Origin of the sequence: uncultured Microbacterium sp., assembly GCF_964244775.1 — a bacterium.
Lineage (GTDB): Bacteria > Actinomycetota > Actinomycetes > Actinomycetales > Microbacteriaceae > Microbacterium.
Map to the genome: position 1 here is coordinate 798,619 of NZ_CAXTJR010000001.1, position 114,138 is coordinate 912,756.

A 114,138-nucleotide genomic window follows, 5' to 3' on the forward strand; every position below is an offset into this window, starting at 1 on the left:
ATCGCCGAGGTATCGCGCGGACTCGGCGAGGCCATGGTCGGCATCAACGTCTCCGACCTGCCGGCGCCGCACCGCCTCGCCGAGCGTGGCTGGTAGGCCGCGCGTCGGAGTCCTCGCCCTCCAGGGCGACGTGCGCGAGCACGCCCGTGTGCTCACCGAGCTCGGGGCCGACGTATCGCTCGTACGCAGGCCGACCGAACTCTCCGAGGTCGACGGGCTGGTACTGCCCGGGGGCGAATCGAGCGTGATCGACAAGCTCGCGAGGGCGTTCGGGATGCAGGAGCCCGTGCGGGCCGCGATCGCCGGGGGCATGCCGATGTACGGGACGTGCGCGGGGCTGATCCTGCTCGCCGACCGGATCACCGACGGGATCAGCGGTCAGGAGACGTTCGGGGGACTGGACGTGACGGTGCGCCGCAACGCCTTCGGCAGCCAGGTCGACTCGTTCGAGACCGATCTGGCCGTGCCCGCCCTCGGTGACCCGGCGGTGCACGCCGTGTTCATCCGCGCCCCACTCGTGGAGCGAGTGGGCCCGGACGTGCAGGCGCTCGCCGCGCTCGAGGACGGTCGCGTCGTCGCAGTCCAGCGCGGTGCGCTGATGGGGACCTCCTTCCACCCGGAGGTCACCGGTGAGCACCGCTTCCATCGCCGTTTCCTCGACATCGTGCGAGCCGCCTGAGCGCGGAGGCGTGTTCAGCGCGGCCGGCGCGATAGCGTTCCGCCATGACGTCATGGGTGGCGCTGCTGCGCGGCGTGAATGTGAACGGGATCACGGTGCGCTCGGCGGAGCTGCGCGCACTGTTCGGCGACCTCGGTTTCGATGACGTGCGCACCGTGCTGGCGAGCGGAAACGTCGCCTTCACGAGCGCCGGCGGCGCGGCCGAGCTCACGCGCAGCGTGCAGGACGCCCTCCGGAAGCGATTCGGGTACGACGCATGGATCGTCCTGGTCACGCGCGCCGACATCGAGGCGGCGATCGCATCGTTTCCTTTCGATGCGGCCGATGCCCGCCGACAGCCCTATGCGATCTTCGGATCCGACACGAGCGTGCTGGATGAACTCGTCGATGCCGCCGCCGGCTTCGACGGCGAGGTCGACCCGATCGCACGCGGCGAGGGTGTCGTGTACTGGAATCCGGTCAAAGGCACGACGGTGGACACGCCCTTCGGCAAGCTCCTCTCGCGAAGGGCCTACAAGGAGACCACCACCAGCCGCAACCTCCGTACGCTCCAGAAGATCGTGGGCTGAGCTCTCGACCGGTAAACTGGAGGAATGTCCGGCCATTCCAAGTGGGCCACGACCAAGCACAAGAAGGCGATCATCGATTCGCGCCGTGCCAAGTCGTTCGCCAAGCTCATCAAGAACATCGAAGTCGCAGCCAAGATGGGCGGTGCCGACCTCTCCGGCAACCCCACCCTCGTCGACGCCATTCAGAAGGCGAAGAAGACGTCGGTCCCGATCGACAACATCAACCGCGCCGTCAAGCGTGGCGCGGGTCTGACCGGCGAGTCCGTCGACTACGCGACGATCATCTACGAGGGCTACGGGCCGAACGGCGTCGCCCTGCTGATCGAGTGCCTCACCGACAACAAGAACAGGGCGGCAGCCGAGGTCCGCACGACCATGACCCGCAACGGCGGCACGATGGGCGACCCCGGCAGCGTCGCGTACAACTTCCATCGCAAGGGCATCATCGTCGTGGGCGGCGAAGGCACGAGCGAAGACGACGTCATGCTCGCCGTGCTGGATGCCGGCGCCGAGGAGATCGCGCCGCACGCCGACGGATTCGAAGTCGTGACCGATGCGAGCGACCTGGTCAAGGTGCGCTCCGCGCTGCAGGAGGCGGGGATCGATTACGAGTCCGCTGACGTCGAGTTCGTCCCGAGCCTCAAGGTCGAGATCGACGCCGAGACCGCGCGCAAGATCTTCCGCCTGATCGACGCTCTGGAAGACAGTGACGACGTGCAGAACGTCTACAGCAACTTCGACCTCTCGGCCGAGGTCCAGGCCGAGCTCGAGAACGACGAGTAGGGCGCGCCTCGGCGGCTCCCGCATCCTGCGCACGTAGCGTAAGGGAGTGACGACCCCGCACGTACCCCTGCGCGTGTTCGGAGTCGACCCCGGCCTCACGAGGTGCGGCGTCGGAGTCGTCGACGTGGCACGAGATCGCAGTGCGACCCTGGTGCACGTGGGAGTGATCCGATCTGATCCGGATGCCCCGATCGAGTCGCGTCTCGCCACGATCGCGGCCGGCATCCGCGAGGTCGTCGCGCTCTACCGGCCGCACGTGGTGGCGGTGGAACGGGTCTTCGCCCAGCAGAACCGCAGCACCGTGATGGGAACCGCGCAGGCGAGCGGCATCGCGCTCCTCGTGGCCGCGGAGAACGGCCTCAGCGCCGCGCTGCACACCCCGACCGAGGTCAAGGCGGCGATCACCGGCTACGGCGCCGCCGACAAGCGCCAGGTGCAGACGATGGTCGCGCGGATCCTCCGCCTCGACGAATTGCCCACACCAGCGGATGCGGCCGACGCTCTCGCCCTCGCGATCTGTCACGCCTGGCGTCGCGGTGCGACTGGTCCCGGCAGATCCGCGGCCGCGACTCCCGCGCAGCGCGCCTGGGCGGATGCGGAGCGCGCGTCGAGGCGCTGACTCGTACGGAGGCCGACTCGTGCGGGATGCTGAATCAGCGGGATCCGCGCGCGCTGCGCCCGTGTCGCTCGAACAAAGCTGCGAACCGCTCGCGTAGGGTCGGAGCATGATCTCCTCGCTGCGCGGGACCGCGTCCCACGTCGAACCCGACGCGGTCGTGATCGACGTCGGCGGAGTCGGCTTCGCCGTCGCCGTCACCCCGCAGGTCGCGCGCGGGGTCCACCTCGGCGACACCGTCTCGCTGCACACCCACCTCATCGTGCGCGAGGACGCGCTCGCGCTGTTCGGCTTCTCGTCGCGTGAAGAGCTCGTGGTCTTCACCCAGTTGCTCAGCGTCGCCGGAGTGGGGCCGAAATCGGCGCTGGGAGTGCTGGCGACCCTCACCGTCTCGCAGATCGCAGAAGCCGTCGCCGCCGATGACGATGCGCCGTTCCGACGCGTGTCGGGGATCGGCCCCAAGACCGCCAAGCTCATCGTCGTGCAGCTGGCCGGCAAACTCGCCCCGGTGCTCTCCTCCGCCTCCGGGGCGAACCCCGCCGCCACGCCGGTGAGCGCCCAAGTCGTGCAGGCCCTCGTGGGCCTGGGGTGGTCCGAGCGCGTCGCCGCCGAGGCGGTCGCGGGCGTCATCGACACCGCACCCGCCGCGGAGACGGCTTCGGTGGCGGCCGTGCTGCGCCTCACCCTGGCCGCACTCGGCCCCGCGCGACGGGAGCCCAGCGATGGATGACCTGCGCGATCCGAACGAGCCGGCCGACGAGACCGAGCTCGCGATCGAGGGTGCATTGCGGCCGACGTCGCTCGCGGAATTCGTCGGACAGCAGAAGGTGCGCGGCCAGCTGCAGCTGCTGCTGGAGGCCGCGCGCATCCAGCAGCGCTCGCCCGACCACATCCTGCTCTCCGGGCCCCCGGGTCTCGGCAAGACCACCCTGGCGATGATCGTGGCGCACGAGAGCGGGCGTCCGCTGCGCCTCTCCAGCGGCCCTGCCATCCAGCACGCCGGCGACCTGGCAGCGCTGCTGTCGAGCCTCATCCCCGGCGAGGTGCTGTTCATCGACGAGGTGCATCGGATGGCGCGCGCCGCCGAAGAGATGCTGTACCTCGCGATGGAAGACTTCCGGATCGACATCATGGTCGGAAAGGGCGCCGGTGCCACCAGCATCCCTCTCGATCTCGCACCGTTCACCCTGGTGGGCGCCACCACCCGTTCCGGCATGCTTCCCAACCCGCTTCGCGATCGATTCGGGTTCACCGCACACCTCGAGTACTACGACTTCGCAGAGCTCGAGCAGGTCATCGAACGCTCGGCGGCGATGCTGGGCGTCACCCTGCCGCGCGCCGCACGCGGAGAGATCGCCCGGCGCTCCCGGGGCACACCGCGAATCGCGAACCGTCTGCTCCGCCGCGTACGCGACTACGTGATCGTGCACGGCGGGGCGAGCGGCGCCGCCGACATCGCCACGGTGGGTGCCGCGCTCGACCTCTACGACGTCGATTCGATCGGCCTCGACCGCCTCGACCGCGCCGTTCTGGAAGCCCTCGTGCGCCGCTTCCGCGGCGGTCCGGTCGGGCTGAACACGCTCGCGGTGACCGTCGGCGAGGAGTCCGAGACGATCGAGTCGGTCGTCGAGCCCTACCTGGTGCGCATCGGCTTCATGGGCCGCACTCCGCGTGGTCGAATCGCCACTCCCGAGGCGTACGCTCATCTGCGCATCCCGCACGCAGAGAATGCCCTCAGACTCGATGATCTATAATCGCCTGAGGCTTTCGCCGACTTCCCTCCTTCATGGCAGTGCCGCCTGGCGCGCCTGACCCGAAAGGTGCCCACACTCCACATGGACTTTGCGTCGTTCTTCAGTAACTACGGCCTCATCATCCTTCTGGTCGTCCTCCTCGTCTTCATGTTCTGGAGCTCGCGGCGTCGCATGGCGAAGCAGAAGCTCGAGCAGGCTGAGAAGGCTCGTCAGATGGTGCCCGGCGCCGAGGTGCTCATGCAGGGCGGCCTGTACGGCACGATCCTCCAGTACGACGCCGAGAACCTCGACCGGCCCGTCCTCGTCGAGATCGCGCCCGGCGTCGAGATCAAGGTCCACAGCCAGGCGCTCCTGCGCGTCGTGGAGCCCACCCAGGGCTTCGTGAACGAAGACGACTTCATCGAAGCCGAAGAGAGCGAGAACGAGTACATCGCCGGGGTGGCCAGCGGAGAGATCACGTCGCTGAGCGACGACCACCGCCGCGCCGAGGAAGCCGAAGAGTCCACGCACGCCTCCGACGCCGGCCCCGACTCCGGTACGACGCCGGATGCCGGCACCAAGCCCCAGCCCTGAACCCCCCGCCCTTCGGGGCGACCGAGAAAGCTGACTCTCCTTGGCGACTGCAACTCCCGTCCGTCACGCCTGGCGCGCCCTGACCGGACTCCTGGTCATCATCGCCCTGCTGTTCGGAATCAACGCGCTCGGCGTGTACGTCTTCGAAAAGAGCTCGTGGTCTCCCGCGCTCGCTCTCGATCTGCAGGGCGGGACGCAGATCATCCTCGAGGCGAGGACTGCTGACGGCTCCGACCCCTCGACCGACCAGATGAACCAGGCCGTGACGATCATCCGGCAGCGCGTCGACGCCTCGGGCGTCGGCGAGGCCAACGTCACGACCGAGGGCGGCAAGAACATCGTCGTCCAGATTCCCGGTCAAGCCGACGATCAGACGCGTCAGCGCATCGAGGCCTCCGCGCAGCTGCAGCTGCGGGCCGTGCTCTATTCGGGCGCGCCCGCGACGACCTTCGTCGGCAGCGACGGTGTGGCGACCCCGTATCCCACGCCCGACCCGTCGCTCGAATCGACGCCGACCACCGCTCCGACGAGCGGCAGCGACACGGCCTGGATCACGCCTGCACTCCAGGCCGAGTTCCTCGCGTACGACTGCGCCGACCCGGCCAACGACCCCGCGAACGCCCCCAAGGATCAGCCGCTGATCACGTGCGACGCGTCCGGTCAGGCGAAGTACATCCTCGGCCCCGTGGAGCTGGACGGTTCGTCGATCTCGGACGCCACGTTCGGCATGGAGCAGCAGAGCGGGCGGTGGGCGGTCAACCTGGTGTTCGACGCCGACGGCACCGAGACCTTCGGCAAGATCAGTCAGCGCCTGTACCCCGCGACCGCCCCGCTGAACCAGTTCGCGTTCGTGCTCGACGGGCAGGTGCTCTCCGCGCCCTCGATGAACGGCGTCATCCTCGACGGCAAGCCGAGCATCACGGGCAGCTTCACGCAAGAGTCGGCCAAGACCCTCGCCGACCAGCTCAAGTACGGCGCTCTGCCACTGAGCTTCAGCGTCGTCAGCTCCGACACGATCTCGGCGACGCTCGGTTCGCAGCAGCTGCAGATCGGCCTGATCGCGGGTCTCATCGGCCTGCTGCTCGTCGCCGTCTACTCGCTGATCGTCTACCGGGCGCTCGGATTCGTGATCATCGCCTCGCTCATCGTGATGGGCGTCATCACGTACCTGACGATCTGCATCCTAGGGTGGCGAATGGGCTTCCGCCTGTCGCTCGCCGGCGTCGCCGGTCTGATCGTGTCGATCGGGTTCACGGCCGACTCGTTCATCGTCTACTTCGAGCGAATACGCGATGAGCTACGCGACGGCAAGTCGATCACCGGAGCGGTCGAGGACGGCTGGGACCGCGCGCGCCGCACGATCTACATCTCCAAGTCGATCAACCTGCTCGCCGCCGTCGTCCTCTACATCCTCGCCGACGCCACGGTGAAGGGCTTCGCGTTCACGCTGGGGCTGACGACCGTGATCGACGTCGTGATCTTCATCCTGTTCACCCACCCGGTGATGCAGCTGCTGGCGCGCACGAAGTTCTTCGGGTCGGGGCATCCGCTGTCCGGAATGGATCCCGAGGCGCTCGGAGCGGTCTACCGTGGGCGCGCGCAGTTCCGCGCGCCCGTCGCCGCCTCCACCGGCGCCGCGCGCAGGACCGCCAAGTCGCGGGGCGAAGCCGAGCGGCGGCAGACGATCGCCGAGCGCAAGCAGGCCCAGCTGACGGCCGCGGGGCGCACGGACGGGTCGAAACCCGACACCACGACCAAGGGAGGAGACGACTGATGCGCTCCATGAGCCAGCTCGGAAACGACCTCTATTCCGGCAAGACGTCCTTCCCGTTCGTCGGGCGCCGGAATCTGTGGTTCATCATCGCGGCCGTCTTGGTGATCGGCGCCGCCCTCGTCCCGCTGTTTCGCCCGCTCGCGTTCTCCATTGAGTTCACCGGCGGGTCGCAGTTCACGGTGTCGGGCCTGAGCAGTCCCGACCAGTCGCTCGCGACCGACGCCGTGCACACCGTGGTGCCGGATGCCATCACCAAGGTGACCACGATCGGTACGACCGCGGTCCGCGTGCAGACCGACCAGCTCACCCCGGACGAGACGCAGGCCGTCAGCGCCGCGTTGTCGGAGGCGTACGCCGTACCGTCGAGCGAGGTCACGGCCTCGTTCATCGGTCCGAGCTGGGGCGCCGACGTCACCCGTCAATCGCTGTGGGGGCTCGCGATCTTCCTCGCGCTGACGTTCCTCATCCTCGCGCTGTACTTCCGCACCTGGAAGATGTCGGCCGCGGCCATCATCGGCCTGATCGACGTGCTCGTGATCACGATCGGCGTCTACGCGCTGTTCGGATTCGAGATCTCGCCGGCCGCCGTGATCGGGTTCCTGACCGTGCTGTCGTACGCGCTGTACGACACGACGGTGGTGTTCGACAAGATCCGGGAGAATACGAGCGAAGACGGCGAGATATCCGGGCGGACGTTCGGTGAATCGGTGAACCTCGCCGTCAACCAGACGCTCGTCCGCTCGATCAACACGACCGTGGTGGCCATCCTGCCCACCGGCGCGATCCTGTTCATCGGCGCTCTCTGGCTCGGTGCGCAGACGCTGTCCGACATCTCGCTGTCGATCTTCGTCGGCACGATCGTCGCGGCGTATTCGACGCTCTTCGTCGCCGCTCCGCTGTACTCGCTGTTCCGCGAGAACGAGCCGGCTGTGAAGGCTCGCGACGCTCGCGCGAAGGCGGTGCGCGAACGCGCCGTGGTGGCTGCGTAGCGATCTGAGGGGCCCCTCCGCGGGCGTAAGATTGATGGATCCAGCGGAGGGATAGGTGATCGGGTTGGCCGAGACCGTGCCCGCGACCGCTCAGACCTCTTCGCTGCGGCGCCTCGTGCCGCGCATCTTCTCGCGCTCGGTCCGCAGGGACGGCGTCGAGCAACTGCTTCGCACGGTGCGCACCCACCACCCCAAGGGCGATCTGTCGATCATCGAGCGCGCCTACGCCGTCGCCGATGAGGCGCACGAGGGTCAGAAACGTCAGAGCGGTGAGCCGTACATCACCCACCCGCTCGCCGTCGCGCAGATCCTCGCCGACCTGGGGCTGGGTCCGCGGGCGATCGCCGCGGCGCTGCTGCACGACACGGTCGAAGACACCGCGTACAGTCTCGACGCACTGACGGCCGAGTTCGGCGACGAAGTCGCGATGCTGGTGGACGGCGTCACCAAGCTCGACAAGGTCAAGTACGGCGAGAGCGCACAGGCCGAGACCGTCCGCAAGATGATCGTGGCGATGTCGAGAGACATCCGCGTGCTGCTGATCAAGCTGGCCGACCGCCTGCACAACGCCCGCACGTGGGGGTTCGTGCCGCCGGAGAAGTCGCGCCGGAAAGCGACCGAGACCCTCGAGATCTACGCACCGCTCGCGCATCGTCTCGGCATCCAGGCGATCAAATCCGAGCTCGAAGATCTCTCGTTCGCGGTGCTGCACCCCAAGCTCTATGCCGAGATCGAGAGCCTGGTCAAGCAGCGCACCCCGCAGCGCGAGCAGTACGTGCAGAACGTCATCGACTCGGTCGAGGCAGATCTGCGCGAACTGCGCATCCGCGGTCGCGTCATGGGCCGCCCGAAGCAGCTGTACTCCGTGTACCAGAAGATGGTCGTGCGCGGCCGCGAGTTCGACGACATCTACGACCTGATCGGCATTCGCGTGATGGTCGGCACGGTGCGCGACTGCTACGCCGTGCTCGGCGCGATCCACGCCCGCTGGACCCCGCTGCCCGGCCGCTTCAAGGACTACATCGCGACGCCGAAGTTCAACCTGTACCAGTCGCTGCACACGACCGTGATCGGGCCGGGCGGCAGGACCGTCGAGATCCAGATCCGCACGAACGAGATGCACCAGCAGGCCGAGTACGGGGTGGCGGCGCACTGGAAGTACAAAGAGCGGATGGCGGGCGCCAAGCCCGACTCGAAGTCGGTGGACGCCGACATGGCGTGGCTCGCGCGCATCTCCGACTGGCAGGCCGAGACCGCCGACCCCGGCGAGTTCCTCGACTCGCTGCGCTTCGAGATCGGCGCCAAAGAGGTCTACGTCTTCACGCCCAAGGGGCGCGTGATCGGGCTTCCGACCGGCGCGACACCGGTCGACTTCGCGTATGCCGTGCACACCGAGGTGGGGCACCGCACGATGGGCTCCAAGGTCAACGGACGGCTCGTTCCCCTGGAGTCCGAGCTGCAGAGCGGCGACGTCGTCGAGGTCTTCACTTCGAAGAATCCGGATGCCGGACCCAGCCAGGACTGGCTCATCTTCGTCAAGAGCACCCGTGCGCGCAGCAAGATCCGCGGCTGGTTCACGAAGGAGCGCCGCGAGGAGGCCGTCGAGCAGGGCAAGGAGGCGATCGCCCGCGCGATGCGCCGGCAGAACCTGCCCCTGCAGCGGCTGATGAGCCAGGACTCGTTCACCGAGGTCGCTCGCGCGCTCAACTACGAGGACGTCACGGCCCTCTACGCCGCCGTCGGCGAGGGGCATGTCTCGACCCAGTCGGTGATCGAGAAGGTCACCGCCGCCGTCAGCGCGAACGACACCTCCACCGGCCCGATCGACCTGCCCGGAGTCGGTCGCTCCCGACGCCCGCGCGACAGCGACTCGGGCGTACTCGTGCGCGGAGCCCCCGACATCCTGGTGAAACTCGCCAAGTGCTGCACGCCCGTGCCCGGCGATCAGGTCGTGGGATTCGTGACGCGCGGCAGCGGTGTCTCGGTGCACCGTGCCGACTGCACGAACGTGAAGTCGCTCATGGACGAGCCCGAGCGGCTCATCGACGTCGAATGGGCGCCCACGACCAAGAGCGTCTTCCTCGTGCAGATCCAGATCGAGGCGCTGGATCGCTCCGGACTGCTCAGCGATGTGACCCGTGTGCTGTCCGAGCACCACGTGAACATCCTCTCCGCGACGGTTTCGACGACGAACGATCGGCTCGCCCTGAGCCGCTTCGTCTTCGAGATGGGCGACATCGTGCACCTCGAGCGGGTCTTGAACGCGGTGCGTCGCATCGACGCCGTGTACGACGTCTACCGCGTCACGTCGTCCTGACGCACGGATCGGGCCTCCAGCTCGCGCAGCAGCGTCATCGCCGGGCGTTTGTGGGGGAGTGAGCCCTGAGTGCTCATCCACGCCAGCGCGTCGGCGGCCAGCGCCGGCAACCCTTCGGCAAGGGCCCTGGCGGCGCGAATGTGCTGGTCGTCGCAGACCCGGGCGAGGTCGGCGAGGGTCCGCGCGGGGGAGGTCACGAGCACTCCGCCGATCCGCTGCAGATCGCGATCGTCCACCCGCAGCTCGCGATAGACGATCCGGCGTCCGAAGACGTGGTGCAGGCGCTGCGGCACGCAGCGCTGAACGCTGTGGCGCGCCGGCGGATCCGGCAGCGCCCCGTGCACCCAGGCGGCGGTGAGGTGGGTCGCCGCGAGGGTGTCGCCGAGCAGTTCGGCCAGAGACCCTGCCCGCAGCGCCGCGGTCTCGATCGCATCGGCCGGGATGTAGCCCTCACCGAGCTCGACCAGATGTCCGTCCAGGCGCGCGGCCGACAACTCGGCGATCGAGAGGCGTCCGTTCGCGAAGTACAGGTAGGTCGACGGCATGGACTCAGAGTGCCCGAGCGCACCGACGGGCGGATGCTCCCGCATCCGTTCTGTGGACAATCAGCCCCCGCCGCACCCGGGGGAGCGGTGCTACCGGCTCAGCCGCCGACGGCCTTCAGCCACGCCCGGCGAGCGTCGAGGGCCTCGGTCGCCCGTGCGATCGCGGTCTTGTCGCCGGATGAGGTCGCTGCCGCGAGTTCGGCCTCGAGCTTGTGGATGGCCTCCTCGAGCTGGCGCGTCATGTCATTGGCACGCGCCTTGGTCTCGGGGTTGTTCTGCCTCCACTCGGATTCCTCGCGAGTGCGCACGCCCGTCTCGATCTTGCGCAGCTCGTCATCCAGGGCGCGTTCCTTGTCGCGGGGGAAGATGCGGCCGATCTCGTCCCACGTCCGCTGGATCGCGGTCAGCTGGGCCCGGGCCTTCGTCACGTCGGACTCGTCCGCGATCGTGCGCGCCTGCACCAGCAGCTCGCGCTTCGCGTCGATCTTCTCGCGCGAAGCTTCGGCGTCCGCCGTCTCCCTGTCGATGCGGGCGGCGTAGAGGGCGTCGCCGGCGGCTTTGAAGCGCGCCCACAGAGCGTCGTCGATCTTCTTGCCCGCGCGGCCCGCGGTCTTCCACTCATCGAGCAGCTCGCGGTACGCCGGGATCCCGTCCTCGCCCTTCGGCGCGAGAGCCTCAGCGCGCTCGACGAGCCGCGTCTTGCGGTCGCGAACGCCCTTGTGCTCCTCGTCGAGCCCCGCGTAGAACTCACGCCGGTGCTTGTCGAGAATCGCGCGCGCGTCGCGGAAACGCTTCCACAGCTGCTGCGAGACGTTCTTGGGCAGACGCGGACCGTTCTGCTGCTGCGACTGCCACTCCTCGAAGAGGGCGGCGAGGTCTGCGGATGTCTGCTTCCACTGGATGCTCTTCGGATCGCGGGCGGCGAGGACCTCGGCCTTCTCGACCAGCGCAGTGCGCTGGGTGACGGCTTCATCGACGAGCTCGCGTGCGGCGGCCGCCTCGCTCGCGGAGGCCACCGACAGCGTCTCGGTAAGCGCCTGCACGCGCTCTTCCAGTCGTGCCAGGTCACCGACGGCGGCTGCGCCGATGATCTTGGCGTGCAGCGCCTTGGCGGTCGCGCGCAGATCGGATGCTGCGGCCCCGCCACCCTGGTGACGCGCCTCGAGGAGCGCCACCTCGCTCGCGAGGTCGGCGTATTTGCGCTCGAAGTAGGCGAGCGCCTCGTCGGGCGAGCCGTCGGGGAACTGACCGACCTCACGCCACTCGCCCGCCTCACGGACCGAGACCGTTCCGTCCGCGTCGACGCGGCCCCACGGGTCTCCGGTGGAGGGCGAAGGAGCCGCGGACGGAGCCGGAACGGCCGGCGCATCGCGCGGAGTGTTCGCATCGCCGGTTGCGGCGGGAGCCGGCGCGGGCCGGCGCGGCGGCGCCTTCGGCATCGGCCGCGGAGGACCGGGAAGCGGAGTCGGTTCGGGAGTGGAATCTGCGGAGGCAGTCACGGGATGCACCTCATCGCGGCATGCGCCGCCTGTGGGGGATGGACGGCATCGAGCCTAATACCCGCGGCGCTCGCGCGAAGCGGATGTGCGGCCGATCGTCGGCTCAGGGGGTCGCGGTGGGCAAGGGCAGCAGGCTCGTGACCGACGGCTCGGGGCTCACGGTCGAGGTGGGCGTCGGCTCGGGGCTCGGTGCCGGTGCACCGGGACCCGTCACGAAGTACGCCGTCTGGGCGCCGATGATTCCGAGGATGATGACCCCGCCGATGATCCCCGCCAGGAGGTTGTCGCGGGAGCGGCGACGGATCCTGTCCTCGTGCAGTGCCACACGGGCCCGATAGATCCTGGCCCGCTCGCGCTCATCGCGGTTGTCGCGGCCTTTCGCCCCAGTCGCCACGGTTCTCCCTCGTCACCGGTCGCGGCCGGCATCCTTCATCGCCGGATCTTCCCGGCCCCCCGATCCTAAGGGCGCTCGCCCTCGGCGTCGGAACGCGCGGCTAGCCTGGAGCGGTGACCGTTCCCGCAGCACTGTTCCAGGGGCAGACGCCGCTCGCAGTGCGCATGCGGCCCGTGTCGCTCGACGAGGTCGCCGGTCAGTCCCACCTGCTCCGGCCGGGCTCACCGCTGGTGGCGCTGGCGGGCGCCGATCCGACGGCATCCTCCGCGGTGTCCGTCATCCTCTGGGGGCCGCCCGGCACGGGCAAGACCACTCTCGCGCAGGCGATCGCGCGATCGTCGGGGCGGCGTTTCGTCGAACTGTCCGCCGTGACGGCCGGCGTGCGCGATGTGCGCGAGGTGATGCAGGAGGCGCTCACCCAGCGCGATCTGTACGGGCAGTCCACGATTCTGTTCCTCGACGAGATCCACCGCTTCACGAAGGCGCAGCAGGACGCACTGCTGCCCGGTGTCGAGAACGGATGGGTCATCCTGATCGCCGCGACGACCGAGAATCCGTCGTTCTCGGTCATCTCGCCGTTGCTGTCGCGCTCGCTGCTGCTCACTCTGCAGCCGCTGAGCGATGACGATCTCGGTCTGCTCGTGGATCGCGCCGTCGTGGATGCGCGAGGGCTCGCCGGAGCCGTAGCGCTCGAGCCGGAGGCGCGGGCAGCGCTCATCCGGCTCGCTTCAGGAGACGCACGCCGCGCCCTGACAGCGCTCGAAGCCGCGGCATCCATCGCCTCCGTCCGCGAAGAGGGGGGAGAGGATGCTGCAGCCGGGGCCACCGAGACGGCGGCCATCACCGCGGAGCACATCGCCCAGGCGGTGGATCGCGCGCTGCTGCGCTACGACCGCCAGGGCGACGAGCACTACGACGTCATCAGCGCGTTCATCAAATCGATCAGGGGCTCTGACGTGGATGCGGCCATCCACTACCTCGCCCGGATGGTCGAAGCGGGGGAGGACCCGCGGTTCATCGCGCGCCGGCTCGTGATCTCGGCCGCAGAAGACATCGGCCTCGCAGACCCGCAGGCGCTCGTGATCGCGGTGGCCGCCGCCGACGCGGTGGCCTTCATCGGGATGCCCGAAGGCCGCATTCCGCTCGCCGAAGCGACCGCGTACCTCGCGACCACCGCGAAATCGAACGCGGCCTACCTCGCGATCGATGCGGCGATCGCCGATGTGCGCAGCGGCGGGTTCGGCCGGGTCCCGAAGCCGCTGCGAGACGCGCACTATCCCGGCGCGAAGCGCCTGGGCCACGGCAAGGGCTACGTGTATCCGCACGATTCCGAGATCGGCGTGGTCGCGCAGCAGTACCTGCCGGACGAATTGCGCGGCCGGCGCTATTACGAGCCCACCAGTCATGGTCAGGAGCGCGACGTCCAGGCGCGCCTGGAGAAGATCCGCCGCATCCTCGACGGCGAGTGAGCGGCCCCGCCGGCCGACGCACCCCGGGCGATACCCTGGAGCGGTGACCCCGCCCTCCGATCGGATCCGCAACATCGCGGTCGGCCTGATCGTGCGCGAGGGGCGAGCCCTCGTCGAGATCTACCCTGCGACCGACCGGCACGGCGTGTTCGCCCGTGCGATCGGCGGAGGCATCGAGTTCGGCGAGTCGGCGTCGGATGCCGTGCGCCGGGAGTTCGAGGAAGAGCTTGACATCGAGCTGGCCGAGGTGCGGCAGCTGGCCGTGACCGAGAACATCTTTGAAGCGGGGTGGGCGCGCGGACACGAAGTGGTCCACGTGTTCGCGGTGCGCAGCCCCGCGTTCGACGCGCTGCCGTGGGATGCGGAACTGTCGGTGCTCGACGCGCAGACGACCGTCCGCTGGGTCGAGTTGGATGCGCTCAGAGCCGACGATCCGCCGTTCTATCCGAGCGGAATGCTCGACCTCGTGGAGCGGCTCGACGCCTCCGCAAGGTAGCCAGGCCTGTTCTGGTAGACTTGAGCGGCTCGAAACAGAGTTTTCGGGCATCCCCCTTCTCCTTCACCTACTTTCCGTTGCGCCCCGGCGTGCGAACCGGGAAGGCGGAGTCGGGCGATACGTCCGTGAGCCGTGAAAGACGCGGCCACGTCATCGGAAGGAATCTTCGTGGCAACGAAGTCCCAGGACCGCCGCAAGGTGCGCCTCTCGCGCGCCCTCGGCATCGCACTGACCCCCAAGGCCGCCCGCTACCTCGATAAGCGCCCCTACGCGCCGGGTGAGCACGGCCGCACCAAGCGCAAGCAGGACAGCGACTACGCCGTCCGCCTGCGCGAGAAGCAGCGTCTGCGCGAGCAGTACGGCATCCGCGAGAAGCAGATGCGCAACACGTTCAACGAGGCACGTCGCAAGGACGGCCTGACCGGTGAGAACCTGGTCGAGCTGCTCGAGATGCGTCTGGACGCCCTCGTGCTGCGTTCGGGCTTCGCCCGTACGACCGCGCAGGCGCGCCAGCTCGTCGTGCACCGCCACATCCTGGTCGACGGCCAGACCGTGGATCGCCCGTCGTTCCGCGTCAAACCGGGACAGCTCATCCACGTCAAGGCCAAGAGCGAGGGCACCGAGCCCTTCCAGGTGGCAGCCGCCGGCGGTCACGCCGAGGTTCTGCCGAACGTTCCCGGCTACCTCGAGGTCGAGCTGGACAAACTGCAGGCACGCCTCACGCGTCGCCCGAAGCGCGTCGAGGTCCCCGTGACGTGCGACGTGCAACTCGTCGTGGAGTACTACGCGGCGCGCTAGTCGCGCGCTAGTCGCGTTCGCACATCGTGTCCTCGAAGGGCGCCGGGTCATCCCGGCGCCCTTCGTCGTCTCCTGGCTGTACGCAACCCTCTGCACACACGCGGGCCGTCGCCTACGATGAAGAGATGCCGCGCTCGCGGCGCGTTTCGAGAGAGTGGCTCATCGTGAAGAACCTGTTCTGGTTCGTGCTCGGCATCGCCGGCGGCTTCGTCGCCGCCCATCTGGTCAACAAGGACCCGCGCGGGCATGAGCTGCTCGCCGAGGTCGACGCCCGCATCGCGGAGTTCACCGATCGCATGAGCGATGCGTACCGCGAGCAGGAGTCGCGGATCGGCGGCTTCGTCGATGGCGTGAAAGATGCCGCATCCGACGCGACGACGTCGGTGAAGGATGCTGCGTCCGACGCGCTCGACGCCGCCAAGAAGCTCACCGACTGACCTCGCTCTGCCCGGAACGCGCCCGTAGTCGGGCGCGTTCTGCTCGCCTGCACGGAGGAACAATGAAGACCGCAGAGATCGCCAGCCGCTTCCTCGACTTCTTCGAGAAGCGCGGCCACACGATCGTCCCGTCCGCCTCTCTCGTCACGGACGACCCGGCGCTCCTGTTCACGGTCGCCGGCATGGTGCCCTTCATCCCGTACCTCAGCGGCGACGTCCCGCCGCCGTACCCCCGCGCGGCCGACGTGCAGAAGTGCATCCGCACGAACGACATCGAGGAGGTCGGCAAGACCCCCCGCCACGGCACGTTCTTCCAGATGCTCGGCAACTGGTCGTTCGGCGACTATTTCAAGGCTGACGCGATCCGTTACGCGTGGGAGCTGCTCACCAGCCCCGAGAGCGAGGGTGGGCTCGGGTTTCACCCCGAGGATCTCTGGGTCACCGTCTACAAGGACGACGACGAGGCAGCGGGGCTCTGGAGCGACATCGCCCACCTCCCCGAGGAGCGCATTCAGCGCCTCGACAAGGACACGAACTACTGGAGCACCGGTCTTCCGGGACCGGCCGGGCCGTGTTCGGAGATCTTCTTCGACCAGGGCCCGGCCTACGGCGTCGACGGCGGCCCGGTCACCGACGACGACCGCTACGTCGAGATCTGGAATCTCGTCTTCATGCAGTACGAGATCACGAACGTGACCTCGAAGTACGACTTCGACATCGTCGGCGAACTGCCGAACAAGAACATCGACACCGGCATGGGCCTGGAGCGCATCGCGTTCATCAAGCAGGGCGTGCAGAACATGTATGAGACCGACCAGGTGCGCCCGGTCCTCGACCTCGCCGCCGAGCTCAGCGGCAAGACATACGGCGCAAACCATGAAGACGACGTGCGGATGCGGATCATCGCCGATCACGTGCGCTCATCGCTCATGCTGCTCGCCGACGGCGTGACGCCGTCGAACGAGGGCCGCGGCTACATCCTCCGGCGCATCATGCGGCGGACGATCCGCTCGATGCGACTGCTGGGCGTGGACGGTCCGACCTTCCCCACCCTGTTCGCCGCGTCGCGCGACGCGATGAAGGATGCCTACCCCGTCGTCTCCGATGACTGGGAACGCATCTCGCAGTACGCGTTCGCCGAGGAGCGCACGTTCCTGCGCACGCTCGCGGCGGGCTCGGTGATCCTCGACAGCGCGGTGGTGCAGGCGAAGCAATCCGGCCAGGCATCCCTCGGCGGTGAGCAGGCGTTCCTGCTCCACGACACGTACGGCTTCCCGATCGACCTCACGCTCGAAGCGGCCGAGGAAGCCGGCCTCACCGTCGACCGCGCGGCATTCGACCAGCTCATGCAGGAGCAGCGCACGAGGGCGAAGGCCGATGCGCGCGCCCGCAAGCGCCAGCTCGCCGACACGAGCATCTACCGCGAGTTCCGCAGCCTCGGCGAGACCGTGTTCACCGGCTACACAGAGCTCGAGGCCGAGTCGTCGGTGCTCGGCATCATCGTGGACGGGGTATCGGTCGATCGTGCGTCGGCAGGCCAGATCGCCGAGGTCATCGTGGCCGAGACGGCACTGTACGCCGAGTCCGGCGGGCAGGTCGCCGACAAGGGCATCATCGTCGGCCCCGGCTTCGAGCTCGAAGTGCTCGACGTGCAGAAGCCGGTCGTCGGTCTGATCAGCCACACCGTGGCGGTCACCAGCGGCGAGGTCGCGGTGGGTCTTGCCGCGAGCACGATCGTGGATGCCGCCAATCGCCGCTCCGCCCGTCAGGCGCACTCCGCCACTCACCTGGTGCACGCCGCGATCCGCGACACGCTCGGCCGGAGCGCCACCCAGACGGGGTCGCTGAATCGCGCCGGCTACATGCGATTCGACTTCAACTGGGGGTCGGCGCTGTCGCCCGAGACGCGTACCGAGATCGAAGAGATCGCGAACAACGCGGTGCGCGAGAACCTCGAGGTCACCACGCGCGTGATGTCGCTCGACGAGGCGACCTCGCTCGGCGCGATGGCGCTGTTCGGCGAGAAGTACGGCAATGAGGTGCGCATGGTCGACATCGGCGGCCCCTGGTCGCGGGAACTGTGCGGTGGTACGCACGTCGGCTCGAGCGCCGAGATCGGCCTCATCAACCTGGTCGGCGAATCGTCGGTCGGAGCATCCAATCGCCGCGTGGAAGCCCTCGTCGGGCAGGACGCCTTCCGCGAGCTCGCGGCCGAGCGCGCGATCGTCTCGCAGCTCACGTCGTCGCTGAAGACCCCGCGCGACCAGTTGCCCGCGCGCATCGCGGAGCTGGCCGCGAGCCTGCGCACGGCGGAGAAGAAGATCGCCGCCTTCGAGTCGCGGGCGCTGGCAGACCGGGCACCCGCACTCGCCGAGACCGCTGTCGAGGTCGGCGCGCTCCGCCTCGTCTCCGCCTCGATCGGCACGGCCGCATCGGGCGACGACGTGCGCACGCTGGCACTGCAGGTTCGCGAGCGCCTGGGCTCTGCACCAGGTGTCGTCGCTCTCGGCGCCGACGTCGCAGGACGCCCGGTCGTGCTCGTTGCCACCAACGAGGCGGCCAGGTCCGCCGGGGCGAAGGCCGGTGTGCTCGCCAAGGCCGCCGCCGCAGCACTCGGCGGCGGCGGGGGAGGGCGCGACGACGTCGCGCAGGCCGGCGGACCCGACATCGCCTCTCTGGTCGCCGGTCTCGCGGCGGTGCGCAGCACCCTGGAGAGCACGGCCTCTTGAGCGGCTTCCGCCGCGGAGCGCGCCTCGGAATCGACGTGGGCCGCGCCCGCGTGGGCGTCGCGCGGTGCGATCCCGATGGGATGCTGGCCGTCCCGGTCGAGACCGTCGCGCGCGACAGCGCCTCGATCGCGCGCATCGTGGCGCTCTGCGCGGAGTACGACGCGATCGAGATCCTGGTCGGCCTGCCACTCAGCCTGAGCGGCGCGGACACCGCCTCAACGACGGACTCGCGGGAGTTCGCGGCAGCGGTGGCCGCGGCATCCGACGTGCCCGTCCGACTCGTCGATGAGCGCCTCAGCACCGTTTCCGCGCACGCTGCTCTGCGGGGCTCGGGCCGATCACAGCGAGAATCTCGTAGCATTGTGGATCAGGTCGCCGCCGTCGTCCTGCTTCAGCAGGCCATCGATGTCGAGAAGAACAGCGGCCGACCCCCGGGAACCCCCGTTCCCCCGGCCCAGGAGCCCGCCTGAACATGCCCGAGTCTTCGTCGCCGTTCGACGATCCGTTCGCGGATCTCTTCGGCCGGCTGCCCGATCCGAAGCAGCGCGAGACCGGCCGAGGCGACGATACTCAGGCACCGAAAAACGCGACGTCGGGCGAACCCGCCCCAGCGACCCCGCCGCTGTCTCGGCGGGCCGCCCGTGAGGCAGCGACGCAGGCACCCCCCACGAGCAAGCCCGCTCCTGCCGCGCCGGCCCCGCGCAGCGCGCTGCCGGCGAGCCCGGTGGCAGCGACAGCCGCCACCCCCCGCGTCGACAAGACGCCGTCCCGCACGCCGGTGGCGACCGCCCCGGTCCCCACCGCCGACCTGAACGACCTCTTCATGGGCACGCGCACGACACACGACCTGGGTTCACCCCCGCCTCCGCGCGACAAGCGGAAGCGACGGATCGGCGGCTGGATCGCGCTCGGCGTCGTCCTCGTCATTCTCGGCGGCATCGCCGTGGGAGGGCTGTGGGTGTGGAACACGTACGAAGTGAAGATCCGCGAGGTGATGGGCTGGACCGAACCCAAGGATTATGCGGCGGGTGAGGCCACCGGCGAGGCGCTCGTGACGATCGCGGCCGGTGACACGGGCAGCCCGATCTCGCAGACTCTGTACGACGCGGGGGTCACCAAGACCCCCACCGCGTTCTACGACTACCTCATCTCGACCGCGCAGAACCCTCCCTTCGTCCCCGGGGTTTTCCGGCTACAGAAGCAGATGACCTCCGAGGCGGCCCTGGCGGCGCTCCTGAACCCGGCCAACAAGGTCGAGAGGTCGGCGCAGCTGCGCGAGGGTCTGACCGTCCAGCAGTCGCTCCCGCTCCTGGCCGACGGCACCGGCATCCCGCTCGCCGATTTCGAAGCCGCGGTCGCGACGCCCTCGACGTACGGCGTGAGCGCCGACAGTCTCGAGGGCTGGCTGTTCCCGGCCACCTACTCTTTCGCGCCCGACGACACGGCGACGCAGATCATCCAGACGCTCGTCGATCGCACCGTGCAGTCGCTCGATGCCGCCGCCGTGCCCACGGGCGACCGGCAGCGCATCCTCACGATCGCCTCGATCATCCAGCGCGAAGCGCGCTTCACCCAGGACTTCTACAAGGTCTCACGTGTCATCCAGAACCGTCTCGACCCCTCCAACCAGGAGACGTACGGGCTGCTGCAGATGGACTCCACGGCGCAGTACGGGTACGGCGAGATGCACGACGGCACGGTCAGCTCGTCGGCCGAGGCACTGGCCGACGACAATCCGTGGAACACCTACGTGCACACGAGCCTCCCTGTGGGCCCCATCGCGAACCCCGGCGACACGGCCATCGATGCGGCGATGCACCCTGCCGACGGCCCGTGGCTGTACTTCGTGACCGTGAACCTCGACACCGGCGAGACGGTGTTCACGACCAACATCGCCGATCACGAGCAGGCGGTCGCCCAGTGGCAGGCCTGGTGCACAGCGAACCCGGACTCTGGGTGCTGAGCGGGCCCACGCGTCTCGCGGTCTGGGGAGACCCGATCGCGCACAGTCGATCACCGCAGCTGCACGCCGCCGCGTACGCGGTACTGGGGCTGGCCTGGGAGTACGGGCGGCGGCAGGTCACGGCATCCGACTTCGACACCGTCCTCGAATCGCTCGACGAGAGCTGGCGCGGCCTCTCGCTGACCTACCCCCTCAAGTCGGCGGCATTCGATGCGGCGCAGGGCCTCGACGACCGCGCGCGGCTCACCGGCGCGGTCAACACCCTGCTGCTCTCGCCGGCCGGCCCCCGCGGCTTCAACACCGACGTCGGCGGCCTCATCCGCGCCGTGCAGGAGCACGGCGTCGGGCAGGTGGAGCGCGCGCGCATCATCGGGGCCGGCGCGACAGCCACCTCCGCGCTGGTGGCCTTGGCAGAGCTCGGCGCCGGCGACGTCGAGATCGTGGCGCGCCGCGTCGAAGCGACCGCGCCGCTCATCGCCCTGGGCGTCCGCATGGGGCTCGCCGTCCATGCCGCCCCGTTTCCTGACGCCGCGATGGGCAGCGTCGCACTCACGATCGCGACGCTGCCCGGCGACGCCGCGATCCCGGATGCCGCAGCCGCCCTGCTCGCCGCGTCCGGTGGCCTGCTCTTGGACGCGGTGTACGGCACGTGGCCCACGCCGCTCGCCCGCGCGTGGGAGAGGCAGGGCCTCCCGGCTCACTCGGGACTCGGGATGCTGCTGCACCAGGCCGTGCTGCAGGTGCGCATCTTCGTGTCCGGCGATGTGGACGAGGCACTGCCGGACGAACCGCTCGTGCTCGACGCGATGCGCGCCGCTGTCGTCGACGGGTGAAGCCGCTCACGCGAGTGAGGCCCGCGCTGCGCGTGGGAGACTAGACGAATGCTCCGCGTGCTCACGGCCGGCGAATCGCACGGCCCCGAACTCGTCGCCATCATGGAGGGCCTGCCCTCCGGCGTACCCATCTTGCTCGATGACATCCGAGCCGACCTCGCCCGCCGCAAGCTCGGCTACGGTCGCGGCTCGCGCATGAAGTTCGAAGAGGACGAGCTCGCGATCTCCGGCGGCGTGCGTCACGGCCTGTCGATGGGAAGTCCGATCGCGCTGCGCATCGGCAACACCGAGTGGCCGAAGTGGGTCGAGGTGATGAGCCCCGAGCCCGTCGAGCTGACCGAGAAATCGCGCGGACGCGGCGCCGCCCTCACCCGTCCGCGGCCGGGCCACGCCGATCTGGTCGGCATGCAGAAGTACGCGTTCGACGAGTCGCGTCCGATCCTCGAGCGGGCAAGCGCCCGTGAGACGGCTGCCCGTGTCGCCCTCGGCACCGTGGCGCGCTCGTTCCTGTCCGAACTCGGCATCCGGCTCGTGAGTCACACTCTCTCGATCGGCCCCGTCCGCGTGCCCGACGACGCCGCACTGCCCACTCCGGATGACCTCGACACGCTCGACGCCGATCCGCTCCGCTGCTTCGACGCCGCGACCTCGGCCCGCATGGTCGACGAGGTCGACGCGGCACGACGCGACGGCGACACGCTCGGCGGCATCGTCGAGGTGCTGGCGTACGGCCTCCCGCCGGGGCTCGGCTCGCACGTGCATTGGGACCGCCGCCTAGACGGCAAGCTCGCCCAGGCGATCATGAGCATCCAGGCCATCAAGGGTGTGGAAGTCGGCGACGGATTCGAGACGACCCGGCGCCGCGGCTCGGCAGCACACGACGAGCTGTTCGCCACGGGCGACGGCATCACGCGCGGCAGTGACCGCGCCGGCGGCACCGAGGGCGGCATGTCGACCGGCACGGTGCTGCGGGTCCGTGCCGGGATGAAGCCGATCGCCACGGTTCCGCATTCTCTGCGGACCGTCGATGTCGCCACCGGCGACACCGCCTCTGCCCACCATCAGCGTTCGGACGTCTGTGCCGTGCCCGCCGCCGGAGTCGTGGCCGAGGCCATGGTCGCGATCGTCCTCGCCGAATCGGTGCTCGAGAAGTTCGGCGGTGACAGCATCGGCGAGACGCGGCGCAACCTCGCGTCCTACCTCGAGTCGATCCCCGAGACGCTGCGCACGAGCGCGGCCTCCGAGGCCGCGCTGCTGTCCGATGACCTCGTCTGAGGCGGCGACGCTCGTCCTGGTCGGCCCGATGGGTGCGGGCAAGAGCAGCATCGGCAAGAAGGTCGCGCGCGAGCTCGGCGTCACCTTCACCGACACCGACACCGTGATCGTCCGCGAGCACGGCCAGATCCCCGCGCTGTTCGACGAGCGCGGCGAAGCGCACTTCCGCGCGCTCGAGCGCGCCGCCGTGGTCACCGCCCTCGACGGCGGCGGCGTTGTGGCCCTCGGCGGTGGAGCGGTGCTGGATGCTGCGACCCGCGAAGATCTGTCCGCGCACCGGGTCGTCCTGCTCACGGTGGCGCCCGAGATCGTGCGGGCGCGCATCGGCGGCAAAGGCCGGCCGCTCCTGAATGACGGCGACCCGATCGTGCGGTGGCAGCGGATCTACGACGAGCGCCGTGCCTTCTACGAGCAGGTCGCCGACGTGACGTTCGACTCGTCGGTCGGGCGCATCTCGGCGATCGCCGCCGCGATCGCAGAATGGGCCCGCGCCGACGGGCTCACCCCGGGGGTTTCCCCCGACACCGTTCCAGAAGGCAGCGAATGAGCCAGCACACCACCATCACCGTCGCCGGTGATGCCCCGTACGACATCACCGTCGGGCGCAGCATCCTTCCCCTCGTCGGCGAGGCGCTCGCGCCGAGCGTCCGCAAGGTGCTGGTCGTGCACCCGCCGACCCTGTCGGCGCCGGCGTCCGCGCTGCGGGAACTCCTCATGGCAGACGGCGCCCGCGAAGTGCTGCTGGCCGAGATCCCCGACGCCGAGCAGGGCAAGCGCGTCGAAGTGGCCGCCTTCTGCTGGCAGGTCATGGGCCAGGCCGACTTCACCCGCACCGACGCGGTCGTGGGCTTCGGAGGGGGAGCGGTCACCGACCTTGCCGGCTTCGTCGCGGCCACGTGGCTCCGCGGCGTCCAGCTCGTGCAGGTGCCGACCACCGTTTTGGGCATGGTCGACGCCGCCGTGGGCGGCAAGACCGGCATCAACACCGCGGAGGGCAAGAATCTCGTCGGCGCGTTCTGCCCCCCGCGCGCCGTGATCTGCGATCTCGACACGCTCGACTCGCTCTCGCCGAACGAGCGCGTGGCCGGTTTCGCCGAGGTCGTCAAGGCCGGCTTCATCTGGTACCCCGAGATCCTCGATCTGATCGAGGCCGACCCCGCCGCTGCCACCGATCCCACGACTCCCGCGTTCCGACGCTGCATCGAGCTTGCGATCGAGATGAAGGCGCGTGTCGTCGGCGAAGACCTGCGCGAGGCGGGGCTGCGCGAAGTCCTCAACTACGGCCACACCCTCGGCCACGCGATCGAGCACGCCGAACGCTATCGCTGGCGCCACGGTGCCGCGATCTCGGTCGGCATGATCTTCGCCGCCGAGCTGTCGCGCCTCGCCGGTCGCCTGCCCGATGCCGTCGCACAGCGCCATCGCAGCATCCTGGAACTGCTGGGACTGCCCACGTCGTACCGCGCGGGCGCATGGCCGCAGCTTCTGGCCACGATGCAGCGCGACAAGAAGACCAGGGGCGGGATGCTGCGCTTCATCGTGCTCGACGACCTGGCCCGACCCACCGTGCTGCAGGCGCCCGACGAGTCGCTGCTGTTCGCCGCGTACCAGGAGGTCGGCGGCTAAGGTGTTCGCGTGACCGAACGCCGCCTGCTGCTCGTCAACGGACCGAACCTGAACCTGCTGGGCACGCGCGAGCCCGAGGTATACGGCACGTCCACGCTCGACGATGTCGTGCGGATCGCGACGGATGCCGCAGCCGCCCACGGTTTCGAGATCCGTGCGATGCAGAGCAATCACGAGGGCGTCATCCTCGACGCGATCCATGACGCGCGGGTCGACTGCGCCGGCATCGTCATCAACCCGGGCGGCCTCAGCCATACCTCGGTCGTGCTGAGGGATGCACTCTCCGGCGTGAACCTTCCGGTCGCAGAGGTGCACATCTCGAACGTCTACGAGCGCGAGGCATTCCGCCGTCACTCGTATGTCACCGACATCGCTGCCGTGCACGTCGTCGGTGAAGGCGTCGACGGCTACGCGACAGCCGTGACCAAGCTCATCGGCATCATCTCGGGCACCGCCGACGGCTGATCGGGGCGAGCAACGAGCCATCGCGTAGAATCGGAGGCTGGCGCGCTTCGACAAGCTCAGCGATCGGGAAGCGACCGGTGCTCTGCGCCCTCCTGACACGAACGGACACTCTTCACCCATGGCCTCCACCGCAGACATCCGCAACGGCGTCGTCCTCAGCATCGACGGACAGCTCTGGAACGTCATCGAGTTCCAGCACGTCAAGCCCGGCAAGGGCGGCGCGTTCGTCCGCACGAAGCTCAAGAACGTCGTGTCGGGAAAGACCGTGGACCGCACGTACAACGCGGGAGCGAAGATCGAGATCGAGAACGTCGATCGCCGTGACTTCACCTACCTGTACAACGACGGCGAAGGCTACGTCTTCATGGACGTCGCCGACTACGACCAGCTGACGGTCGCTGCCGCCACCGTGGGCGACGCCGCGAACTTCCTGCTCGAGAACCAGCAGGTGCAGATCGCGCTCAACAACGGCAACCCGCTGTACGTCGAGCTCCCGGCATCCGTCGTCCTGGAGATCACCTACACCGAGCCCGGCCTGCAGGGCGACCGCTCGTCGGCCGGCACCAAGCCCGCCACCGTCGAGACCGGCTACGAGATCCAGGTGCCGCTGTTCCTCGAGACCGGCACGCGGGTCAAGGTCGACACGCGGACCGGCGACTACCTCGGTCGCGTCAACTAGGTGAGCGCCCGTTCGAAGGCGCGCAAACGCGCGCTCGACATCCTTTTCCAAGCCGACGTGCGCGGCGATGACGTCGCCACCACCCTCGCCGCCGAAGCCCAGCGGGCCTCCAGTGAGCCCGCCCGCGAGGCGTCATGGCTGTACGCGCGCGAGATCGTCGACGGCGTGATCGACAACCGCGAGGCGATCGACGAGCAGATCACGACGTTCGCGAAGGACTGGACGCTGGCGCGCATGCCCGCAGTCGATCGTGCGGTCCTCCGGATCGGCGTGTGGGAGCTGCTCTACAACGACGAGGTGCCGGCAGGCGTCGCGATCGACGAAGCAGTGGAGCTCGCGAAAGAGTTCTCCACCGACGACTCGGGTTCGTTCATCCACGGCGTGCTCGGGCGGGTGGCTCGCTCGTCCTGATCGCTGCGCGAATGCGGTGTACCACTTCTTACGGTGGTGGTACTCTGAGGGCATGCCCACCGCTCTGCCTCGCATCCAGGTGACGCGCACCCCAGAACTCGATCGCGCGCTCGAAGTGGCTGCGCGAATGTGGCCGGATGCGCCCCTGAGCGAGCGGATCACGCGTTTGGCGGAACTCGGCGCCGATGCCGTTTCGGGCGCGGAGCAGACTGCGCGCGCCGAAGGACTTCGACGACTCCGCGAGCTCACGGCCGACCTCTATCAGCCCGGATACCTCCACGACCTTCGCGAGGACTGGGACCGGTGATCGCGCTCGACGCGAGCTTCGTCATCGCACTGAGGTCAACGTCGGACGCGCACGCGGATGCGGCCGATGCCGCGTTCTCATCCATGCGTGATGAGCGGTGCATTCATCCCGTGACACTCGCTGAGATTCTCGTCGATCCCGCGCGTCACGGACGCGAGGGGCTCGTACGAAGCGCGCTCGTCGACGCCGGAATCTCGCTCAGGCAGCCCGATGAAGACGAGCCGATTCGAGTCGCGCAGCTGCGCGTGCAGACGCGGCTCGCGCTTCCCGACTGCTATGTCCTCGCTCTGGCCGATCGCACGCATGCCGCCGTCGCCTCTTTCGACGCCCGTCTGCGTGCCGCGGCTGCCGCGCGCGGTCTCGCGCTCGTTCCGGCGTAGCCGGCCGCTCTGCTCCGCACCAGCCCGTGCTCTGCGCGGCTGCCGCCGGGGGGACTACCGTGCTGCTCCCGTAAACTCGAAGACTCGACACAGGAGGACTTGCCCATGCGGATCACGGGACTCGGTCACGCCGGGATGTTCATCGAGACGGCAGGCGGCAGCATCCTGTGCGATCCCGTGATCGGCCCGACCTTCTTCGGATCGTGGTTCCCGTTCCCGGACAACCGGGGGCTCGACTGGGAAAAGTACGGCAACGCCGACTTCCTCTACGTCTCGCACCGTCACCGCGATCACTTCGACCCGGCGCTCATGGAGCGCCACGTGCCGAAAGACATCAAGGTGCTGCTGCCGGACTACCCGACCGATGACCTCGAGCAGGATCTGCGCGCGCTCGGCTACGACAACATCATCCACACCGAAGCGGGCGTCCCGCTCCGTTTCGGCGACCTGACGCTCATGGTCACACCGCTGCGGGCCCCGAGCGACGGCCCGATCGGAGACTCGTCGCTGAGCGTGGACGACGGCACTGCCAGCATCCTGAACCAGAACGATTCGCACCCGCTCGACCTCGAGAAGCTCATGGCCTTCTCCAAGCCGGAGGCGTACTTCACGCAGACCTCCGGCGCGATCTGGTGGCCGATGGTCTACGACCTGCCGCAGGATGCCAAGCAGAATTTCGCGAGACTCAAGCGCGACGCGCAGAACAAGCGGGCGATGTACTACATCGAGCGGGTCGACGCCGAGCACGTCTTCCCGATGGCAGGGCCCCCGATGTTCTTGCGCGAAGAGCTCTTCCGCTACAACGGCTTCGGGCTCGAAGACGACTCGATCTTCACCGATCAGCGTCAGTTCCTCGCGCACATGAAGGAGCAGCGGCCGGATCAGAAGGGCTACGAGTTCGTGCCCGGCACGGTCGTCGAGCTGAACCACGGCGAGATTGAGGTCACCCAGACGCTCTTCACGGATGCAGAGATCGACCGATTCTTCGACCGGAAGTGGGAGTACCTCGCCGAGCAGCGCGACGCGCGCCAAGACGAGATCGCCGCAGAGGAGGCCTCCCGCGCCGCGGTGCTGCCGCCCGCCGAGATGCTCGCCGCGATCAAGGAGTGGTGGGAGCCGCTGCTGCGGCGGGGGCGCACGATCCGGAACGGCGTGGGCGGCACCGTGCGCTTCCACATCGGCGACCTCGACATGGTCGTCGACTTCCCGAAGGCGAAGGTGCGCGAATACGCGGGGGAGGAGTGCATCTACTGGTACACGATCCCCGCCGACCTCGTCTCGACCAATATCCGCGATCACGAGATCGACTGGTCGAACTCGATCTTCTTGTCGATGCAGTTTTCGGTGGGACGCAGCGGAAAGTTCAACGAGTTCCTCACGACGTTCCTCAAATGCCTCTCCCGAGACCGGATCGAGTACGTCGAGAACTGGTACGCGGAGCAGACCGATCAGACCGAGGATGCTCAGCTCGGCGACTGGAGCGTGCAGCGCCGCTGCCCGCACCTGCGTGCCGACCTCACCAAGACCGGCAAGATCGAGGACGGTGTGCTGACGTGCTCGCTCCATGACTGGAAGTGGGACCTCGCGAGCGGCAAGTGCCTCACGAGCCACGGGCACCCGATCCGCGCACGTCAGCTCGAAGACGACCTGTACCGCACGGCGGCGACCTCGGCCGCGGTCTGACGGGTTGCGATCGACTAGGGTGGTACCGCACCACAGCAACCTTTAACACCGTCCGGAGAGGCGGAGAAGGGAGCGGCGGATGAGCAACGTGCCCCGTACCGTCCTACACACTGCCGACATCGCCCGAGCGCTGACTCGGATCTCGCACGAGATCCTCGAGTCCAACCGTGGCCCCGACGGATTGGTGCTCCTGGGCATCCCCACCCGCGGCGTCACCCTCGCCGAGCGGATCGGCGCGCTGCTGGCAGACTTCTCCGGCACGCAGGTTCCCGTGGGCGCCCTGGACGTCACGATGTATCGCGACGACCTGCACCGCAATCCCACCAGGGCTCCGCGGCCCACCCAGATCCCCCCCGGCGGCATCGACGGCAAGGTCGTCGTGCTGGTGGATGACGTGCTGTTCTCCGGCCGCACCATCCGGGCCGCTCTGGACGCACTGCAGGACATCGGCCGCCCGTCGGTCGTGCGCCTGGCCGCCCTCGTCGACCGCGGCCACCGCGATCTGCCGATCCGCCCCGACTTCGTCGGCAAGAACCTGCCGAGCTCGCGCGACGAGCGCGTCAACGTGCGCCTCGCCGAGATCGACGGGATCGAGGAGGTGACGATCGAGTCATGAGGCACCTCCTCGATACCAAGACGCTCTCGCGCGAGGAAGCACTGCGCATCCTCGACGTCGCCGAAGACATGGCAGACACCCAGCAGCGCGAGATCAAGAAGCTCCCGACCCTCCGCGGCAAGACGGTCGTGAACCTGTTCTTCGAAGACTCCACCCGCACCCGGATCTCGTTCGAGGCCGCGGCCAAGCGGCTGAGCGCCGATGTCATCAACTTCTCGGCCAAGGGTTCGAGCGTGTCGAAGGGCGAGAGCCTGCAGGACACCGCCCAGACGCTGCTGGCGATGGGGGCGGATGCTGTCGTCATCCGCCACGGAGCCTCCGGCGCCCCCCGGACCCTCGCGACGAGCGGGTGGATCACGGCCGGCGTCGTGAATGCGGGCGACGGCACACACGAGCATCCGACTCAGGCGCTCCTCGATGCCTTCACGATGCGCAAGCGCCGGTTCGCCGGCGACAGCCGCGGGCGCGACCTCTCGGGGATGAGGGTGACGATCGTCGGCGACGTGCTGCACTCGCGCGTCGCACGCTCGAACGTCTGGCTGCTCGACACCCTCGGCGCAGAGGTCACGCTCGTCTCGCCGCCCACGCTCGTGCCGCAGGACGTGTCGGCGTGGCCGGCACGCATCCTCTACGACCTGGACGATGCGATCGCCGACGAACCGGATGCGCTCATGGTCTTGCGGATCCAGCTGGAGCGCATGAACGCCGCGTATTTCCCGACTGAACGGGAGTATTCCCGGCGCTGGGGCCTGGATGCCGGGCGGCTGGCGGCACTGGGTCCGGATAGCATGGTGATGCACCCGGGGCCGATGAACCGCGGGCTGGAGATCTCGTCCGAGGCTGCGGATTCGCCTCGATCGACGGTGCTCGACCAGGTGACCAATGGCGTGTCCGTGCGGATGGCGGTGCTGTACCTGCTGCTGGCGGGCGAGCGCGCGGGCGAAGAGAGTGAGGACGAGTCGTGAGCGACGGCACATCGACGGTGGTCCTCATCCGGGGGGCTCGGCTGGAGGGCGGCGATGCCGCCGACATCCTCGTCGAAGGCGGGATCATCTCCGAGGTCGGAAGCGGACTCAGCCGCCCGGGAGCGAAGATCGTCGATGCCGAGGGGCTCATCGCGCTGCCGGGGCTGGTCGATCTGCACACGCATCTGCGCGAACCCGGGTACGAGGCATCCGAAACCATCCTCACCGGGTCGCGCGCGGCCGCTGCGGGCGGGTACACGACCGTCTTCGCTATGCCGAACACCTCGCCGGTGGCGGACACCGCAGGCGTCGTCGAGCAGGAACTCGCGCTCGGCGAGGCCGCCGGCTACGTGACGGTCCAGCCGATCGGCGCGGTCACGGTCGGCCAGAAGGGCGAACGGCTCGCCGAGCTCGGTGCGATGGCCTCGTCGCGGGCACGCGTGCGCATCTTCAGCGACGACGGGTTCTGCGTGTGGGATCCGCTCATCATGCGCCGCGCGCTGGAGTACGTGAAGGCTTTCGACGGCGTCATCGCGCAGCACGCGCAGGACCCGCGCCTCACCGAGGGTGCGCAGCTGAACGAGGGGAGCGTCTCGGCCGAGCTCGGCCTCGCCGGCTGGCCCGCAGTGGCCGAGGAGTCGATCATCGCCCGCGACGTCCTGCTCGCCCAGCACGTCGGATCACGCCTGCACGTCTGCCACCTCTCGACCGCCGGGTCGGTCGACATCATCCGGTGGGCCAAGAAGCGCGGCGTGAACGTCACCGCCGAAGTGACACCGCATCACCTCCTTCTCACGGATGAGCTCGCGCGGGGCTACGACGCCCGGTACAAGGTCAACCCGCCGCTGCGCCGTGACGAGGACGTGCGCGCGGTGCGCGAGGGTCTGGCCGACGGCACGATCGACATCGTCGCCACCGACCACGCCCCGCATCCGGTCGAGGCGAAATCCAGCGAGTGGCAGGCCGCAGCCAACGGCATGGTGGGCCTGGAGAGCGCGCTGCGCGTCGTGCACACCGCCATGCTCGACACGGGCCTGCTCACCTGGGCCGACGTCGCGAGGGTCATGTCGCACACCCCTGCGCGCATCGGGCGGCTCGAAGGGCACGGCACTCCGCTCACCGCCGGGCAGCCGGCATCCCTCACCCTGTACGACCCCGCACCCGTGCGGACGTTCACGACGGATTATCTGCGCGGACGCAGCGCCAACTCGCCGTACCTCGGTCGCGAGCTTCCCGGCGAGATCCGGTGGACGATCCATCGGGGCCGCGTCACCGTCGCCGACGGTGTGCTGCAAGACCTGTCGGAGGTACCCGCATGAGCTTCGAAGGTGCCCTCGCGATCTGGGTCGCCCTCGCCCTGATCGCACTCGCGCTGCTCGTCTGGGCGTGGATCCGCCGCTCCCGCCGCGACCGTCGCTTCACCGTTCCGGTCGGCGACGCGCCGACCGGGGCGACGGTGCTCGCCGCATTCCCCGGACTCTACGTCGCCACGACCGCACACGAGGCGCCGCTCGAGCGCCTCGCCATCAAGAGTCTCGGTTTCCGTTCGCGGGTCGACATCGTGGTCACCGATGCAGGGCTGGTCCTGGACCTTCCCGGTCAGCCGCGCATCTTCCTGACGCCGGACCGCATCGTCGACGTCGCGCAGTCGACCGTGGCGATCGACCGCGTCGTCGAACGCGACGGCCTGGTGCGCATCGCGTGGCGGATCGACCTCACTCCAGTCGACGGCACGCAGAACAACGGCACCACGATCGTCGACTCGTATCTCCGCCCGCAGAACGCGTCGGCCCGCGCCGTGGTCGACGCGCTCCGGCCCCTCACCACGACTCCGACAGGAACAGACGCATGACCTCCTCGTTCCAGACCGATCCCGCCGTGCTCGTGCTCGAGGACGGCAGCCGTCATCGCGGTCGCGCGTACGGCGCACTCGGCACGACCGTGGGCGAAGTCGTCTTCGCCACCGGGATGACCGGCTACCAGGAGACCCTCACCGATCCCTCGTACGCCGGGCAGATCGTGCTGCAGACCGCACCCCACATCGGCAACACCGGCATGAACGGCGAAGACCCCGAGTCGCGTCGTATCTGGGTGGCCGGCTACATCGTGCGCGATCCCTCTCGAGTCGTCTCGAACTGGCGCGCTGACGAGTCACTCGACCACGCCCTCGTCGGCGACGGCGTGGTCGGCATCAGCGGCATCGACACCCGCGCCGTCACCCGCCACATCCGCTCGGCGGGCAGCATGCGCGGCGGGATCTTCTCCGGGGATGCCGCTGCCCTCGCCGATGCCGAGCAGCTGCGCATCGTGCGCGAAGCCCCCGAGATGTCGGGCCGCAACCTCTCCGCCGAGGTCTCGGTCGCGAGGGCCGAGGTCACGGCAGCGGATGCCTGGGCCCCGCGCATCGGCAATCTCGCGGTCCTGGACCTCGGCGTCAAGCAGTCCACGATCGACAACCTCGCCGCGCGCGGGTTCGACGTGCACGTCCTGCCCCAGGACGTCACGATCGAGCAGCTCAAGGCCGTCGATCCGGTCGGAGTCTTCTACTCGAACGGGCCGGGCGACCCCGCGGCCTCCGGCGATCACGTCGCGCTGCTGCGCGCGGTCCTCGACGAAGGGCTGCCGTTCTTCGGCATCTGCTTCGGCAACCAGCTGCTCGGCCGTGCGCTCGGGCTCGGCACCTACAAGCTCCCGTTCGGGCATCGCGGCATCAACCAGCCGGTGCTCGACAAGACGACAGGGCGCGTGGAGATCACCGCGCACAACCACGGCTTCGCGGTCGAGGCGCCGCGGGAGGGCGAGTTCGAGAGCCCGAACGGCTACGGACGGGTCGAGGTGAGCCACGTCGACCTGAACGACAACGTCGTGGAGGGGCTGCGGGCCCTCGACATCCCCGCGTTCTCGGTGCAGTACCACCCCGAGGCCGCGGCCGGTCCCCACGACGCCAACTATCTCTTCGACCGCTTCCGCGACATGGTGCTCGACCAGCAGAAGGAAAAGAACTAGTGCCCAAGCGCGACGACATCAAGAGCGTCCTGGTGATCGGCTCCGGCCCGATCGTCATCGGCCAGGCCTGCGAGTTCGACTACTCCGGCACCCAGGCGTGCCGGGTGCTCCGCGAGGAGGGCGTGCGGGTCATCCTGGTCAACTCGAACCCGGCGACGATCATGACCGACCCCGACTTCGCGGACGCGACCTACATCGAGCCGATCACGTGGCAGGTCATCGAGACGATCATCGCGAAGGAGAAGCCGGACGCGATCCTGCCGACCCTCGGCGGTCAGACCGCGCTGAACGCGGCGATCGACCTGCACAATCACGGCATCCTCACCAAGTACGACGTCGAGCTGATCGGCGCGAACTTCGAGGCGATCAACAAGGGCGAGGACCGCCAGATCTTCAAGCAGCTGGTGCTGGATGCCGGGGCGGGTGTCGCCGACAGCCGCATCGCACACACGATGGACGAGGTGCTCGCCGCCGCCGCCGAGCTGGGCTACCCGCTCGTGGTGCGCCCCAGCTTCACCATGGGCGGCCTCGGCTCAGGTTTCGCCTACGACGAGAAGGATCTGCGCCGCATCGCCGGCGCGGGACTGCACGACTCGCCCACGCACGAGGTGCTCCTGGAGGAGTCGATCCTCGGGTGGAAGGAGTACGAGCTCGAGCTCATGCGCGACACCGCCGACAACACCGTCGTCGTCTGCTCGATCGAGAACGTCGACCCCGTGGGGGTGCACACCGGTGACTCGATCACGGTCGCTCCCGCACTGACCCTGACCGACCGCGAATACCAGAAGCTGCGCGACATCGGCATCGACATCATCCGCGCCGTGGGCGTGGACACCGGCGGCTGCAACATCCAGTTCGCCGTCGATCCCGAGACCGGCCGCATCATCGTGATCGAGATGAACCCCCGCGTCTCGCGCTCGTCGGCCCTCGCGTCCAAGGCCACCGGCTTTCCGATCGCCAAGATCGCCGCCAAGCTCGCGATCGGCTACCGGCTCGACGAGATCCCCAACGACATCACCAAGGTCACGCCGGCGAGCTTCGAGCCGACTCTGGACTACGTCGTGGTGAAGGTTCCGCGCTTCAACTTCGAGAAGTTCCCCGCCGCCGACACGACCCTCACCACCACCATGAAGTCGGTCGGCGAGGCGATGGCGATCGGCCGCAACTACGCCACCGCCCTGCAGAAAGCGCTCCGCTCGCTCGAGAAGCGCGGGTCGAGCTTCCACTGGGGCGACGAGGCGCGCTCGGTCGCCGAGCTGCTCGAGATCGCCGCGGTGCCCACCGACGGTCGCATCGTCGTGGTGCAGCAGGCGCTGCGCTTCGGTGCGACCGTCGCGGAGGCCTTCGATGCCACCAAGATCGATCCGTGGTTCCTCGATCAGATCGTGCTGATCAACGAGGTCGCCGAGCTCGTCCGCACGGCGGGTGAGCTGGATGCCGACACCCTGCGTATCGCGAAAGAGCACGGGTTCAGCGACGCACAGGTGGCACAGCTGCGGGGCATCGCCGAAACCGAGGTCCGCGGCATCCGTCACGCGTTCGGTCTGCGCCCGGTCTACAAGACTGTCGATACGTGCGCGGGGGAGTTCCCCGCGCTCACGCCCTACCACTACTCCAGCTACGACTTCGAGACCGAGGTCACCCCCTCCGAGCGGACGAAGGTCGTCATCATCGGTTCGGGCCCGAACCGCATCGGCCAGGGCGTCGAGTTCGACTACTCGTGCGTGCACGCGTCGTTCGCGCTCTCGGCCGCCGGGTACGAGACCGTCATGGTCAACTGCAACCCCGAGACGGTCTCGACCGACTACGACACGAGCGACCGGCTGTACTTCGAACCGCTCACGCTCGAAGACGTGCTGGAGGTGCTGCACGCCGAGGCCGCGTCGGGCGAGATCCTGGGTGTCATCTGCCAGCTCGGCGGCCAGACGCCGCTCGGGCTCGCGAAGGGCATCCAGGATGCCGGCTACCGCATCCTCGGCACGAGCCCCGAGGCGATCGACCTCGCCGAAGAGCGCCAGCTGTTCAGCGACATCCTCGACGCCGCAGGGCTCGTCGCACCGCGCCACGGCACCGCGATCGATGTCGACGGAGCCGTCGCGGTGGCCGATGACATCGGCTTCCCCGTGCTCGTCCGCCCGAGCTTCGTACTCGGCGGACGCGGGATGGAGATCGTCTACGACACCGAGAGCCTGCGCGACTACTTCGTCCGCACGGCGGGAGAAGTCATCGTCGGACCGGGGATGCCGCTCCTGGTCGACCGCTTCCTCGATGACGCGATCGAGATCGACGTCGACGCCCTCTACGACGGCGAACAGCTCTACATCGGGGGAGTGATGGAGCACCTCGAAGAGGCCGGCATCCACTCCGGCGACTCGAGCTGCACGCTGCCGCCCGTCTCACTCGGCCGCACCGACATCGACCGGGTGCGCGAAGCGACGCTCGCGATCGCCGAGGGCGTCGGGGTGCGGGGCCTCCTGAACGTGCAGTTCGCGATCAGCGCGGGCGTGCTCTACGTGATCGAGGCGAATCCCCGGGCCAGCCGCACGGTGCCGTTCGTGTCGAAGGCGCTCGGCATCCCGCTCGCGAAGGCGGCCAGCCGCATCATGGTCGGCACCTCGATCGCCGACCTGATCGCCGAGGGGCTGCTCCCGGTGGGCGACGGTTCGCGCGTGCCACTGGATTCGCCGGTCGCCGTCAAGGAAGCGGTGCTGCCGTTCAAGCGCTTCCGCACGAAGGACGGGCAGATCGTCGATTCCGTGCTCGGCCCGGAGATGCGCTCCACGGGCGAGGTGATGGGCATCGACCGCGACTTCCCGACCGCGTTCGCCAAGAGCCAGGAAGCCGCGTACGGCGGCATGCCGCTGTCGGGCACTGTGTTCATCTCGGTCGCCGACCGCGACAAGCGCGCCGTCATCCTTCCCGCCCACCGGCTCCAGGAGCTCGGTTTCGACCTGGTCGCAACCGCAGGCACCGCCGAGATCCTGGCCCGCAACGGCATCGCCGTGCGGGTGGTCAACAAGTTCTCCGCGACGCAGGAGAGCGGCGAGACCAACATCGTCGACCTGATCAACGCGGGCGAGATCGACATCGTCGTGAACACGCCGAGCGGTGGCATGGCACGCGCCGACGGGTACGAGATCCGCGCGGCGGCCGTGGCCGCCGACAAGGCCCTGTTCACCACGATGGCTGTGCTCGGCGCGGCCGTCAGCGCGCTGGGCGTCCTCAAGGACGGCTTCCGCGTGCAGAGCCTCCAGGAGTATGCACACGATCGGGCAGCGCGCCTGTGACCACGTTCGGGCAGCGCCTGTGGGCGGCGATGGACGAACACGGCCCCCTGTGCGTCGGCATCGATCCGCACGAGTCGCTCCTTTCCGCGTGGGGGCTGGATGTCTCGGCCGACGCGACCCGCGAGTTCGGCCTGCGCGTCGTGGCGGCCGCTGCCGGGCGCGTCGGGGTCGTCAAGCCCCAGGTCGCGTTCTTCGAGCGGTTCGGGTCGGCCGGTTTCGCCGCGCTCGAGGATGTCATGCGTGCGGCGCGGGAGGCGGGGCTGCTCGTGATCGCCGACGCGAAGCGCGGTGACATCGGAACGACGATGGAAGGCTACGCGGCGGCATGGCTCGCGCCGGGTTCGCCCCTGGAGGCGGATGCGGTGACCCTGAGCCCCTACCTCGGCGCCGACTCGTTGCAGAAGACCCTGATGACGGCCCTTCGCGTGGACAAAGGCGCGTTCGTGCTCGCCGCGACGAGCAACCCCGAGGCGCTCGCGGTGCAGAGCGCCCTGACGATCGACCCGTCGGCGAACGAGGGGGAGCGAGTCGCCGAGCGGATCGCACGCGACGTCGCCGGGAACAACGTGGGCCTGCCGGGCGCACTCGGATCCATCGGCGTCGTCATCGGCGCGACGGTGGATCGCGCGGCTTTCGGGCTCACCGACATCGTGCTCGCGGGAACCCCCATCCTGGCTCCCGGTTTCGGCGCGCAGGGCGCGCAGCCTGCCGACCTCGGGCGACTGTTCGGGTACGTGGCATCGGGGGTGCTCGCGAGCGAGAGCCGCAGCATCCTGTCCGCAGGACCCGAGCGGCTGTCGCAGCGCATTCAGGAGCGCGCGGCCTTGTACGGTGAGAGGACCCATGGCTGATTCCCGCACACCTCCCGAAGTCGACCGCGTCGCCGCATCGCGCAAGGCGATCGCCGCGCGCCGCGAGCGCGCCGCCCTCAAACGCGACGTCACGAGCCGGGTGATCTCGCCCCAGGAGCTCCTGAGACGGGCCTTCGCCGACCCGGCATCGCCGGCCGGCGCGATGCGGGTGACGGAGTTCCTGACGAGCATCCCCGCGATCGGTGTCGGCAAACGCGACCGGATCCTGCAGAGCCTCCAGATCTCTCCGGTGAAGCGGCTCGGCGGACTCGGTGCGCGCCAGCGGCGCGTGCTGGCGGCGTTCCTGGACGAACGCGTGCCGGAGAGCGGTCCGCGCGATGCGCGCAGCAGACTCGTCGTGCTTGCCGGCCCGACCGCGGTCGGGAAGGGGACGGTCGCCGCACGCATCAAGGACGATTACCCCGAGATCGTCCTCTCGGTGTCGGCGACCACACGTGCGCCGCGTCGGGGCGAGGTGGACGGTGAGCACTACTACTTCGTCGACGATGCCGAGTTCGACCGCATGATCGCCGCCGATGAGCTGCTCGAGCACGCGACCGTCCACAACCGCTTCCGCTACGGCACCCCCCGACGTCCGATCGAGCAGGCGCTCGCCGACGGTCGCACCGTGCTGCTGGAGATCGATCTGCAGGGCGCGCGCCAGGTCAGGGCGGCCGAACCCTCCGCGACCCTCGTGTTCCTGCTCCCGCCCAGTTGGGACGAACTCGTGCAGCGACTCGTCGGCCGGGGCACCGAGAGCGACGAAGAACGGGCACGCCGCCTGCGCACCGCGAAGGTCGAACTCGCAGCGCAGAACGAGTTCGACTTCCGTGTCGTCAACGACGAGGTGGCACGTGCGTCCGCCGAGATCGCCGCTCTCGCGCGCCGAGCATAGCCAGCTGCCGCGCTTCGGTCGATCGCAAGGTAGAATGGTCGGATGCGCCGGCGCGCTCTTGTGCGCTGCCTCGCCGCAGTCATCCACAACCTGGAGGTTTCGCCATGGCCGGAAAGAATCAGGGCATCATCGAGCCCCCCATCGACAGCCTGCTCGAGAAGGTCGACTCGAAGTACCAGCTCGTGATCTACGCGTCCAAGCGCGCACGCCAGATCAACGACTACTACTCCGACCTGCACGAGGGGAACCTCTTCGACAATGTGGGTCCGCTCGTTGACTCGACGGTGGAGGACAAGCCGCTGACGATCGCGATGCACGAGATCCACGAGGACAAGCTGCGCCTCCGCCACGCCGAGCAGGCGTAAGCACTCACGTCACTCGAAGTAACTCGCGGTGGCATCCTGTCGGATGTCACCGCGATACTTTTCTGACCCCCACCCTCTGGAGTAATCGATGGCCGATCTTCGCCTGTTCACGTCCGAGTCCGTCACCGAAGGACACCCCGACAAGATCTGCGACCAGATCTCCGACAGCATCCTCGATGCGCTGCTGGCGGTCGACCGCAACAGCCGCGTCGCCGTCGAGACACTGGTCACGACCGGACTCGTGCATGTCGCCGGTGAGGTCCGGACCTCGGGCTACGTCGACATCCCCGGCATCGTGCGGCAGGTCGTCAACCGCATCGGTTACACCTCGAGCGACACCGGGTTCGACGGAGACTCGTGCGGCGTCAGCGTGTCGATCGGCGAGCAGTCCAGCGATATCGCCACGGGAGTCGACACCGCTCTCGAGCACCGCGAAGGCGGGTCGGTCGACCCGCTGGACTCGCAGGGGGCGGGCGATCAGGGGATCATGTTCGGCTACGCCACGAACGAGACCCCGCAGCTCATGCCGATCGCGATCTGGACGGCGCACCGCATCGCGGAGCGGCTGACCGAAGCCCGGCGCAGCGGTGCGCTGCCGTTCCTCCGGCCCGACGGCAAGACGCAGGTCACGATCGGCTACGACGGAACGATTCCACGCACGATCGAGACCGTGGTCCTGTCGACGCAGCACGATCCGGACATCTCGCTGAAGGCCCTGCGGGCGGCAGTGGATGCCGAGGTCATCGCGCCGATCCTGGCTGAGACGGGCCTCGAGATCGGCCACTCGCAGTCGATCATCAACCCGGCAGGGCCGTTCGTCACCGGCGGCCCGAAGGGCGACGCGGGCCTGACCGGCCGCAAGATCATCATCGACACCTACGGCGGCGCCTCACGGCACGGCGGCGGCGCGTTCAGCGGCAAGGACCCGTCGAAAGTCGACCGCTCGGCCGCGTACGCGATGCGCTGGGTCGCCAAGAACGCGGTGGCGGCCGGGCTCGCCGACCGCCTCGAGGTTCAGGTCGCCTACGCGATCGGGCGCGCGCAGCCGGTCGGCCTCTACGTCGAGACCTTCGGCACGGGCCACGTCGCCGACGACGTCATCACCGGCGCGATCCTCGACGTGTTCGATCTGCGTCCCAAGGCGATCATCGACGGACTCGACCTGCTTCGCCCGATCTACGCCCAGACGGCGGCGTACGGGCACTTCGGTCGCGAACTGCCCGACTTCACGTGGGAGCGCACTGACCGCGTCGACGATCTGCGCGCAGCCGCCGGTCTGTGATCCGACGGTCGCGACCGCTCTCGTCGCGCGGGCGCCCGGCCGGCGCGTGAAATGAGGCGCGTGGAATGACAGCGCCCGAAATGCCACCGCCGTCAATAACAGCGCCTGAGATGACAGGGCTCCGCGTCGCGCGCGTGCTCGTCGACTCGCCGCTGCCGCAGCTGGATCGCCTGTTCGACTACTCGATCCCCGACCACCTGATCGCGGACGCGCAGCCGGGGGTGCGGGTGCGGGTGCCGCTGCGTTCGGCGGGGCGCATGGTCGACGGGTTCCTCGTCGAGATCGCCGTGGGGCAGGAGTCGCCGCGCCCGCTCTCCGAGATCGACGCGGTGGTCTCGCCGGTCGTCGTGCTCACCCCGGCCCTCTACGCTCTCGCACGGCGCACAGCCGATCGCGCAGCCGGATCGGCCGGCGACATCCTGCGACTGGTGATCCCGAAGCGGATGGTGCGGGCCGAGAGGGCCTGGCTGAGCGGCACACCGCCCGAGCCGCATCCCGTCCCGAGTGACACGGTGGCATGGGCCGACCGCATCCTGAGCGGGTTCAGCGGTTTGGCCACAGCCCTGGACGATCGCGAGCGCATCGCGGTGGATGCTCCGCCCCGCCCCGCCCGCATCGACGCCGATACCGAGGTCGGCGCATGGGCGGAGCTGCTCGCGGCGGCCGCGCTGCGTGAACTCGCCGCCGGCCGCAGCACCGTGCTCGTCGTGCCCGACTATCGCGATCAGGCCCAGCTGGAGGCCGTGCTCGCCGCACATGGCGCCGCGCCGAGCGTCGTGCGCGTCGATGCCCGTCAGAGCGGCCCCGAGCGCTACAGCGCGTTCCTGCGGACGCTCAGCCCTGTGCCGTGCATCGTCGTCGGCAACCGCTCCGCCGTGTACGCCCCGGCGCACGAGCTCGGGCTGATCGCGGTATGGGACGACGGAGATCCGCTGCTCTCCGAGCCGCTCAGCCCGGGCGTCCACGCGCGCGACGCCGCGCTCGTCCGGCAGGAGCTCGACGAGTGCGCGCTCCTGTTCGCCGGCCACACCCGCACGACCGACGTCGAGCGGCTCGTCGCGGTCGGCTGGGTGCGGGAAATCACTCCGACACGGAAGGAGTCGCCGCGTGTCGTGCTCAGCGCGACGCGCGAGGGCGAGGCGCGCTCGGCGCGGCTGCCGTCTGCCGCCTTCGCGTCCGCGCGCGAGGCGCTCGCGTCCGGTCCGGTGCTCGTGCAGGTCTCGCGACCGGGGTACGCGCCCGTGCTCGTCTGCGGCGACTGCCGAAGGCCCGCGCGGTGCCGGCACTGCGCCGGTCCGCTGCGTGCGCAGCGGGCAGGGGCCACGCCCGAATGCGGGTGGTGCGGTCGCCCCGCCACCGGGTGGCGGTGCCCGCACTGCGAATCCGCGCGGCTGCGCATGGCGTCGTCCGGCAGCGAACGCACCGCCGACGAGCTGGGCCGCGCGTTCCCCGGCGTCCGGATCATCGTGGCCGACGGGGATCACCCCGTCACGCAGGTCGACGAACGCCCCGCGCTGATCGTGGCGACGCGGGGCGCCGAGCCGCACGCGATCGGCGGCTATCGCGCGGTCATCCTGCTGGACGGCGATCGGATGCTGCTGGCCGAGGATCTGCGGATCGGCGAATCGTGTCTGCGGTGGTGGTCGAACGCAGCGGCGCTGGCTGCCCCCGGCGCCCCCGTCCACCTGGTCGGGGTGACCGGCGGAGTCGCCCGCGCGCTCGCGACGTGGACCCAGCCCGCGTACGCCCGTGCGGAACTTGCCGAGCGCGCTGCGCTGCGTATGCCGCCCACCGTGCGCGTCGCGACCGTCGAAGGCGTTCCGCGCGCGGTCGATGCCGCGCTGTCGGCCGTGCAGTCGGCGCCCGGCGGTGTGGAGCCGACGCACGGCCCGGACGCGACCGGTGGAAGCGTGCTCGGTCCGGTCGCGGTCGCATCCGATGGGGGTCCCGCTCTCGCGCGCGCTCTCGTGCGATTCGATTACTCCCAGGGACGGGCCGTCGCCGAGAGCCTCCGCGCATCGGTCATCGCCGAGGCGCTCCGCTCGCGCAAGGCGCTCAAGGGCAGACCCACAGGACCCCGCAATACACTCAGAGTCCGGGTCGATGTGCCCGATCTGGATCTGTGAGGAACCGCATGCGACTCGTCTTCGCCGGCACACCCGACGCCGCCGTCCCCTCGCTCCGGCGGCTCGCGGCATCCGATCACGATCTCGCCGGAGTCATCACGCGACCGGACGCTCCTGTCGGGCGAAAGCGCGAGCTGACCCCGTCGCCGGTCGCACAGGTCGGCGCCGAGCTCGGCATCCCGACGATCAAGACCCATCGGCTCGACGCGGCCGCGACCTCCGCCGTCGAGGGCCTCGCGCCTGAGCTCGGCGTCATCGTCGCCTACGGTGGCCTCGTGCGCGAGCCGCTGCTGTCGACGCCGCGGCTCGGCTGGATAAACCTGCACTTCTCGCTGCTCCCGCGCTGGCGCGGGGCCGCCCCCGTGCAGCGCGCCCTGATCGCCGGCGACCGGGTGACCGGTGCCAGCGTCTTCCAGCTCGTCCCCGAGCTCGACGCGGGCGACGTGTTCGATGAGGAGGAGTTCGTCGTGCCCGACGGCGCGACCGCGGGCGATGTCCTCACCGCACTGGCCGGCACCGGCGCTGAGCTGCTGCTGCGCGTTGTGGATGCGCTGGCGGCCGGCACGGCACGGTCGCGCCCGCAGCACGGCGAACCCACCCTCGCGCCCAAGCTCACCGTCGAGGACGGCGTGCTCGACTGGCACGAGCCGGCCGAGCGGGTGCTCGCGCGCCTCAGCGGAGTCACCCCCGAGCCCGGCGCCCACACCACGGTCGGAGGCGCGCGGCTGAAGGTGCTCGCCGCGCGTGTCGTCGACGGCGACGCACCGTCATCCAGCGGAGCCCTGGCACCGGGGGAGCTCGCCGCCGAGGATGGGACGGTGGTCATCGGCACCGCCACCACCCCGATCGAGCTGCTGAGCGTGCAGCCCGCGGGAAAGGGGCCCATGCGCGCCGCCGACTGGTTCCGCGGTCTGCGGCTCGATGCACCGGTGGCCGGAGCGTGACGGCCGCACAGGCCTCGCGTCGCGTCGCGTACGACACCATCCGCGCGGTCCACGAGTCGGATGCCTACGCCAACCTGCTGCTGCCGCGTTCGATCGAGCGGGCGGGGCTCTCCACCGCCGACGCGGGGCTCGCGACCGAGCTCACCTACGGCACGCTGCGGCGCCAGGGCACGTACGACGCGGTGCTCGCGATCGCCGCAGACCGACCGGTGGCCGACATCGACCCGAGCGTGCTGGACGCCCTGCGGCTGGGTGTGCACCAGCTCCTCTCCACGCGGGTCGCCTCGCACGCCGCGGTGAACGAATCGGTCGAACTCGCCCGCGAGGCAGGCGGCCGCGGTGCCGCCGGCTTCGCCAACGCGGTCCTGCGGCGCGTGTCGCGCGATACCCCGGGCGAGTGGATGTCGCGGGTCGCGCGCTCCGCCCGTTCGGACGACGAGCGGCTCAGCCTCCTCTTCTCCCACCCGGTATGGATAGTCCGGGCGTTCCGTCGTGCTCTTGCCGCTGAAGGGACAGCCACCGGGGGGAGGGCGAACGAGCTCGAGGAGCTCCTGGCCGCAGACAACGCTTCACCCGCGGTCACGATGGCCGCCCTTCCCGGGCTGGCCGAAGTGCCGGAGGGCGCGGTGCGCACGCCCTACTCGCCGTTCGGGTTCCGCCTCGGCGGGGGCGACCCCGAGCGCACGGTGGTCGGCTCAGGAGGACTCCTGCGCGTGCAGGACGAAGGCTCGCAGCTCGCGGCGCTCGCCCTCACCAGGGTTCAGGCGGTGACGCCGGGGGAGCGGTGGCTCGATCTGTGCGCCGGTCCCGGGGGAAAGACGGCGATTCTCGCCGCGGAGGCGCTCAGCGGTGGCGCCGAGCTCGATGCCAACGAGATCTCCCCGGCGCGCGCGGGTCTCGTGCGGCGCGCGATCGCCGACATCCCGCTGGAGGTGACCGTCTCCGAGGACGACGGCCGCACCCGTGCGGCCGAGGCTCGGGGCCGCTACGACCGCATCCTCGTCGACGCTCCGTGCACGGGCCTGGGCGCACTGCGGCGACGCCCCGAAGCGAGGTGGCGCAAAATGCCCGCCGACATCCCCGAGCTCACGCAGCTGCAGCGCGAGCTCGCCACGGCCGCCATCGGCGCCCTCCGCCCCGGCGGCATCCTCGCCTACGTGACGTGCTCGCCGCATCTGGCCGAGACCGCGGGAATCGTCGCCGACCTGATCCGCGAATCCGGCGGAGCGATCGAAGAGCTCGATGCCCGTGAGACCGTGCGGGCGATCGCCCACACCGATCCGGAACTGCCCGAGCCCGGCGACGGCAGCGGCCGCGCACAGCTCTGGCCGCACCGGCACGGCACCGACGCGATGTCGATCTCGCTCCTGCGCCGGGTCTGACCTCGGGCGACGCGAGCGGCATGCTTCGGGCGCCGCGAGCGGTTACTCGAGCAGGCGGAGCGCGCCGCCGGCGGCCGCGAGCTCCTGGCGGATCGCCGCGAGAGCGGCCGGGTGCATCCGGGCGAGGTCGCGCGCGTCGATCGTCACGACGACGTCGCCCGACGCTCCGCGCGCGACCTCGCGGAGCACGGTCAGCACCCGCTCCGCGCCCGAGAAGCCCAGCTCGCCTCCGAGGCGCACCGTGACCGCGCCGGTGACATCGCGATCGACGCTGATGCCCGGCTCGGCGATCGTCTCGTGCTGCTCGAACACGTGCATGCCGAAGCTCTCCGAGAGACGTTCGAGCACGGCTGTCGAGCGCACGCTGTTGCCGTGCTCATCCAGGCGCGGGCTGAAGGAGGCGACGCCGAACTGCGACGGAGCGACGGCGAGCAGACCGCCACTGACGCCGCTCTTGGCCGGAAGGCCGACCCGCAGCATCCACTCGCCCGAGAAGTCGTACATGCCGCAGCTCGCCATGATCGACAGCACGTCACGGGCGATGCGCTCGGTCACGACGCGTCGGCCCGTGACAGGGTTGGTGCCCCCGAACGCCACGGTGGCCGCCATGATGGCGAGGTCTTTGACCGTCACGAGGATCGAGCACTGCCGGAAGTAGGTCTCGACCGCCGTCTCGACGGATCCGCCGACGATCCCGTACGAGCGCATGAGGTGCGCGAGGGCCCGATTGCGGAAGCCGGTGTCCGACTCCGAGCGATAGACGCCCTCGTCGATCCACAGCGAGCGCCCCGCGAATGCGGACAGCATCTCGACGATGCGGCCGGTGCGCTCGTCGATGTCGTCGCCCGAGATGAGCGCGGAGGTGGCGATCGCGCCGGCGTTGACCATCGGGTTGGCGGGTCTACCGGTCAGGGCCTCGAGGCTGATCGCATTGAACGGCTCGCCGCTCGGTTCTGCGCCGACGCGCTCGAGCACGGCGTCGAGGCCTTGCTCCTGTAGGGCGAGGGCGAGGACGAAGGGCTTGGAGATCGATTGGATGCTGAACTCGACGTGGTCATCCCCCACCGAGAAGATCCGGCCGCGTGGGCCCACGACGGCGAGCGCCAGATGATCCGGGTCGGCCGAGGCCAGCTCCGGGATGTAGGCGGCCGGGGCCCCATCGGTGATCGGACGCACGCTATCGAGCACGGCGTCCAGGAGCAGCTGGATGGGGTCCACGGCTCGACCATAATGGACGCGTGCCCCCCAGCGATGACCGCAGTGAAACCAGCGCCGTCCGCATCAATCCCAGCATCCTCGCCGCCGATTTCGCGAACATGCAGTCAGAGCTCGCTCGCATCGACGGCGCGGACTTCGTGCACGTCGACGTGATGGACAACCACTTCGTGCCCAACCTCACGTTCGGGCCGCAGATGGTCGGCCGTGTGCAGGCCACGAGCCCCGTGCCGCTCGACGTGCATCTGATGATCGATGACCCCGATCGGTGGGCTCCGGAGTACGCGGAACTCGGGGCGGCCTCGGTGACATTCCACCTCGAGGCCGCCACCGAGCCGGTCGCCCTCGCCCGGCGCCTCCGGGGCATGGGAGCGCGCGCCGGGGTCGCGATCAAGCCCGCGACCGCCGTCGAGTCGCTGTTCGAGGTGCTCGACGAGTTCGACCAGATCCTCGTGATGACCGTCGAGCCGGGATTCGGTGGTCAGTCGTTCATGGCGAACATGATGCCCAAGCTGTCTGTTCTGGCCGCGGAGGTGCGCCGGCGCGGATCGGCCGTCTGGCTGCAGGTCGACGGCGGCATCTCCGAGTCGACGATCGAGCAGGCCGCGGAGGCGGGCGCCGATACGTTCGTCGCCGGGTCCGCCGTGTTCGGCGCAGAGGATCCCGGCGCCGCGATCCGCGCGCTCCGGTCGAGCGCGACCCGACACCTCCACCGGTGAGCTGACCCCACGTCCGACGAGCACGGCACGCCCGGCAGCCACCTCGAGGTCCTGATGGTCGGGCTCAGCATCCTCGTCCACTGAACCGTGTGGGGCGACCGCGCCGGTACGCTGGGACGGTGAAGACGTTCGACGCCCTGTTCGCCGAGTTGACCGCGAAGGCGGCCGACCGCCCCGTCGGATCGGGCACGGTCGCCGAACTCGACGCCGGTGTGCACGCGATCGGCAAGAAGATCGTCGAAGAGGCCGCCGAAGTGTGGATGGCCGCCGAATACGAGACGACGGATGCCGCGGCAGAGGAGATCTCGCAGCTGCTGTACCACCTCCAGGTGCTGATGCTCGCGAAGGGCCTGTCCCTCGAGGACGTCTACCGACATCTGTGAGCGCGCCCCCGCCGCCCGCCACACCACCGAACGAAAGCCTCACATGCTGCGAATCGCCGTGCCCAACAAGGGCTCGCTCGCCGAGACCGCCACCGAGATGCTCGCCGAAGCGGGCTACATCGGCCGACGCGACCCGAAGGATCTGCACGTCATCGATCCGGTCAACGAGGTCGAGTTCTTCTACCTGCGCCCGAAGGACATCGCCACCTACGTCGGCTCGGGTGCGCTGGATGTCGGCATCACCGGCCGCGACCTGCTCTTCGACGCACGGATGCCGGGGGCCCGCGAGATCGAATCCCTCGGCTTCGGGGGTTCGACATTCCGCTTCGCCGGGGCTCCCGGGCGCTTCCAAACGATCGAAGACCTGGAAGGGCTCCGGGTCGCGACGTCGTATCCGGGGCTGGTCGACGGCTTCCTCGACGAGCGGGGGATCGCCGTAGACCTCGTGCCGCTGGACGGCGCGGTCGAGTCCGCGGTGCGATTGGGTGTCGCGGATGCTGTCGCCGACGTCGTGTCGACCGGCACCACCCTGCGGCAGGCAGGCCTCGACATCTTCGGTCCGGTCATCCTCGAATCCGAGGCCGTGCTGATCAGCGGGCCGTCGGACGCGGAGGCCGCCGACACGCTCCTGCGCCGCCTTCGCGGCGTGATGGTCGCGCGCCGCTACGTGCTCATCGACTACGACCTGCCGGCCGCGCTCATCGATGCAGCGGTCGCGATCGCCCCCGGCATCGAGTCGCCGACGATCTCGCCGCTGCGCGATCCGGAGTGGGTCGCGGTGCGGGTGATGAGCCCGCGGAAGACCTCGAACCAGGTCATGGACGCGTTGTACGCCCTGGGCGCCCGCGCGATCCTGGTCACCGCGATCCACAACGCGAGGCTGTAGCGATGAGCCTGGTCTGCCGCGTCATCCCGTGCCTCGACGTCGCCGCAGGGCGTGTCGTGAAGGGCGTTAACTTCGCGAACCTGCGCGACATGGGCGACCCGGTCGAGCTCGCGCACCTCTATTTCACGCAGGGAGCCGACGAGCTCACCTTCCTCGACGTCACCGCGACCGTCGACGAGCGCGCCACGACGTACGACGTCGTGCGGCGCACGGCCGAGGAGGTCTTCATCCCGTTGACCGTCGGCGGCGGTGTCCGTTCGGCCGACGACGTCGCCCGCCTGCTCGCCGTCGGCGCAGACAAGGCGGGGGTCAACTCGGCGGCGATCGCACGCCCCGCGCTCCTGGATGAGATCGCCGACCGCTTCGGCGCGCAGGTGCTCGTGCTCTCGCTCGACGTCAAGCGCTCGGGGGCGACCGCGTCGGGCTTCGTCGTGACGACCCACGGCGGCCGCACCGAGACCACGCTGGATGCGCTGGCCTGGGCGCGCGAGGCGATCGAACGCGGCGCGGGGGAGCTGCTCGTCAACTCGATCGACGCGGACGGCACCCAGCAGGGTTTCGATCTCGAACTGGTCGCGCTCATGCGTGAGATCTCGAGCGTTCCCGTGATCGCATCGGGCGGTGCGGGCCGGGCCGAAGACTTCGCCCCCGCGATCGCCGCAGGCGCGGATGCGGTGCTCGCCGCGAGCGTCTTCCACTCCGGTCGGCTGACGGTCGGCGATGTGAAGGCCGCCATGACGGCCGAGGGGATCGAGGTACGCGCGTGAGCGAGGAGACCGAGTCGATCGACGAGCGTATCGCGCGCGTGGCGTTCAATGACGACGGGCTCGTCGCCGCGATCGTCCAGCAGTGGGACACCCGCGAAGTGCTCATGCTCGGATGGATGGATGCCGAAGCCCTGCGCCGCACTCTCACCACCGGACGCGGTACGTTCTGGTCGCGCTCACGCGGGGAGTACTGGCGCAAGGGCGACACCTCGGGCCACATCCAGGTCGTCCGCGAGGTGCGCCTGGACTGCGACGGCGACGCCGTGCTCGTCGAGGTCGATCAGGTCGGCCCCGCCTGCCACACCGGCACACGCACGTGCTTCGACGCCGACGACCTGCACGCCGTGGTCGGGCCCGAACGGCCAGCCGAGGGCGTGACAGGCTCATGAGGCGCCCATGCTAGGCCGCGCCAGGCTGCTCTCCGTCGTCGCGACGATCCTCGCAGGCGCCCTCGGCGTCATCTCGTCCACGCAGACGTGGGTCGTGGTGACCCTTGCCGACGGAGCAGCGCACACGGTCGACGTGGCGGGTGCCGCGGCGATTCCGGTCCTTGCGCCGCTGAGCCTCGCGACGCTCGCCCTCGGTGCTGCCCTGTCGATCGTCGGGCTGCTCCTGCGATGGGTGTTCGGGGTCCTGACCCTCGTGATCGCGGTGGCACTCGGCATCCTCACCTCGCTCGCCGCCTTCGCCACCCCCGTCGCCGCGTACGCGGCTTCGGTCACCAGCACGACGGGGATCACCGGAACGGATGCCGTCGCCGCCTTGGTCTCGTCGGCGACGACGACGCCGTGGCCGTACGTGACGCTGGTCGCCTGGGTGGTCCTGCTCGCCGCCGGCATCATGACGCTCGCCACCGCGACGCGCTGGGGGGGGACCGGGAGGCGCTACCGCACCGATGCGGGGGCGGCTGGCGCAGCATCCCGCCCTCGCGATGCCGTCGACTCGTGGGACGACCTTTCGCGCGGAAGCGACCCCACGGCATGACGCGGTTCCCGACGCGATGGCACCAGCCGACCCGGCTACACTGAAAACGCGCGCGGTTCGCAGCGCCCGCACTCGAAGGAGACCCATGAGCACCCCCGACGGAGACCCCGGACACGGTCACTCCCCGGCCGCATGGACGGCCGTGATCATCATGCTGATCGCGATCACGATCGGCACCACGGCGTTCTTCTTCGACCTGCAGTGGCTCGTCTGGGCATCGGCCGGCCTCGTGCTGGTCGGCGTCATCGTCGGCTGGGTCATGAAGAGGTCGGGCTACGGCGTCGGCGGCGACAAGTACATCGCGAAAGAGCACTGACGTGCTCGCCGACCTCACGGCCGGCGCGGTGGAGGATGCCGGGATCCGCGAATCCGCCCGACCCATCGAGGTCGTGGAGCGGATCGCGCTCGCGCAGGCCCCCGCGCGTGACGTCCTGGCTGCGCTCGCCCCGTCCGACCGCGTGAAGATCATCGCGGAGGTCAAGCGCGCTAGCCCCTCGCGCGGCGACCTCGCCGCCATCCCGGACCCCGCCCATCAGGCCCGTCTGTACGAGCAGGGCGGCGCGTCCGCCATCTCGGTGCTCACCGAGGGCCGCCGGTTCAAGGGCAGCCTCGCCGATCTGGAGGCCGTCCGCGGATCCGTGGCCGTCCCGGTGCTCCGCAAGGACTTCATCGCGACGCCGTACCAGGTGTTCGAGGCTCGGGCGGCCGGCGCCGATCTCGTCCTCCTCATCGTCGCGGCACTGGAGCAGGATGTGCTCGGCGAGCTGCACACCCTCACGCAGGAGCTCGGCATGACGGCGCTGGTCGAGACGCACTCGGCCGACGAGGTCAGCCGCGCCGCCGACATCGGTGCGAAGCTCATCGGTGTGAACGCGCGCAACCTCTCGACCTTCGAACTCGACCGCGACCTGTTCGGCTCGCTGGCGGGCAGCATCCCCGCCGACGCCGTCAAGATCGCGGAATCGGCCGTGCTCGCGCCCGCCGACGTCGCCCACTACCGCGCGGCCGGTGCCGATGTCGTCCTCGTGGGGGAGGCGCTCGTGACGGGCGACCCCGTCGCGACCCTGCACGCGTTCCTCGGAGCGGCGTCGTGAGCCTGCGCGGGGCGCCCGGCCCGTTGTTCGGCGATTTCGGCGGGCGGTACATGCCGGAATCGCTCATCGCGGCGATCGACGAGCTCACCGCCGTCTACGAATCGGCGATCGTCGACCCGGCGTTCCAGGCCGAGTTCACCCGTCTGCTGCACACCTACGCCGGTCGCCCGTCCGCTCTCACCGAGGTGCCCAGGTTCGCCGCGCACGCCGGTGGGGCGCGCGTCTTCCTCAAGCGCGAAGACCTGAACCACACCGGCTCGCACAAGATCAACAACGTGCTGGGGCAGGCTCTGCTCACCCAGCGCCTCGGCAAGACGCGGGTCATCGCCGAGACCGGCGCCGGCCAGCACGGCGTCGCGACCGCCACGGCCGCCGCACTGTTCGGCTTCGAGTGCACGATTTACATGGGCGAGGTCGACACAGAGCGCCAGGCGCTGAACGTCGCGCGGATGCGGTTGCTCGGCGCCGAGGTCATCCCGGTCACCACCGGGTCGCGCACGCTCAAGGACGCGATCAACGAGGCGTACCGCGACTGGGTCGCGAGTGTCGACACGACCAACTACATCTTCGGCACGGCCGCGGGCCCGCATCCCTTCCCCGCGATGGTGCGCGACTTCCAGAAGATCATCGGCGAAGAGGCGCGCGCGCAGCTGCTGGACGAAGTCGGCCGGCTGCCCGACGTGGTGCTCGCGTGCGTGGGCGGCGGATCGAACGCGATCGGCATGTTCGACGCCTTCCTGGATGACGCGGACGTGAAGCTGTACGGCGTCGAGGCCGCAGGCGACGGTGTCGACACAGACAAGCACGCCGCTTCCATCGAGCGCGGCCGCCCTGGTGTTCTGCACGGTGCGCGCACGTTCGTGCTGCAGGACGAGGACGGCCAGACGGTCGAGTCGCACTCGATCTCGGCCGGGCTCGACTACCCGGGGGTCGGCCCGGAGCACTCCTGGCTCGCCTCCATCGGCCGCGCGCAGTACATCCCCGCAACCGACGACGAGGCGATGCAGGCGCTGCGCCTGCTGTCGCAGACGGAGGGCATCATCCCCGCCATCGAGTCGGCGCACGCCCTGGCCGGTGCACTGCGGATCGGCCGCGAGCTCGGGCCCGACGCGATCATCGCGATCTGCCTCTCCGGTCGCGGCGACAAGGACATGGACACCGCCGCCCGCTACTTCGAGCTGTACGACGCTAACGTCGCGCTCGAGGGCGGTCCGGTGCCGGCGGACGGCGCCGCGCCCGTCGACGGCGCCAAGGGCGAGGGAACGGAACTGTGAGCTCACGCGTGGCGGCATCTTCTCGCGCCGCCGTGCCCTCACGCGTGGGCGCGGCGATCGACGCCGCGCACGCTCAAGGTCGAGGGGCCTTCATCGGCTATCTGCCCATCGGCTTCCCGGATCTGCAGACCAGCATCGACGCCGCCGTAGCCCTCGCCGACAACGGTGCCGACATCCTCGAGCTCGGCCCGCCCTACTCCGACCCGGTGATGGACGGCAAGGTCATCCAGGAGGCGACACAGGCGGCGCTCGCGGGCGGATTCCGGCTGCGCGACCTCTTCCCCGCGATCCGCGAGATCACGAGCCGCGTCGATGTGCCCGTCCTCGTCATGACCTACTGGAACCCGGTCGCGCAGTACGGTGTCGACCGTTACGCCGACGATCTGCTGGCCGCAGGCGGCGCAGGCCTCATCACGCCCGACATCACACCCGAGGCGGCAGGGGAGTGGATCGCGGCGAGCAGGCGCACGGGCCTTGACCGCATCTTCCTCGCGGCGCCGACCTCGACCGACGATCGGCTCGATCTCGTGGTGCGCAGCTCGACCGGTTTCGTCTACACCGTCTCGACGATGGGCATCACCGGCGAACGCACGGAGCTGGATGCTGCGGCCCGCACGCTCGTCGCGCGCCTCCGCGAGCACGGGGCCGAACACGCGTGCGTCGGCATCGGCATCTCCACCGCCGACCAGGTCTCCGGCGTGCTCGACTACGCCGACGGCGCGATCGTCGGAACGGCCCTGGTCCGCGCCCTTCGCGACGGAGGACTGGAGGGCCTTGCGACCGAGGCGCGCGCCCTCGCGGTCGGCACGAAGTCGGCTCGGGCCCACGGTTAGACTCGCACTCATGCTTTCCACCGCGCTGAGCGCTCTTCCGGGATCAGGTGTGCTCACCAGCATCCCGAGCCCGCCCGTTTCGACGTTCACGGTCGGCCCCTTCACGATCCACTACTACGCGCTGTGCATCATCGCGGGCATCATCGCGGCGGTCGTGCTCACCAACCACCGGCTCACCCGGCGCGGCGCCGAGCCCTGGGTCGTCATCGACATCTCGCTGGTCGCCGTCCCGCTGGGCATCATCGGCGCACGCATCTTCCACGTGCTCACCCACCCCGGCTTCTACTTCGGCCCCGGCACGAACCCGTGGGCGGTGTTCTACATCTGGGAGGGCGGAATCGCGATCTTCGGCGCCCTGATCGGCGGCGCGGTGGGCGCATGGCTCGGCTGCCGCTGGACCGGCATCCGATTCTGGACATTCGCCGACGCTTTGGCGCCAGGTTTGATCATCGCCCAGGCCCTCGGCCGCTTCGGCAACTGGTTCAACCAGGAGCTGTTCGGCCTGCCCACCGACGTGCCGTGGGGCCTGGAGATCGACAGCAGCAACCCCGCCTTCCCTCCAGGCCTCGAGCCCGGCACCCTGTTCCAGCCGACGTTCCTGTACGAGGTCATCTGGAACCTCCTCGGTGCCGCGGTGATCGTCTGGGCGGGCCGGAAGTTCCGCCTGCAGTGGGGCCGGACGTTCGCGATCTACCTCATCTGGTATGGCGCCGGGCGCATCGTCTGGGAGTCGATCCGCATCGATCCCAGCGAGATCTACTTCGGGCTCCGCACCAACGTGTGGGCCGCCATCGGCGCCGTGATCCTGGGCATCGGGATCTTCTTCGTGCAGAAGCGCCGGCACCCCGGATTCGAGGCATCGCCCTACGTCGCCGGCAGGGAGTGGCACCCGAAAGGCGCGGTAGACTCCGAGGACAGCACCGACTTCGTCGACGTGAGCCCACCGCCCGCATCCGAAGAGCTCACTTCCGCCACCAGCGGGGCGACAGCCACAAGCACCGGCCCCTCGGGTGAGAAGTCCCTCTCGTAGCGAGAGTTCTCACCCGCGCTTCCGCGAGCACCGCGGTTGAACCAGTACAGGGCCGACGTCGTCCCATCTCAGCATCAATGTGAGGACGGTAGTTATGGCTTCTGGCCCCCGTCACGGCGCCGACAGTCCCGGCTTCGGCGCGTTCCCTGCACGGCAGGGGATGTACAACCCCGCGTTCGAGAAGGACGCGTGCGGGCTGGCGATGGTCGCCACGCTCCGCGGCGAGCCCGGCCACGACATCATCGAGCTCGCGCTCACCGCACTGCGCAACCTCGAGCACCGCGGAGCGATCGGCTCGGATGCCGGAACCGGCGACGGCGCCGGGATCCTCACGCAGATGCCCGACGCGTTCCTGCGCAACGTCGTCGACTTCGACCTGCCCCCGGCCGGCCAGTACGCCGCGGGAATGATCTTCCTGCCGCTGGACCCGCAGCAGCGCGAGGCGCAGAAGACGGGGATCGAAGAGGTCGCAGCATCCGAAGGCCTCGTGGTGCACGGGTGGCGCACCGTCCCGACCGCACCCGACAACCTCGGCAGGCTCGCCTACAACGCCCGGCCCTCGTTCGAGCAGCTGTTCGTCTCGCGTCCGGCGGTCGGCGACGCCCCCGCGCTGTCGGGCATCGCCCTCGACCGGCGTGCGTACCGCCTGCGCAAGCGCTCGCGCACCGAACTCGGCGCGTACTTCGTGTCGCTGTCCTCGCGCACGCTCGGCTACAAGGGCATGGTCACCACGCTCCAGCTCGAGCCGTTTTACCCCGACCTGCAGGACGAGCGCTTCGTCTCGGAACTCGCGGTCGTGCACTCGCGGTACTCGACGAACACGTTCCCGTCGTGGCCGCTCGCCCAGCCTCTGCGGATGCTCGCCCACAACGGGGAGATCAACACCGTCAACGGCAACCGCAACTGGATGCGGGCCCGCCAGTCGCAGCTCGAGTCGGAGCTGATCGGCGACATCCGCCCGCTGCTGCCGATCTGCACCGACGGCGCCAGTGACTCCGCGTCGTTCGACGAGGTGCTGGAGCTGCTGACCCTCACCGGTCGGAGCCTCCCGCACGCCATCATGATGATGGTGCCGGAGGCCTACGAGAAGCAGACCGACATCGACCCGAAGCTCCGGGCCTTCTACGATTTCCACTCCATGCAGATGGAGCCGTGGGACGGACCGGCCGCCCTCATCTTCACCGACGGCACGCTCGTCGGCGCCACGCTCGACCGCAACGGCCTGCGCCCCGGCCGCTGGACCGAGACGACGGACGGACTCGTCGTCATCGGCAGCGAGACCGGCGTGCTCGACTTCGAGCCCTCGCGCATCAAGCGCCGCGGGCGCCTGCGCCCCGGCCGCATGTTCCTCGTCGACACCGCCGCTCAGCGCATCGTCGAGGAAGATGAGATCAAGCAGCAGCTCGCCGAGCTCGAGCCGTGGCAGGAGTGGCTCGATCGTGGTCGCGTGCGCCTGGCGGAGCTCCCCGAGCGCGAGCACATCGTGCACCCGATTGCCTCGATCACACGTCGGCAGCGCACGTTCGGCTACACCGAAGAGGAGGTGCGCATCCTTCTGACCCCGATGGGCCAGAACGGCACCGAGCCCCTCGGGGCGATGGGCAGCGACACCCCCGTGGCGGTGCTCAGCGAGCGCCCCCGTCTGCTGTTCGACTACTTCACCCAGCAGTTCGCCCAGGTCACCAATCCGCCGCTGGACTCGATCCGCGAAGAGGTCGTCACCTCGCTCTCGCTCGGCCTCGGGCCCGAGCTCAACCTGCTCACCTGGGGGCCCGAGCACGCGCGCACGATCACGCTCGACTTCCCGGTGATCAACAACGACGAGCTCGCGAAGATCCAGCACATCGACACGGCGGTCCCGGGCCGCAGCTCGGTCACGGTCCGGGGGCTCTACCGGGTCGAAGCCGGCCACAAGGGCATGCAGAAGCGCATCGCGCAGATGTGCACCGAGGTCGACCAAGCGATCGAGGATGGGGCGGAGCTCATCGTGCTCTCCGACCGCGACTCGAACAAGGATCTGGCTCCCATCCCATCGCTGCTGATGGTCGCCGCCGTCCACCACCACCTGATCCGCAACGAGACCCGCATGAAGGTGGGGCTGGTCGTCGAGGCCGGCGACGTGCGCGAAGTGCATCACGTCGCGACACTCATCGGGTACGGAGCATCCGCCGTCAACCCCTATCTCGCGATGGAGACCGTCGAATACCTTGTCCGCGCCGGCTACATCACCGAGGTGAGCCCCGAGAAGGCCGTGAAGAACCTCATCTACGCGCTCGGCAAGGGCGTGCTGAAGATCATGTCGAAGATGGGGATCTCGACCGTGTCGTCGTACGCGGGCGCGCAGGTGTTCGAGGCGATCGGCCTGTCGGCCGACTTCGTCGCCGCCTACTTCACCGGCACCGAGAGCAAGCTCGGCGGCATCGGGATCGATGTGATCGCGGCCGAGAATGCCGCGCGGCATTCCTTCGCCTACCCAGAGGATGCTGCGGCCCGCGCCCACGAGCGGCTCTGGACGGGCGGCGAGTACCAGTGGCGCCGCGACGGCTCACCGCACCTGTTCAACCCCGACACCGTGTTCCGGCTGCAGCACGCCACCCGCGAGCGGCGCTACGACATCTTCCGCGAGTACACCAAGCTCGTCGACGACCAGGCGAACGAGCTGAAGACCCTGCGCGGGCTCTTCGGCCTGAAGAGCGGCGTGCGCCCGCCCGTGCCGATCGACGACGTCGAGCCGGTCTCGGCGATCGTGAAGCGCTTCTCGACCGGTGCGATGAGCTACGGCTCGATCTCGAAAGAGGCGCACGAGACCCTCGCGATCGCGATGAACTCGATCGGCGGGAAGTCCAACACGGGGGAGGGCGGCGAAGACGTCGACCGCCTCTTGGACCCACGGCGCCGGAGCGCCATCAAGCAGGTCGCGTCGGGCCGGTTCGGCGTCACGAGCCTGTACCTCACCCAGGCCGAGGACATCCAGATCAAGCTCGCACAGGGCGCGAAGCCCGGCGAGGGCGGCCAGCTGATGTCGACCAAGGTGTATCCGTGGATCGCACGCACACGTCATTCCACCGCGGGCGTCGGTCTCGTCTCGCCGCCCCCGCACCACGACATCTACTCGATCGAAGACCTCAAGCAGCTGATCTTCGATCTGAAGCGTGCCAACCCGAAGGCTCGCGTGCACACCAAGCTCGTCAGCCAGTCCGGCATCGGCGCGGTCGCGGCGGGCGTCGCGAAGGCGCTGTCGGACGTCATCCTCGTGTCCGGCCACGACGGCGGCACGGGTGCGAGCCCGCTCAATTCGCTCAAGCACGCCGGAACCCCGTGGGAGCTCGGCCTCGCCGAGACGCAGCAGACGCTCATGCTCAACGGGATGCGCGATCGCGTGATCGTGCAGGTCGACGGGCAGCTCAAGACCGGACGCGACGTCATCATCGGCGCGCTGCTCGGCGCGGAGGAGTTCGGCTTCGCGACCGCGCCGCTGGTCGTCTCGGGCTGCATCATGATGCGCGTCTGCCACCTCGACACGTGCCCGGTCGGCGTCGCGACACAGAACCCGGCGCTGCGGGCCCGGTTCTCGGGCAAGCCCGAGTTCGTCGTGAACTTCATGGAGTTCATCGCGCAGGAGGTGCGGGAGTATCTCGCCGAGCTCGGCTTCCGCAGTCTCGAGGAAGCCGTCGGGCATCACGAGCTGCTGGATGTCAACGGCGCCGTGGAGCACTGGAAGACGCACGGGCTCGACCTCGCGCCGATCCTGGAAGGCCCCGAATTCGCAGAGGATGAGCCGCGTCGCAACCACCGCGGCCAGCTGCACGAGCTCGACAAGCACTTCGACGTGCAGCTGATCGAGCGTGCCCAAGACGTCATCGCGCACGGCGGCCACATCACGATCGATCTGCCGATCCGCAATACGGAGCGCGCCGTCGGCACGATGCTCGGCAACAAGGTGACGCTCGCACACGGCGAGAACGGGCTGGAGTCCGGCTCGATCGTCGTGAACCTCACGGGCTCGGCCGGTCAGTCCTTCGGCGCGTTCATGCCCGCCGGAATCACGCTGCGCCTCGAGGGCGACTCGAACGACTACGTCGGCAAGGGGCTCTCGGGCGGCCAGATCGTCGTCCGGCCCCCGCGCGGCGCCACGTTCGACGCATCGAAGAACGTCATCGCCGGCAACGTCATCGGCTACGGCGCCACCCAGGGCACGATGTTCCTGCGCGGCGTGGTCGGGGAGCGGTTCTTCGTTCGCAACTCGGGGGCCACCGCCGTGGTCGAAGGGGTGGGTGACCACGCCCTCGAGTACATGACCGGCGGTCTTGCCGTGATCCTCGGTGCGACCGGTCGCAACCTCGGTGCGGGCATGTCCGGCGGAACGGCGTACATCTACCGGCTCGACCAGGCGCTGGTCAACCGCGAGGCGCTCAGCTCGGGCGAGCTCTCGATCGGTCCGCTCGGGGCCGGCGACGCCGAGATCCTCCGCGACCTGCTCACGCTGCATATCGCAGAGACCGACTCGGAAGTGGCTGCGGCTCTCCTCGCCGACTTCGAGACCGAGATCGACAACTTCGTCCGCGTTCTCCCACGCGACTATGCCGCGGTGCTGCAGACGAGACAGGATGCTGTCGCCGAAGGCCTCGACCCCGACGGAGACGTCGTCTGGACACGCATCCTGGAGGTGACCGGTGGCTGATCCCAAAGGCTTCATGAAGGTCACGGAACGAGAGCTGCCCCCGCGGCGGCCCGTGCCCGTGCGCATCATGGACTGGAAAGAGGTCTACGAGCCCGGAGACTCGGCGGTCATCCGCCGGCAGGCCGGCCGCTGCATGGACTGCGGCATCCCGTTCTGCCACAAGGGCTGCCCACTCGGGAACCTGATCCCCGAGTGGAACGACCTCACCTGGCGTGGCGAGGGCAGGTCGGCGATCGAGCGGCTGCACGCGACCAACAACTTCCCCGAATTCACCGGACGCCTGTGCCCCGCGCCGTGCGAGAGCGCATGCGTGCTCGGCATCAACCAGCCCGCCGTGACGATCAAGCAGGTCGAGGTCTCGATCATCGACGAGGCGTTCGCCAACGGCTGGGTGGAGGCCGAGCCGCCCGGACGCCTCACCGGAAAGACCGTCGCGGTCGTCGGCTCCGGGCCCGCGGGCCTGGCCGCCGCGCAGCAGCTGACCCGCGCGGGGCATACCGTCGCGGTGTTCGAGCGCGACGACCGCATCGGGGGGCTCATGCGCTACGGCATCCCCGATTTCAAGATGGAGAAGCGCCACCTCGAGACGCGGCTGCGCCAGATGCGCGACGAGGGCACCCGCTTCCGTGCGGGCGTCGAGATCGGCGTGGACATCACGTGGGCCGACCTGCGCAACCGCTATGACGCCGTCGTGATCGCGACCGGCGCGACCGTTCCGCGCGAGCTGCCGATCCCAGGGCGGGATCTTGCCGGCGTGCACTTCGCGATGGAGTACCTCGTCGAATCGAACAAGGCGACCGCGGGCGACCGCGTGCCCCATCAGATCAGCGCAGAGGGCAAGCACGTCGTCGTCATCGGCGGCGGCGACACCGGAGCGGACTGCATCGGCACCGCGCACCGCCAGGGCGCCCTCAGCGTGACGAACCTCGCGATCGGCACGCAGCCTCCGGGCGAGCGTCCGCCCCATCAGCCCTGGCCGATGTCGCCGACACTGTTCGAGATCTCGTCCGCACACGAGGAGGGCGGCGAGCGCGCCTACCTCGCCTCGACGGTCGAGTTCCTCGGCAACGACGCCGGCGAGGTACGCGCGCTCCGCGTGGCCGAGACGGAGTTCGCCGGCGGACGCCGGGTGCCCAAGAGCGGCACGGAACGCGACATCCCGGCCGACCTGGTGCTCATCGCGATGGGCTTCAGCGGCCCTGAGCAGGCGCTCGTCCACGAGCAGCTGGGCGCGCAGTTCACCGAACGCGGCAACGTCGCGCGCGATGATCTCTATCAGGCCACCGCGCCCGGAGTGTTTGTCGCGGGAGACGCCGGTCGTGGCCAGTCGCTCATCGTCTGGGCGATCGCGGAGGGCCGGGCGGCAGCGGCACGCGTCGATGAATACCTCATGGGCCAGACCGCCCTGCCGGTACCTGTTCACCCGGGCGACATCGCGATCGGTCTGCAGCCCGCGTAGGCTGACCACGGCCTTTCCTCGCCTGGAAGCCATCACCACCAACCCCCCCGGAGTACACACGGATGAGACGCGCCAAGATCGTCGCCACCCTGGGCCCGGCCACATCGTCGTACGAGATGGTTCGCGCCATCATCGACGCCGGTGTGGACGTCGCCCGCCTGAACCTCAGCCACGGCGACTACAGCGTGCACGAGGCGAATTTCGCCAACGTCCGGAAGGCCGCGGATGATGCCGGTCGCCCGGTCGCGGTGCTGGTCGACCTGCAGGGCCCCAAGATCCGTCTCGGCAAGTTCGCCGACGGACCGCACGAACTCGCCGTCGGCGACATCTTCAAGATCACGACCGAAGACATCCCCGGCACGAAGGAGATCGTCTCGACGACCTTCAAGGGCCTGCCCGAAGACGTCAACCCCGGCGACTTCCTGCTGATCGACGACGGCAAAGTGCGTGTCGAGGTCATCGCGGTCGAAGGACGCGTCGTCACGACGAAGGTGATCGTCGCGGGCGCCGTGTCGAACAACAAGGGCATCAACCTGCCCGGCGTCGCCGTCAACGTTCCCGCCCTGTCCGAGAAGGACGAAGCCGACCTCCGCTGGGGTCTGAAGATCGGCGCCGACCTCATCGCCCTGTCGTTCGTGCGCAGCGCGAAGGACGTGCAGCGCGTCCACGTCATCATGGCCGAGGAGGGCCGCCACGTCCCGATCATCGCGAAGATCGAGAAGCCGCAGGCCGTCGACAACCTCGAAGAGATCATCGACGCGTTCGACGGCATCATGGTCGCCCGCGGCGACCTCGGCGTCGAGCTGCCGCTGGAGGCGGTTCCGATCGTGCAGAAGCGCGCGGTCGAGCTGTGCCGTCGGATGGCCAAGCCGGTCATCGTGGCGACGCAGATGCTCGAATCGATGATCAACAGCCCCGTCCCCACGCGCGCCGAGACCAGCGACGTCGCCAACGCCGTGCTGGACGGCGCCGATGCGGTCATGCTCTCGGGCGAGACCAGCGTGGGCGACTACCCGGTGATCGTCGTGGAGACGATGGCCCGGATCGTGGCCTCCACCGAGGATCACGGCCTCGAGCGCATCGCGCCCCTGACCACCAAGCCCCGCACCCAGGGCGGCGCGATCACCCTCGCCGCACTGGAGGTCGCCGAGTTCGTCGAGGCGAAGTACCTCTGCATCTTCACCGAGTCGGGCGACACCGCGCGCCGCATGTCACGCCTTCGCCCCCGCATCCCCATGATCGGGTTCACCCCCGAGCCGGCGATCCGCCGGCGCATGGCGCTGACGTGGGGCGTGAGGTCGACCCTGGTCGAGCCTGTCACCCACACCGACCGCATGTTCATTCAGGTCGACGACTACTTCCTCGCGAACGACCTCGCGAAGGTCGGCGACAAGGTGGTGGTGATCTCGGGATCCCCTCCCGGAATCATCGGCTCGACCAACGACATCCGCATCCACAAGATCGGCGACGCCGTCCACGGCAAGGCCCCCGTCTACCGCGAGTGACGCGTCGGTGGACGGCGGAACGGTCGCGCTCGCTATGCTGAGCGCGACCGTTCCGCGTTCTCGAGAGGACAAGTCATGAACTTCTGGGATTTCTTCTGGTTGCTGCTGTGGGGCTTCTACTTCGTCGCCTACATCTACGTGCTGATCCTGATCATCCTCGACCTCTTCCGCGACCACACGCTGAACGGCTGGTTCAAGGCGGTGTGGATCGTGTTCCTCGTGTTCGTGCCCTTCCTCACGGCCCTGGTCTACGTCATCGCGCGCGGCAGGGGCATGGCCGCGCGTCTACGGAGCAGGCACGGCGTCGTCGCCGAGTCAGACGACTACCAGCCGAAGGCCTCCAGCGATCCGACCGGCGACATCGCGAGGGCCAAAGAGCTCCTGGATGCCGGAGCCATCTCGTCCGGTGAGTTCGAGGCGCTCAAGAGCAAGGCGCTGGGCAACCAGTACTTCGGCGCCTGATCGCGGGTTCACGGCCGAAGGCCGCCCCGGGAGGGGCGGCCTTCGCACGTACCGGTGGTGGGACTCGAACCCACATGCCCTCACGGGCAACCGATTTTGAGTCGGTCGCGTCTGCCATTCCGCCACACCGGCCAGCAACGCTCGCGAACGACCATACCGTAGGATTCACACGTGACTGATCCCGATATCGCAGCCGAGCCCGTGACCTCCGCTCCCCGACGCGTCGTCGTCGCCGAGGACGAGTCGCTCATCCGGCTCGACATCGTCGAGATCCTCCGCGACAACGGCTTCGACGTGGTCGGCGAGGCGGGCGACGGCGAGACGGCCGTGCAGCTGGCCACGGAACTCCGCCCCGATCTGGTGATCATGGACGTCAAGATGCCGCAGCTGGACGGCATCAGCGCCGCCGAGAAGCTCAGCAAGAACCACATCGCCCCCGTCGTGCTGCTGACCGCCTTCAGCCAGAAGGAGCTCGTCGAGCGCGCGAGCGAGGCCGGTGCCCTGGCGTATGTCGTCAAGCCGTTCACCCCGAACGACCTGCTTCCCGCGATCGAGATCGCCCTGGCCCGCTACGACCAGATCATCACGCTCGAGGCCGAGGTCGCCGACATGGTCGAGCGATTCGAGACCCGCAAGCTCGTCGATCGCGCCAAGGGCCTGCTGAACGAGAAGATGGGCCTCACCGAGCCCGAGGCGTTCCGCTGGATCCAGAAGGCGTCCATGGACCGCCGCCTCACGATGCAGGACGTCGCGAAGGCGATCATCGAGCAGCTGGCGCCCAAGAAGGGCTGAGCGGCGCCCTCCAACCCGATTTCAGCTCGGGGGAAGGTCCTTGATCATGTTGGTGATCCGGATGGTCGAGAGGCGCCTGCCCTGATCGTCGGACACGACGATCTCGTGCACGGTCATGCTGCGGCCGAGGTGGATCGGCGTGCACACCCCCGTGACGACGCCGGATCTCGCCGAGCGGGTGTGCGTGGCGTTGATGTCCACGCCGACCGCGAGTCGCCCGGGCCCGGCGTGCAGATTCGCGGCCATCGAGCCCAGCGATTCGCCCAGCACGACGTACGCTCCGCCGTGCATCAGCCCAACCGGCTGGGTGTTCCCCTCCACCGGCATCGTGGCGACGCAGCGCTCGATCGAGAACTCCTGGTACTCGAAGCCCATCTTCTCGGCGAGTGCGCCGACGCCGCGCTGCGCGGCCCATTCCATCGGATCCATGCGGGGGTCGGGAACGAGGGTCATCGCACTCCAAGGGGATACGGCGGAGGTGTCGTGTGCCCTGGCTAGGCTGACAAGGTGACGGACTCCGCAAAGCCTACCCTCCTCGTCGTCGACGGCCATTCGCTGGCCTACCGCGCGTTCTTCGCCCTCCCCGTGGAGAACTTCTCAACGAAGGACGGTCAGCACACCAACGGCATCTACGGGTTCCTCGCGATGCTCATCAACCTCATCAAGGCCGAGAAGCCGACGCACATGGCGGTCGCGTTCGACACGTCTCGCAAGTCCTTCCGTACGGATGTGTACCCCGAGTACAAAGCCAATCGCTCGGAGAGCCCGTCCGAATTCAAAGGCCAGATCCCGATCCTGCAGGACTGCCTCGCCGCCATGAGCATCACCGTGCTACAGAAGGAGGAGGTCGAGGCCGACGACATCCTCGCGACGCTCGCCACCCAGGGCGCCGAGGCCGGCTTCGACGTGCTGGTCTGCTCGGGCGACCGCGACACGATCCAGCTCGTGAACGACGACATCACGCTGCTCTACCCCAACGTGCAGGGCGTCTCGCAGCTCAAGCGCTACGACCGGCAGGCGGTCATCGATCGCTACGGTGTTCCGCCCGAGCAGTATCCCGACATCGCCGCGCTCGTCGGCGAGACGAGCGACAACCTGCCCGGCGTTCCGAAGGTGGGGGAGAAGACCGCGGTCAAATGGATCGGTCAGTTCGGGTCGCTCGACGCGCTCCTGGAGAATGCCGACAAGGTCACCGGCGTGGTGGGTGGCAACCTGCGCGAGAACATCGACGGCGTTCGCCGGAACCGCGCGCTCAATCGCCTCCTCCGCGACGTCGAGCTGCCCGTGACCGTCGCCGACCTCGAGGTGCGGCCGATGGACGCCCAGGCGGTGCGCGACATCTTCGCCCGCCTGGAGTTCAAGACCCTCATCCCACGGGTGGCCGAGCTCGCCGGCATCGAGCAGCAGATGGCGGCGGTCACGTCTGCCGCCGCGGTGCCGATGCCCGCACCGGAGGAACTCGCCCCCGAGGCCCTGGCATCCTGGCTTCGCGCGGCCGACGGCGAGGTCGGTGTGACGATCCAGATCGAGGCGGGACTGCCCGCCCGCGTCGGCTTCGCAACGAGCGATACCGTCGCCGAGGCGTCGTGGGCGCCGGCGACGGCGGCAGCGATCGCCGAGTGGCTCGCGTCGGACGCACCGAAGGTCTTCAGCGACGCCAAGCAGCAGGTCAAGGCACTGCGCCGGGCGGGGCTCGAACTGGGCGGCCTCGCTTTCGACACCGTGCTGGCGGGGTGGCTCATCCGTCCGAGCTTCCCGGACAAGAGCCTCGTCGACCTCGTCGACCGCTACCTCGACGAGAAGCTCCCGGTCGCCGACCCGACGCAGCTGGTGCCCGAGACCGAGGGGGCCACCGCCGGCCAGCTGTCGTGGTTCTCGCTGCGGGTCGCCGACGCCCAGCGTGCCGAGCTCCCCGACAGCGTGGGCAGGGTGCTCACCGAGATCGAGCTGCCGACCCTGCGCGCCCTTGCCGACATGGAGCTCGCGGGCGTCGCCGTCTCGCACGACAAGCTCACGGAGTTCTCCGGTGTGCTGGGCGTCCGCGCCGACGCGCTGGCACAGGAGGCCTACACTGCGATCGGCCGCGAGGTGAATCTCGGCTCTCCGAAGCAGCTGCAGGAGGTGCTGTTCGAAGAGCTGGCGCTCCCCAAGACCCGCAAGACCAAGACGGGCTATTCGACGGATGCCGCGGTCCTGGCCGACCTGCAGGAGACCAACCCGCATCCGTTCCTCGACCTTCTGCTCCAGCATCGCGAGGCCACGAAGCTGCGGCAGATCATCGAGTCGCTCGACAGCGCTATCCAGACCACGGCGACCGGCGGCGACGGGCGGGTCCACACCACCTACGTCCAGACCGGCAGCCAGACCGGTCGGCTCTCGAGCACCGACCCCAATCTGCAGAACATCCCCGTGCGCACCGACGAGAGCGGCCGCATCCGTGCCGCTTTCGAAGTGGGCGAGGGGTACGAGACGCTGCTCACCGCCGACTACTCGCAGATCGAGATGCGGATCATGGCGCACCTGTCCGAAGACCCGGGGCTCGTCGAGGCGTTCAACTCGGGCGAGGACACCCACCGCTTCGTCGGCGCGCGCGTGTTCGGCGTCGAGCCGGCCGACGTGACTCCCGCGATGCGCACGAAGGTCAAGGCGATGTCGTACGGCCTCGTGTACGGCCTCTCCGCATTCGGGCTCTCCAAGCAGCTGCGCATCGAACAGGCCGAGGCCAAGCTGCTGATGACGGAGTACTTCGCCCGGTTCGGCGCGGTTCGCGACTACCTGAGGTCGTCGGTCGAACAGGCCCGCATCGACGGGTACACCGAGACGATTTTCGGGCGTCGTCGGCCGTTCCCCGACCTCACGAGCCCCAACCGGGTGCTGCGAGAGAACGCCGAGCGCGCGGCGCTGAACGCTCCGATCCAGGGGAGCGCAGCCGACATCATGAAGATCGCGCTGTTCCACATCCACGACGAGTTCTCGGCGCGCGGGCTGCGGTCGCGGGTGCTGCTGCAGATCCACGACGAGCTCGTCATCGAAGTCGCCGCGGGGGAGTGGGATGCCGCGGAAGAGGTCGTCCGCTCGCGGATGGCGGACGCCGCCGCGCTGTCGGTGCCGCTGGATGTGCAGATCGGTCGCGGGGCGGACTGGAACGAAGCGGGTCACTGACGCCGGCCTGCCGTTTCGCAACGTTGTCAGGCTCGCGGGGCATGCCTAGGCTCGGAACATGACCGAATCACCCCGCACCCCGACGCAGGTCGACACGATCGCCGACGCCTGGGTCGACACCCTCGCCGAACTGCTGCCCACCGTCGCGACCTACATCGGCAGGTCTGAATTCAACGACCGGTACGGCGACTATTCGCCGGCGGGGATGGATCGACTCGCCGACGCCGCACGACAGACCCTCGAGGCTCTCGACCGGGCGGAGCCCGTCGACGACATCGATCGGATCACCAAGGCCGACCTCATCCGCGAGCTTCGGCTCGACCTCGATCTGCACGCGTCGGGCTGGCACCTGCGCGACCTCAACGTCATCGCCTCGCCCGCGCAAGACATCCGCGCGGTCTTCGACCTCATGCCGACCGCGACGGCCGAAGACTGGGCCGTGATCGCGAAGCGGCTGAAGGCCGTGCCCGCGGCGATCGAAGGCTACGTCGCGACGCTGCGCGAAGGCATCGCCCGAGGCGTCGTCCCGGCCCGCAGGCAGGTGACCGAAGTGGCCACCCAGATCGCGCGGTACACCGCCGACGCGGGCTTCTTCGCGTCATTCGCCGGCGACGCGAGCCCGCAGGAGGGTCAGCTGCCGGCATCCCTCGCGCGCGAACTCGCTGACAACGCCAACGTGGCACGCGTCGCGTACGACGCCCTCGCGGCCTTCCTCACCGGCGAGCTGGCACCCGCATCGAGCGAGCAGGATGCTGTCGGGCGCGAGTTGTACGCCCTCCAGTCGCAGCGGTTCCTGGGGGCCACGATCGACCTCGACGAGACTTACGAGTGGGGCGTGCAGGAGCTCGCACGCATGGTGGCCGAGCAGGAGGCGATCGCGAACGAGATCCTCGCCGGCGCGACGGTCCAAGAAGCGATCGCCTTCCTCGAAGAGGACTCGAGCCGGAAGCTCCACGGCACCGACGAACTGCAGAAATGGATGCAGGCCACCAGCGACAGTGCGATCGAAGAGCTCGGCAAGACGAATTTCGACATCCCGGAGCCCATCCGCACGCTCGAGTGCATGATCGCCCCGACCAACGAGGGCGGCATCTACTACACCGGCCCGACCGACGACTTCTCGCGCCCCGGACGCATGTGGTGGTCGGTGCCCGAGGGTGTCGACACGTTCGACACGTGGCGCGAGCTGACGACGGTCTATCACGAGGGCGTCCCCGGACATCACCTGCAGATCGCGCAGGCGGTGTTCAACCGCACCGAGCTGAACACGTGGCGACGGCTGCTGGCGGGCACGTCCGGGCACGCAGAGGGGTGGGCGCTGTACGCCGAGCGTCTCATGGAAGACCTCGGGTTCCTCGACGACCCGGCAGATCGCCTCGGGATGCTCGACGGTCAGCGGATGCGGGCGGCTCGGGTGGTGCTCGACATCGGCGTGCATCTCGGGAAACCGCGGCTGGACGGCACCGGCACGTGGGATGCCGAGTACGCGCTGGAGTTCATGATGCGCAACGTCAACATGCCCGCCGAGTTCATCAGATTCGAGGTCAACCGCTACCTCGGGTGGCCGGGGCAGGCACCGTCGTACAAGGTCGGGCAGCGCATCTGGGAGCAGGCGCGTGATGACTACAAGGCCGCGCACGGCGACGACTTCGACATCAAGGACTTCCACAAGCGCGCCCTCGACATGGGCGGCGTGGGCCTCGACACCCTGCGCGAGGCGCTGCGGGAGAACTGACCGGCGCGCCGAACGGGCGGCGGTGCGTGCGGGAATGACGGACAGCATCCTGCGTTTACATGTTCGTGAATGAAAAAGGATGCCTGACATGACCTCGCCCACCACCGTCGACCTCGGGCTCGACACGTTCGGCGATATCACGCGAGATCAGCAGGGCGAGTTCGTGAGTGCTGCCGAGACGATCCGCAACGTCGTCGACCAGGCCGCGCTGGCCGACGAGGTCGGCCTGTCGTTCTTCGGCGTGGGGGAGCACCACCGCCGTGAGTTCGCGATCTCGAGCCCCGAGATCGTCCTGGCCGCAGCGGCGGCGCGTACCCAGAGCATCCACCTCGGCACGGCGGTGACCGTCCTCTCATCGGACGATCCGGTGCGCGTGTACGAGCGCTTCGCGACGCTCGACGCCGTATCGAACGGTCGCGCCGAGGTCATCCTCGGCCGGGGCTCGTTCATCGAGTCGTTCCCGCTCTTCGGCTTCGATCTGCGCGACTACGAAGTGCTGTTCGAAGAGAAGCTCGACCTGTTCCACCAGTTGATGACGGAGAAGCCGGTCACGTGGCAGGGCACGACGCGCGCTTCGCTGGATGCCGCCGACGTGTTCCCGAAGACGGCGAACGGCCTGAAGGCGTGGATCGGCGTCGGGGGCTCTCCCGAGTCGGTCGTGCGTGCGGCACGGTACGGATACGGGCTGATGCTCGCGATCATCGGCGGCTCGGCCGACCGCTTCCGCCCGTTCGTCGACCTGTACCACCGGTCGCTCGACTCGTTCGGGCGCGAGACGCTGCCAGTGGGCGTGCATTCACCCGGACACATCGCCGAGACCGACCAGCAGGCGTGGGACGAGGCGTACGCGGGCTTCGAATCGATGAACAACACGATCGGCCGGGAGCGCGGGTGGCCGCCGTACAGCCGGATGCGGTTCCAGCACGACGTGGGCCCGGAGGGCGCGCTGTACGTCGGTTCACCCGAATCGGTCGCGCGCAAGATCGCTGCGACCGTGCAGACGCTGGGGGCCACCCGGTTCGACATGAAGTTCTCCACCGGCACGCTGTCTCACGAGAAGATGATGCGCTCGATCGAGTTGTACGGCACGAAGGTCGCTCCGATCGTCCACGACCTGCTCGCGTGAGTCGTTGTCCGGACCGTTTCGCGGTACGTCACGAGAATCCCTAACATGTCTCCATGACGGATGCCGCACCCCGCGCCGCTTCGCTGTCGCAGCGCTTCGACCTGCCGTTCACCCGTCGTAATCTGCGGGCGTTGACCGGCTCGGGCATCGGCTAGACGCGATGGACGTCGGACGCATCTCGTTCATCGCGGCGCACGCAGTGGAGCCTCGGACGCGGGCCGGACCGTGTGGATCGCCTCGATCGGATTCGTCGGCGTGGCGATCAGCGCGAGCGTGGACGGGCTCCTCGCCGACCCCTTCGGGCGGTGACCACGCCGTGTCGTCACTACGTGCTGCACGACGAGCGTGCGTACATGAGCCACGTCCTGTCGCGAATCTCAGCCAGATACTTCGTTCTCCACAAGACCCTGGGAATCGATCCCCGAGGCGAGGTCATCGAGATCGATGTTGAGAACATTAAACACCCGAGAAATGGTCTCGAGAGTTGGATTGGATCCAGCACCACGAGATGAGCGTGCCCTTTCAAGGCTCCCGTAGGTGATCACCGCGATACCAGCCGAGTGCGCGACCTGCTCCTGCGTCAGCCCTGCCCGCGCCCGTGCGCTGCGCAGCACTCGTGCGATCAGGTGCGCGAGAACTGCTCGATGATCGGCCCGGTGAGAGTCGAAATGCAAGACGCTACCCCCTACTAGACAGCTCCTCGCTCTCACGATACGCGACTTCCCATGCGTCATTTCTATGTCGTATCTGCTAGTGACCAAGGGGCAATGTGAGTACCATCCACGCCTAGAAATCCGTACTTGATCGGGCCGCGAATTGCTGAATCGGGACCACCATGATGAATAATCACTGCGGTGAGTAAACGTCGTCGTCGCACCCCGCTCGCGCGTCACGGGCAGCTCAAGTCTCCGCATCCAGTCGCACAGTTTCTAAAGATCTTGGCTGCGTCCACGGCAGTCGTGCTCGTTGCGAGCCTCGGCATCGTGGGCTTCAACGCATGGAATCTCACCTCGACCATCGATGCCCATTCGGTCGAACTGGAGGGACAATCGGCCGCACCGCCCGGGCTGGGAGCTATCGAGGGCGGTTTCAACATGCTCCTGGTTGGCACGGACGCATGCGAGGCGGCGTACATCCAGTATTTCCCCGGACGCTGCATCCCAGGTCAGGATGAGGCCGAGCTCAACGATGTGAACATCCTGATTCACGTCTCGGACAACCCTCGTCGCGTCACCGCGATCTCGCTGCCCCGCGATCTAATGATCCCGCTCCCGTCGTGCACTGCGGCAGACGGGAGCGTCAGCTCGGCGATGAGTAAGCAGCCGTTGAACGCGTCATATAGCTACGGCGGGCTCTCTTGCGTCGCCAAGACAGTCTCTGCCTTGACCGGCGAGAACGTCGACTATGCGGCGAAGCTCACCTGGGGTGGGGTGATTGAGATCACCAATGCCATCGGCGGCGTCGATGTGTGTGTCGCGAACGGCATCTACGACGACAACACAGGGCTTGCTCTTGCCCCGGGTACCCACACGTTGCAAGGCGTTGAGGCGCTGGAGTTCCTGCGCACTCGTCACGGAGTAGGCGACGGCTCAGACCTGGGACGTATTTCCAACCAGCAGCTCTACATGTCAGAGCTGGTCAAGAAGATCGTCAGCGCCGACACTCTCTCTGACCCGGCAACCCTGTACCGGCTCGCCACAGCCGTCGTGAACAACGTGACGCCGAGTTCGAGCCTGAAGAGCCCACTCACGCTGGTCCAGTTGGCGCTCACGATGAAAGGTGTGGGATTCAGCGACATCGTGTTTGTGCAGTACCCAACGGGTACCGACCCAGACGATGCCAACAAGGTCGTACCGAACGACGCTGCAGCAACAACGCTGTTCAGCGCACTCGACGCGAATCAGCAACTCATCATCACCGGCGGCACCAGCCCAGATAGCTCCAATAGCGGCACGGTCGTGGCCAGTCCGACGCAAGATCCGGCCAGTCCTAGTCCGACAGCCTCCGCGTCGGGCGCAGTGGAGCTACCACCCTCGATCACCGGGCAAACAGCAGATCAACAAACCTGCTCAAACGGCAACGGGTGAGAATTCACGCAATCGCTCAAAGAAAATCCCCGTACCATGGCACGGCTCTCGAGAAAGTGTGTTGCAGCTTCTTGATGGCAGCGGTCCGTGGCAGGAGGCTCACCCGTGAGGCGGCAGATCGCTGCCAGTGAGGGTGTGAAATCATGGCTCGCAAGACGAAGCTGGGACTACTCGCGGTTGCTGCTGCGGCACTGCTGACACTCGGAGTCGCCGCGCCATCTATGGCTGACGACGCAACTCAATCTCCTGCTCCGCTCCAGGTGCTGGCTACTGACGATTCAGCAGTGCCTCCGGAGGTCGACCCCGCGGTGCCCGACGTTGAATTCCGCCTCGCGCCAGAACTCCAAGCGCGCCGCTTGAGCTACTGCAACAACTACGTCAACATCACCCCCTCGGGCGGCGGCTGGTACAGAATCCCAGCATCCGGATCCTCGATCGACTGCGTCATGGAGACCGGCGTTGTGAGTAGCGGGGTTGGCCAGCTCCAGCTGACGCTCAACATTTGCTACGGTGCTGGGTTAACCGTTGACAACGATTTCGGTCCAGCAACCTACAACGCGTTGCTGAACGCCCAGAGCGCTGAGGGGATCGCCGTCGACGGCGTGTACGGATCGCAAAGCCGCACGTACCTGAAGTGGCGCAGTTCCACCACGGGCGGCAACTGCGCTCACGGCTACTCGTTCGGCGTCTAACCCATCAAGACGGCAATCGCCGGTGCGCCCCCGCGGGTGCACCGGCGATTTGTCCTCAAACGTCGACGGCTCTCATCATCCGCCCTGGAGCACACCCTCCAATTTCCGCCCCGGTTGAGATAATTGCTCTAACCACACCTGCGCCACCCTGTCATACCTCGACCACGGGAGTCGCGCTTGCTTTTCACCTGGTGGGAGGCGGGCGGCGGCCGGTTCGCCTCGATCGTCGCGCCGCTCACCGTCCCGGTGCTCTTGGCATCGGGCGGCGCTCCATCGCTCTTGGTGGTCTTCGCCGTAGCCGCCGGAGCGGCGGGGGGACTGGTGGACAGGCGCGGACGCGCGTTGGATGACTGCTGACGGACCATAGGGTGGGAAGGTGGCATCCGTCAGATTCGTCGCTATCGGCGACTCCTTCACAGAGGGCGTCGGCGACGACCTCCCCGACGGCCGCGTGCGCGGCTGGGCCGACATCGCGGCACAGGGATGGGCGGATGCCTCGGGCGAGCCCATCGAGTATGCCAACCTCGCGATCCGAGGCAAGCTCGCCTGGCCGATCGTCCATCAGCAGCTCGAACCCGCCCTCGCCCTGAAGCCGACGCACCTCTCGTTCAACGGAGGCGGCAACGACATGCTCCGCCCGCGGACCTCGATCGCCCACATCGCCGACGCGTTCAGCCTGGTGCTGCGCCGCTGCGACGAGGAGGGGGTGCGGCTGCTGCTCCTCTCCGGGGCGAATCCGTCTGCGCAGCTCCCGCTCTCGCCGCTCATCCAGCGCCGCGGCGACCTGCTCTCCGAGGCCGTCGTCGCGCGAGTGGCCGACCGGCCCGACGTCGTGCGCGCGCTGAACTGGCCGGACCGCGAGCTGTCGACCCCCACTTACTGGGCCGAGGACAGACTGCACATGAACTCTCGCGGACACCACCGCGTCGCGGCACGAGTGCTCAGCGCGCTCGGGCTCGAGCCTCCCGCGCAGTGGTGGTCGCTCCCGGAGCTGCCGGCCGCCGTTCGCCCGAACGCGCGCACCTACTACCGTGATCACCTCGGCCCGTGGGTGCGCCGACGGCTCACCGGCACGTCCTCCGGTGACGGACGAGAGCCCAAGCACGCCGAGTGGGTCGAACTCGCTCCGATCACCTGACTCGGTCGATCAGCTGCCCGGAGGCCCGACCGAATAGACCAGCCGGGCGAACTGACCGGTGCGATCGACGGATTCAAGTCGCAGCCGATCGGACTCGATCACTCGGGGGAGGAGCGGGCGGCCCGAGTGGAGGGTGACGGGCGCGATCGACACCCGCAGCTGGTCGAGATGCCCGGCATCCGCGAACTGGCCGACGAGGTCACCGCCACCCACAAGCCACACATCACGGTCGCCCGCGGCGGCGGCGATCTGCTCCCAGTGCTCGCTCACCGGCCCCCGGATGAACCGGATGTCGGCGCCGGGGACACGCGGGAGGTCGCGCGTGCTGAAGACGAATGTCGGGAGCGCCCCGTAGAACTGCTGCCATTTCTCGGGATGCTCGGCCAGATGCTCATGCGCGACGACCCATTCGTACGTCGTGGAGCCTTCGACCATGACGCCGACGCCGGCGAAGAAGTCCGGGAAGCCCGCGTCGCCGGTCTCGGCGGTCTCACCGCCGGGCACACGGAACAGCCAGTCCAGGGAATCGGCGTCATCGGCGAGGAACCCGTTGAGCGTGGTCGCCGTGTAGAAGATCGTCCGGGGCATGCCGCCACGGTAGCGACAGCATCCGACATGCCCTCCGGAGTCGTGTGCTCAGCTCTTGCGCGGGCGGCGGGGCTCATCGAGACCGAGCAGGATGCGGGTGCGTCTGCGCTCGCGCACGATGAAGAACGATCCGACGATCCAGAGCGGCAGCTGGGTGAGGAATGCGAGGCGGAACGCTTCGAGGCTGAAGGTGTCGGGCGTGCCGGCTCCTTGCAGGTCGAGTGCGAGGCCGATCAGGAAGATGGCGATGAGCCCGGCGAGGAATCCGCCGACGTTCGTGATGCCGGTCGCGGTGCTGAGGCGATGGCTCGGGTTGTGCGTGCGGGCGTGATCGAACGCGATCATGGATGCGGGGCCGCCGGTGGCCAGGGCGATCGCGAGCACCAACAGCAGCCAGAGCGGGGCAGGCTCGGGCCACGCGATGACCACGAGCCATGCCACCATCTGCACCCCGATCGTCGGGAGGACGAGCGCGCTCGAGCGCATGTGCGGGATGCGCGTGGACAAGGCGCCCATGATCGGCCCGATCGCGATGGCGGCCAGTACCAGCACCGTCGTGATGCCGGCGGCTTCGGCCTGCGTGCGGCCTTCACCCGCCGTCAGGAACGGGATGCCCCAGAGCATCACGAAGGCGGTGCCCGCGAACGGGGTCGTGAAGTGCGACCAGAACGCCAAGCGCGTGCCCGGATGCGACCACGCCGCCCTGATTCCGACGCGCGTGTCGATGGCGGAGGTGACGACGCGGATCACACCGGTGTCGGTGTCGACCGACACATCAGAAGTCTGTTCGGGCGGGCGATTGCGGATCACACCGAAGACGAGGACGGCGAACAGGATGCCGAGCCCGGCGATGCTCCCGAATGTGATCGACCACGACGTCGCGTGCAGGAGGGCTGCGAGCGGGATGATCGCGATGATCTGGCCGAGCTGGCCGAAGATGCCCGTCATCTGCACCATCACGGGCGCGCGCTGCGCGGGGAACCATGTGGCGATCACGCGCAGGACGCTCGGGAACACGGCGGCGTCGCCCGCGCCGATCAGCATGCGCGCGGCGATCGCGACCCCGACGTTCGGCGAGAAGGCGATGACCAGCTGACCGATCGACATCAGCACCATGCCGAGGGTGATGATCGGTCGCGCCCCGTAGCGATCGAGCCAGACGCCGACCGGGATCTGCATGAATCCGTACACGCCGAGCTGGAGCACGGCGAACATCGACAGCGTCGAGGCATCGACGTGGAACCGGTCGGCCGTATCGATGCCGACGGCGGCCAGCGAGGTGCGATTGGTCACCGCCAGCACGTAGGCGGCGACGGCGACACCCCAGATGATCCACGCCCGCCACGACGGTGTCGTACGGGCGGGAGAGGTCACGGTGATCCGGGATCGGGGGAGTGGATGTGCTGTCAGCCTATCGGCCCGACCCCGGGGCCCCTGCTCAGACGCCGTCGCGCACGAGCCGTACGAAGGCGCGCACGTGATCGCCGAGGGCTTCGATGCGCCGGTCGCGAGCCGACTCGGCGTCGAACCCGAGGTAGGCGATCGGCGGGAGCTTGCGGACGTTCGCAGAGCATTCGAAGTTCGCGCAGGCCAGTGTTCCGATCGTGTCGCCTTTGCGGCCGGCCGCCCCGCCGCGCTTCGCACTGTAGAACACGACGTCGTTGGGGAGCGTGACGTCTTCGCACCAGGAGCATTGCGCCCGAGAGCGGGGCTTCGCGTCGGTCGCGCGCAGGATGACGCCGACCGGCTCGTCATCGATGTCGACCACCGCATAACCGAGCTGCGGCGACTTGGCATCACGCCACCCGAGGTAGGTGAGGCGGTCCCACGGCAGCTCTGCGAGGGCCGCGGGCATCATGACGGCGTTCCGCTCGCGAACGGACGCGTTCACGAAGGCGGCGCGGATGAGTGGTTCGGACAGGCGGTTCATGCGGGGTCCTCGTCATCGGGCGAGCTGTCTGCCCGCGACCATTCGGTGAGGGTGGAGTGGAGGGCGTCGATGGCGGCGGTCCACGACGACTCCGGATCGGGTTCACGGTGCGAGAAGCTGCCGATGCGCTCGAGCGCGAGGAACCCGTTGATGGTGCTTCCGATGAGGCGCGTGGCGTGGACGCGGTCGACCGGCGACAGCGGATAGCCGCGGAGGACAGCATCCGTCAGCGACACGTACGATCGAGCAGCCGCGGAGCCGACGGCACCGGCTCCGGCCCGTCGCTGGAGCGATTCCCACCGGCCGGGGGAGCGGAGCGCGTATTCGCGGAGCGTGGCGGCGTACGCGCGCAGTGCGGGGCCGCCGGACCGACCGGCGATCGCCTCGCTGAGAAGGCCCGACAATTCGCCGAGCGCGAGGACGGTGATTCCGTCGTGGAGCCCAGCGAGATCTCGGACATGCGAGTACAGGCTCGGGGTCTTCACGCCCAGCCGCCGGGCGACCGAGGTCAGCGTCACAGCCGCGAACCCCGACTCGTCGGAGATGGCGGCAGCCTCGGCGATCACCGAAGATGGGCTGAGGGCAGGTCGATCCATCACACCAGCCTAACATCCTTAGGCTAATGGCTACATACGATAGGTTATGCATGAACCACTCGTCGGCGCCGACGACCGCTGTGATCCTGGCCGGTGCCGGAGCGGCGGGCAACGCCTGGCAGATCGGACTCGTCGCGGGTCTCGCCGACGTCGGTGTCGATATCGCGCGCGCCGATCTGATCGTGGGCACATCGGCAGGATCGACGGTCGCCGCCCAGATCACGAGCGGAGTCCCCGTCGCCGACCTGTACGCGGCGATCATCGCCGCGCCACCGGCCGACCGGGGGAGTGGGCGGCCTACACCCGCGCAACTCTCCGGCCCCAGCTATATGGAGTGGTCCGAGCAGATCATCGCCGCCAGCACGGATGCCTCCGATTGGCGCCGCCGCATGGCCGCCGCGGCGATGGAGAAGGACGCACCGAACCGGCCGAACCGCTGGCGCGACATCGTGGCGGCGCGGCTCCCGCGCCACGCCTGGCCGGAGCAGCGCGTGCTCATCACCGCGGTCGACGCGCGCACCGCCCAGCCCGAGATCTTCGACCGCGACAGCGGGGTCGACCTGGTGGACGCCGTCGCCGCCAGCACCAGCAACGGCTTCGGCGGGACGTATCCCATCGGCGAGAACCGCTACATCAACGGCGCCTACCGCCGGAGTTCCAACGCCGATCTCGCCTCAGGGTACGGTCGTGTCCTGGTGCTCGATCCGTTCAGCGGCAGGTCGCGGTCGCCGGTGGAGTGGGGCATGGATCTGGCGACCCAGGTTGCCGAGCTGCGCGCCGGCGGGAGCGCGGTCGAGGTTGTCTTTCCCGATGCCGGCGCGGGCGACGTGTTCAATGCCGACGCACTGAACCCGGCGACGCGGCTGCCCGCGGCGCGCGGCGGCTACGCCCAGGGGAGGGCGCTTGCCGAGAGAATCGGCGGGTTCTGGCGAGGGGAGGGCTGAGGATCCGTTTCGGCTTGGTGCCATACTCGATCCCGTGGGTAGTCAAAGGTCACGGCGCAAGAGTTGAGCGACGACAGCCGAGCCCGGTGGTGACAAGAATCAGGAGCGCACGATGACCGAGCCGCGGGCGACACACACATCACGCGATGAGGCGCACTCGGCCGTCGATATCGTTCGGCTTGAGCCGAGCGACGTGGAACTCGCGCGCAACACCCTGGTCATGGTGGGGGAGGTCTTCGACGATGAGGATCTGCCGCCGCTTCGCGACGCGTTCGTCGCTCAACTGCTTGCCCGAGAAGACCTATGGCTGTACGCGGCTACAGCCGAGGGCGACCCGGTCGGCGGGATGACTGTGCACGTACTGCCTCTTACGCGTACCGAGTCGACCGAGTTGATGATCTACGACATCGCTGTGCGAGCCGACTGGCAGCGACGAGGGGTGGGGGCGAGCCTGTTGAGACGGCTGCGGTTGGACGCAGCCGCGGCGGGTATCCGCGAACTGTGGGTGCCGGCGGAGAACGAGGACACCCACGCGATCGAGTTCTATCGCCGCACCGGCGGTCACCCGCAAGCAGTGACGATCTACACGTATTCCGCTGAAGCGCAATGAGTTGAGGAATGGCACGGACTGCCGCCCCGCGCGTCATCGCTCCGTCCGTTCTTCGCCAGCAAGAACGGGATGCTGTCTGCAGGCTGAGAGCATGACACAGCACGCGACGATCGACCCCGCCATCCTCTATTTCGGTACTCCAGTCGCACTCATCAGCACCGTGGACGAGGACGGGCGCGCAAACCTCGCGCCGATGTCGTCGGTGTTCTGGCTCGGACACACCGCGGTGCTCGGTCTGGCTCCCGGATCGCAAACCGTCGAAAACCTGCAGAGACATCCGGAGTGCGTCATCAACTTGCCCTCGGAGGACCAGGCCACCGCGGTCGATCGACTCGCTCTCACGACCGGACGCGATCCGGTGCCGCCGATCAAGGTCGCGGCCGGATATCGATTCGAGTCCGACAAGTTCGCACGGTCCGGATTGACCGCGCTGCCCTCGGAAACGATCGTGCCGCCGCGGGTGGCGGAATGCCCGGTGAATCTCGAGGGCCGTGGGCAGAAGGTGGTCCCGCTCACCGAGCGGTATCCCAACGGGGTGCCGCGGATCATCTTGTTCGAGGTCGAAGTGACAAGGGTGCACGTTCACGAATCGATAAGGATGACCGGAACCGAGCATCGAGTCGACCCCGACGCCTGGCGTCCGTTGATCATGAGCTTCCAGCGCTTCTACGGGTTGGGTGCGGAACTCCAGCCGTCGCGTCTCGCGACGATTGGCGAGGAGTGGTACCGGTAAGGCGAAGGGGCCAGCTCGCCATGGCTCGCACCCGGGTCTCGCGCCAAGCTGACATAATGTGCATTATCGGCAATCGCAACTTCGGAGATCTGCGCAACATCGGTCCAGCGACGCGGGCCGCGCACCGAACAACCGCAGATCTCCGAAGAACCGCCACGACGACTCAGTTGCGCAGGGCGCGGCGATCGGCGACGCTCGAAGGATGACCTCGGCCGCCGATGCAGACAACACCTCTCCGAACGCCTGGCGTTCGGTGATCGCGACGCTGGCGAACGACGACGCACGACGCACCTACGCGCACCTCGTCCTCGATGGATCCCTCCACTCGCCGGCCGGGTGGTCACCCGCACGCCGTCGCCGCGCGCTCGACGCGCTGCTCGCTGCAGGACTCGTCGAGCAAACCCCCGACGGGGTGCACACCTCTGCAACGGTGTTCCGTGACATCCTGTCCGCGGCGCAGCCGACGGCGTCGCCGCGTACGGGCGTCGGACGGTTCGTGCGCCCGGACGGCAGGATCGACCGTTATCCCGCGAATGCCGTCGAGCGCACCGCGCTGCTCGCTCATGTGGCTGAGCAGGCGTTTCCGGACGACGTCGAGCACACCGAGAAGCAGGTCAACGATCGGCTGGCGGTGTACGCCGACGACGTCGCGCTGCTGCGCCGATACCTTGTCGACGAGGGGCTGCTGCGACGGAACGCGTCCGGGTCACGCTATGCCCGCGCTGAGAGGCTCCCCGGCTGAGCGCCCGCCCCAGGTTCTATCTCGGCGGTCATACCGCGTCACTCCGGCGTGTACCGCGGTTGACGAGCCGACCATGGGGGCTATGCTGTAGCCGCTCACAGGTATTTCCCAGAAAGAGACCTCGTATGACCACTGCATCCCCCGCCGAGAAGTCGGCAGTCAACGGCATCCGCACGGCGCTCGGCGTCGGTGGCGTGATCGCCCTCATCGTCGGCATCCTCATCCTCGTGTGGCCTGGTCACAGCGCCCAGGTCGTCACGGCGATCATCGCGATCTACGCGATCGCCGCCGGACTGGTATATGCCGGACTCGGCATCTTCTCGAAGACCAAGGGCGGATGGTCGCGCGTCGGCCACATCGTCCTTGGAATCCTGTTCACCATCGCGGGCATCGTCGCGTTTGCGAACCTCGCCGCCACCACAGTCACCATCGCGATCTTCGTCGGCATCCTGGTCGGTATCGTGTGGATCGTTGAGGGAATCGTCTCGCTCTCCACGCTCGGCGCCGCCGCGTCGAAGGGCTGGACGGTCTTCTTCGCGATCATCAGCATCATCGCCGGCATCGTGCTGCTGTTCTCCCCGCTGTACATCGCACTTCTCTGGCTCTTCCTGGGCATCTCGCTCATCGTGCTCGGAATCATCCAGATCATCCGCGCCTTCACGTTCAAGAGCATCGACGCGCTCTGACACTCGGCACAGCACAACGGCCCCCGGATCACTCCGGGGGCCGTTGTGCTGTGCTCTCAGCGCGTGACGGGAAGCTTCCTGGCCCACCAATCGAGCACCGCATCAAAACGCTCCACGCGGTGGCGCGGCTGGCCGCCGCGCGTCAGCTCGTGGTTCTCGCCAGGGAAGATCAGCATCTCCGCGTCGGTCCCGGCGCGCTTGAGCGCCGAGTAGTACCGAGTCGCCTGCTCGAGCGGGCACCGGAAGTCGAGCTCGGAGTGGATGACGAGGGTCGGCGTCGTCACCTGGTCGACGACCGCCATCGGGCTCTGCCGCGCGATGGCCGCAGCATCCGTCCCCACGTATTCGTCGCCGAAGAACGACCCGATGTCGCTCGTGCCCTGGAAGGACGCGGGATCGAGCATCCCGCGCTCGACGATCGCGCCGGCGAAGCGGTGGTCGTGCGCGATGATCCAGGCGGTGAGATAGCCGCCGTACGACCCGCCCATGACGCCCACGCGTGATCCGTCGAGGGTCGCATCGGATGCGACGGCGCCCTCCAGCAGGTCGATCACGTCGGCGAAGTCGACAGTTCCCATGGCCTGACGGATGCTGCGGCCGTGCGCCCGACCGTAGCCCGCCGATCCGCGGGGGTTGCCGTACACGACCGCATAGCCTGCGTCCACGAGCGTCTGGACCTCGTCGAACGGATGGATGCCGTAGCTGGCGAAGGGTCCGCCGTGGATCATCAGGATGACCGGATGCGGCCCTGCGCCCTCAGGGGCGGCGACCCACCCGTGCACCGGGTAGCCGTCGCGGCCGTCGATCGTCAGCTCGCGTGACGTGGCAAGTCCGGCAGCGCGCAGGGCTGCGCCGAAGTCGGTGCGGACGTCTTCGCCGAGCACGACGAGCTCGCCGAAGGAGGTGGGATCGGCCAGCGCGGCGACGATCCGCACGCCGGAAGATGAGCCCGGCCGCAGCACGGCGTCGTGGCCGGTGATCTCGACATCCCCGCCGGAGACCTCCGTCACCCGGCCGTCCCGCGCGACGCAGAGCAGCTGCAACCGCCCACGCGTCCGGCTCTGCACGAGGAACTCGTCGCCGACGCACGTGAGGTGGCTGCCGCTCTCGCCCAGATCGAACGTCTCGGGGTCGGTGAGCGGGCGCTGCCCGTCCGCTCCGACCAGCCAGAGGGCGACGCCGGGCGCGATGAAGTCCGCGCCGCTCGCTCCGAGGTCGGCGGCGAGCATCGCGATCGTGCCGTCGCCGGCGACCGCGATGTCGTCCACCGAGAGGTTCGCCTCCCGGCCGAGCACCTCGCGCTCCCCCGTTCCGTCCACCCGCACCGCGATGATCCGCGAGCGCAGATCGCGCCGCAGTGGCTCGATCTCGTCGACCGACGTGAGAATCTCGGCGCCGTCGCGGGTGAAGACCACTCCCCCGTGGTCGGCCGTGCCGGAGGTCAGCGCGGTGGGCTCGGCGGGAACGACCTGCGCCTTCGGCGCAGCTGCGCCCTCGGCCGGCACCACAGGGGCCGGCGCGTACAGCGGCTCGGCGCCGGTGTCGGGCGCGTCGACTACGAAGACCTGGGCCGGGCGGTCGAGGGTGTAGCCGACGCCGTTCGCGTGCCAGCGCACCCCCGTGATCCGGCGCGGGGGCTCGGCCGCAGCATCCCGTCCTTCGACGGTGCCGTATCGTCCCTCTTCGGGCACGCGAGCGGTGAAGGCCAGTCGCGATCCGTCAGGCGACCAGGAGAAGGAGCCGACGCCGAGGGGCTGATCGGTCACCTGGACGGGTTCACCGCCCTGCGCGGGGACGACGTGCAACTGCGCCCGCTTCTTGGCGTCGGCGCGCAGGAAAGCGATGACGGCGCCGTCCGGCGAGAGTCTCGGCGAGCTGTCGGCGGTGCCCCGGGTCAGCCGGCGCGGCGTGGGATCGATCCCATCGGCGAGGTCGAGCCGCCAGAGCTGGCCGACGTTCTGGTTCGCGCGGATGTCGGGACGCGAGGTCGCGAACACCGCGAAATCTCCCGCGGGCGAGAGCGCCGGACGCGAGACCGCGACGAGCTTCTCGATGTCGGCGGGGCGCATCAGGACGCGTCGCCGAAGTCGGAGGTGTCTCCGACGAGGCGCGTGTTGTCCGCCGGGATCGGGTCGACGGCCGCGCGGGCCACCTCGGCGGCGAACTCCTGCACGTTGTACAGGCGGCCGGCGGATTCGCGGCGGCCGGCGATCGCACCGGGGTTCGCCCGCTCGAGCAGCGTCGCAGTGATCGTGCCCTCGATCATGTCGCCGGAGACGACGACGAACCCGATCCCGCGGTCGGCGAGGTCGGGGATCAGGGCGCGCAGCGCGTCTTCGCCCGCGCGCTTGGAACGGGCGACGGGCTCGTACTCGGGCATCGTCTCGGTCGAGCGGATGAAGTGCGCCTGGTGACTCGTGACGAACACGACCCGGGAACCTGCACCCATGAGCGGCAGCGCGGATTCGAGCACCCGCAGCTGCGCGTCGCGGTTCAGCTGCAGGGCGTAGTCCTCGGCCATACCCGCCTCCATGCCTCCGGACGCATTCAGCACGAGGATCTCGAGCGAGCCGAACGCGCGCTCCACCTCGACGAACAGGGCCTGTACGGAGGTCTCGTCGGTGAGATCGGCACCGACCACGAGCGCCTCGACCCCGAGGCCCCGCAGCTCGGTGCCCAGCTTCTCGGCGCGGGGAGCCTTGTTGCGGTAGTTCACCACGACGTTCGCGCCGGCCTCGGCGAAGTAGCGCACGGTGTCGGCGCCGATCCCGCGCGACGAGCCGGTGACGAGGGCGGTCTTGCCCGCGAGCGAACCGGGCGGAAGGGTCTGAGACACGTAAGGCTCCAGGGATATCGAGAGGACGCGCGGAGGGCCTCTTCGCCTCGCGCTCGGCGTCTCGACCCTACCAACCCGGGCCCAGCCAGACCCCGCCGTGTTAGATTCGAACGAGACGAGGAGGCGCATCATGGATCTCATTCAGACCATCGAACAGTTCGCCTGGATCGGGTGGCTCGTACTCATCCTGGTCTTCCTGGTGATCGAGATGCTCACCCTCGATTTCACCTTCCTGATGCTCAGCATCGGCGGTGTCGCCGGTCTCGGCTCGGATCTGCTGGGTGCCCCGCTGTGGCTGCAGGTGGTCATCGCCGCCGTCGTCGCGGCCGTGCTCGTCCTGTTCCTCCGCCCCCCGCTCCTGCGGCGCCTGCGGCGCGGTGAAGACCCGGCGCTCAGCAATGTCGCGGCACTCATCGACCTTCGCGGGCAGGTCACCTCGACCGTCTCGTCGACGAGCGGCCAGGTGAAACTGTCCAACGGCGATGTCTGGACCGCGCGCATCGACGGCTCCGCAGAACTCGAGCCGGGCACCCCCATCCGCGTCAGCCGTATCGACGGCGCGACCGCATTCGTCAGATCCCACGAGGAGACGCACGCATGAATCCCGACGCCATCATCTCGACCACGATCGGCTGGGTCGTCGCCGCCGTCGTCTTCATCTTCGTGCTGGTCGTGCTCATCCGTTCCATCCGGATCATCCCGCAGGCCACCGCGGGGGTCGTCGAGCGGCTCGGGCGCTACCACAAGACCCTCCTGCCGGGCTTGAACCTGCTGGTGCCTTTCATCGACCGCGTCCGCCCGCTCATCGACATGCGCGAGCAGGTCGTCTCCTTCCCGCCGCAGCCGGTGATCACGGAAGACAACCTGGTCGTCTCGATCGACACGGTGATCTACTTCCAGGTGACGGATGCTCGGGCCGCCACCTATGAGATCCGCAACTATCTGGGGGCGGTCGAGCAGCTCACCACCACGACGCTCCGCAACGTCGTCGGTGGCCTGAACCTCGAGGAGGCTCTCACGAGCCGCGACGAGATCAACGGCCAGCTGCGCATCGTCCTGGACGAGGCGACGGGCAAGTGGGGCATCCGCGTCGGACGCGTAGAGATCAAGGCCATCGACCCGCCGCTGTCGATCCAGGACTCGATGGAGAAGCAGATGCGGGCCGAGCGCGATCGGCGCGCCCTCATCCTGACCGCCGAGGGCACGAAGCAGTCGGCGATCCTCACCGCCGAGGGCGCCAGGCAGGCCGAGATCCTCCGCGCGGAGGGCGACAAGGCAGCCGCGGTGTTGCGGGCGCAGGGCGAGGCAGAGGCGATCCAGACGGTGTTCAGCGCTATCCACGCGGGCGACCCCGACGAGAAGCTGCTGGCGTACCAGTACCTGCAGACGCTGCCGAAGATCGCCGAGAGCGCCTCCAGCAAGCTCTGGATCATCCCGAGCGAGCTCACCGAGGCGCTGAAGAACGTCGCGAACGGTTTCGTGGGGACGGGCAAGGGGCCGCTGGCACCGCCCGCCGCGCCGCGATCGGTGCCGCCGGAGCCCTCGCAACCGGCCCAGTGACGCAGCACCCCTGGTTCGCCGGTGCGGCGGCCCCTCGGGTGCTCGCGCACCGTGGTCTGGTGACTGCGGCTGAGGCCGCGCAGGGCGTCGTCGACAACTCGTTCGCGGCGGTGGCCGCGGCGCACGCCGCCGGCGCCGAGTATGTCGAGTCGGACTGCCACCTGACCGCCGACGGTGTCGTCGTGCTCTTCCACGATTCCGATCTGTCGCGCGTCACAGGCGACCCCCGTGCGATCGCCGGCGTCGCCCACCCCGAGCTCGAGAGGCTCATGGCCGACCGCGGCGGGCTCATCACGCTGAGCCAGGCGCTCGAAGCCTTCCCGGACGTGCGGTTGAACCTCGATGTGAAGGCTGCCGGCGCCGCGAGCGAAGTCGGCCGTATCGTGGCTCCGCACGCAGGACGTGTGCTGCTGACGAGCTTCTCCGACGCCCGGCGCCGCGAGGCGCTGAAGGCGGCGGGGCGAGCGGGAGCGAGCATCCGCCCTGCGACCTCTGCGGGAATCGCGACCGTCACCCGGCTGCTACTCGCCCTCGCGCTGCACTCCGAGCGGCTGGTCACCCGGGCGCTGCGCGACATCGACGCGCTGCAGGTGCCCGAGCGTCGTGGCGCCGTCCGGGTGGTCACCTCGCGGATGCTGGATGCTGCGCACCGCCGTGGCGTCGAAGTGCACGTGTGGACGGTGAATGACCCGGCGGACATGCTGCGGCTCATCGCCATGGGCGTGGATGGCATCGTCACAGACCGCGCCGATGTCGCGCTCCGCACGCTGTCAGAACCGCACACGCACCGGTGATCGGCGCGCGGAGCAGCATCCGCGACGCACCCGCTGTGCATCCACTGTGAATGACCCCATGAGCTGCCTGGTTCGGATGATCTGCCCAGGTGGCGACGTTATACCTGAACAGCAACGAGAGGACCCACACAATGGCAGATCGCAGCTTGCGCGGCATCCGACTCGGCGCCCAGAGCCTACAAAGCGAAGAAGGCGTCGTGTTCCATGAGCGCGCTCAGCACACATACCGATGCACCGTCTGCGGGCGTGACACGACGATGACCTTCGCCGCCGACGCCGAGGTGCCCGAGGCCTGGGAGTGCCGCACGTGCGGCTCCGAGTCGCTTCTTCGTATCGGCGACGGTACGGCCACGGTCGACCACAGCGACGACAAGGTCGCGCGCACCCACTGGGACATGCTTCTGGAGCGCCGCACCCTGCCCGAGCTCGAAGAGCTCCTGGAGGAGCGTCTCGCCTACGTGCGCGCCCGTCGCGGCGCCGGCGAAGACGTCGCCAGCCACAAGATCAGCGCCTGACGCTCATCCCGCATCTCCTGAGACGTCGGCCCCTTCGGGGACCGGCGTCTTCGCATTAGGGCGGCCTTTCACTGCCACGAGAACTCCTACGGCGCAGAGTGCGAGGATGCTCCCCCAGCCGAGCACCATCTTCACGACCGGACCGATCACGACCGCGGCGGTGAGCCCGGTGTGCAGCGGCACATCGGTGAGCATGTGCCCGGCGACGTCGGCGGGAATGCCGTCGAGGGTGGAGCCGTCGGCGGCGATCACCTCACTCGTGCCCACCGTGGAGAGGTTGACGACCGAGCGCCCGGTCTCGATGGCCCGCATGCGCGCGAACGCCAGCTGCTGCAGGTTCTCGTCGGTGCCGCGGAAGTCGGCGTTGTTCGTCTGGAACATGTAGATCTCAGCGCCGTCCTGCGCCCCGTCCCAGATCACGTCGTCGTAGATGACGTCGAAGCAGATCGCGAGGCCGACCCCGACTCCGTTGACATCGAAGAACGGCGCGGCGGTGCCCGGCGTGTACTCGCGGCCGATCAGGCCGATCAGGTCGGGTGCGAACGGCTCCCAGAAGGCGCGGTCGGGCACGTACTCGCCGAACGGCACGGGATGCCGCTTGTCATACGTCTGCACGGCGCCCGCGCCGGCTTCCCACAGGAGTGACGAGTTGTAATACACCCCGTCGCGTCCGGTGACCGCACTCACGACGAGCGGTGCGCCGATCCGATCGGCGAGACCGTCGAGCACGGCGGCGGTGGATCTGCTGGTCGTGGGGTCGGAGTCGACGCCCCCCTCGGGCCAGAGCAGCAGGTCCATCGACTGGCCGATCAGCGGTGCGGTGGCTTCGAGCTGTGCGGCGAGCACCTCGTTCGGGGCCGTGCGCACGTCGAAGTACCCCGCCGGGCCGTTGCCCTGTGCGGCTCCGACGCGGAGCGTTCCGACGACGGTGGTCGGGAACTGCGGCACGACGAACAGCAGGAGCCCGGCGACCACCGCCGGCAGGGCGGTGAGCGGGGCTCGGAATCGCCCGAGTCGCACGTACTCGATCGCCGCCGCGCAGAACAGGACCATCAGGAAGGTTAGCCCCGACATCCCCACCCACGAGACGACATGGGCGAGCGGGCTTCCGACCTGGGTGACTCCGATCCGTCCCCACGGGAAGCCCCCGTACGGCCACGAGCCCACGATCTGCTCGCGCAAGGTCCAGAGGCCTGCCACCAGCAGGGGCAGCACGATGAGCCGCGCCGAGACTCTGAGCCACGAAGTGGCACGGAGCAGGCGCGGCGCCCAGCGGTACGCGAGGGTGATGGGCACCGCGCCGGCCGCGGTGATCAGGGCCTCGAGCATCGAGAGCGCCGCCCATGGCACCGGACCGAGATAGCGGGCGGTGAAGAAGAGGTTGACGAAGAAGAACGACGCGCCGAAGGCGAAGCCCACGAGCACCGACGACCAGAGCCTGCGCCCGACCAGCCCCACGAGGGCGAGCACGACCGCGGGGAACGCCATCGGCCACCAGCCGAGCGCAGGAAACGCGGTGGTGAGGACCAGCCCGCCGGCCACCGAGGTGAGCACCCCTGCCCACAGCGGCAGGAGGGGTCGCGGGGCATCGGCGAGGGGCACCCGACAACCCTAAGCGCACCGGCTCTGCGCATCCCGCAATGCACCCTCGCCGAGGGTGCATTGCGGGATCAGACCGAGCTGTACGCGACGATCCCTCGGCGCACCGCGTCGAGCGCCTTGCGCGCGGTGCCGGCGAGCCGCGCATCCGCCACGAGCGAGAGCTGATCCAGCAGATCGATCGTCTGCTTCGTCCAGCGGACGAAGTCGCCCGCCGCCATGTCGGCCTCGATCAGCACGCGATCCAACGCTCCGCCGCGCGCCCACGAGTGCATCGCCTGGGCGAGCCCCACCGCCACCGGCTCTGAGCCCGGCAGCCGATTGCCGCGCTCCAGGTCGTCCAGCCGCAGCCAGAGGTCCTGGGTCTCGGCCAACGCCGTCCGGAACGCCCCGCGCGGCAGCCCCCGCTCCCCCGGCCCCGCCTCGTCACGCCGCGGCTCGTATACGAGGCAGCTCGCGAGGGCGGCCAGGGATGCAGCATCCAGCCCTTCCCACAGTCCGCGCCGCAGCGACTCCGCCACGAGCAGGTCGCGCTCGCCGTAGATGCGACGCATCGTGCGGCCCGCCGGGGTGAGCCTCGTCACGCCCTCGTCATCGACCTGCACATACGCGAGCTCGGCCAGCACGTCGACGACGTGGTCGAAGATCCGCGCCACCGTCCCGGTGCGCGTGTCGATCTGGCGCCGCATCTGATCGACCGTGCGCTTGAGCTTCCAATACCGCTCGGCCCATCGCGCGTGCTGCTCGCGGTCGGGACACTCGTGACACGGATGCCGCTGCATCCGCCGACGCAGGCTCACGATCTGCCGCTGACGCTGCTCCCTCGCCGCGCGGCTGGCCGTCGCATCCTTGCGGGTGAGCTTTTCCAGATCGCTCAGTTCACGTCGGATGCCGGAGTACTCGGCGAAGTCGCCCCGATCGCACGTCATCGACTTCTGGTAGCCGGCCAGCGACTCCTCGGCCTCACGCACCTGCCGCGCGAGCCCGACGACCGCCCGGTCGGCCTGGAACTGGGCGAACGATGACTCGAGGATCTCTCGCGAGCGCGGCCTGCCGAACTGATCGATCAGATTGACGGCCATGTTATACGTCGGACGGAAGCTCGAATTGAGCGGATACGTGCGCCGCGAGGCGAGGGCGGCGACCTGCTGCGGGTCGAGACTCTCGGTCCACTGGATGACCGCGTGGCCCTCGACATCGATCCCCCGCCGGCCCGCACGCCCGGTGAGCTGGGTGTACTCGCCGGAAGTGATGGCCACGCGGGCCTCGCCGTTGAACTTCTCGAGCTTCTCGAGCACCACGGTACGGGCGGGCATGTTGATGCCGAGGGCGAGAGTCTCGGTGGCGAAGACGACTTTGACGAGCTTGCGCTGGAAGAGTTCTTCGACGACCTCCTTGAAGGCGGGGAGGAGGCCCGCGTGGTGCGAGGCGACCCCACGCTCGAGGTTCTCGCGCCATTCCCAGTAGCCGAGCACGGCCAGATCCTCATCCCGCAGCGTCCGGGTCAGGTCATCGACGATGCGCCGGATCTCGGCGCGCTCGTCGTCGGAGGTGAGGCGCACGCCCGAGCGCCGTACCTGCTGGACCGCGGCGTCGCAGCCGACCCGGCTGAAGATGAAGAAGATCGCCGGCAGCAGGTTCGCGCGCTCGAGGAGCCTGACGACGTCGGGGCGATCGATGCGTTCGATGCGCTGCGCGTTGGCGGAGCGCACCGGCCTCTGGGCGCCCTTGATCGGCCGCCGACCCCCACCGTGATAGTGCCCGCCCGCGTCGTGTCGGCCGCCGCTCTTCGCCGACGAGCTGCGCATCTCCTGCACCCGACGATTGTTCTCGAAGTTCGAGCCCTTCACCGATCGGATGCGCATGAGCTCCTGGTTGACCGCCGCAGTGGCGATCCCCGCGCGATCGTCGAACAGCGGCAGCAGGTCGCCACGCACGAGCACGTGCTGTTCGAGCGGTACGGGCCGGATCTCCGAGACGATCACCTCGGTGTCTCCCCGGACCGTGTCGAGCCAGTCGCCGAACTCCTCGGCGTTGGAGACCGTCGCAGACAGCGAAACCAGACGCACCCGCGGCGGCAGGTGGATGATGATCTCCTCCCACACCGCCCCGCGGAATCGATCGGCGAGGTAGTGCACTTCGTCCATCACGACGAATCTGAGACCCCTCAGGGCCGGCGACTCCGCGTACAGCATGTTGCGGAGCACCTCGGTGGTCATGACGACCACGCGCGCGTTCCCGTTGATGTTCGTGTCGCCGGTGAGCAGCCCGACGTTCTCGGCCCCGTACACGTCCTGCAGCTCGTGGAACTTCTGGTTCGACAGCGCCTTGATCGGCGTCGTGTAGAACGCCTTGTCAGGGTGCCCTTCCGCAGCGTGACCGCCGACCGCGGGCTCGCGCATCGCGAGGTGTACCGCGAACTCGCCGACGATCGTCTTGCCCGCGCCCGTCGGCGCCGCCACAAGCACGCTCCGACCGCTCTCCAGCGCTTGACAGCCCGCGATCTGGAACGGGTCGAGATCGAAGCGCTGGGATGCCGCGAACGCGGCGGTGATCGGATGCTCGCGGTGCTCCCTCGCCCTCGCGAACCGGTCTGCGGGGCTGGGGTCGCTCACTCGGGCGCTCCGGGCGGCAGGAGCGCAGCATCCCGCTTCCGGCGTCGGCGGTCGAAGATCAGGGCGACGCCGACGGCCGCGAAGTAGAGCACGAGCATCGGGATCGCCAGCAGGAACATCGAGATGACGTCGGCGGACGGTGTGGCCAGCGCGGTGAAGATGACGATCGCGATGATCGCGAATCGCCAGCCCTTAAGGATCGCCTTGCCGCTCATGACCCCTGCGAGGTTCAGGAGGACCAGGAACACGGGCAGCACGAACGCGACCCCGACCACCAGGAGGAGCTTCAGGATGAAGTCGTAGTAGTAGTCGTACTTGAAGAAGTTCGCGGCGCCCTCCGGCACGAAGCTCGACATCAGCTCGATGATGTGCGGCATGACCAGGTAGCCGGCGTACGCACCGGCGAAGAACAGCGGGATCGCGGCACCGAGGAAGCCGATCGTGTAGCGGACCTCTTTGCGGGTCATACCCGGCGAGATGAAAAGCCAGATCTGCGAGAGCCACACGGGTGCGGAGAGGAGCAGACCGACCGCGAACGCGATCCGGATCTGGAGATCGAACGCCCCGGTGACGGTGTCGAAGTTGAGGACGGCCTTGCCTGTGCGCTCTGCGATCACGTTGATCGGCTCGGTGAGCAAATTGATGATCGGTTCCGCGAAGAAGAACGCGATCACCATGCCGACCACGAGGCCGATGGCGCTGATCAGCAGGCGCTTGCGCAGCTCGACGAGATGCTGCCCGAGCGACATGCGCTTCTCGGGGCGGGGGGCATCGGGCATGCCGAGGCGCGACGTCCCAGGCGTCGCCACGGGTGCCGTCAGGACTTGGGTTCGATGCTGCCGCGCGCGACTGCCGAAGCGTCCGGGGCGACCGTCGACGCCGACGGCGCTGGGGGTGCCGCCGGTGCGGCGATCGACTCCGCGGTGTTCGGAGCGGTGGTGCTCGGTGCCGCGTCGTCTTCCTTCATGGCCTTCATCTCACCCTTGAAGACGCGGGCGGATTGACCCACGCTCTTGGCGAGCGCCGGCAGCTTGGCAGCACCGAAGATGAGAAGGATCACCGCGAGGATGATCAGGAAATGCCATCCGGTGAGTCCCTGCAACATGGTCGTTCCTTCCGAAGCCGTGCACCCAGTGTAACGCGCTGCCCGCGGAACGGACGGAAGACGCAGCATCCATGGCGGATACCGAGGATTCGCCGAGCCCGCGCCTGTCAGCGATACTGCGCGAGGCCCGCTTCCGCCCAGGCTGCGGCAGCGCGCCGGGCGTCGTCGGGCTCGAGGATCTCGACGTCGCCCCCGCGGCGCACCGCCAGCCGCCGCAGCGTGTGCTCGTCGGCGACGCGCATGGTCGCGACCGACAGTTCGCCCTCGGTGCGCACGTCTGCACGGTCGAGGTAGTCGCCCAGGAGCGGCGCGACCGACGCAGGGAAACGGATGCGCGCGACGATGTCATCCTCCCCCGGCGCGAACAGGGCGGGCACCGGCTCCTGACCGTGCGCGACCGGGATGTCGGTGAGCTCGAGCCCGCTGACCCGGTCGAGATGGAATGTCCGCATCGCCTCGCGGAGGTGGCACCATCCCTGCAGGTACCACTGGCCGTTGGCGATGTGCACCTTCACCGGGTCGACGGTGCGGGTGGTGGGCGGAGCGTCCGGCGCCTTGTAGGTGAACGAGACGGCCACCCCCTCGCGCAGGGCCGCCGCGACCGCGTCGCGCACAGCATCCACGGGGCCGGAGGCGACGATGACCTCGACGGGTGTGCCGGACGCACCGCGGGAGAGCTTGGCGAGCAGGCCGGTGATCAGGTCGTTGTCGCCGAAGCCGGGAAGGGTGCGGGCGAGCTGGAGGCCGGCGAGGAGCGCGGCCGCCTCGCGCGCGGTGAGCTTGGGCGAGCGCTCCAGCCCCACCGTGTTCGTGATCACGATGAGATCGCGCTCCTCCAGGAGGTCCCAGTCGATGTCGAACAGCTCGTTCGACATCTGCCAGAACCCGCCGTCTCCGGGAAGCCCGATCACCGTGAGCTTCTCGACCATCGACCGCATCTGCTCGGGCGTCACGTCGAATTCGTCGGCGGCCTCGGCGATCGACACTTCGCCCTTGCCGATCAGGTAGGGCACGAGCTGGAGCATGAGCGCCGCCCGATCCGTGGCGACGAGGGGCTTGCGGGCGCTCATGATCGTTCCCCGTTCAGACCCAGGGCCGCCGTAAGGCGGGCGATCACCTCGGAGCGCAGCTCGAGGGGCTCCACCACCCGCACTTCGGGGCCATACGACGCGAGCTCGTCGGCGAAGACGTGGACGTCGACGTAGGGCACGTGGATGCCCTGTTCGGCGGGTGTCCCCCGACGCCCGAGACGCAGCGACGCCTCGGTCCCCGGGTCGATCTCCAAGAGCGCGCGCTGCCGCTCGGCGACGCGCTGCAGCCCTGCGAGCGCGCGGTCACCGGCGTGTTCGAGAGCCGATCGATCAAACGACTGCTTCGTGATCTCCACGTCTCCGACGACACGCGACAGCAGGAAGGTGCGGTCGGCCGCAGCATCCATGTCGATGCCGTATACGTGCCACCTGGCTTCCCACTCCACGAGCGCGAGCGGCTGGAAGCGGCGCAGTCGCGGCGCATGATCGCCGGGCTTGAGATAGCGGAAGGCGACGATGCGCGCCTGCTCGATCGCCTGCTGCAGCGCGGGGAAGGCCGGCTCGCGCACGCTGATCTTCGGCGAGTAGCCGATGATCGGCTCGTCCACAGTGATGCCCAGTGCGCGGATCTTGCGCAGCCCGCTCCGGGCATCGACCGACATCGAACTCTGACTCCACACGCCGCCGGCGAGGGTCAAGAGGGCGATCTCGGCGGGCGTGAAGACGATGTCCTCCGGGAGCTCGTACTCGGCGGTGGGCACGCGATAGCGCGCCTCGCGGAGGTCGTCGGGGTCTGCCCAGTCGCCGATCGTCTCGATCGGCACGCCGAGTCCGCGGAGGCTCTCCTTGTCGCGCTCGAACATCTTCTCCAGCGCGTCCTTCGAGGCGCCGGCCTCGGACTGCTCGCGGTAGCCGGCGACGGACGTGAGGATCGTGTCCTTGGTGAGTCCCTGCTCGGTGGCCATCAGCGCGACGACGAGGTTGACCAGCCGCTCCTCGGGAGGGTTCTTCGCTGGCGCGTTCGCGGGCACTGTCCGGCTCCGTCTGGGGCTAGTTGGCCGGGGCCTGATCGAGCCCGAGGATGTCGACGACGTAGACGAGCGTCGAATTCGCCGGGACGCTGCCCTTCTGCGTCGCGCCGTAGCCCTGGTCGGGCGGCACGACGACGAGCACCTGCGAACCGACTGTCTGACCCTTCAGACCCTCGGCGAGGCCGGGGACGAGCGTGGTGAGCGTGGTCGACGGCGGCTCACTGCCCCACGTCGTGTCGAAGACCTTGCGGTTCTCCCACGTGACGCCCGTATAGGCGATCCGCACCGGCACATCGCCGGTGACTTCCGGCCCGTCGCCCTTCTTGATGGTCTGGACGACGAGGTCGCTGGGCGGCGTCGCATCCGGCACGATGATGCCGGGCCGGCCGTCGGGTGCGCGCACGACGGTGGGCATCCCGAGCGCGTCGTTGTACTGGTTCGCGCCGTCGGCCTTGGTCAGGAAGGCCTTCCGGACATCGACGACCGCGATCGCGGAGTCGCCGTCTTTCAGACCGAGGCTCGCCATCGTCTGCTCCTGGATGTCGCCCGGCGCGAGTCCCACGACGACACGGGAGCCCACGGTCGCGCAGTGCAGAGCGTCCGCGAAGCCGGGGAAGGTCTCCACCCAGCGCGAGAGGGGGAACACGCGCGACAGATCGCCGTCATAGGGCGTGGCGATGAGCTTCTTGCCCGTCGCACCGCTGGACAGGCTGATGTCGAGCACGACGAGCTGTTCGCTGTCGGTGATGGCGGTGCCGTCGCCTGCGACGACATCTTCGGATGCCGTTGCATCCAGGTGGAACGGGGTGGGCAGCGTGACCACGGGGGCAGCATCGGTGTCTCCGGCGACGGTGACGCCATCCAGTGTGGGCGAGGCCGACACACTCGGCCGAGGACACGAGGCCGAACCGGATGCCGAGCCCGACGCGGAGCATCCGGCCAGGGCGAGCGCGGCCAGGCCGAGGGCCGCGACGACAGCAGGGATCTTGCGCACCGGATTAGTCTAGGCGTTCGCCTCGGGCCCATCCGAACCCGCCAGGCGAGCGCCATCGGCCGCGCGCTGGGCCTCGCGCACGCGCTTGCGGAGGTTGCGGTCGGTGATCTCGCGGTCGCCCACCGCCCCGGGCGTCCACAGTTCGACGTCTTCGTCGCCGTAGCTCGACTTCGACGCGCGACGCTTGACCTCGGGCGGGATCGCCCCCGGTGCGAGGCGCCGGGCCGAGATCAGGAAACCGGTGTGCGCCACCATGCGGTGATCGGGCCGTACGGCGAGCCCCTCGACGTGCCAGCCGCGCACCATCGTCTCGTTCGCGGTGGGCTCGGTGAAGAGCCCGGTGCCGCGCAGGTACTCGGCGACCCGGCTGAGCTGGGTGGCGGTGGCGACGTAGCAGAGCACCACTCCCCCGGGCGCGAGCGCATCGGCCACGACGTCGATGCACTCCCACGGCGCCAGCATGTCGAGCACGACGCGGTCGACGGATGCCGGAGCCACCGTGGCGGGCAGCTCCGTCGCCAGGTCGGCGACCACGACATCCCAGTTCTCGGGCGGGGAGCCCAGGAAGGTCTCGACGTTCGCCGCAGCCACCTCCGCGAACTCCGGGCGCCGCTCGAATGAGGTGAGCCGCCCGGTCGCGCCGATCGTGCGCAGCAGCCAGAGCGACAGCGCGCCCGACCCGACTCCCGCTTCGACCACGACAGCCCCGGGGAAGATGTCGGCCTCGGACAGGATCTGCGCGGCGTCCTTCGGGTAGACGATGGCCGCACCACGGGGCATCGACATCACGAAGTCGCGCAGCAGCGGCCGCAGCGCCAGGTATTCGTGCCCCGCGCTGTTTGTCGCGACCGAGCCGTCGGGCTGGCCGATCAGGGCTTCGTGTTTCAGCACGCCGTGATGCGTGTGCAGCTCACCGCCGTCGCGGAGCGTGATGGTGTGAAGCCGGGCCTTCGGCCCGGTCAGCTGCACGCGGTCGCCCACCCGGAACGGTCCGCTCGGTCGCAGCAGGTCGGCGGTCATGCGGTTGCTCCTCGGCGGGTGCGGGCGGTGTGGAACTCGACGACGTCGGTGACGGTGCGCCCCTCGAGCGTCGGCCAGATCGCGTGCGCGCCGACGCCTGCCAGCGACACCATGAGCGGCACGCCGATCGAGGATGCGCCGGACGCGAGGGCCGAGCGCAGGCCGTTGGGCGAATCCTCGATCGCGACGCTGTCGGCGGCATCGACGCCCAGCTGCGCGCACGCCTGAAGGTACGGGTCCGGGAAGGGCTTGGGCCGGGTCACGTCGTCGCCGGCGACCACGACGTCGAACGCGTCGAAGTCGATGAGCTCGATCACGGTCTGCGCCATCCGGCGCATCGACATCGTGACCAGGGCCGTCTTGATCCCGGCCGTGCGCAGCTCTTCGAGCAGCTCGCGCGCACCCGGGCGGAACGGGATGCCGTCGACAGCCAGCCGGCCCATGACCTCGCTCGTCAGGTGGTCGACGATCTCATGCACCGGCATCCGGACACCCGCGTCCTGGAGGATGCGCGCGGAGTCCTCCAGGCCCATGCCGACCAGCTGGAGTGCCTGCTCGTGCGACCAGGTGCCGCCGAAGCTCTCGATCAGCGGTGTCTCGGCGGCCATCCAATACGGCTCGGTGTCGACGAGGGTGCCGTCCATGTCCCACAGGACGGCGGCCGGTACGGTCGGGTTGCTCACCGGGCAATGCTACGGCCCCGGATCCGGCGCCTGCGCCTATCCTTGGAGGCACCGAACGGAGGAGGTCGCGTGGACGGACTGGGTCGAAGGGTGCTGGTCGCGGCGTTCGATGGGTGGAACGATGCCGGCGAAGCCGCATCGGCCGCGATCTCGCTGCTGCGCGAGGAGGGCTCGTACGAGCCGGTCTTCGCCGTGGATCCGGAGCTCTACTTCGACTATCAGTACACGCGGCCGCAGATGACCAGCGATGCCGATGGCGCGCGCACGCTGCGGTGGCCCGAGGCCACGCTGCTGCGCCCCACGAAGGCGCTGCGCGGCACGCAGGTGTGGCTGTTGACCGGTGTGGAGCCGGCGCGGGCATGGCAGGCGTTCGCGAGCGAATTCGTGGACGTCGCGCTGAGGGAAGACATCACGGGATTCATCGGGCTCGGCTCGATGATGTCGGACGTCCCGCACACCCGACCGATCTCGATCTTCGCCGGCAGCGACAACGAGCAGGTCCGCTCGTCGCTCGATCTGGAGCGGAGCACCTACGAGGGCCCGGTGGGCATTCTCAGCGTGCTCACTCACGCGGCCGAGACCGCCGGCATCCCCTCGGCAACCCTGTGGGCGAGCGTTCCGCACTACGTCGCCGGCCACACCCCGTCGCCCAAGGCCACCCTCGCGCTCCTGGATCGGCTCGAAGACCTCACCGGCGCCCAGATCCCGCGCGGCGACCTCGCGAGCGAATCGGTGGCCTGGGAGGCGTCCATCGACGCGGCCGCGGCCGACGACGAGGAGATGACCGAGTACATCCGGCAACTCGAGCGCACCCGCGACACGTGGGACTCGCCCGAGGCATCGGGCGACGCGATCGCGCAGGAGTTCGAGCGGTATCTGCGGCGCGGCGGCGACGGGCCGACCAAGCCGGGGCGCGACGACCCGCGCCGGTAGCAGCATCCCGGCAGCGTCGCCCCCGTCTCAGTTGGCCGGAATGATGCCCAGTGCCAGCAGTACGAGCACTGTGCTCCCCAGCGCCACGCGGTAGATCACGAACGGCAGGAAGCTGTGCCGGGAGATGTACCGCATGAAGAACGCGATCACACCGAGCGCGACCACGAACGCGACGACGGTCGCGACGGCCGTCTCGCCCAGCGTGAAGAAGCCGGGCTCGTCCCTGCTCTTGAACAGCTGGTAGAAGCCGGATCCGAACACGGCGGGGATCGCGAGCAGGAACGCGTAGCGGGCCGCAGCGGCGCGCTCGAACCCCATGAACAGTCCGGCGGTGATCGTGCCGCCCGAGCGTGAGACGCCGGGGATGAGCGCGAGCGCCTGCGCGAAGCCGAAGATGATGCCCTTCGGGTAGGTGATGTCGCCGATCTTGCGCTTCTGCGCGCCCACGGCGTCGGCGATCCCCAGCAGCACGCCGAACAGGATCAGCATCCCGGCGACCAGCCACAGCGAGCGGAAGACCGTCTCGATCTGGTTCTGGAACACGACCCCGAGCACCACGATCGGGATGCTGCCGATGATGATGAGCCAGCCCATCCGCGCATCCGGATCGTCGCGCGGGATGCGGCCGAACAGTGCCCGGAACCACTGCGCGATGATCCGCACGATGTCGCGCCAGAAGAACAGCACGACGGCCGCCTCCGTGCCGATCTGAGTGATCGCGGTGAAGGCCGCCCCGGGGTCTTGGGCGCCGGGAAGGAACACACCCAGGATGCGCAGGTGCGCGCTGGAGGAGACCGGCAGGAACTCGGTGAGTCCCTGGACGAGCCCCATGATGATCGCCTCGAGGAAGTGCATGCGTGCCTCTCAGTACGTGCGGATGAGGTCGGTCAGCACGCGCTGCCCGAAGACGAGTGAGTCGATCGGCACACGCTCGTCGACACCGTGGAACATACCGGTGAAATCGAGGTCGGCCGGAAGCCGCAGCGGGGCGAAGCCGTAGCCCGCGATGCCGAGGCGGGAGAGCGCCTTGTTGTCGGTGCCCGCGCCGAGCAGATACGGGATCACCGGCACGCCGGGATCGTGACGGCCGAGGGCCGCGACCATCGCGTCGACCAGATCGCCTTCGAACGGCACCTCCAGGCCGACGTCGCGGACCACGATCTCGATCGAGACGTCATCGCCCACGATCCGCTGGATGTCGGCGAGCGCGGCGTCCTCCGTACCCGGCAGCACACGGACGTCGATGAGCGCCTCGGCCCGATCGGGGATCACGTTGTGCTTGTAGCCCGCGGCGAGCACGGTGGGGTTGGTCGTGGTCCGCAGGGTCGAACGGATGAAGGCGGATGCTGCGCCCGTCGCATCCGCGAGAACGTCGGGCTCTGCTCCCTCTGCGCCGGTGAGACCGGCGAGGGCGTCCAGGAGCTGCTGGGTCGTCGCGGTGAGCCGGACCGGCCATTGCGTACGCCCGATCGCCACGACCGCCTCCGCGAGGCGGGTCACCGCATTGTCGGGATGGAAGCGACTGCCGTGCCCGGCGCGGCCACGGGCGACGAGGCGGATCCAGATGAGGGCCTTCTCGCCGACCTGCAGCAGATACGCGCTGCGGTCGCCGACGGTGATCGAGTAGCCGCCGACCTCGCTGATCGCCTCGGTCGCCCCGGCGAACCAGTCGGGGCGCTCAGCGACCACGAGCGTGGATCCCTCGACGCCGCCGTTCTCCTCGTCGGCGAAGAAGACCAGGACGAGGTCGCGCTCGGGCAGCTCGCCGGCTCGGAGGATGTCGGCGACCGAGGTGAGGATCATCGCGTTCATGTTCTTCATGTCCACGGCACCGCGGCCCCACAGCATCCCGTCGCGAATCTCGCCGGCGAACGGGTCGACGCTCCAGTCGGCGGCGACAGCAGGGACCACATCGAGGTGACCGTGCAGCACGAGCGCGGGCTTGTCCGCATCGCGCCCCTTGACGCGCGCCATCACATTCGTGCGACCTTCGACCGCCTCGTAGTACTCCGGCTGCAGCCCCAGTGCGGTGAGGTACTCCCCCACGTACTCGGCCGCCGCGCGCTCGCTGTTGGCGCGCCCACCGCCGTAGTTGGTCGTATCGAACCGGATCAGATCCCGCGCGATGCGCACCACTTCGGGGAGGGACTCGTCGGGCGAAGGCATGCCGACAAACCTACCGGCCCGGCGTTGCAGCCCCGTGTCACGAAGCGTCACGGATACGAGAAAAAAGGCCCCTCATCGGGGCCCTTTTCGTTCGTGCGCGAGGGGGGACTTGAACCCCCACGCCCTTTCGGGCACTAGCACCTCAAGCTAGCGCGTCTACCTATTCCGCCACCCGCGCATGGGTGAGGTTGTCTCCAACCGAAGATCGACATTATCACGTCCGCCGACGCCGCCCGAATCGGGCCGGGCGCCCAGGCGCGGGCGGATCATCCCATCGACACCCCGAACAGCAGCCCGAGGACGTAGGTGATCGCGGCCGCGCCGTATCCGATGAGCAACTGCCGGAGCGCACGGCGCAGGGGCGGACCGCCCGAGAGCAGCCCGACCATCGCTCCCGTCGACATCAGTGCGATGCCGACGAGCAGCAGCGCCGTCAGCACGGCGGGTAGACCTGAGAGGCCGAACAGCCAGGGCAGGACGGGGATGATCGCGCCGGATGCGAAGAAGAGGAAGCTCGAGATCGCGGCGCCCCACGCTCCGCCCACCACCTCGTGATCGTCGCCGACCTCGACGGGTCGCTGGTACGGGACGCTCTGGTCTGCCGCGTGCGCTTCGGCGATGATGCGCCGCGCGGTATCGAGCGCCTCGTCCTCCGACAGGCCGCGGGTGCGGTAGACGAGCGCGAGCTCGTTGGCATCGAGGTCGAGGAACGGAAGCGCGGTGTCGGCGAAATTGTTCGGTTCGGTCGCCTCGAGCAGCTCGCGCTGCGATCGCACCGAGACGAACTCGCCCGCCCCCATCGAGAGGGCGCCGGCCAGCAGACCCGCGATCCCGCTGAACAGCACGAACTGCGGCGGCGCGCCGGTCGCCCCGATCCCGAGGATCAGCGCAAGGTTCGAGACGAGCCCGTCGTTCGCGCCGAACACCGCCGCGCGGAAGGTGCCGGACAGACGTCGTCGCCCGCGCGCTGCAAGCCCGCGGACCACCTCGTGGTGGATCCTCTCGTCTGCGGCCATTCTCGGCGTCGCGAACGGCTCGCTTTCGTACGGCGACCGACCCTCCGCGTTCTGCGCGAGCGCGAGGACGAAGATCGAGCCGAACCGCTTGGCCATCCACGCCAGCACCACGGTGCCCGCATCGGGGCGCGGGGCCTTGGCCGGCTCGCCACCGAGGAGGGTCAGCCAATGCTCCTCATGCCGGCCCTCGGCATCGGCGAGCGCGAGCAGGATCTCGCGCTCCTCGCCGTCGCGCCGCGCGGCGAGCTGACGGTACACGGTCGCCTCGGCGCGCTCCGTGACGAGGTAGCGCGCCCAGCGCTTCCTGTCGTGGGCGGTAGGAAGGGCAGGCGCGCTCACAGTGGCCTCCAGGCGGTGGAACAGAACCCTTCAACGCTAGCCAGCGGTCGCGCGCCCGGTTGCACCACGGCGGGCATTGCCAGCATTTCGGGGGTCCGAAGCGGCGCTCCACAGCGAATGGCTCAAGAGCGGATCCGCGAGCGCAGCACGTCGATCCTCGCCTGCAGCTGGGCGACGGTGGCCTGAGCGACGGCAGGCCCCCCGCACATGCGGCGCAGCTCGGTGTGCACCGCCCCGTGCGAATCTCCGGTCTGACGAGCGTAGAGCCCGACGAGGCTGTTGAGCAGCTGCCGCTGCTCTTTGAGCGTGCGATGCAGCGCCGCGGGAAGCGCGGGCGCGACCTGCCCCGGCCCATTCCCCTCCGCGGCCTCGCGCACGCTCCGATGCCGCCCCTGGCGCGCCTGCCGTTGCAGCAGGAGCTCGTGGACGTGCTCGGGCTCGAGCAGTCCGGGCAGCCCCAGGAACTCCTCCTCCTCGGGCGTGCCGGGCACGGCGAGCTGACCGAACTCCTTGCCGTCGAACAGCACGCGGTCGAAGTGGGCGAGCGATCCGAGCGCCTGATAGGTGAATTCCTCGGTGAGGGCATCGGATGCTGAATCCTCGCGCTCGGCAGCATCCATCAGATCTTCTTCGGCGTTCCACTCGTCGCTGTCGCCGTCGCGATCCAGGGCGTGGTCGCGCTGGCGCTCGAGCTCGCCCGCGAGTGCGAGGAGGGAGGGGACGTTCGGAAGGAAGATGCTGGCGGTCTCACCACGCCGGCGGGCGCGGACGAATCGCCCGATCGCCTGGGCGAAGAACAGCGGTGTCGACGCCGAGGTCGCATACACCCCGACCGCGAGCCGGGGCACGTCCACGCCTTCGGACACCATGCGGACGGCGACCATCCACCTGCTCGTCCCGGTGGAGAACGCGTCGATCCGCGCCGAGGACTCGGCCTCGTCCGACAGGACGACGGTCGGCGCCTCGCCGGTGACCTCGCGGAGGATCTCGGCGTAGGCCCGCGCGGCGGTCTGGTCGGTCGCGATCACCAGGCCCCCGGCATCCGGAACCTGCTCCCGCACCTCGGTCAGCCGGCGGTCTGCCGACCGCAGCACCGCCGGGATCCAGTCGCCCTGCGGATCGAGCGCGGTGCGCCACGCCTGCGCCGTGATGTCTTTCGTGTTGTCCTGCCCGAGCCGGGCCTCCATCTCGTCGCCGGTCTTGGTGCGCCAGCGCATCTGCCCGGCGTAGACCATGAAGATCACCGGCCGCACGACCCCGTCTTCGAGGGCGCGACGGTAGCCGTAGCTGTAGTCGGTACGCGAGATCCGGATGCCGTGCTCGTCGGGGTGGTACTCCACGAACGGGATGGGCGCGGTGTCGCTGCGGAACGGCGTGCCCGACAGGAGCAGGCGGCGGGTCGCGCGGCGGAACGCGTCACGGAGAGCCTCGCCCCAGCTGAGCGCATCGCCGCCGTGGTGCACTTCGTCGAGGATCACGAGCGTGCGCTTGTCGAGGATGAGGCTCTCGTGCACCGACGACTTCACCGCCACCTGCGCGTAAGTGATCGCGACCCCGTGGAAGTGGCGAGCGGGCGCCGAGTGGCGGTTGCTGAAGGAAGGGTCGAGCCGGATCGAGACGCGGGCCGCAGCATCCGCCCACTGAGTCTTCAGGTGCTCGGTCGGCGCGACCACCACGATCCTGTCGATCACGCGCCTGCGCATGAGCTCACTCGCGAGGCGCAGGGCGAACGTGGTCTTGCCGGCGCCGGGGGTGGCCGCGGCCAGGAAATCGCGCGGACCCGAACCTGCGCCATCCGGCCCGTCGAGGCGGAAGTACAGGTCGAGGGCTTCGGCCTGCCATGCGCGCAGCCGCTGCGCGGTGCCCCACGGCGCGCGCTGCGGATACGAGGGCGACAGGTGCTCGGCGGCGAAACCGCCGAGGTGCTCGGTCGACTCGACCTCGGTGAATCCCGCGACGGGTGATGCGGTCTGCTGGTCGTCCACCGCGATCACCGCCCCTCGACGTCGGCACCCCTCGCGCACGACGACTCACCACTGTAGACGAGCGCCACGACATCGAGGGCCTCGGCCAGGGCGTACGGACAACCCCCGTCGGACGGCGCGAGTAGGCTCGGAGTCGGCCGCGATCGGAGGAGATGACATGCCCGCTTCAGACGATTCCCTGCCGGCCGCGCTGCCCCCCGACAACCCTTCCCCGCACCCGTGGCGACGCTATGCAGCGCTCGGGGACTCGTTCACCGAGGGGATCGGCGATCCCGAACCCCACTCCCCCGACGGGCATCGTGGGTGGGCCGATCGCGTCGCCGAAGTGCTGTCGCGGCAAGTGCCCGACTTCGCCTACGCGAACCTCGCCGTGCGCGGAAAGCTGATCGCCCAGATCGCTGCCGAGCAGATCGATCCGGCGCTCGCGCTCAAACCCGATCTGATCACGTTCTCGGCGGGCGGCAACGACGTGATCCGCCCCGGCACCGATCCCGACGAGATCGCCGCGCTGTTCGAAGACGCCGTCGTCCGGTTGAGCCGCGATGGCGCCACGATCGTGGTGTTCACCGGCATCGATACGAATTTCACTCCGGCACTCCGCCTGTTCCGCGGCAAAGTCGCGATCTACAACGAGAACATCCGGGCGATCGCCGAGAAGTACGACTGCATCGTGGCAGACCAGTGGGCGCTCAAAGAGGTGCAGGATCCGCGCTTCTTCGACGTCGACCGGCTGCACTACAACCCGCTCGGACACCACGAGGTCGCCAGGATGGTGTTGCGGGCGCTGAACGTGCCCAACGACCTCCAGCCCATGCAGCCCGACCCGCTGCCGCCGACGACGTGGCGCGAGGCCCGCACGGGCGATATCGTCTGGGCGCGCTCGCATCTGATGCCGTGGGTGCTGCGGCGTCTCCGCCATGAGTCGTCCGGAGACAGGATCACCGCGAAGCGACCCGAGCCGCTGCCCATCATCACGCTCGCGCCGGGGCGGGATGCTGCGGCCGGGCCGGGCGAGCTGGTCTGAGCGCCCAGTACGCTACGGGTGCTGCTCCCGCAGCGCCCAGAGCCCTACGGGTGCTGCTCCCGCAGCGCCCAGAGCGCCACGGCGCCGGCGGCAGCGACGTTCAGCGAATCCACCCCGCCGGCCATCGGGATCGTGACCACCGAATCCGCCGCCTCGAGCGCACGGCGGCTGAGTCCGTCGCCCTCCGCCCCGAGCAGCAGCGCGACGCGGTCGGGTGGATCTGCGGCGAACACATCCAGCGCGATGGCGCCGTCGGCCAGCGCGAGGGCGGCGATGTGAAACCCGGCGTCGTGCAGCTGCCCTCGAGCCTCACGCCATTCGGGCAGCCGCGTCCACGGCACCTGGAACACCGTCCCCATGCTCACCCGCACGCTGCGGCGATACAGCGGATCCGCGCACCGGGGCGAGACGAGCACCGCATCGGCGCCGATGCCGGCGGCGCTGCGGAAGGCCGCGCCCACGTTCGTGTGATCCATGATGTCTTCCAGCACGAGCACGCGCCGCGCGCCGTCGAGCACCTCTGCGACCGTCGGCAGAATGGGTCGGTGCATCGCGGCGAGCAGTCCGCGATGTACCGCGTACCCGGTCACCCGTTCGGCGATCGCCGCGTCCACGACGTACACAGGCACCTCTGCCGCCACACCGCCCAAAGCCTCCACATCCGGCAGCCACTTCTCCTGCACCAGCACCGACCGCGGTCGGTGACCCGCCTCGAGGGCACGGCTGAGCACCTTCGCCGACTCCGCGATGTAGAGGCCGCCGTCCGGCTCGAGGAGACGGCGCAGCGCGACATCCGTCAGCGACCGATAGTCGGCGAGCCTCGGATCGTCCTCGGACGAGATGTGCACGGTCGGCATGGCGTTCCTCCTCCCCGAGTCTTGCAGGCCCGCCCCGGCCGCCCGAAACATCCCGGAAAACCGAGCCGCCTACACTCGAAGCTCGGGGAGGTGATCGCATGACGATCCTGGCGGAGCTCGACACGCAGGCGACGGCCATGCTCGGCCGTGCGATCGACGCCCTGGCCGGACGCCGCGTCGCGATCCTCACCGGCGCCGGCGTATCGACCGATTCCGGCATCCCCGACTATCGCGGCAAAGGCGCCCCCACCCGCACGCCGATGACGGCCGACCAGTTCCTCGGCAGCCATGCCGCCCGCCAGCGATACTGGGTCGGCAGCCACCTCGGCTGGCGCTCCTTCGCCGCAGCGGGCCCGAACCCCGGCCACGAGGCGATCGCCGCACTCGAGGGATCGGGGATCGCCACCGGCGTGGTGACCCAGAACGTCGACGGCCTGCACGTGCGCGCGGGCAGCCGCCGCGTCGTCGAACTGCACGGCACGATGCGGCGCGTCTTCTGCACCCACTGCGGCCAGGTGTTCGACCGGCGCGACCTCGCGGTGCGCGTCGAGGCGGCCAACCCCTGGATCGCCGTCGACGAGAACGTCGTCCTCGGCCCCGACGGCGACGTGCGGCCCGAGACGGCCGTCGACTTCCTCGTTCCCGACTGCACGGTCTGCGGCGGCATGCTCAAGCCCGATGTCGTGTTCTTCGGCGAGTTCATCCCGGCCGAGAAGTTCCGCGAAGCCGAGCAGCTCGTGCAGACCAGCCAGGCGCTCCTGGTGGCCGGGTCATCCCTCGTCGTCAACTCCGGCATCCGGCTCGTCGAACGTGCTCGCCGGCGCCGCCTCCCGGTCGTCATCATCAACCGCGGAGCGACGAGGGCCGACAGCCGTGCCACCGTGAAGATCGACGCCGGCGCCAGCGAAGTGCTCAGCGCGCTCGCCACGGCGCTGCCTGCGGCTCGCTGAATCGAGGAGACCAGTGACCATCCTGACGCTCGTGCGCCACGGCGAGACCGACTGGAATCGCGATCGGCGCATCCAGGGCACCACAGACATCCCCCTGAACGACACGGGCAGGCAGCAGGCACGGGATGCCGCAGCCGACCTCGGCGTCCAACTCGAGGGCCCTGTGGTGATCGTCAGCAGCGACCTGTCCAGGGCGCGCGAGACCGCGCAGATCATCGCCGCCGAGCTGGGCCTGCCGCTGCCGCGGCAGTACGCCGAGCTTCGCGAGCGGGCCTACGGAGCGGCCGAGGGCATCAGCTCCGACGAATTCTTCACCCGCTGGGGCGACTGGCACACCGCCGAGGTGCCCGACGCCGAGACGAGGCCGCAGCTGCGCACCCGCGCGCTCGCGGCCCTTCGCCGCGTGAGCGCCGACGCACGGCGCGACACCGCCCCGATCGCCGCGTCGCTGGTCGTCGTCACGCACGGCGCCCTGATCCGCGAGGTGATCCGGCACGCGACGCGCGAAGAGTTCCCGGCCGACGGCGAACGCCTCGGCAACGGCTCTGCCACCACCTTCCTCCTCGAACGCGAACGCCTCCGCCTGCTCACTTACAGCGGGGTCGTGGCGTAGGCGGTCAGGCCGAAGGCGACTGAGCGCGGCTCAGCACGCTGCGCGCGTGTCGCAGGACCGGCTCGTCGACCATGCGGCCGGCGTAGGTGAACACACCGCTGTGCGTGCGCGCGGCCGACAGCACCGCACGCGCCCAGCCGATCGTCGCGGCATCCGGGCGGTACGCGCCTCGGATGATCTCGACCTGACTCGGGTGGATGCACGCGGTGGCGGCGAATCCGGATGCTGCCGCATCGGCCGCCTCGATGGCGAGCCGCTTCGTGTCCGAGATGTCGAGGTGCACGGCGTCGATCGCAGCCTTGCCGTGGGCGCCTGCGGCCAGCAGCACGCGCGACCGGGCGTAGCGGGCGATGTCGCGGTAGCCGCCCTTGGACTTGCGGCTGGAGGTGCCGCCGAGGCTCGCCACGAGGTCTTCCGCTCCCCACATCAGCGCGACGACCTGGTCGTGCGCGGCGAGCTTCTCGGCGGCCGCCACTCCCTTGGCCGTCTCGCAGAGGGCGATGAGCGAGAACCGCCGGTCGAGGGCCTTCAGCGCCTTCGGGCTCTCGGCCTTCGCGATCATCACGGTGCGGTAGTCGGTCTGCGACAGCGAGGCCAGATCCGAGACGAAGCCGTCGGTGCCGGGCGGGTTGACCCGCACGATCACCCGGTCGGGGTCGAGCTCCGACTCGATCACGGCGCCGCGCGCCGCCGACTTGGCCGCCGGCCCCACCGCGTCCTCCAGGTCGAGGATCACGGCGTCGGCGCGCTCCAGCGCCTTCGCGAACCTCTCGGGGCGGTCAGCGGGGCAGAACAGCAGCGCGGGACCCATCTGGAAGCCGCTCACGACAGCTCCCCCGTCGCGGGCGCCGCATCCGCGCACCACACCAGAGCGACCCTCGTCGCGGCGGCGACGATCACGCCGTGCTGGTTGCGGCCCGTGTGCGCCATCGTCACCACGCCCTGCCCCGGGCGCGAGGCAGAGGCGCGCTTGGCGATGATCTCGGTCTGCACGGTGAGGGTGTCGCCGGCGAACAGCGGTGCGGGGAACGCGATGTCGGTCAGGCCGAGCTGGGCCACGAGCGTCCCCTGGGTGAGCTGACCCACCGACAGCCCGACCATCGTCGAGAGGGTCCACATCGAGTTGATCAGGCGCTGACCGAACGGCTGCGTGGCCGAATACGCGGCATCCAGGTGCAGAGCCTGCGCATTCATCGTGAGCGACGAGAACAGCACGTTGTCAGCCTCGGTCGCGGTGCGTCCGGGGCGGTGGGCGTACCGCACGCCCACTTCGAACTCGTCGAAGTACAGCCCGCGCTGCACGATCTCGCGCACAGGCGCCGGCACGTCGTGTTCGGTCACGCTGCTCACGCTACCGTTCGGCCCCGGCTCACTCGAGACCGAGTGCCCGTGAGATCACCAGCAGCTGCACCTCGGTCGTGCCCTCGCCGATCTCGAGGATCTTCGAATCGCGGTAGTGCCTGGCCACCGGGTACTCGTTCATGAAGCCGTTCCCGCCGAAGATCTGCGTCGCGTCGCGCGCGTTGTCCATGGCGGCATCGCTCGCGGTCAGCTTGGCGACCGCCGCCGCGGTCTTGAAGGGCTTCCCCGCGTCTCGGAGCCTCGCTGCGTGATGCCACGCCAGCCGCGCGTTGTGCACGCGCAGGTGCATGCGGGCGATCGTGAACTGCACGTTCTGGCGGGTGGAGAGCGCCTCGCCGAAGACCGTCCGCTTCTTGGCGTAGTCGATCGCGGCCTCCAGGCACCCCTCGGCGGCGCCCGTCGACAGCGCGGCGATCGCGATGCGACCCTCGTCGAGGATGTGCAGGAAGTTGGCGAACCCGCGGCCGCGCTCCCCCAGCAGATTCGCTTCGGGCACGCGCGCGTCGACGAATGTCAGCGGATGCGTGTCGGACGCATGCCAGCCCACCTTGTCGTACGCCGGCTCAACGGTGAAACCGGGCGTGGCGTTGGGCACGATGATCGTGGAGATCTCTTTCCGGCCCGAGGTCTCGCCGGTGACGGCCGTCACCGTCACGAAGCGCGTGATGGCGGTGCCCGAGTTCGTGATGAACTGCTTCGCGCCGTTCACCACCCACTCGCCGGTTCCCGCGTCCAGGCGCGCAGTGGTGCGGGTGGCTCCGGCATCCGATCCTGCTTCCGGCTCGGTGAGTCCGAACCCGGCCAGCGCACGCCCGGCGAGAAGCTCCGGCAGCAGCTCGCGCTTCTGCTCCTCGGTGCCGAAGCGGAACACCGGCATCGCGCCGAGACTCACGCCTGCCTCGAGCGTGATCGCGATGGACTGGTCGACGCGGCCCAGAGCCTCGATCGCGAGGCAGAGCGCGAAGTAGTCGCCTCCTTGCCCGCCGTACTCTTCGGGGAACGGCAGACCGAACAGGCCGAGCTCGCCCATCTGCGCCACGACCTCGAGCGGGAGAGTGTGGGTGCGATCCGCCTCGTACGCGCGCGGGGCGACGACCTCCTCGGCGAACTCGCGCACCATCGTCGCGAGCTCGCGCTCGTCGTCGGTCAGGTTCGGGTGGTCCATTGCTCTCCTATTCAGCAGACTCGGTGACACGGGCGAGCACCTGATCGCGCCGCACCTGGTCGCCGACGGCGGCGTCGAGGCGGACGATTCCGTCGAGCGGGGCGGTCATCGGGTGCTCCATCTTCATCGCCTCGATCGTGAGGATGCGGTCGCCCGCGGCGACCGTCGCGCCGTCGGCGACGTGCACCGCGACGACGGCTCCCGGCATCGGGGCCTTGAGCTGCGGGTCGGCCGTGCCCGCGGCAAGCTCCCGGCGCGCGAGGCGCAGCTCTGCCGCTGCGCGGCGCGACAAGGGGCGGAGCGCCGCGGTGTGGCCCGCGACATGCACCCACACTCGCCCGTCCGCATCCGGCCCGGCCACCAGCGCGTCGTCCGCGTCGCCGGGGTCGGCCGCGACGATGCCCCCGGCGGAGGTCTCGAAGCGCTGCACGACACTGACGGCGGGCGATCCGATCCGCCACCCCCTGCGGGCCGCCCACAACGGGCCGACCGCGTTGACGGTGGGCGGGTGCGACGCGGCGAGATATGTCGCCGCGGCCGCCAGGGCTCCCGGGCTCGGCACGGGATCCTCGAACGGCGGCAGCCGATCGATCAGGCCGGTGTCGAGGTCGCCGGCCTGTACCGCGGGATCGGCGAGCAGCGTGCGCAGGAATCCGATGTTCGAGTCGACTCCGAGCAGGACGGTACGGGCGAGGGCGCCGTCGAGCCGCTCGAGGGCGGATGCTCGATCCTCGCCCCACCCGATCACCTTGGCGATCATCGGGTCGTAGTCGGCCGAGACGGTGCTGCCGGTCTCGACCGCGGCATCCGTACGCACGTCGACAGGCTCAGCGGTCGCGCTTGTCATCGGGCTCGAGGCCGCCCGCCACAGCAGCACCTCACCCGTTGCGGGCAGGAAGCCGCGCGCGGGCGCCTCGGCGTACACGCGCGCCTCGATCGCATGACCGTCCAGGCGCACGTCGCGCTGTGCGATCGGCAGCCGTTCGCCCGCGGCCACCCGCAGCTGCAGTTCGACCAGATCGAGCCCGGTGACGAGCTCGGTGACCGGATGCTCGACCTGCAGGCGGGTGTTCATCTCGATGAAGAAGAACTCGTCCGGGCGGCCCGTCGCGACCAGGAATTCGACGGTGCCCGCTCCGAGGTAGTCGACGCTCGCCGCAGCGGCGCACGCGGCCGCACCCAGCCGGGCTCGAGTGCTGGCGTCGACGACGGGCGACGGCGCTTCTTCGATGACCTTCTGGTGGCGGCGCTGCAGCGTGCATTCGCGTTCGCCCAGATGGATCACGCTGCCGTGCGCGTCGGCGAACACCTGCACCTCGATGTGCCGTGGCCGATCGATGAGGCGCTCCAGCAGCAGCGTGTCGTCTCCGAAGGCGGCCGAGGCCACCCGTCTGGCGGTCGCGAGAGCATCGCGGAGCTCGGCGGGTTCGCGGACGATCTGCATGCCCTTGCCCCCGCCGCCCGCGGACGGCTTGATCAGGAGCGGCAATCCGACGCGCTCCGCCTCCCGGACGATCTCGTCATCTCCCATGCCGCGGGCGCTGAATCCCGGCACCACCGGCACGCCGTGGCGTGCGACGTGCTCCTTGGCGCGGATCTTGTCGGCCATGACCTCGAGCGCGCGCCGGCCGGGCCCGATGAAGACGATGTCAGCCGCGGCGCAGGCCTCGGCGAACGCCGCGTTCTCCGACAGGAACCCGTACCCCGGGTGGATCGCCTGCGCACCCGTCTGGTGGGCGGCAGCGATCACCGCGTTGATATCGAGATACGAATGGGATGCCGCGGCCGGCCCGATCCGCACCGCGGCGTCCGCCTCACGGACGTGCGGCGCCTCCGCGTCGGCGTCGCTGTACACGGCGACGGAGCGGATGCCGAGCCGCCGGAGGGTGCGGATCACCCGGCGCGCGATCTCGCCGCGATTTGCGACCAGCACGGTGTCGAACATGCCGCTCACATCCGGAACACGCCGAAGCGCGTATCGGGAAGGGGTGCGCGCGCGATCACGTCGAGCGCGAGACCGAGCAGGTCGCGGGTGTCCATCGGATCGATCACGCCGTCGTCCCAGAGCCGGGCGGTGGCGTAGTAGGGGTTTCCCTGCTCGTCGTAGCGCGCACGGATCGGCGCCTCGAACGCAGCCTGATCATCTTCGGACCACTCTTCGCCGCGCGCCTCGAGCTGGTCGCGCTTGACCGTGGCGAGCACCGACGCCGCCTGCGGCCCGCCCATCACGGAGATGCGGCTCGCCGGCCAGGTCCACAGGAACCGGGGCGAGTACGCGCGTCCGCACATCGAATAGTTCCCGGCGCCGAACGAGCCGCCGACCACCACGGTGAGCTTGGGCACCCGCGTGGTGGCGACCGCCGTGACCATCTTGGCGCCGTCTTTCGCGATGCCGCCGGCCTCGGCATCCCGCCCCACCATGAAGCCGGAGATGTTCTGCAGGAACAGCAGCGGAATGCCGCGCTGGTCGCACAGCTCGATGAAGTGCGCGCCCTTCTGCGCCGACTCGGAGAAGAGCACCCCGTTGTTGGCGACGATGCCGACCGGGTGACCGTGGATGTGCGCGAAGCCGGTCACCAGCGCGTCGCCGTATTCGCGCTTGAACTCGTGCAGGTCGCTGCCGTCGACCAGCCGCGCGATCACCTCGCGGACGTCGTAGGGCTGATTCACATCCACCGGCACCACGCCGTAGAGGCCGGCCGGATCCACGGCGGGTTCGCGGGCCGCCGTGATCTCCCACGCCGGCGCCGCGGGAGGCGGAAGCGTCGCGACGATGTCGCGCACGATCTCGAGCGCGTGCTCGTCGTCTTCGGCGAGGTGGTCGACGACGCCCGATCGCCGCGCGTGCAGCTCTGCGCCCCCGAGTTCTTCCGGCGTGACGATCTCGCCGATGGCGGCTTTCACGAGGGGCGGACCGCCGAGGAAGATCGTGCCCTGCCCGCGGACGATCACCGTCTCGTCGCTCATCGCGGGCACGTACGCGCCGCCCGCGGTGCATGAGCCCAGCACGGCGGCGATCTGCGGAATGCGCTCGGCCGACATGCGCGCCTGGTTGTAGAAGATCCGGCCGAAGTGGTCGCGATCGGGAAAGACCTCGTCCTGCGCGGGGAGGAACGCGCCGCCCGAGTCCACGAGGTAGATGCACGGGAGCCGGTTCTCCACGGCGATCTCCTGCGCGCGCAGGTGCTTCTTCACCGTCAACGGGAAGTACGTGCCGCCCTTGACCGTCGCATCGTTGCAGACGACCATGACGTGCCGGCCGTGCACCAGGCCGATTCCGGCGATCACCCCGGCGGCGGGCGCCTCGTCGTCGTAGAGCCCGGCCGCGGCGAGCGGGGCGATCTCGATGAACGGACTCCCCTCGTCGAGCAGGCGGTCCACCCGCTCGCGCGGGAGCAGCTTCCCGCGCGCGACGTGCCGCTCCCGCGACGACGCAGGTCCGCCGAGGGATGCCGTGGCCAGCCGTTCACGGAGGTCGCGTGCGAGCGCGGCTTGCGCCTCGCCACCGGTCGGCAGCACGCTCATGTCATCTCCCTCGACGTCACGATCGGATCACGCCGGTTGTCGGGGCGCGATCACATTGGTTAGTGTTCACTAACTGTGAATCTAGGTTAGCGAGGGTTAACTGAAATGGCAAGCGGGCTGACCGAACGCGATCGCGCGAAGGCCGACCGGCAGTCGTCGCTGCTGCGCGAGGCGGCCCGCCTGTTCGCAGAGCGCGGCTTCGCCGGGGTCAGCCTCGAGGAGCTCGGTGCCGCCGTCGGAGTCAGCGGGCCGGCCGTCTACCGCCATTTCGCGAACAAGCAGGCCCTCCTCGGCGCGATCCTCGTCCGGGTCAGTGAGAGGCTGCTGGACGGCGGTCGCGGGGTGATCACGGCGCTGGATGATCCGGATGCTCAGCTCGAGGCACTCGTGCGGTTCCACGTCGACTTCGCCCTCACCGACGCGGATGTCATCCGCGTGCAGGACAGAGAGCTGGAGAGCCTGAGCGACGACGACCGTCATCGCGTGCGCCGCCTGCAGCGCGAGTACGTCGGGATCTGGATGTCGGTGCTCGCGCACCTGCACCCCGGCAGATCCGAGAGCGATCTGCGCGTGCGGGCGCACGCGTGCTTCGGGCTCATCAACTCCACCCCGCACAGCGTGCGGGGGCAGCGCGGGGTCCCCGCAGACAGCACGGTCCGCAGCATCCTCGAATCGATGGCGACAGCCGCCCTCACCGTCTGACGCTCGCCGAGAGACACGGCCTGGGTCGGCTCCCGCGGTCCCGGGGGATGCGCCACAGTGAGAGCATGACGCTCTCACTTCGCACCGCGCGCCTCGCCGGCCTGGTCGGACTCGCCGCGATCGCCACCGTCGTCGCAGGCTGCACGGCGGAGCCGCCCATTCCCGTTCCGACCGCCGGCGACGTCTCGGTGATGCCGCCCGCGGTGCAGGCGATCATGGACGACCCGGCCTACGCGGGCGCGCGCTGGGGCCTGAGTCTCGTCGACGTCGAGAGCGGCGAGGTGCTTCTCGCCCTGAACACCGATCAGAAGTTCCAGATGGCCTCGACCGCGAAGATCCTGTCGGTGAACGCGGCCCTCGAGAAGCTCGGAGCGGACCACACGATCGACACACCGGTCATCGCTACGGGGCCGATCGCCGACGGCACCCTCGCCGGTGATCTCGTGCTGCGCGGCATGGGCGACCTCACACTCGGAAACGGTGTGAAGCCCGACGGCACGATCGATGTGCAGATCTTCGACCACTACGACGCCAACGCGCTGCCGGGCCAAGCGACCCTCTCGCCGATCGACCCCCTGTCCGGTCTCGACGCCCTCGCCGCGCAGGTCGAAGCCGCCGGGGTGACACGGATCGCCGGCGATGTCATGGTCGACGACCGCCTATGGGACCCCTTCGCGGCGGACGGTGTCCCGATCACGCCGATCGTGGTGAACGACAATCTCGTCGACTTCGTCATGACCCCTGGTGCCGCAGCCGGCCACCCGGTCACGAGCACGTGGCGGCCGCAGACGGCCGCGTACAGGCCGACCTTCGACGTGACCACAGGTGAGGTGGGGAGCCCAATCGACCTCGACATCGTCCCCGGGGTCGGCGGCGCTCTCACGATCTCCGGCAGTGTGCCTGCCGGCGCCTCTCCGGTCGTGTACACGTACCAGGTCGCCGACCCGGCGACGTGGGCACGGACGCTCTTCATCGAGGCGCTCGGGCGTGCCGGTGTCGAGGTGTCGACCGACCCGCTTTCGGCCAATCCCGCGGCGTTGCCCCCATCCGCGGAACTGGATGCGACCACACCGATCGCGCGCTACACCTCACCGCCCTTCTCCGAGACCGCGCGTCTCATCAACAAGGTCAGTCACAACCTCGGCGCAAACCAGCTCCCACTCCTGCTCGCGTCGCAGGAGGGCAAGCGCACACTCGAGGACGGGATCGCGACCGAGATGTCGGTGCTCAGGAAGGGCGGCCTGACGACCGACGAAGTCACGATCACGGACGGCCAAGGGCTGCCGCCCAATCACATCCAGCCCGCCGCCTTCACGGACTACCTCAGATACCTCACGACGACACCGACCTTCGACACGTTCTACGACTCGACCCCGATCCTCGGAGTGGACGGGTCCCTCGCGAAGGTGCTCGAGGACGGCGACCCGGCGAAAGGCAAGGCCCACGCGAAGACGGGAACGCTCGTGGGCAAAGATGCCGACGGCGACTTCGTGCTCACGACCAAGGCGCTCGCCGGGTATCTCGACGCGAAGAGCGGTCGCGAGCTCGCGTTCGCGATCTACGTGAACGACGTGCCGATTCCCCGCCCGGTCGACATCGGGAAAGTCGCCCTCACGGCGAACACCGACATCGGCTCGATCGCGTCGGCGCTGTACAGCGCGTACTGAGCCCGTTGCGCGCACACGACGAAGAAGGACCCGGGTCATGACCCGGGTCCTTCTTCACTGCCGACTCAGCCCTGGGCGCGACGGTTCGTGCGCTGCGGGTTGCGGCCGACGGTGTCGCCGACGCGCATTCCGCCCGAGCGGCCATGACCCTGGGCGGGCCGAGCCTGACCGGAGCCCTGCGCCGGGCGTGGCTGCCCCGAGCCGCCCGAGCGCTGCGAGGATGCGCCTGCGGTGCCCGAGCCTTCGCGCGGAGCGCGCTTGCGCTGCCCGCCTGCGCCCTGCGAACGGCCGGCCGCCGACTGGCCGCCACCCGAGCGACCGGCACCGGAGCGGCCGCCGCCGGAGCGCCCACCGCCCGAACCCTGCTGCTCCTGGCGGGGCTGCGGCTTGACGTACTCCGCCGCCGGTCCGACGAGCTCGGAGACCTGGGGCGAGTCGTGGCGCACCGCGATCGCGGTCACGGCGATGGCCGCCTTGCGCAGCAGCGCCTCGGTGTCCTTGCGCTGCGCGGGAAGCATCACGGTCACGACATCGCCCGCGCTGCCCGCACGCGCGGTGCGACCGGAACGGTGCAGGTACGCCTTGTGCTCGGTGGGCGGGTCGACGTGCACCACGAGCTCCACGTCATCGACGTGCACGCCGCGGGCTGCGACATCCGTGGCCACCAGGACGCGGACAGAACCGTCGCCGAACGCGGCCAGATTGCGGTCGCGCTGCGGCTGCGAGAGGTTGCCGTGCAGGTCGACGGCGGGGATGCCCTGGTCGGTGAGCTGCTTGGCGAGCTTCTTCGCGTGGTGCTTGGTGCGCATGAAGAGGATGCGGCGGCCCTTGCCGCGTGCGAGGGCGTGGACGAGATCGCGCTTGGTGTCGGCATCCGCGGTCTCGAAGACGTGATGGGTCATCGCAGCGACGGGCGAGTTGGCCTCGTCGACGGAGTGGAGCACCTCGTTCTGCAGGAAGCGGCGCACGAGCTTGTCGACGCCGTTGTCGAGCGTCGCCGAGAACAGCAGGCGCTGACCGCCCTGGGGCGTCTTGTCGAGGATGCGGGTGACCACCGGCAGGAAGCCGAGGTCGGCCATGTGGTCGGCCTCGTCGAGCACGGTGATCTCGATGGCGTCGAGCGTGACGAACCGCTGCTGCATGAGGTCTTCGAGCCGGCCAGGGCAGGCGACGATGATGTCGACCCCGGCCTTGAGCGCGTCGACCTGACGCTTCTGGTTCACGCCGCCGTAGATCGTGGTGGTCTTCAGCCCATACGCGGCCGCCAGCGGAGCGAGCACCGCGTCGATCTGGGTCGCGAGCTCGCGGGTCGGTGCCAGGACCATGCCGAGCGGGCGTCCGGCGCGCCGGCTGCCGCCGGCGAGCTTGCCGCCGAGGCGGGCGACCATCGGAAGCGCGAACGCGAGCGTCTTGCCCGAGCCGGTCTTTCCGCGGCC

Annotated in this window: 111 protein-coding genes and 2 tRNA genes (2 of these 113 cut by a window edge); 79 read left to right on the forward strand and 34 right to left on the reverse strand. The window is 69.1% G+C overall.

The genetic code is table 11. The features are described 5' to 3' along the window. The 11 genes from pdxS to ACFE6Z_RS03885 all read left to right on the forward strand — a co-directional run. Positions 1-96: the final stretch of a pyridoxal 5'-phosphate synthase lyase subunit PdxS gene (gene pdxS, locus ACFE6Z_RS03835; RefSeq protein WP_375384341.1), read on the forward strand. The gene continues 810 nt to the left of window position 1, outside the view; 96 of the gene's 906 nt are visible here — the last part of the coding sequence; the start codon falls outside the window, past its left edge; its stop codon occupies positions 94-96. Beyond that, positions 86-679: a pyridoxal 5'-phosphate synthase glutaminase subunit PdxT gene (gene pdxT, locus ACFE6Z_RS03840; RefSeq protein ID WP_375384342.1), complete on the forward strand. Its 594-nt coding sequence runs from the start codon at positions 86-88 to the stop codon at positions 677-679. The genes pdxS and pdxT overlap by 11 nt, the downstream gene beginning before the upstream one ends. Before the next feature lie 44 nt (positions 680-723). After that, on the forward strand, positions 724-1,248 hold the full coding sequence (locus tag ACFE6Z_RS03845) for a DUF1697 domain-containing protein (protein ID WP_375384343.1): 525 nt from the start codon (positions 724-726) through the stop codon (positions 1,246-1,248). A gap of 24 nt (positions 1,249-1,272) precedes the next feature. After that, complete coding sequence (locus tag ACFE6Z_RS03850) at positions 1,273-2,031, forward strand: YebC/PmpR family DNA-binding transcriptional regulator (protein WP_375384344.1); 759 nt, start codon at positions 1,273-1,275, stop codon at positions 2,029-2,031. Between the two features lie 46 nt (positions 2,032-2,077). Beyond that, positions 2,078-2,650, forward strand: coding sequence for a crossover junction endodeoxyribonuclease RuvC (ruvC, locus tag ACFE6Z_RS03855; RefSeq protein WP_375384345.1), 573 nt, complete (start codon positions 2,078-2,080; stop codon positions 2,648-2,650). 106 nt (positions 2,651-2,756) lie between these two features. Next, positions 2,757-3,377, forward strand: a complete 621-nt coding sequence (gene ruvA / locus ACFE6Z_RS03860) for a Holliday junction branch migration protein RuvA (protein ID WP_375384346.1) — start codon at positions 2,757-2,759, stop codon at positions 3,375-3,377. After that, on the forward strand, positions 3,370-4,401 hold the full coding sequence (gene ruvB, locus ACFE6Z_RS03865) for a Holliday junction branch migration DNA helicase RuvB (RefSeq protein WP_375384347.1): 1,032 nt from the start codon (positions 3,370-3,372) through the stop codon (positions 4,399-4,401). Before ruvA ends, ruvB begins: the two co-directional genes overlap by 8 nt. Before the next feature lie 81 nt (positions 4,402-4,482). Next, the gene (gene yajC, locus ACFE6Z_RS03870) at positions 4,483-4,974 is read left to right on the forward strand and encodes a preprotein translocase subunit YajC (protein ID WP_375384348.1); all 492 of its coding nucleotides are present in this window, start codon (positions 4,483-4,485) and stop codon (positions 4,972-4,974) included. Positions 4,975-5,014: 40 nt separating this feature from the next. Beyond that, the gene (gene secD / locus ACFE6Z_RS03875; protein ID WP_375384349.1) at positions 5,015-6,748 is read left to right on the forward strand and encodes a protein translocase subunit SecD; all 1,734 of its coding nucleotides are present in this window, start codon (positions 5,015-5,017) and stop codon (positions 6,746-6,748) included. After that, positions 6,748-7,737 carry a protein translocase subunit SecF gene (secF, locus tag ACFE6Z_RS03880; RefSeq protein ID WP_375384350.1) on the forward strand — a complete coding sequence of 330 codons (990 nt, stop codon included), beginning with the start codon at positions 6,748-6,750 and terminating at the stop codon, positions 7,735-7,737. The genes secD and secF overlap by 1 nt, the downstream gene beginning before the upstream one ends. Positions 7,738-7,801: 64 nt before the next feature. Further along, the gene (locus ACFE6Z_RS03885) at positions 7,802-10,054 is read left to right on the forward strand and encodes a RelA/SpoT family protein (protein WP_375384351.1); all 2,253 of its coding nucleotides are present in this window, start codon (positions 7,802-7,804) and stop codon (positions 10,052-10,054) included. Here ACFE6Z_RS03885 and ACFE6Z_RS03890 read toward each other — a convergent pair. From ACFE6Z_RS03890 to ACFE6Z_RS03900, 3 genes are all read right to left on the reverse strand, one after another. Then, the gene (locus ACFE6Z_RS03890; RefSeq protein ID WP_375384352.1) at positions 10,033-10,599 is read right to left on the reverse strand and encodes a type IV toxin-antitoxin system AbiEi family antitoxin; all 567 of its coding nucleotides are present in this window, start codon (positions 10,597-10,599) and stop codon (positions 10,033-10,035) included. The two genes, ACFE6Z_RS03885 and ACFE6Z_RS03890, sit on opposite strands and share 22 nt — an antisense overlap. A 98-nt stretch (positions 10,600-10,697) precedes the next feature. Continuing rightward, positions 10,698-12,098, reverse strand: coding sequence for a DUF349 domain-containing protein (locus ACFE6Z_RS03895; RefSeq protein ID WP_375384353.1), 1,401 nt, complete (start codon positions 12,096-12,098; stop codon positions 10,698-10,700). Positions 12,099-12,201: 103 nt separating this feature from the next. After that, positions 12,202-12,492 carry a dioxygenase gene (locus tag ACFE6Z_RS03900; protein ID WP_375384354.1) on the reverse strand — a complete coding sequence of 97 codons (291 nt, stop codon included), beginning with the start codon at positions 12,490-12,492 and terminating at the stop codon, positions 12,202-12,204. 164 nt (positions 12,493-12,656) lie between these two features. Here ACFE6Z_RS03900 and ACFE6Z_RS03905 point away from each other — a divergent pair, with 164 nt between their 5' ends. From ACFE6Z_RS03905 to ACFE6Z_RS04050, 30 genes are all read left to right on the forward strand, one after another. Beyond that, a complete protein-coding gene (locus ACFE6Z_RS03905; RefSeq protein WP_375384651.1) occupies positions 12,657-13,961 on the forward strand; it encodes a replication-associated recombination protein A in 1,305 nt (434 codons plus the stop codon). A 43-nt stretch (positions 13,962-14,004) separates the two neighbouring features. Continuing rightward, positions 14,005-14,457 (forward strand): NUDIX domain-containing protein, encoded by a 453-nt coding sequence (locus tag ACFE6Z_RS03910; RefSeq protein WP_375384355.1) that lies wholly within the window; start codon positions 14,005-14,007, stop codon positions 14,455-14,457. A 168-nt stretch (positions 14,458-14,625) separates the two neighbouring features. Next, positions 14,626-15,255 (forward strand): 30S ribosomal protein S4, encoded by a 630-nt coding sequence (gene rpsD / locus ACFE6Z_RS03915; RefSeq protein WP_375384356.1) that lies wholly within the window; start codon positions 14,626-14,628, stop codon positions 15,253-15,255. 125 nt (positions 15,256-15,380) lie between these two features. After that, positions 15,381-15,692, forward strand: coding sequence for an ATPase (locus tag ACFE6Z_RS03920; protein ID WP_375384357.1), 312 nt, complete (start codon positions 15,381-15,383; stop codon positions 15,690-15,692). Positions 15,693-15,754: 62 nt separating this feature from the next. Next, a complete protein-coding gene (alaS, locus tag ACFE6Z_RS03925) occupies positions 15,755-18,421 on the forward strand; it encodes an alanine--tRNA ligase (protein WP_375384358.1) in 2,667 nt (888 codons plus the stop codon). After that, complete coding sequence (gene ruvX, locus ACFE6Z_RS03930) at positions 18,418-18,891, forward strand: Holliday junction resolvase RuvX (RefSeq protein ID WP_375384359.1); 474 nt, start codon at positions 18,418-18,420, stop codon at positions 18,889-18,891. The genes alaS and ruvX overlap by 4 nt, the downstream gene beginning before the upstream one ends. A 2-nt stretch (positions 18,892-18,893) precedes the next feature. Then, positions 18,894-20,384, forward strand: a complete 1,491-nt coding sequence (gene mltG / locus ACFE6Z_RS03935; RefSeq protein ID WP_375384360.1) for an endolytic transglycosylase MltG — start codon at positions 18,894-18,896, stop codon at positions 20,382-20,384. Then, positions 20,354-21,217, forward strand: coding sequence for a shikimate dehydrogenase family protein (locus ACFE6Z_RS03940; protein WP_375384361.1), 864 nt, complete (start codon positions 20,354-20,356; stop codon positions 21,215-21,217). Before mltG ends, ACFE6Z_RS03940 begins: the two co-directional genes overlap by 31 nt. A gap of 48 nt (positions 21,218-21,265) precedes the next feature. Continuing rightward, positions 21,266-22,492, forward strand: coding sequence for a chorismate synthase (aroC, locus tag ACFE6Z_RS03945; RefSeq protein WP_375384362.1), 1,227 nt, complete (start codon positions 21,266-21,268; stop codon positions 22,490-22,492). Continuing rightward, on the forward strand, positions 22,479-23,039 hold the full coding sequence (locus ACFE6Z_RS03950) for a shikimate kinase (RefSeq protein ID WP_375384363.1): 561 nt from the start codon (positions 22,479-22,481) through the stop codon (positions 23,037-23,039). The genes aroC and ACFE6Z_RS03950 overlap by 14 nt, the downstream gene beginning before the upstream one ends. Beyond that, the gene (gene aroB / locus ACFE6Z_RS03955) at positions 23,036-24,118 is read left to right on the forward strand and encodes a 3-dehydroquinate synthase (RefSeq protein WP_375384364.1); all 1,083 of its coding nucleotides are present in this window, start codon (positions 23,036-23,038) and stop codon (positions 24,116-24,118) included. The genes ACFE6Z_RS03950 and aroB overlap by 4 nt, the downstream gene beginning before the upstream one ends. A gap of 9 nt (positions 24,119-24,127) precedes the next feature. Further along, positions 24,128-24,583, forward strand: coding sequence for a type II 3-dehydroquinate dehydratase (aroQ, locus tag ACFE6Z_RS03960; protein WP_375384365.1), 456 nt, complete (start codon positions 24,128-24,130; stop codon positions 24,581-24,583). Between the two features lie 118 nt (positions 24,584-24,701). Further along, positions 24,702-25,262, forward strand: a complete 561-nt coding sequence (efp, locus tag ACFE6Z_RS03965; protein ID WP_375384366.1) for an elongation factor P — start codon at positions 24,702-24,704, stop codon at positions 25,260-25,262. Continuing rightward, a complete protein-coding gene (gene nusB / locus ACFE6Z_RS03970) occupies positions 25,263-25,673 on the forward strand; it encodes a transcription antitermination factor NusB (protein WP_375384367.1) in 411 nt (136 codons plus the stop codon). A 52-nt stretch (positions 25,674-25,725) separates the two neighbouring features. Further along, positions 25,726-25,980, forward strand: coding sequence for a hypothetical protein (locus ACFE6Z_RS03975; protein WP_375384368.1), 255 nt, complete (start codon positions 25,726-25,728; stop codon positions 25,978-25,980). Further along, positions 25,977-26,360 (forward strand): PIN domain-containing protein, encoded by a 384-nt coding sequence (locus ACFE6Z_RS03980; RefSeq protein WP_375384369.1) that lies wholly within the window; start codon positions 25,977-25,979, stop codon positions 26,358-26,360. The genes ACFE6Z_RS03975 and ACFE6Z_RS03980 overlap by 4 nt, the downstream gene beginning before the upstream one ends. Positions 26,361-26,465: 105 nt before the next feature. Then, a complete protein-coding gene (locus ACFE6Z_RS03985) occupies positions 26,466-28,043 on the forward strand; it encodes a Rieske 2Fe-2S domain-containing protein (protein ID WP_375384370.1) in 1,578 nt (525 codons plus the stop codon). A gap of 79 nt (positions 28,044-28,122) precedes the next feature. Continuing rightward, complete coding sequence (gene pyrR / locus ACFE6Z_RS03990) at positions 28,123-28,659, forward strand: bifunctional pyr operon transcriptional regulator/uracil phosphoribosyltransferase PyrR (RefSeq protein ID WP_375384371.1); 537 nt, start codon at positions 28,123-28,125, stop codon at positions 28,657-28,659. Next, the gene (locus tag ACFE6Z_RS03995; RefSeq protein WP_375384372.1) at positions 28,656-29,624 is read left to right on the forward strand and encodes an aspartate carbamoyltransferase catalytic subunit; all 969 of its coding nucleotides are present in this window, start codon (positions 28,656-28,658) and stop codon (positions 29,622-29,624) included. Before pyrR ends, ACFE6Z_RS03995 begins: the two co-directional genes overlap by 4 nt. Then, positions 29,621-30,943 carry a dihydroorotase gene (locus ACFE6Z_RS04000; RefSeq protein WP_375384373.1) on the forward strand — a complete coding sequence of 441 codons (1,323 nt, stop codon included), beginning with the start codon at positions 29,621-29,623 and terminating at the stop codon, positions 30,941-30,943. Before ACFE6Z_RS03995 ends, ACFE6Z_RS04000 begins: the two co-directional genes overlap by 4 nt. After that, entirely contained in the window at positions 30,940-31,476 is a 537-nt protein-coding gene (locus ACFE6Z_RS04005; protein WP_375384374.1) for a hypothetical protein, read from the forward strand. Before ACFE6Z_RS04000 ends, ACFE6Z_RS04005 begins: the two co-directional genes overlap by 4 nt. Next, positions 31,473-32,630, forward strand: a complete 1,158-nt coding sequence (gene carA / locus ACFE6Z_RS04010) for a glutamine-hydrolyzing carbamoyl-phosphate synthase small subunit (protein ID WP_375384375.1) — start codon at positions 31,473-31,475, stop codon at positions 32,628-32,630. Before ACFE6Z_RS04005 ends, carA begins: the two co-directional genes overlap by 4 nt. Then, positions 32,630-35,917: a carbamoyl-phosphate synthase large subunit gene (gene carB / locus ACFE6Z_RS04015; RefSeq protein ID WP_375384376.1), complete on the forward strand. Its 3,288-nt coding sequence runs from the start codon at positions 32,630-32,632 to the stop codon at positions 35,915-35,917. The genes carA and carB overlap by 1 nt, the downstream gene beginning before the upstream one ends. After that, on the forward strand, positions 35,914-36,768 hold the full coding sequence (gene pyrF, locus ACFE6Z_RS04020) for an orotidine-5'-phosphate decarboxylase (protein WP_375384377.1): 855 nt from the start codon (positions 35,914-35,916) through the stop codon (positions 36,766-36,768). Before carB ends, pyrF begins: the two co-directional genes overlap by 4 nt. After that, positions 36,761-37,663 (forward strand): guanylate kinase, encoded by a 903-nt coding sequence (gene gmk, locus ACFE6Z_RS04025; RefSeq protein WP_375384378.1) that lies wholly within the window; start codon positions 36,761-36,763, stop codon positions 37,661-37,663. Before pyrF ends, gmk begins: the two co-directional genes overlap by 8 nt. Before the next feature lie 104 nt (positions 37,664-37,767). Next, positions 37,768-38,028 (forward strand): DNA-directed RNA polymerase subunit omega, encoded by a 261-nt coding sequence (gene rpoZ / locus ACFE6Z_RS04030; protein WP_375384379.1) that lies wholly within the window; start codon positions 37,768-37,770, stop codon positions 38,026-38,028. Between the two features lie 88 nt (positions 38,029-38,116). Beyond that, positions 38,117-39,310, forward strand: coding sequence for a methionine adenosyltransferase (gene metK, locus ACFE6Z_RS04035; RefSeq protein ID WP_375384380.1), 1,194 nt, complete (start codon positions 38,117-38,119; stop codon positions 39,308-39,310). Positions 39,311-39,420: 110 nt separating this feature from the next. After that, positions 39,421-41,436, forward strand: coding sequence for a primosomal protein N' (locus ACFE6Z_RS04040; RefSeq protein ID WP_375384381.1), 2,016 nt, complete (start codon positions 39,421-39,423; stop codon positions 41,434-41,436). A gap of 8 nt (positions 41,437-41,444) precedes the next feature. Continuing rightward, positions 41,445-42,380, forward strand: a complete 936-nt coding sequence (gene fmt, locus ACFE6Z_RS04045; protein WP_375384382.1) for a methionyl-tRNA formyltransferase — start codon at positions 41,445-41,447, stop codon at positions 42,378-42,380. Further along, on the forward strand, positions 42,377-43,762 hold the full coding sequence (locus ACFE6Z_RS04050; RefSeq protein WP_375384383.1) for an RsmB/NOP family class I SAM-dependent RNA methyltransferase: 1,386 nt from the start codon (positions 42,377-42,379) through the stop codon (positions 43,760-43,762). The genes fmt and ACFE6Z_RS04050 overlap by 4 nt, the downstream gene beginning before the upstream one ends. Before the next feature lie 42 nt (positions 43,763-43,804). Here ACFE6Z_RS04050 and glsA read toward each other — a convergent pair whose 3' ends face one another. Beyond that, a complete protein-coding gene (gene glsA, locus ACFE6Z_RS04055) occupies positions 43,805-44,980 on the reverse strand; it encodes a glutaminase A (protein WP_375384384.1) in 1,176 nt (391 codons plus the stop codon). Positions 44,981-45,000: 20 nt separating this feature from the next. Between glsA and rpe the strand changes: the two genes are divergently transcribed. From rpe to ACFE6Z_RS04130, 15 genes are all read left to right on the forward strand, one after another. Beyond that, positions 45,001-45,696, forward strand: coding sequence for a ribulose-phosphate 3-epimerase (gene rpe, locus ACFE6Z_RS04060; RefSeq protein ID WP_375384385.1), 696 nt, complete (start codon positions 45,001-45,003; stop codon positions 45,694-45,696). 119 nt (positions 45,697-45,815) lie between these two features. Next, positions 45,816-46,079 (forward strand): phosphoribosyl-ATP diphosphatase, encoded by a 264-nt coding sequence (locus ACFE6Z_RS04065; protein ID WP_375384386.1) that lies wholly within the window; start codon positions 45,816-45,818, stop codon positions 46,077-46,079. A gap of 43 nt (positions 46,080-46,122) precedes the next feature. Next, complete coding sequence (gene hisG / locus ACFE6Z_RS04070; RefSeq protein WP_375384387.1) at positions 46,123-46,965, forward strand: ATP phosphoribosyltransferase; 843 nt, start codon at positions 46,123-46,125, stop codon at positions 46,963-46,965. 2 nt (positions 46,966-46,967) lie between these two features. Then, positions 46,968-47,732 carry an imidazole glycerol phosphate synthase subunit HisF gene (hisF, locus tag ACFE6Z_RS04075; protein WP_375384388.1) on the forward strand — a complete coding sequence of 255 codons (765 nt, stop codon included), beginning with the start codon at positions 46,968-46,970 and terminating at the stop codon, positions 47,730-47,732. Beyond that, positions 47,729-48,121: a phosphoribosyl-AMP cyclohydrolase gene (gene hisI, locus ACFE6Z_RS04080; RefSeq protein ID WP_375384389.1), complete on the forward strand. Its 393-nt coding sequence runs from the start codon at positions 47,729-47,731 to the stop codon at positions 48,119-48,121. The genes hisF and hisI overlap by 4 nt, the downstream gene beginning before the upstream one ends. Positions 48,122-48,128: 7 nt before the next feature. Beyond that, positions 48,129-48,716, forward strand: a complete 588-nt coding sequence (locus ACFE6Z_RS04085; RefSeq protein ID WP_375384390.1) for a Trp biosynthesis-associated membrane protein — start codon at positions 48,129-48,131, stop codon at positions 48,714-48,716. An 85-nt stretch (positions 48,717-48,801) separates the two neighbouring features. Beyond that, positions 48,802-49,032, forward strand: coding sequence for a DUF6704 family protein (locus ACFE6Z_RS04090; protein ID WP_375384391.1), 231 nt, complete (start codon positions 48,802-48,804; stop codon positions 49,030-49,032). A gap of 1 nt (position 49,033) precedes the next feature. Continuing rightward, entirely contained in the window at positions 49,034-49,810 is a 777-nt protein-coding gene (gene trpC / locus ACFE6Z_RS04095; RefSeq protein ID WP_375384392.1) for an indole-3-glycerol phosphate synthase TrpC, read from the forward strand. After that, positions 49,807-51,084 carry a tryptophan synthase subunit beta gene (gene trpB / locus ACFE6Z_RS04100; protein ID WP_375384393.1) on the forward strand — a complete coding sequence of 426 codons (1,278 nt, stop codon included), beginning with the start codon at positions 49,807-49,809 and terminating at the stop codon, positions 51,082-51,084. The genes trpC and trpB overlap by 4 nt, the downstream gene beginning before the upstream one ends. Positions 51,085-51,116: 32 nt before the next feature. Then, positions 51,117-51,917 carry a tryptophan synthase subunit alpha gene (gene trpA, locus ACFE6Z_RS04105; RefSeq protein WP_375384652.1) on the forward strand — a complete coding sequence of 267 codons (801 nt, stop codon included), beginning with the start codon at positions 51,117-51,119 and terminating at the stop codon, positions 51,915-51,917. Between the two features lie 10 nt (positions 51,918-51,927). After that, positions 51,928-52,947 (forward strand): prolipoprotein diacylglyceryl transferase, encoded by a 1,020-nt coding sequence (gene lgt / locus ACFE6Z_RS04110; protein WP_375384394.1) that lies wholly within the window; start codon positions 51,928-51,930, stop codon positions 52,945-52,947. 94 nt (positions 52,948-53,041) lie between these two features. Next, the gene (gltB, locus tag ACFE6Z_RS04115) at positions 53,042-57,628 is read left to right on the forward strand and encodes a glutamate synthase large subunit (protein WP_375384395.1); all 4,587 of its coding nucleotides are present in this window, start codon (positions 53,042-53,044) and stop codon (positions 57,626-57,628) included. Continuing rightward, positions 57,621-59,087: a glutamate synthase subunit beta gene (locus ACFE6Z_RS04120; protein ID WP_375384396.1), complete on the forward strand. Its 1,467-nt coding sequence runs from the start codon at positions 57,621-57,623 to the stop codon at positions 59,085-59,087. Before gltB ends, ACFE6Z_RS04120 begins: the two co-directional genes overlap by 8 nt. Before the next feature lie 62 nt (positions 59,088-59,149). Continuing rightward, positions 59,150-60,592 carry a pyruvate kinase gene (gene pyk, locus ACFE6Z_RS04125; RefSeq protein ID WP_375384397.1) on the forward strand — a complete coding sequence of 481 codons (1,443 nt, stop codon included), beginning with the start codon at positions 59,150-59,152 and terminating at the stop codon, positions 60,590-60,592. Between the two features lie 75 nt (positions 60,593-60,667). Further along, positions 60,668-61,054: an SHOCT domain-containing protein gene (locus tag ACFE6Z_RS04130; RefSeq protein ID WP_375384398.1), complete on the forward strand. Its 387-nt coding sequence runs from the start codon at positions 60,668-60,670 to the stop codon at positions 61,052-61,054. Between the two features lie 49 nt (positions 61,055-61,103). Here the strand turns inward: ACFE6Z_RS04130 and ACFE6Z_RS04135 are convergent. Further along, positions 61,104-61,186 (reverse strand) — tRNA-Leu (locus ACFE6Z_RS04135). 39 nt (positions 61,187-61,225) lie between these two features. Here ACFE6Z_RS04135 and ACFE6Z_RS04140 point away from each other — a divergent pair. Next, on the forward strand, positions 61,226-61,846 hold the full coding sequence (locus ACFE6Z_RS04140; RefSeq protein ID WP_375384399.1) for an ANTAR domain-containing response regulator: 621 nt from the start codon (positions 61,226-61,228) through the stop codon (positions 61,844-61,846). Between the two features lie 21 nt (positions 61,847-61,867). Here ACFE6Z_RS04140 and ACFE6Z_RS04145 read toward each other — a convergent pair whose 3' ends face one another. Then, positions 61,868-62,299 carry a hotdog fold thioesterase gene (locus tag ACFE6Z_RS04145; protein WP_375384400.1) on the reverse strand — a complete coding sequence of 144 codons (432 nt, stop codon included), beginning with the start codon at positions 62,297-62,299 and terminating at the stop codon, positions 61,868-61,870. A 54-nt stretch (positions 62,300-62,353) separates the two neighbouring features. Between ACFE6Z_RS04145 and polA the strand changes: the two genes are divergently transcribed. The 3 genes from polA to ACFE6Z_RS04160 all read left to right on the forward strand — a co-directional run bounded on the left by polA (position 62,354) and on the right by ACFE6Z_RS04160 (position 67,869). Continuing rightward, entirely contained in the window at positions 62,354-65,008 is a 2,655-nt protein-coding gene (polA, locus tag ACFE6Z_RS04150; RefSeq protein ID WP_375384401.1) for a DNA polymerase I, read from the forward strand. Positions 65,009-65,066: 58 nt separating this feature from the next. Further along, complete coding sequence (locus tag ACFE6Z_RS04155) at positions 65,067-66,743, forward strand: DUF885 domain-containing protein (RefSeq protein ID WP_375384402.1); 1,677 nt, start codon at positions 65,067-65,069, stop codon at positions 66,741-66,743. A gap of 88 nt (positions 66,744-66,831) precedes the next feature. Continuing rightward, positions 66,832-67,869 (forward strand): LLM class flavin-dependent oxidoreductase, encoded by a 1,038-nt coding sequence (locus tag ACFE6Z_RS04160; protein WP_375384403.1) that lies wholly within the window; start codon positions 66,832-66,834, stop codon positions 67,867-67,869. A gap of 377 nt (positions 67,870-68,246) precedes the next feature. Here ACFE6Z_RS04160 and ACFE6Z_RS04165 read toward each other — a convergent pair whose 3' ends face one another. Then, entirely contained in the window at positions 68,247-68,783 is a 537-nt protein-coding gene (locus ACFE6Z_RS04165) for a helix-turn-helix transcriptional regulator (RefSeq protein WP_375384404.1), read from the reverse strand. Here ACFE6Z_RS04165 and ACFE6Z_RS04170 point away from each other — a divergent pair. From ACFE6Z_RS04170 to ACFE6Z_RS04185, 4 genes are all read left to right on the forward strand, one after another. Continuing rightward, positions 68,724-69,956 (forward strand): LCP family protein, encoded by a 1,233-nt coding sequence (locus ACFE6Z_RS04170; protein WP_375384405.1) that lies wholly within the window; start codon positions 68,724-68,726, stop codon positions 69,954-69,956. The genes ACFE6Z_RS04165 and ACFE6Z_RS04170 overlap by 60 nt on opposite strands. A 143-nt stretch (positions 69,957-70,099) precedes the next feature. Beyond that, entirely contained in the window at positions 70,100-70,648 is a 549-nt protein-coding gene (locus ACFE6Z_RS04175; protein WP_375384406.1) for a peptidoglycan-binding protein, read from the forward strand. Positions 70,649-70,825: 177 nt separating this feature from the next. Beyond that, positions 70,826-71,005 carry a hypothetical protein gene (locus ACFE6Z_RS04180; protein WP_375384407.1) on the forward strand — a complete coding sequence of 60 codons (180 nt, stop codon included), beginning with the start codon at positions 70,826-70,828 and terminating at the stop codon, positions 71,003-71,005. Between the two features lie 19 nt (positions 71,006-71,024). Then, positions 71,025-71,786, forward strand: coding sequence for an SGNH/GDSL hydrolase family protein (locus ACFE6Z_RS04185; protein ID WP_375384408.1), 762 nt, complete (start codon positions 71,025-71,027; stop codon positions 71,784-71,786). Positions 71,787-71,795: 9 nt separating this feature from the next. Here the strand turns inward: ACFE6Z_RS04185 and ACFE6Z_RS04190 are convergent, their stop codons facing one another. The 4 genes from ACFE6Z_RS04190 to ACFE6Z_RS04205 all read right to left on the reverse strand — a co-directional run bounded on the left by ACFE6Z_RS04190 (position 71,796) and on the right by ACFE6Z_RS04205 (position 74,900). Then, complete coding sequence (locus tag ACFE6Z_RS04190; protein ID WP_375384409.1) at positions 71,796-72,374, reverse strand: dihydrofolate reductase family protein; 579 nt, start codon at positions 72,372-72,374, stop codon at positions 71,796-71,798. 48 nt (positions 72,375-72,422) lie between these two features. Further along, positions 72,423-73,748: a nitrate/nitrite transporter gene (locus ACFE6Z_RS04195; protein ID WP_375384410.1), complete on the reverse strand. Its 1,326-nt coding sequence runs from the start codon at positions 73,746-73,748 to the stop codon at positions 72,423-72,425. Between the two features lie 64 nt (positions 73,749-73,812). Continuing rightward, positions 73,813-74,304 carry an FBP domain-containing protein gene (locus ACFE6Z_RS04200; RefSeq protein WP_375384411.1) on the reverse strand — a complete coding sequence of 164 codons (492 nt, stop codon included), beginning with the start codon at positions 74,302-74,304 and terminating at the stop codon, positions 73,813-73,815. Further along, positions 74,301-74,900 carry a TetR/AcrR family transcriptional regulator gene (locus ACFE6Z_RS04205; protein ID WP_375384412.1) on the reverse strand — a complete coding sequence of 200 codons (600 nt, stop codon included), beginning with the start codon at positions 74,898-74,900 and terminating at the stop codon, positions 74,301-74,303. The genes ACFE6Z_RS04200 and ACFE6Z_RS04205 overlap by 4 nt, the downstream gene beginning before the upstream one ends. A 50-nt stretch (positions 74,901-74,950) precedes the next feature. Between ACFE6Z_RS04205 and ACFE6Z_RS04210 the strand changes: the two genes are divergently transcribed. The 5 genes from ACFE6Z_RS04210 (at position 74,951) to ACFE6Z_RS04230 (ending at position 78,615) form a co-directional block, all read left to right on the forward strand. After that, positions 74,951-75,844: a patatin-like phospholipase family protein gene (locus ACFE6Z_RS04210; protein WP_375384413.1), complete on the forward strand. Its 894-nt coding sequence runs from the start codon at positions 74,951-74,953 to the stop codon at positions 75,842-75,844. 112 nt (positions 75,845-75,956) lie between these two features. After that, complete coding sequence (locus ACFE6Z_RS04215; RefSeq protein WP_375384414.1) at positions 75,957-76,454, forward strand: GNAT family N-acetyltransferase; 498 nt, start codon at positions 75,957-75,959, stop codon at positions 76,452-76,454. 91 nt (positions 76,455-76,545) lie between these two features. Beyond that, the gene (locus ACFE6Z_RS04220) at positions 76,546-77,187 is read left to right on the forward strand and encodes a flavin reductase family protein (RefSeq protein WP_375384415.1); all 642 of its coding nucleotides are present in this window, start codon (positions 76,546-76,548) and stop codon (positions 77,185-77,187) included. 202 nt (positions 77,188-77,389) lie between these two features. Further along, positions 77,390-77,929, forward strand: a complete 540-nt coding sequence (locus ACFE6Z_RS04225; protein WP_375384416.1) for a DUF2087 domain-containing protein — start codon at positions 77,390-77,392, stop codon at positions 77,927-77,929. 125 nt (positions 77,930-78,054) lie between these two features. Further along, a complete protein-coding gene (locus ACFE6Z_RS04230) occupies positions 78,055-78,615 on the forward strand; it encodes an HdeD family acid-resistance protein (protein WP_375384417.1) in 561 nt (186 codons plus the stop codon). Between the two features lie 56 nt (positions 78,616-78,671). On the opposite strand, the gene ACFE6Z_RS04235 is transcribed toward ACFE6Z_RS04230, so the two are convergent. Together ACFE6Z_RS04235 and ACFE6Z_RS04240 are read right to left on the reverse strand one after the other, a co-directional pair. Then, entirely contained in the window at positions 78,672-80,684 is a 2,013-nt protein-coding gene (locus ACFE6Z_RS04235; protein WP_375384418.1) for a S9 family peptidase, read from the reverse strand. Then, positions 80,684-81,451 carry an SDR family oxidoreductase gene (locus ACFE6Z_RS04240; protein ID WP_375384419.1) on the reverse strand — a complete coding sequence of 256 codons (768 nt, stop codon included), beginning with the start codon at positions 81,449-81,451 and terminating at the stop codon, positions 80,684-80,686. Before ACFE6Z_RS04240 ends, ACFE6Z_RS04235 begins: the two co-directional genes overlap by 1 nt. Positions 81,452-81,581: 130 nt before the next feature. On the opposite strand from ACFE6Z_RS04240, the gene ACFE6Z_RS04245 reads away from it, so the two are divergent. The 4 genes from ACFE6Z_RS04245 (at position 81,582) to ACFE6Z_RS04260 (ending at position 84,320) form a co-directional block, all read left to right on the forward strand. After that, positions 81,582-82,052 carry an NfeD family protein gene (locus ACFE6Z_RS04245; RefSeq protein ID WP_375384420.1) on the forward strand — a complete coding sequence of 157 codons (471 nt, stop codon included), beginning with the start codon at positions 81,582-81,584 and terminating at the stop codon, positions 82,050-82,052. Then, positions 82,049-83,011: an SPFH domain-containing protein gene (locus tag ACFE6Z_RS04250; RefSeq protein ID WP_375384421.1), complete on the forward strand. Its 963-nt coding sequence runs from the start codon at positions 82,049-82,051 to the stop codon at positions 83,009-83,011. The genes ACFE6Z_RS04245 and ACFE6Z_RS04250 overlap by 4 nt, the downstream gene beginning before the upstream one ends. A gap of 59 nt (positions 83,012-83,070) precedes the next feature. Continuing rightward, positions 83,071-83,805, forward strand: coding sequence for a glycerophosphodiester phosphodiesterase family protein (locus tag ACFE6Z_RS04255; protein WP_375384422.1), 735 nt, complete (start codon positions 83,071-83,073; stop codon positions 83,803-83,805). Between the two features lie 131 nt (positions 83,806-83,936). Then, the gene (locus ACFE6Z_RS04260) at positions 83,937-84,320 is read left to right on the forward strand and encodes an RNA polymerase-binding protein RbpA (RefSeq protein ID WP_375384423.1); all 384 of its coding nucleotides are present in this window, start codon (positions 83,937-83,939) and stop codon (positions 84,318-84,320) included. Positions 84,321-84,323: 3 nt separating this feature from the next. Here ACFE6Z_RS04260 and lnt read toward each other — a convergent pair whose 3' ends face one another. From lnt to ACFE6Z_RS04305, 9 genes are all read right to left on the reverse strand, one after another. Then, the gene (gene lnt, locus ACFE6Z_RS04265) at positions 84,324-85,922 is read right to left on the reverse strand and encodes an apolipoprotein N-acyltransferase (RefSeq protein ID WP_375384424.1); all 1,599 of its coding nucleotides are present in this window, start codon (positions 85,920-85,922) and stop codon (positions 84,324-84,326) included. Positions 85,923-85,990: 68 nt separating this feature from the next. Then, a complete protein-coding gene (locus ACFE6Z_RS04270; RefSeq protein WP_375384425.1) occupies positions 85,991-88,534 on the reverse strand; it encodes a DEAD/DEAH box helicase in 2,544 nt (847 codons plus the stop codon). After that, positions 88,531-89,283 (reverse strand): twin-arginine translocase subunit TatC, encoded by a 753-nt coding sequence (tatC, locus tag ACFE6Z_RS04275; RefSeq protein ID WP_375384653.1) that lies wholly within the window; start codon positions 89,281-89,283, stop codon positions 88,531-88,533. The genes ACFE6Z_RS04270 and tatC overlap by 4 nt, the downstream gene beginning before the upstream one ends. A 68-nt stretch (positions 89,284-89,351) precedes the next feature. Further along, the gene (tatA, locus tag ACFE6Z_RS04280; RefSeq protein ID WP_375384426.1) at positions 89,352-89,639 is read right to left on the reverse strand and encodes a twin-arginine translocase TatA/TatE family subunit; all 288 of its coding nucleotides are present in this window, start codon (positions 89,637-89,639) and stop codon (positions 89,352-89,354) included. Positions 89,640-89,746: 107 nt separating this feature from the next. Continuing rightward, complete coding sequence (locus ACFE6Z_RS04285; protein ID WP_375384427.1) at positions 89,747-90,709, reverse strand: helix-turn-helix transcriptional regulator; 963 nt, start codon at positions 90,707-90,709, stop codon at positions 89,747-89,749. Further along, positions 90,706-91,701 (reverse strand): helix-turn-helix transcriptional regulator, encoded by a 996-nt coding sequence (locus ACFE6Z_RS04290; protein ID WP_375384428.1) that lies wholly within the window; start codon positions 91,699-91,701, stop codon positions 90,706-90,708. The genes ACFE6Z_RS04285 and ACFE6Z_RS04290 overlap by 4 nt, the downstream gene beginning before the upstream one ends. 19 nt (positions 91,702-91,720) lie before the next feature. Then, complete coding sequence (locus tag ACFE6Z_RS04295) at positions 91,721-92,695, reverse strand: FKBP-type peptidyl-prolyl cis-trans isomerase (RefSeq protein WP_375384429.1); 975 nt, start codon at positions 92,693-92,695, stop codon at positions 91,721-91,723. Positions 92,696-92,704: 9 nt separating this feature from the next. Then, positions 92,705-93,715: a tRNA (adenine-N1)-methyltransferase gene (locus ACFE6Z_RS04300; protein ID WP_375384430.1), complete on the reverse strand. Its 1,011-nt coding sequence runs from the start codon at positions 93,713-93,715 to the stop codon at positions 92,705-92,707. Next, positions 93,712-94,398 carry an HAD family hydrolase gene (locus ACFE6Z_RS04305; protein ID WP_375384431.1) on the reverse strand — a complete coding sequence of 229 codons (687 nt, stop codon included), beginning with the start codon at positions 94,396-94,398 and terminating at the stop codon, positions 93,712-93,714. The genes ACFE6Z_RS04300 and ACFE6Z_RS04305 overlap by 4 nt, the downstream gene beginning before the upstream one ends. A gap of 69 nt (positions 94,399-94,467) precedes the next feature. On the opposite strand from ACFE6Z_RS04305, the gene ACFE6Z_RS04310 reads away from it, so the two are divergent. Next, a complete protein-coding gene (locus ACFE6Z_RS04310) occupies positions 94,468-95,331 on the forward strand; it encodes a PAC2 family protein (protein WP_375384432.1) in 864 nt (287 codons plus the stop codon). Between the two features lie 27 nt (positions 95,332-95,358). Here the strand turns inward: ACFE6Z_RS04310 and ACFE6Z_RS04315 are convergent, their stop codons facing one another. From ACFE6Z_RS04315 to ACFE6Z_RS04335, 5 genes are all read right to left on the reverse strand, one after another. Then, a complete protein-coding gene (locus ACFE6Z_RS04315; RefSeq protein WP_375384433.1) occupies positions 95,359-96,186 on the reverse strand; it encodes an undecaprenyl-diphosphate phosphatase in 828 nt (275 codons plus the stop codon). A 9-nt stretch (positions 96,187-96,195) separates the two neighbouring features. After that, complete coding sequence (locus ACFE6Z_RS04320; RefSeq protein WP_375384434.1) at positions 96,196-97,497, reverse strand: M20/M25/M40 family metallo-hydrolase; 1,302 nt, start codon at positions 97,495-97,497, stop codon at positions 96,196-96,198. Positions 97,498-97,591: 94 nt separating this feature from the next. Then, a tRNA-Leu gene (locus tag ACFE6Z_RS04325) sits at positions 97,592-97,675 on the reverse strand. An 88-nt stretch (positions 97,676-97,763) separates the two neighbouring features. After that, the gene (locus tag ACFE6Z_RS04330; protein ID WP_375384435.1) at positions 97,764-98,852 is read right to left on the reverse strand and encodes a VIT1/CCC1 transporter family protein; all 1,089 of its coding nucleotides are present in this window, start codon (positions 98,850-98,852) and stop codon (positions 97,764-97,766) included. Positions 98,853-98,974: 122 nt separating this feature from the next. Next, entirely contained in the window at positions 98,975-100,837 is a 1,863-nt protein-coding gene (locus tag ACFE6Z_RS04335) for a DEAD/DEAH box helicase (RefSeq protein WP_375384654.1), read from the reverse strand. Positions 100,838-100,994: 157 nt separating this feature from the next. Here ACFE6Z_RS04335 and ACFE6Z_RS04340 point away from each other — a divergent pair, with 157 nt between their 5' ends. Beyond that, a complete protein-coding gene (locus ACFE6Z_RS04340; RefSeq protein WP_375384436.1) occupies positions 100,995-101,861 on the forward strand; it encodes an SGNH/GDSL hydrolase family protein in 867 nt (288 codons plus the stop codon). A gap of 44 nt (positions 101,862-101,905) precedes the next feature. Here the strand turns inward: ACFE6Z_RS04340 and ACFE6Z_RS04345 are convergent, their stop codons facing one another. Further along, positions 101,906-102,718 (reverse strand): TrmH family RNA methyltransferase, encoded by an 813-nt coding sequence (locus tag ACFE6Z_RS04345; protein ID WP_375384437.1) that lies wholly within the window; start codon positions 102,716-102,718, stop codon positions 101,906-101,908. Between the two features lie 98 nt (positions 102,719-102,816). Here ACFE6Z_RS04345 and ACFE6Z_RS04350 point away from each other — a divergent pair, with 98 nt between their 5' ends. Next, the gene (locus ACFE6Z_RS04350; protein ID WP_375384438.1) at positions 102,817-103,668 is read left to right on the forward strand and encodes a Sir2 family NAD-dependent protein deacetylase; all 852 of its coding nucleotides are present in this window, start codon (positions 102,817-102,819) and stop codon (positions 103,666-103,668) included. A 13-nt stretch (positions 103,669-103,681) separates the two neighbouring features. Next, complete coding sequence (locus ACFE6Z_RS04355; protein ID WP_375384439.1) at positions 103,682-104,281, forward strand: histidine phosphatase family protein; 600 nt, start codon at positions 103,682-103,684, stop codon at positions 104,279-104,281. 4 nt (positions 104,282-104,285) lie between these two features. Here ACFE6Z_RS04355 and ACFE6Z_RS04360 read toward each other — a convergent pair whose 3' ends face one another. Genes ACFE6Z_RS04360 through ACFE6Z_RS04380 form a run of 5 tightly spaced genes read right to left on the reverse strand, consistent with a single transcriptional unit; the run spans position 104,286 to position 110,333 of the window. After that, the gene (locus tag ACFE6Z_RS04360; protein ID WP_375384655.1) at positions 104,286-105,092 is read right to left on the reverse strand and encodes an HpcH/HpaI aldolase/citrate lyase family protein; all 807 of its coding nucleotides are present in this window, start codon (positions 105,090-105,092) and stop codon (positions 104,286-104,288) included. Positions 105,093-105,103: 11 nt separating this feature from the next. Then, on the reverse strand, positions 105,104-105,622 hold the full coding sequence (locus ACFE6Z_RS04365; protein WP_375384440.1) for a MaoC family dehydratase: 519 nt from the start codon (positions 105,620-105,622) through the stop codon (positions 105,104-105,106). A 28-nt stretch (positions 105,623-105,650) separates the two neighbouring features. After that, complete coding sequence (locus tag ACFE6Z_RS04370) at positions 105,651-106,808, reverse strand: acyl-CoA dehydrogenase family protein (RefSeq protein WP_375384441.1); 1,158 nt, start codon at positions 106,806-106,808, stop codon at positions 105,651-105,653. A 7-nt stretch (positions 106,809-106,815) separates the two neighbouring features. Further along, positions 106,816-108,753: an acetyl/propionyl/methylcrotonyl-CoA carboxylase subunit alpha gene (locus tag ACFE6Z_RS04375; protein ID WP_375384442.1), complete on the reverse strand. Its 1,938-nt coding sequence runs from the start codon at positions 108,751-108,753 to the stop codon at positions 106,816-106,818. Between the two features lie 5 nt (positions 108,754-108,758). Then, entirely contained in the window at positions 108,759-110,333 is a 1,575-nt protein-coding gene (locus tag ACFE6Z_RS04380; protein WP_375384443.1) for a carboxyl transferase domain-containing protein, read from the reverse strand. A gap of 105 nt (positions 110,334-110,438) precedes the next feature. Here ACFE6Z_RS04380 and ACFE6Z_RS04385 point away from each other — a divergent pair, with 105 nt between their 5' ends. Both ACFE6Z_RS04385 and dacB read left to right on the forward strand, forming a co-directional pair. Further along, positions 110,439-111,035 carry a TetR/AcrR family transcriptional regulator gene (locus ACFE6Z_RS04385; protein WP_375384444.1) on the forward strand — a complete coding sequence of 199 codons (597 nt, stop codon included), beginning with the start codon at positions 110,439-110,441 and terminating at the stop codon, positions 111,033-111,035. Positions 111,036-111,100: 65 nt separating this feature from the next. Next, the gene (gene dacB / locus ACFE6Z_RS04390; RefSeq protein ID WP_375384445.1) at positions 111,101-112,702 is read left to right on the forward strand and encodes a D-alanyl-D-alanine carboxypeptidase/D-alanyl-D-alanine-endopeptidase; all 1,602 of its coding nucleotides are present in this window, start codon (positions 111,101-111,103) and stop codon (positions 112,700-112,702) included. A gap of 65 nt (positions 112,703-112,767) precedes the next feature. On the opposite strand, the gene ACFE6Z_RS04395 is transcribed toward dacB, so the two are convergent. Then, positions 112,768-114,138, reverse strand: partial view of a DEAD/DEAH box helicase gene (locus ACFE6Z_RS04395; RefSeq protein WP_375384446.1) — the 3' portion only. It continues 141 nt past the right edge of the window; the window shows 1,371 of its 1,512 coding nt (coding positions 142-1,512); its start codon lies beyond the right edge, outside the window; it ends in the stop codon at positions 112,768-112,770.

Coding starts and splice junctions, on each gene's coding strand:
- ACFE6Z_RS03845 (WP_375384343.1), top strand. CDS start 724: ATGACGTCATGGGTGGCGCTGCTGCGCGGCGTGAATGTGAACGGGATC.
- ACFE6Z_RS03850 (WP_375384344.1), top strand. CDS start 1,273: ATGTCCGGCCATTCCAAGTGGGCCACGACCAAGCACAAGAAGGCGATC.
- ruvA (WP_375384346.1), top strand. CDS start 2,757: ATGATCTCCTCGCTGCGCGGGACCGCGTCCCACGTCGAACCCGACGCG.
- ruvB (WP_375384347.1), top strand. CDS start 3,370: ATGGATGACCTGCGCGATCCGAACGAGCCGGCCGACGAGACCGAGCTC.
- yajC (WP_375384348.1), top strand. CDS start 4,483: ATGGACTTTGCGTCGTTCTTCAGTAACTACGGCCTCATCATCCTTCTG.
- secF (WP_375384350.1), top strand. CDS start 6,748: ATGCGCTCCATGAGCCAGCTCGGAAACGACCTCTATTCCGGCAAGACG.
- ACFE6Z_RS03890 (WP_375384352.1), bottom strand. CDS start 10,599: ATGCCGTCGACCTACCTGTACTTCGCGAACGGACGCCTCTCGATCGCC.
- ACFE6Z_RS03905 (WP_375384651.1), top strand. CDS start 12,657: ATGCGGCCCGTGTCGCTCGACGAGGTCGCCGGTCAGTCCCACCTGCTC.
- ACFE6Z_RS03920 (WP_375384357.1), top strand. CDS start 15,381: ATGCCGCGCTCGCGGCGCGTTTCGAGAGAGTGGCTCATCGTGAAGAAC.
- alaS (WP_375384358.1), top strand. CDS start 15,755: ATGAAGACCGCAGAGATCGCCAGCCGCTTCCTCGACTTCTTCGAGAAG.
- mltG (WP_375384360.1), top strand. CDS start 18,894: ATGCCCGAGTCTTCGTCGCCGTTCGACGATCCGTTCGCGGATCTCTTC.
- aroC (WP_375384362.1), top strand. CDS start 21,266: ATGCTCCGCGTGCTCACGGCCGGCGAATCGCACGGCCCCGAACTCGTC.
- ACFE6Z_RS03950 (WP_375384363.1), top strand. CDS start 22,479: ATGACCTCGTCTGAGGCGGCGACGCTCGTCCTGGTCGGCCCGATGGGT.
- aroB (WP_375384364.1), top strand. CDS start 23,036: ATGAGCCAGCACACCACCATCACCGTCGCCGGTGATGCCCCGTACGAC.
- efp (WP_375384366.1), top strand. CDS start 24,702: ATGGCCTCCACCGCAGACATCCGCAACGGCGTCGTCCTCAGCATCGAC.
- ACFE6Z_RS03975 (WP_375384368.1), top strand. CDS start 25,726: ATGCCCACCGCTCTGCCTCGCATCCAGGTGACGCGCACCCCAGAACTC.
- ACFE6Z_RS03985 (WP_375384370.1), top strand. CDS start 26,466: ATGCGGATCACGGGACTCGGTCACGCCGGGATGTTCATCGAGACGGCA.
- pyrR (WP_375384371.1), top strand. CDS start 28,123: ATGAGCAACGTGCCCCGTACCGTCCTACACACTGCCGACATCGCCCGA.
- ACFE6Z_RS03995 (WP_375384372.1), top strand. CDS start 28,656: ATGAGGCACCTCCTCGATACCAAGACGCTCTCGCGCGAGGAAGCACTG.
- ACFE6Z_RS04005 (WP_375384374.1), top strand. CDS start 30,940: ATGAGCTTCGAAGGTGCCCTCGCGATCTGGGTCGCCCTCGCCCTGATC.
- carA (WP_375384375.1), top strand. CDS start 31,473: ATGACCTCCTCGTTCCAGACCGATCCCGCCGTGCTCGTGCTCGAGGAC.
- gmk (WP_375384378.1), top strand. CDS start 36,761: ATGGCTGATTCCCGCACACCTCCCGAAGTCGACCGCGTCGCCGCATCG.
- rpoZ (WP_375384379.1), top strand. CDS start 37,768: ATGGCCGGAAAGAATCAGGGCATCATCGAGCCCCCCATCGACAGCCTG.
- metK (WP_375384380.1), top strand. CDS start 38,117: ATGGCCGATCTTCGCCTGTTCACGTCCGAGTCCGTCACCGAAGGACAC.
- ACFE6Z_RS04040 (WP_375384381.1), top strand. CDS start 39,421: ATGACAGGGCTCCGCGTCGCGCGCGTGCTCGTCGACTCGCCGCTGCCG.
- fmt (WP_375384382.1), top strand. CDS start 41,445: ATGCGACTCGTCTTCGCCGGCACACCCGACGCCGCCGTCCCCTCGCTC.
- hisG (WP_375384387.1), top strand. CDS start 46,123: ATGCTGCGAATCGCCGTGCCCAACAAGGGCTCGCTCGCCGAGACCGCC.
- hisF (WP_375384388.1), top strand. CDS start 46,968: ATGAGCCTGGTCTGCCGCGTCATCCCGTGCCTCGACGTCGCCGCAGGG.
- ACFE6Z_RS04085 (WP_375384390.1), top strand. CDS start 48,129: ATGCTAGGCCGCGCCAGGCTGCTCTCCGTCGTCGCGACGATCCTCGCA.
- ACFE6Z_RS04090 (WP_375384391.1), top strand. CDS start 48,802: ATGAGCACCCCCGACGGAGACCCCGGACACGGTCACTCCCCGGCCGCA.
- lgt (WP_375384394.1), top strand. CDS start 51,928: ATGCTTTCCACCGCGCTGAGCGCTCTTCCGGGATCAGGTGTGCTCACC.
- gltB (WP_375384395.1), top strand. CDS start 53,042: ATGGCTTCTGGCCCCCGTCACGGCGCCGACAGTCCCGGCTTCGGCGCG.
- pyk (WP_375384397.1), top strand. CDS start 59,150: ATGAGACGCGCCAAGATCGTCGCCACCCTGGGCCCGGCCACATCGTCG.
- ACFE6Z_RS04130 (WP_375384398.1), top strand. CDS start 60,668: ATGAACTTCTGGGATTTCTTCTGGTTGCTGCTGTGGGGCTTCTACTTC.
- ACFE6Z_RS04145 (WP_375384400.1), bottom strand. CDS start 62,299: ATGACCCTCGTTCCCGACCCCCGCATGGATCCGATGGAATGGGCCGCG.
- ACFE6Z_RS04155 (WP_375384402.1), top strand. CDS start 65,067: ATGACCGAATCACCCCGCACCCCGACGCAGGTCGACACGATCGCCGAC.
- ACFE6Z_RS04160 (WP_375384403.1), top strand. CDS start 66,832: ATGACCTCGCCCACCACCGTCGACCTCGGGCTCGACACGTTCGGCGAT.
- ACFE6Z_RS04165 (WP_375384404.1), bottom strand. CDS start 68,783: ATGCGGAGACTTGAGCTGCCCGTGACGCGCGAGCGGGGTGCGACGACG.
- ACFE6Z_RS04175 (WP_375384406.1), top strand. CDS start 70,100: ATGGCTCGCAAGACGAAGCTGGGACTACTCGCGGTTGCTGCTGCGGCA.
- ACFE6Z_RS04190 (WP_375384409.1), bottom strand. CDS start 72,374: ATGCCCCGGACGATCTTCTACACGGCGACCACGCTCAACGGGTTCCTC.
- ACFE6Z_RS04200 (WP_375384411.1), bottom strand. CDS start 74,304: ATGAACCGCCTGTCCGAACCACTCATCCGCGCCGCCTTCGTGAACGCG.
- ACFE6Z_RS04205 (WP_375384412.1), bottom strand. CDS start 74,900: ATGGATCGACCTGCCCTCAGCCCATCTTCGGTGATCGCCGAGGCTGCC.
- ACFE6Z_RS04210 (WP_375384413.1), top strand. CDS start 74,951: ATGAACCACTCGTCGGCGCCGACGACCGCTGTGATCCTGGCCGGTGCC.
- ACFE6Z_RS04215 (WP_375384414.1), top strand. CDS start 75,957: ATGACCGAGCCGCGGGCGACACACACATCACGCGATGAGGCGCACTCG.
- ACFE6Z_RS04220 (WP_375384415.1), top strand. CDS start 76,546: ATGACACAGCACGCGACGATCGACCCCGCCATCCTCTATTTCGGTACT.
- ACFE6Z_RS04225 (WP_375384416.1), top strand. CDS start 77,390: ATGACCTCGGCCGCCGATGCAGACAACACCTCTCCGAACGCCTGGCGT.
- ACFE6Z_RS04230 (WP_375384417.1), top strand. CDS start 78,055: ATGACCACTGCATCCCCCGCCGAGAAGTCGGCAGTCAACGGCATCCGC.
- ACFE6Z_RS04235 (WP_375384418.1), bottom strand. CDS start 80,684: ATGCGCCCCGCCGACATCGAGAAGCTCGTCGCGGTCTCGCGTCCGGCG.
- ACFE6Z_RS04245 (WP_375384420.1), top strand. CDS start 81,582: ATGGATCTCATTCAGACCATCGAACAGTTCGCCTGGATCGGGTGGCTC.
- ACFE6Z_RS04250 (WP_375384421.1), top strand. CDS start 82,049: ATGAATCCCGACGCCATCATCTCGACCACGATCGGCTGGGTCGTCGCC.
- ACFE6Z_RS04260 (WP_375384423.1), top strand. CDS start 83,937: ATGGCAGATCGCAGCTTGCGCGGCATCCGACTCGGCGCCCAGAGCCTA.
- tatC (WP_375384653.1), bottom strand. CDS start 89,283: ATGTCGCTCGGGCAGCATCTCGTCGAGCTGCGCAAGCGCCTGCTGATC.
- tatA (WP_375384426.1), bottom strand. CDS start 89,639: ATGTTGCAGGGACTCACCGGATGGCATTTCCTGATCATCCTCGCGGTG.
- ACFE6Z_RS04285 (WP_375384427.1), bottom strand. CDS start 90,709: ATGAGCGCCCGCAAGCCCCTCGTCGCCACGGATCGGGCGGCGCTCATG.
- ACFE6Z_RS04300 (WP_375384430.1), bottom strand. CDS start 93,715: ATGACCGCCGACCTGCTGCGACCGAGCGGACCGTTCCGGGTGGGCGAC.
- ACFE6Z_RS04315 (WP_375384433.1), bottom strand. CDS start 96,186: ATGCACTTCCTCGAGGCGATCATCATGGGGCTCGTCCAGGGACTCACC.
- ACFE6Z_RS04320 (WP_375384434.1), bottom strand. CDS start 97,497: ATGCCTTCGCCCGACGAGTCCCTCCCCGAAGTGGTGCGCATCGCGCGG.
- ACFE6Z_RS04340 (WP_375384436.1), top strand. CDS start 100,995: ATGCCCGCTTCAGACGATTCCCTGCCGGCCGCGCTGCCCCCCGACAAC.
- ACFE6Z_RS04345 (WP_375384437.1), bottom strand. CDS start 102,718: ATGCCGACCGTGCACATCTCGTCCGAGGACGATCCGAGGCTCGCCGAC.
- ACFE6Z_RS04350 (WP_375384438.1), top strand. CDS start 102,817: ATGACGATCCTGGCGGAGCTCGACACGCAGGCGACGGCCATGCTCGGC.
- ACFE6Z_RS04360 (WP_375384655.1), bottom strand. CDS start 105,092: ATGGGTCCCGCGCTGCTGTTCTGCCCCGCTGACCGCCCCGAGAGGTTC.
- ACFE6Z_RS04370 (WP_375384441.1), bottom strand. CDS start 106,808: ATGGACCACCCGAACCTGACCGACGACGAGCGCGAGCTCGCGACGATG.
- ACFE6Z_RS04375 (WP_375384442.1), bottom strand. CDS start 108,753: ATGTTCGACACCGTGCTGGTCGCAAATCGCGGCGAGATCGCGCGCCGG.
- ACFE6Z_RS04380 (WP_375384443.1), bottom strand. CDS start 110,333: ATGAGCGTGCTGCCGACCGGTGGCGAGGCGCAAGCCGCGCTCGCACGC.
- ACFE6Z_RS04385 (WP_375384444.1), top strand. CDS start 110,439: ATGGCAAGCGGGCTGACCGAACGCGATCGCGCGAAGGCCGACCGGCAG.
- dacB (WP_375384445.1), top strand. CDS start 111,101: ATGACGCTCTCACTTCGCACCGCGCGCCTCGCCGGCCTGGTCGGACTC.